Annotated in this window: 117 protein-coding genes, 3 pseudogenes and 3 riboswitches (1 of these 123 running past the window's edge); of the genes and pseudogenes, 58 read left to right on the top strand and 62 right to left on the bottom strand. The window is 66.2% G+C overall.

The window, feature by feature from the left end; genetic code table 11:
• The 6 genes from AB0N75_RS05595 to AB0N75_RS05570 form a co-directional block, all read right to left on the bottom strand.
• Window positions 1-9, bottom strand: partial view of a polyprenyl synthetase family protein gene (locus AB0N75_RS05595; RefSeq protein WP_364646339.1) — the start only. It extends 1,083 nt beyond the left edge of the window; only the first 9 of its 1,092 coding nucleotides appear in the window; the start codon lies at window positions 7-9; its stop codon lies off the left edge, out of view.
• On the bottom strand, window positions 6-554 hold the full coding sequence (locus tag AB0N75_RS05590) for a MarR family transcriptional regulator (RefSeq protein ID WP_364646336.1): 549 nt from the start codon (window positions 552-554) through the stop codon (window positions 6-8). The genes AB0N75_RS05595 and AB0N75_RS05590 overlap by 4 nt, the downstream gene beginning before the upstream one ends.
• Window positions 555-856: 302 nt before the next feature.
• Window positions 857-1,447 (bottom strand): HNH endonuclease, encoded by a 591-nt coding sequence (locus tag AB0N75_RS05585; protein ID WP_364646333.1) that lies wholly within the window; start codon window positions 1,445-1,447, stop codon window positions 857-859.
• A 596-nt stretch (window positions 1,448-2,043) separates the two neighbouring features.
• Complete coding sequence (locus AB0N75_RS05580) at window positions 2,044-3,744, bottom strand: DUF2306 domain-containing protein (RefSeq protein ID WP_364646330.1); 1,701 nt, start codon at window positions 3,742-3,744, stop codon at window positions 2,044-2,046.
• Between the two features lie 523 nt (window positions 3,745-4,267).
• Window positions 4,268-4,888 carry a phosphoribosylanthranilate isomerase gene (locus AB0N75_RS05575; protein ID WP_364646327.1) on the bottom strand — a complete coding sequence of 207 codons (621 nt, stop codon included), beginning with the start codon at window positions 4,886-4,888 and terminating at the stop codon, window positions 4,268-4,270.
• Complete coding sequence (locus AB0N75_RS05570; RefSeq protein ID WP_364646324.1) at window positions 4,888-5,460, bottom strand: XRE family transcriptional regulator; 573 nt, start codon at window positions 5,458-5,460, stop codon at window positions 4,888-4,890. The genes AB0N75_RS05575 and AB0N75_RS05570 overlap by 1 nt, the downstream gene beginning before the upstream one ends.
• A gap of 75 nt (window positions 5,461-5,535) precedes the next feature.
• Between AB0N75_RS05570 and AB0N75_RS05565 the strand changes: the two genes are divergently transcribed.
• Complete coding sequence (locus AB0N75_RS05565) at window positions 5,536-6,519, top strand: NAD(P)/FAD-dependent oxidoreductase (protein WP_364646322.1); 984 nt, start codon at window positions 5,536-5,538, stop codon at window positions 6,517-6,519.
• A complete protein-coding gene (locus AB0N75_RS05560; RefSeq protein WP_364646319.1) occupies window positions 6,516-7,166 on the top strand; it encodes a class I SAM-dependent methyltransferase in 651 nt (216 codons plus the stop codon). The genes AB0N75_RS05565 and AB0N75_RS05560 overlap by 4 nt, the downstream gene beginning before the upstream one ends.
• A 189-nt stretch (window positions 7,167-7,355) precedes the next feature.
• On the opposite strand, the gene AB0N75_RS05555 is transcribed toward AB0N75_RS05560, so the two are convergent.
• A complete protein-coding gene (locus AB0N75_RS05555; protein WP_364646317.1) occupies window positions 7,356-8,153 on the bottom strand; it encodes a DUF4190 domain-containing protein in 798 nt (265 codons plus the stop codon).
• 258 nt (window positions 8,154-8,411) lie between these two features.
• On the opposite strand from AB0N75_RS05555, the gene AB0N75_RS05550 reads away from it, so the two are divergent.
• Window positions 8,412-9,230, top strand: coding sequence for a CPBP family intramembrane glutamic endopeptidase (locus AB0N75_RS05550; protein WP_364646314.1), 819 nt, complete (start codon window positions 8,412-8,414; stop codon window positions 9,228-9,230).
• A gap of 191 nt (window positions 9,231-9,421) precedes the next feature.
• On the opposite strand, the gene AB0N75_RS05545 is transcribed toward AB0N75_RS05550, so the two are convergent.
• A complete protein-coding gene (locus AB0N75_RS05545) occupies window positions 9,422-9,643 on the bottom strand; it encodes a hypothetical protein (protein WP_364646311.1) in 222 nt (73 codons plus the stop codon).
• Between the two features lie 192 nt (window positions 9,644-9,835).
• Entirely contained in the window at window positions 9,836-10,579 is a 744-nt protein-coding gene (locus AB0N75_RS05540; RefSeq protein ID WP_364646308.1) for a GAF and ANTAR domain-containing protein, read from the bottom strand.
• 179 nt (window positions 10,580-10,758) lie between these two features.
• On the opposite strand from AB0N75_RS05540, the gene AB0N75_RS05535 reads away from it, so the two are divergent.
• The 6 genes from AB0N75_RS05535 (at window position 10,759) to AB0N75_RS05510 (ending at window position 15,019) form a co-directional block, all read left to right on the top strand.
• On the top strand, window positions 10,759-11,679 hold the full coding sequence (locus AB0N75_RS05535) for a DMT family transporter (RefSeq protein WP_364646306.1): 921 nt from the start codon (window positions 10,759-10,761) through the stop codon (window positions 11,677-11,679).
• Window positions 11,680-11,825: 146 nt separating this feature from the next.
• Window positions 11,826-13,181 (top strand): protein kinase, encoded by a 1,356-nt coding sequence (locus AB0N75_RS05530; protein ID WP_364646303.1) that lies wholly within the window; start codon window positions 11,826-11,828, stop codon window positions 13,179-13,181.
• Between the two features lie 51 nt (window positions 13,182-13,232).
• Window positions 13,233-13,502, top strand: a complete 270-nt coding sequence (locus AB0N75_RS05525) for a type II toxin-antitoxin system prevent-host-death family antitoxin (protein ID WP_364646300.1) — start codon at window positions 13,233-13,235, stop codon at window positions 13,500-13,502.
• Window positions 13,499-13,924 carry a type II toxin-antitoxin system VapC family toxin gene (locus AB0N75_RS05520; RefSeq protein ID WP_364646297.1) on the top strand — a complete coding sequence of 142 codons (426 nt, stop codon included), beginning with the start codon at window positions 13,499-13,501 and terminating at the stop codon, window positions 13,922-13,924. The genes AB0N75_RS05525 and AB0N75_RS05520 overlap by 4 nt, the downstream gene beginning before the upstream one ends.
• Window positions 13,925-13,998: 74 nt before the next feature.
• Window positions 13,999-14,388, top strand: coding sequence for a VOC family protein (locus tag AB0N75_RS05515; RefSeq protein WP_364646294.1), 390 nt, complete (start codon window positions 13,999-14,001; stop codon window positions 14,386-14,388).
• Window positions 14,389-14,503: 115 nt separating this feature from the next.
• Window positions 14,504-14,634, top strand: a riboswitch (SAM riboswitch).
• A 28-nt stretch (window positions 14,635-14,662) separates the two neighbouring features.
• Window positions 14,663-15,019, top strand: a complete 357-nt coding sequence (locus AB0N75_RS05510; RefSeq protein ID WP_364646291.1) for a hypothetical protein — start codon at window positions 14,663-14,665, stop codon at window positions 15,017-15,019.
• Window positions 15,020-15,087: 68 nt separating this feature from the next.
• Here AB0N75_RS05510 and AB0N75_RS05505 read toward each other — a convergent pair whose 3' ends face one another.
• The 10 genes from AB0N75_RS05505 to AB0N75_RS05460 all read right to left on the bottom strand — a co-directional run bounded on the left by AB0N75_RS05505 (window position 15,088) and on the right by AB0N75_RS05460 (window position 23,505).
• Entirely contained in the window at window positions 15,088-15,882 is a 795-nt protein-coding gene (locus tag AB0N75_RS05505) for a glycosyltransferase (RefSeq protein WP_364646289.1), read from the bottom strand.
• A complete protein-coding gene (locus AB0N75_RS05500; RefSeq protein ID WP_364646286.1) occupies window positions 15,879-17,288 on the bottom strand; it encodes a bifunctional PIG-L family deacetylase/class I SAM-dependent methyltransferase in 1,410 nt (469 codons plus the stop codon). Before AB0N75_RS05500 ends, AB0N75_RS05505 begins: the two co-directional genes overlap by 4 nt.
• Window positions 17,285-18,316 carry an acyl-CoA dehydrogenase gene (locus tag AB0N75_RS05495; RefSeq protein WP_364646284.1) on the bottom strand — a complete coding sequence of 344 codons (1,032 nt, stop codon included), beginning with the start codon at window positions 18,314-18,316 and terminating at the stop codon, window positions 17,285-17,287. The genes AB0N75_RS05500 and AB0N75_RS05495 overlap by 4 nt, the downstream gene beginning before the upstream one ends.
• Before the next feature lie 14 nt (window positions 18,317-18,330).
• Window positions 18,331-18,891 carry a DNA starvation/stationary phase protection protein gene (locus AB0N75_RS05490; protein WP_364646281.1) on the bottom strand — a complete coding sequence of 187 codons (561 nt, stop codon included), beginning with the start codon at window positions 18,889-18,891 and terminating at the stop codon, window positions 18,331-18,333.
• Window positions 18,892-19,016: 125 nt separating this feature from the next.
• Window positions 19,017-19,820 (bottom strand): tryptophan-rich sensory protein, encoded by an 804-nt coding sequence (locus AB0N75_RS05485; protein WP_364646278.1) that lies wholly within the window; start codon window positions 19,818-19,820, stop codon window positions 19,017-19,019.
• Between the two features lie 60 nt (window positions 19,821-19,880).
• A complete protein-coding gene (locus tag AB0N75_RS05480) occupies window positions 19,881-20,597 on the bottom strand; it encodes an anti-sigma factor (RefSeq protein ID WP_364646275.1) in 717 nt (238 codons plus the stop codon).
• Entirely contained in the window at window positions 20,584-21,156 is a 573-nt protein-coding gene (locus AB0N75_RS05475; RefSeq protein WP_364646272.1) for a sigma-70 family RNA polymerase sigma factor, read from the bottom strand. The genes AB0N75_RS05480 and AB0N75_RS05475 overlap by 14 nt, the downstream gene beginning before the upstream one ends.
• Window positions 21,157-21,223: 67 nt before the next feature.
• On the bottom strand, window positions 21,224-21,940 hold the full coding sequence (locus AB0N75_RS05470) for a class F sortase (protein WP_364646269.1): 717 nt from the start codon (window positions 21,938-21,940) through the stop codon (window positions 21,224-21,226).
• A 101-nt stretch (window positions 21,941-22,041) separates the two neighbouring features.
• Complete coding sequence (locus tag AB0N75_RS05465; protein WP_364646266.1) at window positions 22,042-22,863, bottom strand: DUF4397 domain-containing protein; 822 nt, start codon at window positions 22,861-22,863, stop codon at window positions 22,042-22,044.
• An 87-nt stretch (window positions 22,864-22,950) separates the two neighbouring features.
• Window positions 22,951-23,505, bottom strand: a complete 555-nt coding sequence (locus AB0N75_RS05460) for a dihydrofolate reductase family protein (RefSeq protein WP_364646263.1) — start codon at window positions 23,503-23,505, stop codon at window positions 22,951-22,953.
• A gap of 162 nt (window positions 23,506-23,667) precedes the next feature.
• Here AB0N75_RS05460 and AB0N75_RS05455 point away from each other — a divergent pair, with 162 nt between their 5' ends.
• The 4 genes from AB0N75_RS05455 to AB0N75_RS05440 all read left to right on the top strand — a co-directional run bounded on the left by AB0N75_RS05455 (window position 23,668) and on the right by AB0N75_RS05440 (window position 27,791).
• Window positions 23,668-24,180, top strand: a complete 513-nt coding sequence (locus AB0N75_RS05455) for a DUF6328 family protein (RefSeq protein WP_364646260.1) — start codon at window positions 23,668-23,670, stop codon at window positions 24,178-24,180.
• Between the two features lie 57 nt (window positions 24,181-24,237).
• The gene (locus AB0N75_RS05450) at window positions 24,238-25,731 is read left to right on the top strand and encodes an oligopeptide:H+ symporter (RefSeq protein WP_364646258.1); all 1,494 of its coding nucleotides are present in this window, start codon (window positions 24,238-24,240) and stop codon (window positions 25,729-25,731) included.
• An 85-nt stretch (window positions 25,732-25,816) separates the two neighbouring features.
• Window positions 25,817-27,322, top strand: coding sequence for an SDR family oxidoreductase (locus tag AB0N75_RS05445; RefSeq protein ID WP_364646255.1), 1,506 nt, complete (start codon window positions 25,817-25,819; stop codon window positions 27,320-27,322).
• A gap of 10 nt (window positions 27,323-27,332) precedes the next feature.
• Complete coding sequence (locus tag AB0N75_RS05440; RefSeq protein WP_364646253.1) at window positions 27,333-27,791, top strand: hypothetical protein; 459 nt, start codon at window positions 27,333-27,335, stop codon at window positions 27,789-27,791.
• 216 nt (window positions 27,792-28,007) lie between these two features.
• Here the strand turns inward: AB0N75_RS05440 and AB0N75_RS05435 are convergent, their stop codons facing one another.
• From AB0N75_RS05435 to AB0N75_RS05425, 3 genes and pseudogenes are all read right to left on the bottom strand, one after another.
• A complete protein-coding gene (locus AB0N75_RS05435) occupies window positions 28,008-29,327 on the bottom strand; it encodes an MFS transporter (RefSeq protein WP_364646250.1) in 1,320 nt (439 codons plus the stop codon).
• Between the two features lie 244 nt (window positions 29,328-29,571).
• Entirely contained in the window at window positions 29,572-30,063 is a 492-nt protein-coding gene (locus AB0N75_RS05430; protein WP_364647021.1) for a TetR/AcrR family transcriptional regulator C-terminal domain-containing protein, read from the bottom strand.
• A gap of 15 nt (window positions 30,064-30,078) precedes the next feature.
• A pseudogene (locus AB0N75_RS05425) lies at window positions 30,079-30,285 on the bottom strand (hypothetical protein); the annotation flags it as partial.
• A 99-nt stretch (window positions 30,286-30,384) separates the two neighbouring features.
• On the opposite strand from AB0N75_RS05425, the gene AB0N75_RS05420 reads away from it, so the two are divergent.
• Window positions 30,385-31,605 (top strand): glycosyltransferase, encoded by a 1,221-nt coding sequence (locus tag AB0N75_RS05420; protein WP_364646247.1) that lies wholly within the window; start codon window positions 30,385-30,387, stop codon window positions 31,603-31,605.
• 51 nt (window positions 31,606-31,656) lie between these two features.
• Here the strand turns inward: AB0N75_RS05420 and AB0N75_RS05415 are convergent, their stop codons facing one another.
• Entirely contained in the window at window positions 31,657-32,472 is an 816-nt protein-coding gene (locus tag AB0N75_RS05415; RefSeq protein WP_364646244.1) for a cache domain-containing protein, read from the bottom strand.
• On the bottom strand, window positions 32,469-33,254 hold the full coding sequence (locus tag AB0N75_RS05410; RefSeq protein WP_364646241.1) for a winged helix-turn-helix domain-containing protein: 786 nt from the start codon (window positions 33,252-33,254) through the stop codon (window positions 32,469-32,471). Before AB0N75_RS05410 ends, AB0N75_RS05415 begins: the two co-directional genes overlap by 4 nt.
• Window positions 33,255-33,435: 181 nt before the next feature.
• Between AB0N75_RS05410 and AB0N75_RS05405 the strand changes: the two genes are divergently transcribed.
• The 4 genes from AB0N75_RS05405 to AB0N75_RS05390 all read left to right on the top strand — a co-directional run bounded on the left by AB0N75_RS05405 (window position 33,436) and on the right by AB0N75_RS05390 (window position 37,716).
• Complete coding sequence (locus AB0N75_RS05405) at window positions 33,436-34,503, top strand: ABC transporter ATP-binding protein (RefSeq protein ID WP_364646238.1); 1,068 nt, start codon at window positions 33,436-33,438, stop codon at window positions 34,501-34,503.
• A gap of 45 nt (window positions 34,504-34,548) precedes the next feature.
• Window positions 34,549-35,745, top strand: coding sequence for an extracellular solute-binding protein (locus AB0N75_RS05400; RefSeq protein WP_364646235.1), 1,197 nt, complete (start codon window positions 34,549-34,551; stop codon window positions 35,743-35,745).
• A 227-nt stretch (window positions 35,746-35,972) separates the two neighbouring features.
• The gene (locus AB0N75_RS05395) at window positions 35,973-36,902 is read left to right on the top strand and encodes an ABC transporter permease (RefSeq protein ID WP_364646232.1); all 930 of its coding nucleotides are present in this window, start codon (window positions 35,973-35,975) and stop codon (window positions 36,900-36,902) included.
• Between the two features lie 10 nt (window positions 36,903-36,912).
• Window positions 36,913-37,716, top strand: a complete 804-nt coding sequence (locus AB0N75_RS05390) for an ABC transporter permease (RefSeq protein ID WP_364646229.1) — start codon at window positions 36,913-36,915, stop codon at window positions 37,714-37,716.
• A gap of 106 nt (window positions 37,717-37,822) precedes the next feature.
• Here AB0N75_RS05390 and AB0N75_RS05385 read toward each other — a convergent pair whose 3' ends face one another.
• Window positions 37,823-38,890, bottom strand: a complete 1,068-nt coding sequence (locus AB0N75_RS05385) for an enoyl-CoA hydratase/isomerase family protein (protein WP_364646226.1) — start codon at window positions 38,888-38,890, stop codon at window positions 37,823-37,825.
• Window positions 38,891-39,134: 244 nt separating this feature from the next.
• Here AB0N75_RS05385 and AB0N75_RS05380 point away from each other — a divergent pair, with 244 nt between their 5' ends.
• Window positions 39,135-39,311, top strand: coding sequence for a DUF1059 domain-containing protein (locus AB0N75_RS05380; protein ID WP_364646223.1), 177 nt, complete (start codon window positions 39,135-39,137; stop codon window positions 39,309-39,311).
• A 17-nt stretch (window positions 39,312-39,328) separates the two neighbouring features.
• On the top strand, window positions 39,329-40,468 hold the full coding sequence (locus AB0N75_RS05375) for an EAL domain-containing protein (protein ID WP_364646221.1): 1,140 nt from the start codon (window positions 39,329-39,331) through the stop codon (window positions 40,466-40,468).
• On the opposite strand, the gene AB0N75_RS05370 is transcribed toward AB0N75_RS05375, so the two are convergent.
• The 4 genes from AB0N75_RS05370 to AB0N75_RS05355 form a co-directional block, all read right to left on the bottom strand.
• Window positions 40,465-42,258 (bottom strand): DUF4389 domain-containing protein, encoded by a 1,794-nt coding sequence (locus AB0N75_RS05370; protein WP_364646218.1) that lies wholly within the window; start codon window positions 42,256-42,258, stop codon window positions 40,465-40,467. The two genes, AB0N75_RS05375 and AB0N75_RS05370, sit on opposite strands and share 4 nt — an antisense overlap.
• A gap of 45 nt (window positions 42,259-42,303) precedes the next feature.
• On the bottom strand, window positions 42,304-42,834 hold the full coding sequence (locus AB0N75_RS05365) for a flavodoxin domain-containing protein (RefSeq protein WP_364646215.1): 531 nt from the start codon (window positions 42,832-42,834) through the stop codon (window positions 42,304-42,306).
• Between the two features lie 32 nt (window positions 42,835-42,866).
• Window positions 42,867-43,403 carry a flavodoxin domain-containing protein gene (locus AB0N75_RS05360; RefSeq protein ID WP_364646212.1) on the bottom strand — a complete coding sequence of 179 codons (537 nt, stop codon included), beginning with the start codon at window positions 43,401-43,403 and terminating at the stop codon, window positions 42,867-42,869.
• A 170-nt stretch (window positions 43,404-43,573) separates the two neighbouring features.
• The gene (locus AB0N75_RS05355; protein WP_364646209.1) at window positions 43,574-44,011 is read right to left on the bottom strand and encodes a glutaredoxin domain-containing protein; all 438 of its coding nucleotides are present in this window, start codon (window positions 44,009-44,011) and stop codon (window positions 43,574-43,576) included.
• 150 nt (window positions 44,012-44,161) lie between these two features.
• Here AB0N75_RS05355 and AB0N75_RS05350 point away from each other — a divergent pair, with 150 nt between their 5' ends.
• Window positions 44,162-44,929 (top strand): SurA N-terminal domain-containing protein, encoded by a 768-nt coding sequence (locus AB0N75_RS05350; protein WP_364646207.1) that lies wholly within the window; start codon window positions 44,162-44,164, stop codon window positions 44,927-44,929.
• A gap of 97 nt (window positions 44,930-45,026) precedes the next feature.
• Window positions 45,027-45,440 carry a DUF1003 domain-containing protein gene (locus AB0N75_RS05345; protein WP_364646204.1) on the top strand — a complete coding sequence of 138 codons (414 nt, stop codon included), beginning with the start codon at window positions 45,027-45,029 and terminating at the stop codon, window positions 45,438-45,440.
• 50 nt (window positions 45,441-45,490) lie between these two features.
• Here the strand turns inward: AB0N75_RS05345 and AB0N75_RS05340 are convergent, their stop codons facing one another.
• The 11 genes from AB0N75_RS05340 to AB0N75_RS05290 all read right to left on the bottom strand — a co-directional run bounded on the left by AB0N75_RS05340 (window position 45,491) and on the right by AB0N75_RS05290 (window position 56,368).
• On the bottom strand, window positions 45,491-46,081 hold the full coding sequence (locus AB0N75_RS05340) for a GNAT family protein (protein ID WP_364646201.1): 591 nt from the start codon (window positions 46,079-46,081) through the stop codon (window positions 45,491-45,493).
• A 190-nt stretch (window positions 46,082-46,271) separates the two neighbouring features.
• Window positions 46,272-47,528, bottom strand: coding sequence for a formamidase (fmdA, locus tag AB0N75_RS05335; RefSeq protein ID WP_364646198.1), 1,257 nt, complete (start codon window positions 47,526-47,528; stop codon window positions 46,272-46,274).
• Window positions 47,529-47,568: 40 nt separating this feature from the next.
• A complete protein-coding gene (locus AB0N75_RS05330; RefSeq protein WP_364646195.1) occupies window positions 47,569-47,853 on the bottom strand; it encodes a zinc ribbon domain-containing protein in 285 nt (94 codons plus the stop codon).
• Window positions 47,854-47,884: 31 nt separating this feature from the next.
• Window positions 47,885-48,520: an AmiS/UreI family transporter gene (locus tag AB0N75_RS05325; RefSeq protein ID WP_364646193.1), complete on the bottom strand. Its 636-nt coding sequence runs from the start codon at window positions 48,518-48,520 to the stop codon at window positions 47,885-47,887.
• Between the two features lie 204 nt (window positions 48,521-48,724).
• On the bottom strand, window positions 48,725-49,090 hold the full coding sequence (gene crcB / locus AB0N75_RS05320; protein ID WP_364646190.1) for a fluoride efflux transporter CrcB: 366 nt from the start codon (window positions 49,088-49,090) through the stop codon (window positions 48,725-48,727).
• On the bottom strand, window positions 49,087-49,563 hold the full coding sequence (locus AB0N75_RS05315; protein WP_364646187.1) for a CrcB family protein: 477 nt from the start codon (window positions 49,561-49,563) through the stop codon (window positions 49,087-49,089). The genes crcB and AB0N75_RS05315 overlap by 4 nt, the downstream gene beginning before the upstream one ends.
• Before the next feature lie 109 nt (window positions 49,564-49,672).
• Window positions 49,673-50,920 carry an acyl-CoA dehydrogenase family protein gene (locus AB0N75_RS05310; protein ID WP_364646184.1) on the bottom strand — a complete coding sequence of 416 codons (1,248 nt, stop codon included), beginning with the start codon at window positions 50,918-50,920 and terminating at the stop codon, window positions 49,673-49,675.
• The gene (locus AB0N75_RS05305; RefSeq protein WP_364646181.1) at window positions 50,917-52,674 is read right to left on the bottom strand and encodes an ABC transporter ATP-binding protein; all 1,758 of its coding nucleotides are present in this window, start codon (window positions 52,672-52,674) and stop codon (window positions 50,917-50,919) included. The genes AB0N75_RS05310 and AB0N75_RS05305 overlap by 4 nt, the downstream gene beginning before the upstream one ends.
• Window positions 52,671-53,537: an ABC transporter permease gene (locus tag AB0N75_RS05300; RefSeq protein WP_364646176.1), complete on the bottom strand. Its 867-nt coding sequence runs from the start codon at window positions 53,535-53,537 to the stop codon at window positions 52,671-52,673. The genes AB0N75_RS05305 and AB0N75_RS05300 overlap by 4 nt, the downstream gene beginning before the upstream one ends.
• Entirely contained in the window at window positions 53,534-54,610 is a 1,077-nt protein-coding gene (locus AB0N75_RS05295; protein ID WP_364646170.1) for an ABC transporter permease, read from the bottom strand. The genes AB0N75_RS05300 and AB0N75_RS05295 overlap by 4 nt, the downstream gene beginning before the upstream one ends.
• Before the next feature lie 12 nt (window positions 54,611-54,622).
• Window positions 54,623-56,368 carry an ABC transporter substrate-binding protein gene (locus AB0N75_RS05290; RefSeq protein ID WP_364646167.1) on the bottom strand — a complete coding sequence of 582 codons (1,746 nt, stop codon included), beginning with the start codon at window positions 56,366-56,368 and terminating at the stop codon, window positions 54,623-54,625.
• Window positions 56,369-56,630: 262 nt separating this feature from the next.
• On the opposite strand from AB0N75_RS05290, the gene AB0N75_RS05285 reads away from it, so the two are divergent.
• Window positions 56,631-58,049 carry an NtaA/DmoA family FMN-dependent monooxygenase gene (locus tag AB0N75_RS05285; protein WP_364646160.1) on the top strand — a complete coding sequence of 473 codons (1,419 nt, stop codon included), beginning with the start codon at window positions 56,631-56,633 and terminating at the stop codon, window positions 58,047-58,049.
• A gap of 109 nt (window positions 58,050-58,158) precedes the next feature.
• Here AB0N75_RS05285 and AB0N75_RS05280 read toward each other — a convergent pair whose 3' ends face one another.
• Window positions 58,159-58,719 carry a type 1 glutamine amidotransferase domain-containing protein gene (locus AB0N75_RS05280; protein ID WP_364646157.1) on the bottom strand — a complete coding sequence of 187 codons (561 nt, stop codon included), beginning with the start codon at window positions 58,717-58,719 and terminating at the stop codon, window positions 58,159-58,161.
• A gap of 200 nt (window positions 58,720-58,919) precedes the next feature.
• Between AB0N75_RS05280 and AB0N75_RS05275 the strand changes: the two genes are divergently transcribed.
• The 6 genes from AB0N75_RS05275 (at window position 58,920) to AB0N75_RS05250 (ending at window position 64,213) form a co-directional block, all read left to right on the top strand.
• Window positions 58,920-59,978: an iron-containing redox enzyme family protein gene (locus tag AB0N75_RS05275; RefSeq protein ID WP_364646154.1), complete on the top strand. Its 1,059-nt coding sequence runs from the start codon at window positions 58,920-58,922 to the stop codon at window positions 59,976-59,978.
• Window positions 59,975-60,943, top strand: coding sequence for a glycosyltransferase family 2 protein (locus AB0N75_RS05270; protein WP_364646151.1), 969 nt, complete (start codon window positions 59,975-59,977; stop codon window positions 60,941-60,943). Before AB0N75_RS05275 ends, AB0N75_RS05270 begins: the two co-directional genes overlap by 4 nt.
• Window positions 60,940-61,149: a CDGSH iron-sulfur domain-containing protein gene (locus tag AB0N75_RS05265; protein ID WP_364646149.1), complete on the top strand. Its 210-nt coding sequence runs from the start codon at window positions 60,940-60,942 to the stop codon at window positions 61,147-61,149. Before AB0N75_RS05270 ends, AB0N75_RS05265 begins: the two co-directional genes overlap by 4 nt.
• A gap of 42 nt (window positions 61,150-61,191) precedes the next feature.
• Complete coding sequence (locus AB0N75_RS05260; protein ID WP_364646146.1) at window positions 61,192-62,058, top strand: phosphatase PAP2 family protein; 867 nt, start codon at window positions 61,192-61,194, stop codon at window positions 62,056-62,058.
• 86 nt (window positions 62,059-62,144) lie between these two features.
• On the top strand, window positions 62,145-63,893 hold the full coding sequence (locus tag AB0N75_RS05255; RefSeq protein WP_364646143.1) for a pyruvate dehydrogenase: 1,749 nt from the start codon (window positions 62,145-62,147) through the stop codon (window positions 63,891-63,893).
• Between the two features lie 104 nt (window positions 63,894-63,997).
• Window positions 63,998-64,213, top strand: a complete 216-nt coding sequence (locus AB0N75_RS05250; protein ID WP_364646140.1) for a GDCCVxC domain-containing (seleno)protein — start codon at window positions 63,998-64,000, stop codon at window positions 64,211-64,213.
• A 34-nt stretch (window positions 64,214-64,247) separates the two neighbouring features.
• On the opposite strand, the gene AB0N75_RS05245 is transcribed toward AB0N75_RS05250, so the two are convergent.
• Window positions 64,248-64,556 carry a metalloregulator ArsR/SmtB family transcription factor gene (locus tag AB0N75_RS05245; RefSeq protein ID WP_364647018.1) on the bottom strand — a complete coding sequence of 103 codons (309 nt, stop codon included), beginning with the start codon at window positions 64,554-64,556 and terminating at the stop codon, window positions 64,248-64,250.
• 243 nt (window positions 64,557-64,799) lie between these two features.
• Here AB0N75_RS05245 and arsB point away from each other — a divergent pair, with 243 nt between their 5' ends.
• The 3 genes from arsB (at window position 64,800) to AB0N75_RS05230 (ending at window position 66,769) form a co-directional block, all read left to right on the top strand.
• Window positions 64,800-65,855 (top strand): ACR3 family arsenite efflux transporter, encoded by a 1,056-nt coding sequence (arsB, locus tag AB0N75_RS05240; RefSeq protein ID WP_364647015.1) that lies wholly within the window; start codon window positions 64,800-64,802, stop codon window positions 65,853-65,855.
• 88 nt (window positions 65,856-65,943) lie between these two features.
• Window positions 65,944-66,378, top strand: coding sequence for an arsenate reductase ArsC (locus AB0N75_RS05235; RefSeq protein ID WP_364646137.1), 435 nt, complete (start codon window positions 65,944-65,946; stop codon window positions 66,376-66,378).
• A gap of 91 nt (window positions 66,379-66,469) precedes the next feature.
• Complete coding sequence (locus AB0N75_RS05230; RefSeq protein WP_364646134.1) at window positions 66,470-66,769, top strand: hypothetical protein; 300 nt, start codon at window positions 66,470-66,472, stop codon at window positions 66,767-66,769.
• A gap of 6 nt (window positions 66,770-66,775) precedes the next feature.
• On the opposite strand, the gene AB0N75_RS05225 is transcribed toward AB0N75_RS05230, so the two are convergent.
• From AB0N75_RS05225 to AB0N75_RS05215, 3 genes are all read right to left on the bottom strand, one after another.
• Window positions 66,776-67,324, bottom strand: coding sequence for a DUF488 domain-containing protein (locus tag AB0N75_RS05225; RefSeq protein ID WP_364647012.1), 549 nt, complete (start codon window positions 67,322-67,324; stop codon window positions 66,776-66,778).
• A gap of 13 nt (window positions 67,325-67,337) precedes the next feature.
• Window positions 67,338-67,769, bottom strand: coding sequence for a lipopolysaccharide assembly protein LapA domain-containing protein (locus AB0N75_RS05220; protein WP_364646131.1), 432 nt, complete (start codon window positions 67,767-67,769; stop codon window positions 67,338-67,340).
• A gap of 125 nt (window positions 67,770-67,894) precedes the next feature.
• Window positions 67,895-68,689, bottom strand: a complete 795-nt coding sequence (locus tag AB0N75_RS05215; RefSeq protein WP_364646128.1) for a hypothetical protein — start codon at window positions 68,687-68,689, stop codon at window positions 67,895-67,897.
• A gap of 118 nt (window positions 68,690-68,807) precedes the next feature.
• Between AB0N75_RS05215 and glsA the strand changes: the two genes are divergently transcribed.
• Window positions 68,808-70,622, top strand: coding sequence for a glutaminase A (gene glsA / locus AB0N75_RS05210; protein ID WP_364646125.1), 1,815 nt, complete (start codon window positions 68,808-68,810; stop codon window positions 70,620-70,622).
• Between the two features lie 2 nt (window positions 70,623-70,624).
• Here the strand turns inward: glsA and AB0N75_RS05205 are convergent, their stop codons facing one another.
• Complete coding sequence (locus AB0N75_RS05205; protein WP_364646122.1) at window positions 70,625-72,088, bottom strand: aldehyde dehydrogenase family protein; 1,464 nt, start codon at window positions 72,086-72,088, stop codon at window positions 70,625-70,627.
• A gap of 426 nt (window positions 72,089-72,514) precedes the next feature.
• A riboswitch (cyclic di-AMP (ydaO/yuaA leader) is annotated at window positions 72,515-72,680 on the top strand.
• Between the two features lie 4 nt (window positions 72,681-72,684).
• On the opposite strand from AB0N75_RS05205, the gene AB0N75_RS05200 reads away from it, so the two are divergent.
• The 3 genes from AB0N75_RS05200 (at window position 72,685) to AB0N75_RS05190 (ending at window position 77,759) form a co-directional block, all read left to right on the top strand.
• Complete coding sequence (locus tag AB0N75_RS05200; protein WP_364646119.1) at window positions 72,685-73,593, top strand: NlpC/P60 family protein; 909 nt, start codon at window positions 72,685-72,687, stop codon at window positions 73,591-73,593.
• Between the two features lie 601 nt (window positions 73,594-74,194).
• Complete coding sequence (locus AB0N75_RS05195) at window positions 74,195-75,661, top strand: MDR family MFS transporter (RefSeq protein ID WP_364647009.1); 1,467 nt, start codon at window positions 74,195-74,197, stop codon at window positions 75,659-75,661.
• A 277-nt stretch (window positions 75,662-75,938) separates the two neighbouring features.
• The gene (locus tag AB0N75_RS05190; RefSeq protein WP_364646116.1) at window positions 75,939-77,759 is read left to right on the top strand and encodes a DUF222 domain-containing protein; all 1,821 of its coding nucleotides are present in this window, start codon (window positions 75,939-75,941) and stop codon (window positions 77,757-77,759) included.
• A gap of 80 nt (window positions 77,760-77,839) precedes the next feature.
• Here the strand turns inward: AB0N75_RS05190 and AB0N75_RS05185 are convergent, their stop codons facing one another.
• On the bottom strand, window positions 77,840-78,223 hold the full coding sequence (locus tag AB0N75_RS05185) for a hypothetical protein (protein ID WP_364646113.1): 384 nt from the start codon (window positions 78,221-78,223) through the stop codon (window positions 77,840-77,842).
• Between the two features lie 101 nt (window positions 78,224-78,324).
• Here AB0N75_RS05185 and AB0N75_RS05180 point away from each other — a divergent pair, with 101 nt between their 5' ends.
• The 3 genes from AB0N75_RS05180 to AB0N75_RS05170 are packed head-to-tail and all read left to right on the top strand — an operon-like array spanning window position 78,325 to window position 81,309.
• The gene (locus AB0N75_RS05180) at window positions 78,325-79,398 is read left to right on the top strand and encodes a hypothetical protein (RefSeq protein ID WP_364646110.1); all 1,074 of its coding nucleotides are present in this window, start codon (window positions 78,325-78,327) and stop codon (window positions 79,396-79,398) included.
• Between the two features lie 31 nt (window positions 79,399-79,429).
• Complete coding sequence (locus tag AB0N75_RS05175; RefSeq protein ID WP_364646108.1) at window positions 79,430-80,656, top strand: histidine kinase; 1,227 nt, start codon at window positions 79,430-79,432, stop codon at window positions 80,654-80,656.
• On the top strand, window positions 80,653-81,309 hold the full coding sequence (locus AB0N75_RS05170; RefSeq protein ID WP_364646105.1) for a response regulator transcription factor: 657 nt from the start codon (window positions 80,653-80,655) through the stop codon (window positions 81,307-81,309). The genes AB0N75_RS05175 and AB0N75_RS05170 overlap by 4 nt, the downstream gene beginning before the upstream one ends.
• 47 nt (window positions 81,310-81,356) lie before the next feature.
• On the opposite strand, the gene AB0N75_RS05165 is transcribed toward AB0N75_RS05170, so the two are convergent.
• On the bottom strand, window positions 81,357-81,560 hold the full coding sequence (locus AB0N75_RS05165; RefSeq protein WP_364647065.1) for a hypothetical protein: 204 nt from the start codon (window positions 81,558-81,560) through the stop codon (window positions 81,357-81,359).
• Between the two features lie 60 nt (window positions 81,561-81,620).
• Window positions 81,621-81,722 (bottom strand): annotated as a pseudogene (locus AB0N75_RS05160) (DUF3040 domain-containing protein); the annotation flags it as partial.
• Window positions 81,723-82,136: 414 nt separating this feature from the next.
• Here AB0N75_RS05160 and AB0N75_RS05155 point away from each other — a divergent pair.
• The 3 genes from AB0N75_RS05155 (at window position 82,137) to AB0N75_RS05145 (ending at window position 84,225) form a co-directional block, all read left to right on the top strand.
• On the top strand, window positions 82,137-82,550 hold the full coding sequence (locus AB0N75_RS05155) for a hypothetical protein (protein ID WP_364646102.1): 414 nt from the start codon (window positions 82,137-82,139) through the stop codon (window positions 82,548-82,550).
• A complete protein-coding gene (locus AB0N75_RS05150; protein ID WP_364646099.1) occupies window positions 82,547-83,368 on the top strand; it encodes a family 1 encapsulin nanocompartment shell protein in 822 nt (273 codons plus the stop codon). Before AB0N75_RS05155 ends, AB0N75_RS05150 begins: the two co-directional genes overlap by 4 nt.
• A gap of 206 nt (window positions 83,369-83,574) precedes the next feature.
• Complete coding sequence (locus tag AB0N75_RS05145) at window positions 83,575-84,225, top strand: SDR family oxidoreductase (RefSeq protein WP_364646096.1); 651 nt, start codon at window positions 83,575-83,577, stop codon at window positions 84,223-84,225.
• 84 nt (window positions 84,226-84,309) lie between these two features.
• Here AB0N75_RS05145 and AB0N75_RS05140 read toward each other — a convergent pair whose 3' ends face one another.
• Both AB0N75_RS05140 and AB0N75_RS05135 read right to left on the bottom strand, forming a co-directional pair.
• Complete coding sequence (locus AB0N75_RS05140; RefSeq protein WP_127513562.1) at window positions 84,310-84,612, bottom strand: DUF4193 domain-containing protein; 303 nt, start codon at window positions 84,610-84,612, stop codon at window positions 84,310-84,312.
• A 352-nt stretch (window positions 84,613-84,964) separates the two neighbouring features.
• A complete protein-coding gene (locus tag AB0N75_RS05135; protein WP_364646093.1) occupies window positions 84,965-85,714 on the bottom strand; it encodes a M50 family metallopeptidase in 750 nt (249 codons plus the stop codon).
• A gap of 67 nt (window positions 85,715-85,781) precedes the next feature.
• Between AB0N75_RS05135 and AB0N75_RS05130 the strand changes: the two genes are divergently transcribed.
• Both AB0N75_RS05130 and AB0N75_RS05125 read left to right on the top strand, forming a co-directional pair.
• Window positions 85,782-86,396, top strand: a complete 615-nt coding sequence (locus tag AB0N75_RS05130; protein ID WP_364646090.1) for a GyrI-like domain-containing protein — start codon at window positions 85,782-85,784, stop codon at window positions 86,394-86,396.
• A gap of 195 nt (window positions 86,397-86,591) precedes the next feature.
• Window positions 86,592-87,020 (top strand): DoxX family protein, encoded by a 429-nt coding sequence (locus AB0N75_RS05125; RefSeq protein WP_364646087.1) that lies wholly within the window; start codon window positions 86,592-86,594, stop codon window positions 87,018-87,020.
• A gap of 151 nt (window positions 87,021-87,171) precedes the next feature.
• Here the strand turns inward: AB0N75_RS05125 and AB0N75_RS05120 are convergent, their stop codons facing one another.
• Window positions 87,172-87,627 (bottom strand): helix-turn-helix transcriptional regulator, encoded by a 456-nt coding sequence (locus AB0N75_RS05120; RefSeq protein ID WP_364646084.1) that lies wholly within the window; start codon window positions 87,625-87,627, stop codon window positions 87,172-87,174.
• Window positions 87,628-87,783: 156 nt separating this feature from the next.
• Between AB0N75_RS05120 and AB0N75_RS05115 the strand changes: the two genes are divergently transcribed.
• Genes AB0N75_RS05115 through AB0N75_RS05105 form a run of 3 tightly spaced genes read left to right on the top strand, consistent with a single transcriptional unit; the run spans window position 87,784 to window position 89,647 of the window.
• Window positions 87,784-88,203: a MarR family transcriptional regulator gene (locus tag AB0N75_RS05115; RefSeq protein ID WP_364646081.1), complete on the top strand. Its 420-nt coding sequence runs from the start codon at window positions 87,784-87,786 to the stop codon at window positions 88,201-88,203.
• A gap of 5 nt (window positions 88,204-88,208) precedes the next feature.
• Complete coding sequence (locus tag AB0N75_RS05110) at window positions 88,209-88,745, top strand: hypothetical protein (RefSeq protein WP_364646078.1); 537 nt, start codon at window positions 88,209-88,211, stop codon at window positions 88,743-88,745.
• 29 nt (window positions 88,746-88,774) lie between these two features.
• Window positions 88,775-89,647, top strand: coding sequence for a class II glutamine amidotransferase (locus AB0N75_RS05105; RefSeq protein ID WP_364646075.1), 873 nt, complete (start codon window positions 88,775-88,777; stop codon window positions 89,645-89,647).
• 102 nt (window positions 89,648-89,749) lie between these two features.
• On the opposite strand, the gene AB0N75_RS05100 is transcribed toward AB0N75_RS05105, so the two are convergent.
• Window positions 89,750-90,226, bottom strand: a complete 477-nt coding sequence (locus AB0N75_RS05100; protein WP_364646072.1) for an acyl-CoA thioesterase — start codon at window positions 90,224-90,226, stop codon at window positions 89,750-89,752.
• Between the two features lie 110 nt (window positions 90,227-90,336).
• On the opposite strand from AB0N75_RS05100, the gene AB0N75_RS05095 reads away from it, so the two are divergent.
• The 3 genes from AB0N75_RS05095 (at window position 90,337) to AB0N75_RS05085 (ending at window position 91,531) form a co-directional block, all read left to right on the top strand.
• The gene (locus AB0N75_RS05095; protein ID WP_364646069.1) at window positions 90,337-90,651 is read left to right on the top strand and encodes a hypothetical protein; all 315 of its coding nucleotides are present in this window, start codon (window positions 90,337-90,339) and stop codon (window positions 90,649-90,651) included.
• A 131-nt stretch (window positions 90,652-90,782) separates the two neighbouring features.
• Entirely contained in the window at window positions 90,783-91,181 is a 399-nt protein-coding gene (locus tag AB0N75_RS05090) for a DUF202 domain-containing protein (protein ID WP_241913553.1), read from the top strand.
• The gene (locus tag AB0N75_RS05085) at window positions 91,181-91,531 is read left to right on the top strand and encodes a DUF202 domain-containing protein (protein WP_364646066.1); all 351 of its coding nucleotides are present in this window, start codon (window positions 91,181-91,183) and stop codon (window positions 91,529-91,531) included. Before AB0N75_RS05090 ends, AB0N75_RS05085 begins: the two co-directional genes overlap by 1 nt.
• Window positions 91,532-91,668: 137 nt before the next feature.
• On the opposite strand, the gene AB0N75_RS05080 is transcribed toward AB0N75_RS05085, so the two are convergent.
• Window positions 91,669-92,067, bottom strand: a complete 399-nt coding sequence (locus tag AB0N75_RS05080; protein WP_364646064.1) for a YchJ family protein — start codon at window positions 92,065-92,067, stop codon at window positions 91,669-91,671.
• Between the two features lie 106 nt (window positions 92,068-92,173).
• Complete coding sequence (locus AB0N75_RS05075; RefSeq protein ID WP_364646062.1) at window positions 92,174-92,845, bottom strand: TetR family transcriptional regulator; 672 nt, start codon at window positions 92,843-92,845, stop codon at window positions 92,174-92,176.
• Window positions 92,846-92,926: 81 nt separating this feature from the next.
• On the opposite strand from AB0N75_RS05075, the gene AB0N75_RS05070 reads away from it, so the two are divergent.
• Window positions 92,927-93,424, top strand: coding sequence for a CarD family transcriptional regulator (locus tag AB0N75_RS05070; RefSeq protein ID WP_364646061.1), 498 nt, complete (start codon window positions 92,927-92,929; stop codon window positions 93,422-93,424).
• 138 nt (window positions 93,425-93,562) lie between these two features.
• On the opposite strand, the gene AB0N75_RS05065 is transcribed toward AB0N75_RS05070, so the two are convergent.
• Entirely contained in the window at window positions 93,563-94,621 is a 1,059-nt protein-coding gene (locus AB0N75_RS05065; protein WP_364646058.1) for a phosphatase domain-containing protein, read from the bottom strand.
• Window positions 94,622-94,732: 111 nt separating this feature from the next.
• Between AB0N75_RS05065 and AB0N75_RS05060 the strand changes: the two genes are divergently transcribed.
• The 3 genes from AB0N75_RS05060 (at window position 94,733) to AB0N75_RS05050 (ending at window position 97,125) form a co-directional block, all read left to right on the top strand.
• Window positions 94,733-95,128: an SRPBCC family protein gene (locus AB0N75_RS05060; protein WP_364646055.1), complete on the top strand. Its 396-nt coding sequence runs from the start codon at window positions 94,733-94,735 to the stop codon at window positions 95,126-95,128.
• Between the two features lie 205 nt (window positions 95,129-95,333).
• Window positions 95,334-95,804: a DUF4383 domain-containing protein gene (locus tag AB0N75_RS05055; RefSeq protein WP_364646052.1), complete on the top strand. Its 471-nt coding sequence runs from the start codon at window positions 95,334-95,336 to the stop codon at window positions 95,802-95,804.
• A 106-nt stretch (window positions 95,805-95,910) separates the two neighbouring features.
• Window positions 95,911-97,125: a hypothetical protein gene (locus AB0N75_RS05050; RefSeq protein ID WP_364646049.1), complete on the top strand. Its 1,215-nt coding sequence runs from the start codon at window positions 95,911-95,913 to the stop codon at window positions 97,123-97,125.
• A 69-nt stretch (window positions 97,126-97,194) separates the two neighbouring features.
• Here the strand turns inward: AB0N75_RS05050 and AB0N75_RS05045 are convergent, their stop codons facing one another.
• From AB0N75_RS05045 to AB0N75_RS05035, 3 genes are all read right to left on the bottom strand, one after another.
• A complete protein-coding gene (locus AB0N75_RS05045; RefSeq protein WP_364646046.1) occupies window positions 97,195-97,926 on the bottom strand; it encodes an NAD(P)H-dependent oxidoreductase in 732 nt (243 codons plus the stop codon).
• Window positions 97,927-98,040: 114 nt separating this feature from the next.
• Window positions 98,041-98,253, bottom strand: coding sequence for a hypothetical protein (locus AB0N75_RS05040; protein ID WP_364646044.1), 213 nt, complete (start codon window positions 98,251-98,253; stop codon window positions 98,041-98,043).
• The gene (locus AB0N75_RS05035) at window positions 98,250-98,705 is read right to left on the bottom strand and encodes an Lrp/AsnC family transcriptional regulator (RefSeq protein ID WP_364646041.1); all 456 of its coding nucleotides are present in this window, start codon (window positions 98,703-98,705) and stop codon (window positions 98,250-98,252) included. The genes AB0N75_RS05040 and AB0N75_RS05035 overlap by 4 nt, the downstream gene beginning before the upstream one ends.
• Before the next feature lie 185 nt (window positions 98,706-98,890).
• Here AB0N75_RS05035 and AB0N75_RS05030 point away from each other — a divergent pair, with 185 nt between their 5' ends.
• Together AB0N75_RS05030 and AB0N75_RS05025 are read left to right on the top strand one after the other, a co-directional pair.
• On the top strand, window positions 98,891-100,138 hold the full coding sequence (locus AB0N75_RS05030; protein ID WP_364646038.1) for an FAD-dependent oxidoreductase: 1,248 nt from the start codon (window positions 98,891-98,893) through the stop codon (window positions 100,136-100,138).
• A gap of 103 nt (window positions 100,139-100,241) precedes the next feature.
• Complete coding sequence (locus AB0N75_RS05025) at window positions 100,242-100,454, top strand: hypothetical protein (protein WP_364646035.1); 213 nt, start codon at window positions 100,242-100,244, stop codon at window positions 100,452-100,454.
• A gap of 171 nt (window positions 100,455-100,625) precedes the next feature.
• Here AB0N75_RS05025 and AB0N75_RS05020 read toward each other — a convergent pair whose 3' ends face one another.
• The 3 genes from AB0N75_RS05020 to AB0N75_RS05010 form a co-directional block, all read right to left on the bottom strand.
• Entirely contained in the window at window positions 100,626-101,936 is a 1,311-nt protein-coding gene (locus AB0N75_RS05020; RefSeq protein WP_364646032.1) for an Nramp family divalent metal transporter, read from the bottom strand.
• A 342-nt stretch (window positions 101,937-102,278) separates the two neighbouring features.
• Window positions 102,279-102,767 (bottom strand): PIN domain-containing protein, encoded by a 489-nt coding sequence (locus AB0N75_RS05015; RefSeq protein ID WP_364646029.1) that lies wholly within the window; start codon window positions 102,765-102,767, stop codon window positions 102,279-102,281.
• Window positions 102,764-102,910 (bottom strand): hypothetical protein, encoded by a 147-nt coding sequence (locus AB0N75_RS05010; RefSeq protein WP_364646026.1) that lies wholly within the window; start codon window positions 102,908-102,910, stop codon window positions 102,764-102,766. Before AB0N75_RS05010 ends, AB0N75_RS05015 begins: the two co-directional genes overlap by 4 nt.
• Window positions 102,911-102,939: 29 nt before the next feature.
• Window positions 102,940-103,063: riboswitch (SAM riboswitch) on the bottom strand.
• Between the two features lie 276 nt (window positions 103,064-103,339).
• Between AB0N75_RS05010 and AB0N75_RS05005 the strand changes: the two genes are divergently transcribed.
• Together AB0N75_RS05005 and AB0N75_RS05000 are read left to right on the top strand one after the other, a co-directional pair.
• Window positions 103,340-106,915: a TM0106 family RecB-like putative nuclease gene (locus AB0N75_RS05005; protein WP_364646023.1), complete on the top strand. Its 3,576-nt coding sequence runs from the start codon at window positions 103,340-103,342 to the stop codon at window positions 106,913-106,915.
• 266 nt (window positions 106,916-107,181) lie between these two features.
• Window positions 107,182-107,330: pseudogene (locus AB0N75_RS05000) on the top strand (superoxide dismutase); the annotation flags it as partial.

Below are 107,330 nucleotides of genomic sequence, written 5' to 3'. Positions count from 1 at the left end.
GACGGTCATGTCGGGCCCTTCCCGGTCAGTTGGGAGACGACGGGTTGTTCCCCCGCCAGTTCTACAATGTGCTGCTCCATCGCCTGGATGACCCCGCCCAGGTAGGCGACCACCGCCTCCTGCTGGTCGGGCTGCATGTCCCGGACCAGCTGGTCCGTCTGCTGGATCATCGGCATTAGTTTGGCCATCGCGAAGTCGGCCGCATGGGCTGTCGGCTCCACCATGGTGCTCCGGCGATCCAACGGATGCGGCACCCGGCGCGCGTGGTCCGCCCGCACCAAACGGTCCACCACCGTGGTGGCCGCAGCCGTGGTGATGTGCAGGGCATCCGCCAGTTGCGACGGCGTCATGGGCCCCTTCGCCATCAGATGCTGCATCGCCTGGAAGTCGGTCTCGTTCGTTCCCATCACGCGACGCATCTGGTACTCGACCATGTCGTTGAGCACCAGCACCCTCCGCATCATCACTGACGCGGCGTGCATTTCCGGCCGTATCGGCTCTTCACCTTCGCCCAAAACCACAACCCAACTGATCATCAGAAAGTTTAGATACATGATGGTCTAAATAAGTTCGTTTGTCGAGGTCTGAGAGCCGTCCGCCTGCAGATCCGCCACCGGCCTTTTTGAACGGCCGGCGCACTCCAACCCTGGCCCTGTTGGACCCGCACCTGATGGCACGACGTGCGTATTTGCAACAGCGCGACACCAACGTCATTCGAACTGTGATTCGTCTATCACCGGCCCGTGTGCTCTGAGAAGTCGTACTCGCCTGGGCCTGGCCTAAAGCCGCCGACGGAACACTTCACCCGATTGGGGCCTAGACCGTCGCAATCCTGCAGGCGAGAAGGAGCATGAACTCAGGCTGCCAAAAACTTGTGGAAGGAAATCTCCAGCAAATCACGCCGGGGACGTTCCGCCAATCGCTTTGGCACTTTCATGAGCTTCTGCCCATGCCGTTCCTTCAGCCCATGTTGAAGCATCGGGCCATCAATTTCCGACAGCAGATCCGGACGAATATGAACCGTCAGGTCTGGACTAATTCCCAAAATATGAGCATCAAAAGCGGCATGGTGAATCTTGCAAAGAGCAAGGCCGTTGACTACCGAGGCGACTCCACGCTCGTCGGAGTCGGGCACAATATGTGCCGCATCGAGGAGAACACCGTGCCCGAGATTGCACACGGCGCAACGAGTTTCATAGGCATGTAGGACGGTCGACCGGAACACTGGTTGGTGCAGGCGCCGCTTCGTCTCCACGCGGACATATCGACGGATGGCCTCCTCCATAACGCTTTCCTCATTGACGACTGCATTCTCGACATTGGGAGCAATCGCGAACTGATGCAACTTCGGTTCTTCCCACAGCACATAGATGGGATAGACGACCTGGAAAACGGCCGGACCTAAACCGACACCTACGAACCACAGGAGGGGCAACTTGTTCTCCATAGCCACACGAAGCGACCTGTTATCCCAAGAGTGAGTCAGTACCCTGCCACTTATACCTCAGTACGCCATCGGCCCCCATGGCGTCTTCGTACGGCCGCTTCTGACCAGGACGCCGATAAACCGTCTGAATCGAAAGGGCGGCTTGGAAGGCCTTAGGTTTGTGGATTCCGTTTTGCGTTGGTTGGAGCCGGAACCTCTCCCCGTCGAATCTGAAATCCAATATTTCTTCGCGAGTTAGCCATTCTGAACCATCGTTAGTTCTCGCGGCCAGCCACTGCATCGCCTCGAGGCGAACACGTCGCTCAATGTCCTGACCGTCCGCTTGCACAACTTCATCACGCATGACTGCTCGAAATTCCTGCCCATGCCGAAGCAGCTACCACACCAAAGCTCATGCGACTCCCTATTCGCTAACCGCCCTTATACGGCCAGGATTTCACAGTTTGAATGTGAAACCAGGCATTTCCACGTTGCCAATAGCCCATCGCCCGGCAACGGTCGTCCTTTCCCAGGACTTACGTTGGCTGCAGGCGACGGACGTGCCGATTATTACGGCCAGCTCAGCGCGGCAGGATCACCTTTTAGGGGTGAATTCTCTATTGCATCAGGGGAATTCGCAGGACGACGTTGCCGGCTTTGCGGCCGGTGTCCGCGAATCGGTGGGCTTGGGCGATGTCGTCGAGGTTGTAGGTTCTGTCGACAACTGGGCGGTACTGGCCGGATTCTGCGAGGTAGACGAGGTACCTGAGGTCGTCGACGGAGGGTTTGCTGGTGACGACGACTTGTTTCCCGCTTTTCCGGGTGCGGCTCGATGACTTCAGTATTGCTTTGAGGTCGGCGATGACCAGCAATAGGCATCCGCCTGGGTTAAGGGATAGTTCGACGCGTTCGAAGGGAGCGTTGCCGACACAGTCCATGATGACGTCGTACGTTTTGCCCTCAGCGGTGAAGTCGATCTGGTTGTAGTCGATGACCCGGTCTGCGCCGAGCGAGGCGACGAGCTCGGAATTGGCTGCGCTACTGACGCCGGTGACGTGAGCGCCGAGTTGTTTGGCGAGCTGTACGGCAGCAGTTCCGACAGCACCGGAAGCTCCGTTGATGAGGACGGTGTCCCCCGGACTAATGTCGGCCCGGTTGAGGAAGCTCCGCGCGGTGAGTCCGCCGAAGACCAGGGTTACGGCTTCTTCGAAGCCCAGGTTGCGGGGTTTGACGGTGATCAGGCCGTCCGCGGGCAGGCACGCATACTCGGCATGGCCGCCGAACTTGGCGCCCAGCATCCCGACCACCTCATCACCGGGTTGAAACTTTGTCACGTCAGAGCCGACATCCTCCACGACCCCCGCAATGTCCATGCCGAGGACTTTGTTGCGTGGCCGGAAGAGACCGAGGCCTTTGGCTGCCAGCAGTCCGAGCCCCTTGGGAACGTCGCGGCCCCGGGAACGGTAGTCGGCGGCGCTCACCGTGCTCGCGTGGACTTTGACGAGCACATCCCGTGGACCGTGCGAGGGCTTCGGGACCTCGACCACGCTGACCACTTCGGGTGGGCCGAACTTCCGGTAGACCGCGGCCCTCATTGGGAAGCTCCGGCCGCGAGTGCTGTGGACTTGCCGGACAGGCCGCGAGTGGGTGGACCGGTGGACGCGCCGGCGGATGAAGTATTCGGCGACGGCCAGGTTGAGCAGCCAGGCCGCGCCGAGAAGCACCGCCCGGCTCAGTTCGTTGGTCGGGCCGACCAAGAGCATCCACGGGATGGACACCAAAGCCTGGGTTCCGGCGGCGATGCCGATAGCGTAGCCGCGGGCCATCCAGGCGCCATGGCTGACGAAGTCCCGGCGCTTGATCGCGAGGACGCCCAGCACGATGCTCGCCGCCATGGCCGTGCCGAAGACCAACCGCAGGACCAGCAGGATGACGCCGTCGTCCGGCGGGAGATCGTAGAAGACCGCCATCCACAGTCCGGAAAGAGCCGAGAGCAGCCCGGCCGGGATGAGGATGACGCCGGCAATCCGGTGCCAACTGCGGCTGCCGCGATTGCCGCGCCGGAGCGAGGGAACGAACTGGAAGGCCCCGACCAGGCTGTAGATAATCACGGCGGGGATGTGGATCAGCACCGGGACCGGCGAGTCGAAGAAGCGCTCGTTGGCCGGGGTGACCGCGGCGCCGCTCGCCAGCTCGGCCAGCCGGAGCGATCCGAAGATCACCGGGATGATGCTGATGAAAATCAAGCCGGCGGGCACCAGCCAGCCGGTCCGAGCGCGCTTGCCGGCCGTGGCCGCGCCGATGGTTTCTGTGATCATGACTTGATCCTTGAGTCGTGAGGTGTACGACGTACACCTTGGTGATTCCCAAAATAGGTGTACGACGTACACTTGTCAAGAGGGTGCCAGTCCTCGGTGGAGGTGGTTCGGATCGTCCGAGAGGCGGAAGAGGGCGCGCCGGGCGCCGCTGAACAGAGAGCGGGTGCTGAGCGCCGCCGTCGTGCTCGCCGATAAAGCCGGCGTCGAATCGCTCAGCAGGCGCAAATTGGCCCTGGAACTGGGGCGTAGTGCACCGTCCGTGGGTCCACCAGGTGCTGGGGTCGCGGGCCAGCAAGGCGCCGGTAGTCCTTGACTACCTGGGCTCAGTGATCGGGAGGCTTCAGGCCGGCGGGTTCTCGGTGGACCTCACGCATCAGGTGATGCACCCGCTGGGGGCCGTCTGTGGGGCTTCACCTAAGAGCTGTTCGACGATTCGAGAAGCGCCCCGGTGGACGTGCCGCCGGACAGATGCTCCGGATGAGGGGATGGACGTCGACCCGGCGCTGAGGCACGGGCCGGAGGCTCACTGCATTTTGGCGGCGTGCACGAAAGCGCGGATCAGCCCGATGTCCTTGACACCGCGGCTGGATTCAACGCCGCTGGAAACATCCACGCCGTGCGGCCGGAGCGTGGCAATCAGCGTGCCGACGTTCGACGGGGTCAGCCCTCCGGCCAGCAGCCAGAATCCGCGCGGCGGTTGAGCCTGGATGGCGCTCGCGTCGAAGGTTACCCCAGCACCGGGCTCAACTGCGTCGAGCAGGATCCGCCCGGCTTCCCAGTCCGCCTTGTCATCCGCCGGAAGCGTGTTGTAAGCGTCGGCGGAGAAGGCGCGCAGCGTGCGGAACCCGGCGTCCTCGAGCAGCCGGACGTCGCCGCGCGTTTCGTCACCGTGCAGCTGGACGGTGGTCACCGCCGCGGCACGGGCGGTGGCGATAACCTCGCCGATGGGCTGGTTGCGGAACACGCCGACGGTTTCGACATCCGCCGGCACGGCTTCGCCGAGCGCACGGGCCGCCGCGGCAGTGACGGTGCGCGGGCCACCCGGCGCGAAGACGAAGCCGATGGCGTCTGCGCCGGCGTCAACGGCGGCCGCGACCGTTTCGGGGGTCCGCAGTCCGCAGATCTTGACGTAGGTTTCAGCCATTATTCCTGCCCCTCTGTGCCGTGTGTGTAAGTATGCATCTGCTCGCCGTCGGGACCGAAAATGCTGAGGATTTCGACGCGTTTGCCGTCGGCGGATCCCATGCTGTGCGGCACCCGGGTGTCGAATTCGGCGGCCTCGCCGGGTTCCAGCACCAGATCCTTCTCCCCCAGCATCAGCCGCAGCCGCCCGGACAAAACGTAGAGCCAGTCGTAGCCGTCGTGCGTCCGCTGGGCGGGCATGGTTTTTCGCGCGGGGTAGGTCATCTTGAACGTGCGGGTCGGCGAACCGGGCGGGGACAGGCGGACAATCTGCACGCCGTGGCGCATGGACTGTGTGGGCTTGATCCGCGGGTCCGGCACTTCTGCCGGAATCAGGTCATCGATGGTGATGCGCAATTCGCGGGTGAGCGGCAGCAGGATCTCCAGGCTGGCCTGCCGCTTACCGCTTTCCAGCCGCGAGAGCGTGGACACGGACATCCCGGTGCGGGTTGCCAGGTCCTCCAGCGTGCGGTCTTGCTTAATTCGGGCGGCACGCAGCCGCGGACCGATCTGTTCCAGCACCGAGTCCTTCATGTGTCCACCCTGTCCAACTTGCTGTTTCTGCAAAGATAGTTGCAATACTAGCAGCCACTCGGACACCCTTGAAACATGGAAAACAACGAATGGGATGTCATTATCGTCGGCGGCGGCGCGGCCGGGCTGAGCGCGGCCCTCATGCTAGGCCGGGCGCTGCGCCGGGTCCTGGTGCTGGACGGCGGCAGCCCGCGCAACCGCTTCGCCAGCCACATGCACGGGGTGCTGGGCAACGAGGGCGCCGACCCGCTGGAATTTCTTAGCCGCGGCCGCCAGGAAGTGGCGGGCTACGGCGTCGAGGTGCGCACCGCCGTCGTGAAGCGGGTGGTGGAGACGGCGACGGGACTCGAGGTGGAGACGGACGACGGCGGCCGGCTCGCCGCCCGCCGTCTGATCGCCGCATCAGGTGTGCGGGACGATCTGCCGGAGATCCCCGGACTGGCGCAGCGCTGGGGCCGGGATGTGCTGCACTGCCCGTACTGCCACGGGTGGGAGGTCCGCGGTAAGCGGCTGGCCGTGCTGGCCACCTCCCCGATGGGGATCCACCAGGCGCAGCTGATCCGCCAGTGGAGCGATGACCTGGTTTTCTTTACCGCGTTGGCCGGACCGGTGGACAGCGCAATTTCCGCCCAGCTCGCGGCGCGGAACGTGATCAGCGACCCGAGACCGGTGACGGAGCTGGTGGTCAACGACGATGTGCTGACCGGAGTCCGCGTCGAGGGCGGGGAGGTGGTGGACGTGGAAGCGGTCTTCACCGCCGCCGCGCTGATCCCGCAGGACGGCTACCTCTCCGCACTGGAACTGGAGCGCGAGGACTCGGTCTTCGGCAGCTTCCTCAAGGTCGACCCAACCGGCTGCACCAGCCATCCTAGGATCTGGGCGGTGGGAAATATCACGGCACCGGCAGCCAATGTGCCGATCAGCATCGGCGCCGGCGCCATGGCCGGCGGGATGATCAACGCAGATCTGGTGACCGAGGACTTCACCCTGGCCGCGGCCGCCGCCGCAGCGTCACCGGTACCAACCTCCGCCGCGGCGGAAGAAAAGAAGGCATCATGACCGGTCACTTCTCCCCCGTCCACGCGGCAGACGCCCGCGCGTTTTGGGACGCCCGCTACGGCGAGCGCCCGCGCATCTGGAGCAAAGCGGCCAACCAGGTCCTGGCGGACACGGCACCCGAACTCTCGCCGGGACGCGCCCTGGACCTGGGCTGCGGCGAGGGCGGCGACTCGGTGTGGTTGGCCGAGTGCGGCTGGCGGGTCACCGGCGTGGACGTTTCGTCCACCGCCTTAAAACGTGCCCGCGAGCTGTCCGAGTCCCGCGGCCTGGACGAAGAACAGGTCAGCTGGCAGCAGGTGGATCTGGCGGAGGACTTCCCCGCCGGCGAATTCGACCTGGTCTCGGCATGCTTCCTGGCCTCCCCCATCCACCTTCCCCGCGCGGACATCCTGCAGCGGGCGGCGTCGGCCGTGGCGCCGGGCGGAACCCTGCTGGTGGTCTCCCACGCCGCTGCTCCCCCGTGGGCCGGGCACGCGGGCGGCCACCGGCACCTCTTCCCGACGCCGGACGAGGAGCTCGCCGCACTGAACCTGCAGGACGCCCTCTGGGAGATCCGCTGCGCCGAAGTCAGGAGCCGCGAGGCGACGGGCCCGGACGGTGAACGCGGCCTGCTGGAGGACGCCGTGGTGATCGCCCGACGACGCTGAGCCGCGTCCAAACGTGCAGGGCATCCGCCGTTGCACCGGCGTCTTAGAACCATTTCGGTCCCGGGAAGACGATTTGTCGAGGACTAGCGAGCGCTCACTCTCTCGCAGCGCCTCGCGGTTCCACCGACAATGCCGAACGCCGGTCCCGCGCTAACCGGGACCGGCGTTCCGACTGAGTGGGCCAAGCAGTTACTTTACGGCCCAGTAGACGCGTGAGTCGTTGTCGAAGGAGATGGTGGGCTCCACGAACAGCTTCGCATCCTTGACGGCTTCGGCCGGCACGTCCAGGCACAGCTGGTACTCACCGACGCCACCATTCTCGAGGGTGGGCACAGTCAACGCCTCTTTCTCGAGCGAGGCCATGCAAGTGCTGGAGCCGTACTGGCGGGCATCGCCGCCGACCAGCTTGACCGACAGGTCGATCCACGGATCGCCTTCCTCTGATCCGACGTACTCGGTCACCAAATCAATGAGGACGTACTGTCCTTCCGGGTCCTGGTTAAACTGGTTCACCGCCAGAATGTCTTTGGTCGCGTCAAGGTTCACAGCCTTGACCGTGACGTTGTACTCGTCGCCGATGGCAGCGCCCTCGCCCAGCGCCAAGGTAGTGGCCTCGGCCACCTCGGCCTGCTCGCCGTCGTCGACCGCAACGACGCCGTCCGCGGCGTCCTCAATGGAATTTGCAACGCTGTCGATGATTGAAGCGTAGAAAATCTGCGAGACGATCACGCCGATGATCGAGACGACGGAAATAATGAGCGCCGCGATCGACATGCCCTTGGATCTGGACTTCCGCTTGACGGTAATGACCGTGGCCGCGATGGCGAAGCCCAGGGCAATGAACCCCAGCCCGAAGACGAGGTTGTTGACGAACGGAACCCAGCAAAGCAGCAACGAGACGATCGCCAGCACCAGCGCCGTGATCGCCAGGCCCTTGCCGGCATTGAGGTTCTCCTGCGGTGCAGGCGCTCCCGGGAAGGGAGGCATTACGGATGTATTCGGATTAATCGCCATGGACTTTCCCCAACATAATAGTTTTTGCGTTTCTCTTCAGCCCGTGCGGTGCGGTTTTCCGGGCATGCGACAGAAACTATCGGCTGGGTCGGACAATTCGTTCGGAAAATAAAAGCAGCTGCGGTGATGAGTGCGGCGGAGGGCTTGCCGGCGGCTTCTCGGCGTCGGTCTAGAACCCCGCCGAGCTCTGGACGGTTTCCCGCCCGAGGATTGCGCTGAGATGCTGGTTGTGTGACAACCATCTCGACCGAACCACCCCGCACTGCGCTCAGTTGGAAACTGGTGCCGGCGGTACTGCTCTCGGCGTCCGGAATACTGCTTTTTGGTATGGAAAATGACCCCGCTGGCTACAGCGTGCTCGCTCTTAGCCTGGGCACTGCCGCTATCGTCGACGCTCAGTTATTGCGGGACCTGGCGCTGATCGCGGCCGGAATAATCATCGTCAGCCTGGTCCCGCTGAACGCCGATCTGAGTATCTCGCACATGGCCCTCATGGGCGGTGCCCTCACCTTGGCCGTGCTGGTGCCTTGGCTGGTGTCGAAGTACGTCTACCGCGAGAACATCATCAAATTTCCAGTCAACACAGGGCGCAAGTGGCCGTTGACAGCGAAACTGTACCTTATCGGCGTCGTCGCGCTGGGTTACTTCATTCTGCCGGTCTACTTGATCAGCACGGGGGTCTACCAAAACTGGCCGGACGCCTCCGACCCGACAATTTTCTGGCGGCTCTTTCTCGGCGTGAATGCTGTTGGCATCTGGGACGAATTGTTCTTTATCTGCACCACGTTCACGCTGCTGCGTCGGCACTTTCCCGATTGGCTGGCCAACATACTGCAGGCAGTGGTGTTCTCGTCGTTCCTGTGGGAGATCGGGTACCAAGCCTGGGGACCGCTGCTGACTTTCCCGTTCGCGCTGCTGCAGGGCTACACCTTCAAGCTGACGAAGTCGTTCACCTATGTGGTGTCGGTGCACCTGATCTTCGACTTCGTGTTGTTCCTTGCGCTGGTCCACGCGCACAACCCCGATTGGCTGCCGATCTTCCTGTACTGAGTCGGCGGGCGCTGCGCGGAGTGGACGCCAGCAAGGCGATCGCCGTACTGCTGGCGAGGATGGGCGGACTGAAGCACGCAGCGTGCGCGACGCGGCCGAGCGGTTGAACCTGCTGTTCAGGCCGGCCTGGGTGGAGGACTAGGCGTAGGGGGGAGCGCCTAGTCCTCCGGTACCGTCAGCACTATGCGCCGTTAGCTGGCGGCTTCGCGGGTTTCAAGCTCGCGGGCGATGGCATAGTACTGGACCAGCGCGTCACGGACCGGATGCTTGCGGTCCAACTGTCGGAAATACCGGCTGCTGAGCGCCAGAAGCTCGTCTACGGGTAAGTCGGACAAGCTGGGCGGGAAGCTTCCCTGGCCGGAAGTGGATTGGTCGGCAACGGCGTGGCCGGACTCGGCGAATGCTGTGCTCATGTCGCCACCTCCGACATGCGTTGACCGAGGCGCAGGTCGAGGCATTGGGGAGAAAGCGGATTGGCCTTGATGTGCAGTTGGTTCTTCATGAACGTTTCTTTCCAGACGAGTGTTCTATGGCCAACTGCTTAGCCACGTTCCACGCTACAGCACCACTCCCCTGTGTCAATGCGAGCGTCCCGGCAGTGCTGTTTAACGGTCGAAATGGGCACCCTCGGTAGATGGGTCGGCAGAGGTTACTAGGTCTGCCGCCAAGTCCCGCAGCTTCATATTGCGGCTGCTGGAGGCGGACCTGAGCAGGTCGAACGCTTCGTCCTGGCTGCACCGGTTCTGCCCCATGATGATGCCAATGGCCAGGGCGACCGTTGTCCTAGAATCCAGCGCCGCCTCGAGGTTTGCTTCAGCGTCGCGGTGGCGGGCCAAGCGGATCGCCAGGGACAGCGCTCTGGAAGCTTGGCGGGCGTATTGTTGGGCTGACTCGATAGCTTCCTCGTCGAACCGGTGGGATTCATTCGAGTACAGGTTGAGGGCTGCGGAGTCGCCGGAGTCGATGGGAATCGGGACGCCCAGGATGGATCGGATGCCCTCCTCGATGACGCGCGGCCGGTACTCCGGCCACCGGGCGTCTTCGTGCACGTCAGCCACGTGCACCAGGTCCCCCTCCCGTGCCGCCCTCAGGCAGGGACCGTCGTCGTAGTCATACTGGATTTCGTCCACGCGCTGGGCACGGTCGCTGCTGCTGGCCACTGTGGCCGCCTTCTTGTGGCGCAGCAGCGTGATGCCGCAGAGAAGTTCCTCGTCCGGGTGCGAAAGGTTGTGGACTGCCAGGCGCAACAAAGCATGGAGGAAAACCTCGATGTCAGTGTTGTCGACGGCCGCGTCGTGGAGAAATTCCTCCACCGTCAATTTGGAAGCATCTTGATTTTCGCCCGGCATGGCGCTTTCCCTTTCCCCGTTCTGCTTGACTTAATTTAACCCAAGTCGGGCGGCCCGCGCATCATTGTCCCGCCGTAATCCGCACCACGCTCCGGATCAAAGGCAGGCCACGGGTGCCCGGCGCCACCATTGGCGCTAGTGTTTGTCGGAAACCCGCCAGGCCAAGCAGGAGGAGGAGCATGCGCGCCTATCTCCTGCTGATGCTTGTGGTCGTCTTCTACGCCGGCAACATTCTCACGGGCAAAGCGCTGAGTGACCTGCCGCCGCTAACCATCGCCTTCGGCCGCATTGCAGTCGCGTTCTTGGTGCTCCTTCCCATCGGCTACCGCAGTGCCTGGCGTTCCCGGCACCTGTTTGTGCGGCATTGGAAACCACTCCTGCTGATGACCGTTACCGGCATCGCGGGGTTCAACACCCTGATCTACTCGGCGCTGCAGTTCACCTCGGCCACCAACGTGTCAGTACTGGAGGCGTCCATTCCGGCCGTCACGGTGCTGCTGAGTTTCTGGCTGTTGCGCGAACGGCTCCGGCCGCTGCAGTGGCTCGGCATTCTGCTCTCACTCTGCGGAGCGTTGTGGGTGGTGACCAACGGCCAGCTGCTGCGCCTTGCGGAGATGTCCTGGAACATCGGCGACGCGCTCATGGCGGTCGGCACGGTCTTTTGGGCGGTCTACTCAATGGCCGTGAAGCGGTACCTGCACCTGTTCCCCGCCCACGGCGCGGTGCTGGTCATGACCGGCCTGTCCGTCCTGTGCCTGTTACCGCTGGTGATCGGCGAATGGACGATCGTGGGCATTCCCCCGATCAGCGGCGGGCAGTGGTCGGGCCTGTTGTACCTGGGCATTTTCCCCTCGGTGATTGCCCTGCTCCTCTACAACCGGGCCGTGGCCACGCTCGGCGCTTCCCAAGCGTCCGTGTTCCTGAATTTCGTGCCGGTGTTCACCATGTTCGGCGCATACGTCCTGCTGGACGAGGCGGTCAGCCTGATGCAGGTCCTTGGCGCCATGGCGGTGATTCTGGGAGTCTTCTTCACCACCCGGAGCAGTCAGGCGTCCGCCCGCAACAAGGAACGGTTCGTGGTGGCCGCGGACGAGACATAACGATTCAGCAATCCGACGCGTTTTGGTCAGGTCCGGGATCCCGTGCCCGTACGATTAGTAAGGGTGCTGTCAAAGTGGCGGCCCGGAGCTGCCTTGTGGCGGTCAGAAAGCAGGAGACGTTGGCGCCTCATCTAGATCGATCCGGCATGCTGCTAGATGGGCGGTACCGGCTGATGAACCTGATCGGTACCGGAGCGAACGCCAAGGTGTACCGGGCGGAAGATCAAGTCCTGGGCCGGGAAGTGGCCGTCAAGGTCATTCAGCGGCCCTCGATGAACGAGGAGGAGTTCCACCACGATGACGCGGAGATCAAGCTCCTGGCCCGGCTGAACCACGGCAACCTGGTGACCCTGCTGGACGCGGGCATCGACCGGATCGAAGCCGGACATCCGCAGATCTATCTGGTCATGGAAATGATCGAGGGCGCGGACCTCAAAGCTCGCCTGACGCAGGGGCCCATGCCGCCGCGGCATGTTGCGCAAATTGGCCATGATCTGGCCGAGGGTCTGGCCTACATCCACAACAACTCCGTGGTCCACCGGGACGTTAAACCCGGGAACATCATGCTGTTCAATTACGACGACGATGGGTCGCGTCTGCGCGCCAAACTCGCCGACTTCGGCGTCGCCGTCGTGATCTCAGAAGATGCCCATGTCTCTGGGATCTATGGCACTGCCGGCTACCTGAGCCCGGAGCAGGCCAAGAGTGAACCCATTGGGCCGGCCAGCGACATCTATTCGCTGGGCTTGGTGCTGCTGGAATGCCTGACCGGCCAGACCGCGTTCTCCGGGCCGCCGCTGGAGTCTGCCGTTGCGCGATTGCTGCGCGATCCGGTGATCCCGTCCAGTCTGGGATCGGAGTGGGTGCAACTGCTGACCGCGATGACCGCGCGCCAGCCAGAGGAACGGCCTACCGGGCGCGACGTGGCACTGGCGCTGGCGGACATGATGATGTCCTTCCGCGGCCGCCGCAGAGTGGATGCCTCGGTCATTCCCGTCGATGAGCCGTTGCGAATGGAAGAAGTCAAGCGCTACGACATCCTGGACACCCCGCCGGATGGCAGCTTCGACCGCATCACGGCGCTGGCGTCCCGCCTGTTCGCGGCCCCCATCGCCATTGTCAGCGTGGTGGACCACGACCGGATTTGGTTCAAGTCGCACCACGGGCTGGATGTCGAGCAGATCGACCGGGAGCCGGGGCTCTGCGCGTCGGCCATCCTGCAGAACGGGCCGTGGATCGTCAACGACGCGCCCGCGGATCCCCGGGCGTTGACCAACTCGCTGGTCGCCAGCGACTTCGGGCTGAAGTTCTACGCCGGCGTCCCGTTGAAGACCCGGGACGGCTACAACCTGGGCACGTTGTGCGTCCTTGACTTCGAGCCGCGCGACTTCAGCGCCGAGGACACACAGACGCTGGAGGACCTGGCCGCAGTGGTGATGGACAGCCTTGAACTGCGCTTGGAAAGCCGTCGGCAACTGTTGGAAGAGCCGATGGCTGTCTAGTCGCCCCATCGCGCGGTTGCTACACTTGCTACAGGCGATTCGGAGGCTTCCATGACCACCATTCCCCACCGCCAGTTGCGCAACGAGAGCAGCAAAATCTTGGAGCGCGTCAAGAATGGCGAAACCATCGACGTCACCAACAATGGCGAAGTCTCCGCGACCTTGATACCGCCGGCGTCCTCCCCGTTTGAGCGTCTGCTTCGCTCAGGCGCAGTAAGGCAGCAGTCCCCTGCCGGGCCAGTAGACTTCACACAGCTGGAACGGGTTCAGGCCGATGTTAGCACCGAAGAGCTACTGGACGATCTGCGCGGTGATCGGTGACCATCTACCTCGACACCTCCGCGGTCTTGAAGCTGGTCATCGATGGGGCCGAATCTACCGAACTGGCCGGTACGCTCACCCGGTTCAGCGCGGATGGCGGAATATTGACGGCGTCCATGCTCCTCTATACGGAACTACATTGTGCTGCGCGGCGGCGGGTCGGCGCAGCCGTTGCTGCCCGAACCATCAATGCCGTGCTTGCCGGCATCAACCTGGTTGACCTCTCCCGCGAGGATCTCATGTTCGCCGCCGCGCTGCCCGGGCGCCTCCGGTCAGCCGATGCGATTCATCTGGCCACAGCTATCCGGCTCCGTGCCGACACCTTCGTGGCCTACGGCGTGGAATTGATCGCCGCCGCAGAGGACGCCGGGCTCTCCGTCCTGTCACCGGGGAGGGCAGACAGTCAGGGCGATCTGCGGTAGCGTCCCACCATCACGGTTAACCGCCCCGCGAGCGGCGCCGGCTAACGACCGGAAGGGCACCCATGCTGCGAGGAATGAGCACGGTCAGCTACTGGACCTCGGACCTGCCGGCAGCGGTGGAGTGGTATTCGGATCTCCTCGATACGAAGCCGTATTTCGAGCGGCCAGGCTATGCCGAGTTCCGGGTCGGCGACTACCAGCATGAGCTCGGCCTGATCGACACCCGGCACGCTCCGGCGGGACACGCCATTGATCCGGGCGGCGCCATTCTTTACTGGCAGGTGGACGATGTGGAGTCCGTGCGCCGTCGGCTGCTGGAAAAGGGCGCGACGGAACTGGAACCGCTCATTGAGCGCGGCCATGGCTTCATCACGGCCTCGGTAGTCGATCCGTTCGGCAACGTACTGGGCATCATGCAGAACCCGCACTATTTGGAAATCCTGCGCTCCCGTCCGGGATCCTGAGGCCGCCGGGACAGCTGCCGGCGCCGCGGCAGCTGTCGGCGCCGCGGCAGCTGTCGGCGCCGCCGCTAGCCATGCCGCGCCATTTTGTCAGAGGCGGCCACTAAGCTGAAACCAGCTTCACGAGTTGCGCGCCGCCCTCCGGCAAGGAGGGCAATGCTCCGACATGGCCGCACACCAACCCCAACCTCACGGGTGGTTCGGATGACGAAGCGGCCCGTCTCCAACCGGAGCAGGCAAGAGCGTCCGCCGTGGCGGACCGTTGAAAGGAACCGGCATGCCCAGCTACGCAAACCGCGCCGACGATGAGCCCCAGACCAAGACGGAACCGTGCTCGAAGTTCGGCCCGGGACACCAAGTCCATTGGATCCAGGCCCGGAAAGCACTCCACGACGACGTTGGTGTTCCGGTGACCGTTCAGTTGGAGGCAGAAGGAAGAGTCCGTCTGGACGACGCAGTCCAGCAGCGGCGCTACTGGCACCATGACACGGCGAGCATCGCCGAGGCCTTGGCCCTCCCCTGCGGCGACATCATCTGGTACGCGCGGTTTCGCGTGCTGACGATCGAGACGATCGTGGACCAACGCTTGTTCAACCTAGGGCCGGGTGACAAGGCAGTCGAGTGCAAGGCTTAGCCCGGACACGTCGTCGCTAAGGGGTTGGACTGACGCCGCTTCCGCAGCTGTTAATTGCGGAAGCGGCGTCAGCTGCCGGCCGCTTCCAGGCTGGCAAGATAGCCGGCGAAACCGCCCGGGGTCCGGCCCCGCAGCCGGCCTGAGGTGGTGACCTGCAGGTGCGCCGCGGGCAGCACCAGGCCGCCGAGCGCACGGATGGCCTCTACCAGCCGGACGTCCTCATGTTCTGCCAGCGGAGGGAAGCCGCCGGCCGCCAGGTACATGGACGCCCGGACGCCGAGGTTGGCGCCGTGCACCCTGGTACTCGGTTCTTGCCCTGTGTAGTTGTCCCGCCAGGCCCGCAGCAGCCCGGGCGCCAGGGAAGCGGTCTCGGGTTCCACCGTCCCCGCCACCGCGTCCGCTCCGGCGTTGGCCAGCAGCGCAAAGGACGTCAGCCAGTCTTCCGGCACCAAGGTGTCCGCGTCGGTGCAGGCCAGCCAGGTCTGCTCGGCCGCGGTGGTGCGGCCATCCGCTTCCAGCGCGGCGGAGACTCCGGCCGCCCGCGCGGCACCGACGGAGCCGAAGTCGCCCGCCAGCACGGTGATCCGGCCGTCCGCGCGGGCCGCGTGCCGGGCTATCTTGGCCGACTGGTCGGTACACCGGTCCAGCACCACCATCAGGCTCACGCCGCAGTTCGGCTGCCCGGCCCGGAGCACGTCCATGGCCCGCCGCAGCCGGCGCAGGCACTTTCCCAGCAGCTGCTCCTCGTTGTGCACCGGAACAACGACGGCGATGCGCCGCAACGCGGGTGCCGCAACCACTTCCCCGGCGGCAGTGTCTGCCAGCGTTACTTGGGTGGGGCCGGCCGCCGGCGCGGCGGTCACTCCGGGCGCTCCGGCGCTTGGAGCACTTCCAGCAGGAAGTCCCGTTCGCGGTGGAGGGCTACTACATCCCAGCCGGTGGCTTCCTTCGCGATCGCGTGGACTTGTTCGCCGTCCAGTTCCCAGCCGTCGATCGGATGCAGCCAATGGCACAGCAGCAGGTGGCCTCCGGGGTTCAGGGTTTCCTGCACCTTTCGGAGCAGCTCCCGCAGTTCCCGACCCGTCAGAAAATAGCCGATTTCGGAGATGGCCACCAGGTCCAGGCTGTCAGCGGAGGTTGGCCAGCCGGCGGGAAGCTGTGCCTGCACTAGCTCCACGTTGTTAACGTCAGCCAGCCGGCGGCGTGCCTGTTCCAGGGCCACGCCGCTGGCGTCCACCGCCGTCAGCCGGTCGCAGCGGCCGGCGAGCTCGGCGGTCAGCACGCCGATGGAGCAGCCGACCTCCAGCGCGTTGCCGTACCGTTCGGCCGGGAGCGCGGCCAGGGTGACGGCCCGCTTGCGGCGTTCGTACCAGCTGGACAGGTAGTTCCACGGGTCAGGATCGCTGCGGTACAGCCGGTCGAAGATGTGCTCGGCGTGTTCCGAGCCGGCCGGACCGGCCGGGGTCCACTCGAAGACTTCGATGCCGCGGTCAAAGTGTTCCTGGAACGTCTCGCTGAGCAGCACCTCGTCGCCGGCCGCCGGGGACAACGGCCGTGTCTGCGACACGTGGGCGGCCATGGCCAGTCGTTTGGCCGCCGCGTCCTGTGCCGACAGTTGCACGGCCCGCCAATCCGCCCAGCGCGGGTCCACATCAGGGTCGGCCCAGTGCCAGTACCAGATGGGGAACTCCAGCAGGTCCGCTCGGTGGGCTGTGGCCGACCGGGCCGCCGCATGGCCCACCGCTTCATGGTCCGGGTGACCGTCCTGCCGGTAGGGCGCCGCCACCAGCGCGTGCGCGTGGCCGTCCAGGGTTTTGGCGAAGGCGGCGTCCAAGGTGTCGGTGTGCTGGCTGACCTTCCCGTCGGGGATGCCCAGGAATGTCCATTCCAGCCGGCCCGCACTGGCACCGTGGTCCGGCTCGGCCGCGGCCCGGGCCTGGGCCTGGGCGGAGGTTTCCAGGGCCTGCATCGCGGCACGGAATTCCGCCAGCCGCAGCCGGCGCAGGTCGGCGGCAGAGTAGGTGGGCGATTCCGGATGGGAGGCCTCGCCGGCGGTGCAGAGCAGCACGGTGACGTCCGCACCCCGGACCAGTGCGGAGTGGATCAGCCCTGCGGCGCCGAGCGATTCGTCATCGGGGTGTGCCGCGGCCACCACCAGCCGCCAGCCGCGGCCCGGGACCACACCCGCCTCCAGCACAGGCAACCGTTCGATGCCCGCCGCTTGCCAATCGCCTTCGGTGGTTCCGGCGTCGACGTGGGAAAAGCTCACCACTCCGACTCCCCCTGTTCCATCATGATGGCGCCGAGCGCCGCGTCATCCCGGGCGGCATGGTGTTGGCGGATGTAGACGCTGAGGTCGGCCGCCCGCCGGGCGTGCTGCTCGTCCCACACCATCGGTGCAGGGCCGAGCGCGTGGCCGCAGATCTCCAGCATCCGTGAGCAGACCGCCGCGATCTGGCCGCGGACGCGGTGGGCCTGGACCGCACCGGCGGCGCCGTCGTCCACTGCGCCGGCCGCCGCGGCCAGCACATCGGCACCGGCCGCCAGCAGGCGGTCCGCTTCGCCCAGCCAGGCCAAGGCCAATTGGTCCGGGGTGCGAGAGGTGGCCGCTGCCCGGAGCGTGCGGAAGAGCCCCACAGCCCCGCCGAACCAGCAGGCGGCGACGCCGATCCCGCCCCAGGCAAAACCCGGGCGGTGCAGGTACCAGTCGGTTCCACCGACCGGGGTGCCAGCTGCCTGCTGGAAGGACACCGGGCCGCTGGGAACGGCGGCCAGGCCGCGGCTGATCCACTCGGCGAGCTCCACGGTGACCGCCGGCTGCGTCAGGTCCACGGCGAATGCCCGGCGCCCGCCCTCTACGTGCGCCGTGACCACCGCGTGGTCCAGCTGCGCTGCCAAGGAGCACCACGGCTTGGTGCCCGACAAAAGCCAGGCACCGCCGTCGTTATTGGGTTTGGCGTCCAACCGGGTGCCCGACGATTCCGCTGCAAACACGCCCCACGTTGTTCCCGCGGGGAGCTCCACCCCGGCCTGGGCCAGGATTGCGGCCGCGTCCAGGTGCGGCTCCACGGCACGGGCGGCGGTCAGGTCCTCGGCGGCCAGCGCGGCGAGGAACTCCCACAGGGCCAGGGTGTTTCCGGAGCCGGGCACGGGCGTCCGGGCCGGCGCGGCACGGAGGATCGGGAGCAGCGGCAGCGGATCGCCCGCGCACCGGGAAGCTTCTGCCAACAAGGGCCCGGCAGCGCCCCACTCGAGGCGGGGCTGCTGCCGGACCCTGAAGGCGCTGTTTTCTTTCACAGCGGGCGGCCGGGTTACTTGGTCTTCTTGGCCGCGCCCTTTTCGGTCTTCTCGCCGCCGCTGGCCAGTTCGCCGGCGCTGTTCTCCAGATGCGCGCGCATGAACCACTGGAAGAGTTCCAGCTCGGCGGTCTGGCCGATCAGCAGGTCCTCGGTGATCGGGTCGATCTCGCCGACGGTCTCGATGGCCTCGCGGTGCGCACCGACCACCCCGTTGTAGACCACGTCCAGCGCGGCGAGATGCTCGGCGGTGCCGGCACGGTGAATGTCATAGTCGTCCCAGCTGCGTTCCTTGACCAGGGCGCCGGGCAGCCCGTTCGGCGAGACGCCCAAGGTGGCAATGCGCTCGGCGACGGCGTCGATCATGGCGCGGACCTTCTCGATCTGCGGATCGAGCATTTCGTGGACCCCGATGAAGTCCCGGCCCACCACATTCCAGTGGGCGTGCTTGAGGGTCAGCTGCAGGTCATTAAGGGCGTGGAGCCGCTGCTGCAGGATCTTCGCGACCTTTCGGCCGTCTTCCAGCTTGAGGCCGGGAACTGTGTAGCTTGCCTTGGATGGGTTCGTTTCCGCCATGAGAAACCTCCTTGCTCGGCGATGCCGCTTGTCGGCATCCTGCTGTTTTCCAACCTAGCGGCCAACTGTACAAACGTCCCGCCGGAGCACGTTGCGTCAGCCAAGGGCGAAATTCAGTAGGCTTACTAATCGCGGGGGCCGGTGCCGGCTACCACCCGGACCACCACCGCGGTGATCAGCACCACCGCCGCACAGATGGCGGCTGCGATGGCGGTGCCGTGATCGACCAGTCCGCCGTCCACCCGGCCGACGGCGATCCAGGCCAGGCCCCAACTGGTGGCCAGCGCCGGGGCCAGCCGGCCGCGGCTGTAGAGCGCCGTGGCGACGCCGATCGCTGCCGCCACGGCGAGCACGATCGAGGACAGCAAGGTCACCGGAAGCCCGAAGCCGTCCACGCCGGACGCGGCGAGGACGGCCGCGGCATTGGCCACCGTGGCGACGGTGACCCAGCCCAGGTAGAGGCCGAAGGTGCCGTCGGTGATGAGCGCGTCCAGCACTCCCCCGTTGGGCGTGCGGACCAGGATCACCAGGATGCGGGCCAGCACGGCCAGCAGCACGATGATCACGGCCAGGCTGATCACCAGCAGCCCGAGCTGTACCACCCAGATCCACGCTGCATTCAAGAGCATGGAGGCCACCGCCCAGCGGCGCAGCGCGGCATGCCGGGCAGACCGCCGCTGGGCCGGCAGCAGTTGCCAGACGGCGTAGGCGAGCAGCCCAAGGTAGATGAGGGACCAGATCCGGAAGGCCGGCGAGGCCGGAGCCAGCGGGGTGGAGTCTTCGTTCAGCCAGCCGCCGGCCGCCTCCTGGATGGGGGTCCCGATCAGCACGCCGCTGCCCATGAAGGCGGCAGCGATGGCCACCAGGGAGCTGACCAGCACAAGGACCGGCACTGCCAGTCCGGTCCTGACATCCGTTCGTTGCTGCATGCTTCCTCCGGCCGTCGTCGGTGCGTTCATTGCTGAAGTGGGTCCACCGTGGAACAGCGATCAGGTTCCGAGGCTGCCGCGGACGATGCTGACGGTGGAGTGCGCGGGGTTGCCGTCCAGTGGCTCGTCCGAGACGTCCACAATGGGGAACTTGGACAGGTCCAGTCCTTGCGGGATGGGGAATCTGCCGCTGTCCGTGTCCATCACGCCCAAGCTGACCAGACCGGACAGGTCCGGCGCTATCAGCCACACTTCCTGATAGCCCTTGGCCTCGTTGGCGCTCAGCCGGACCTCAAGTTCCCTGATGCCGTTGGTCTCCACCACCCGCGCCGTCCCGGTGGCAGCGTACTGCTCCAACGGCTTCAGATCCGCCTGTGCCAGGGTGGCAGCGTTTCGGTTGACGCTCCAGGACACACCGATGACCACCAGGAGCACCACGGCTGCCGCGGCGGCCAACCAGGCGGGCAGGTTCCGGACTCTGGGGCGCCTCGCGGACTGCAGACTCCGGACCACAGCGGGACCGCCGGTTTCGTGCAAGGGGTCTTCCGCCAGTTCCGGGGAGAGCCCCAGTTCGCGGTGGATGGCTTGCCAGACGTGTGGCCCCGGGGACTCCAGTTGCGGATCGGGATCGGCCTTGGCAGCGTTCACCGCACGGCGAAGTGCTTGGTACTCGTCGGCGCACTGGCTGCAGGTTCGGAGGTGATCCCGGTCGGACCGGTCGCCGACGGCGTCGTCCAGCGCGAGCAGGCTGATCAGTTCCGGATCAAGGTGCTGCATGATCAACCTCCAATCGGCGCCTCAGGTGCTGCAGACTGCGATGAATATGGCTCTTGACGGTACCAAGCGGCAGATCGAGCCGGCGGGAGATCTGCTCGTGGGTCAAGTCTTCGTAGAACGCCAGCCGCATGATGGAACCCTTGGGTTCGCCCAGCCGTTCCAGCTCGCCGTCCAGCAGCAATCTGTCCGCGAGTGTTTCCGGGGACTGGGAGCCTTCGGCATACTCGGGGTCGGGCAGGACCGCCGAGACGGCGCGGACTTTGCGGTTCTCCCGGGCGGTGGAGGACTGCGCGTCGGCGATGGCGCGCCGGGTTATCCCCACGATCCACGCCGGCAGCCGGCCCACCGACGGGTCGAATCCGTCCCGCAGGCGCCAGGCCCGGATGAAGACTTCCTGGGTGACATCGTCCGCCGCTGCCTGATCCCGCAAGGCTCGGGAAGCCAGCGTCCGGACCAGCGGTGCCAGGTGGCGGTAGGCGTCGGCGATTGCCGACTCCTCACCGGCAGCGAAGGCCGTATCGATGCCGGTATCCCACGCGTCGAAAGGAGGAGGTGCCAAGCCTGCGTCCTTCCGGTCGTCGGGAGTGGAAACTACCCCGCTGACTGGTGCAGAAGGGCCGGAAAAGTCAGTCTGGGACCGCTGTGACAACCACATTGTGGCTGTAATCCTGCCGTGCGTCCAGCCACTCGCCGCCGCAGGTGACCAGCTTCAGTTGTGGTTTTCCGTCCCGGCGGAACACGGCCGCCGCATCGAATTGGTCCTTGTCCATTAGTTCAACCTCCGAGACGCGGTAGGTGAGGGTCTCGGCGTCCGCCCGTTCCACGATGATGCGCGTGTCCGGCCGCAGTTGCCTGAGCTCGGAAAACGGGGCCAGTCCGGACAAGGTGTCTACGTGGGCCGCTATCACCGCGGTTCCGGTCCCGTCCCCCGGTGCCGGACCGTGGCGGTACCAGCCCGCCCGGTCAACGGAATCGGGAATCTCCATCTGGTTGCCAGCCCTAACTCCGACGGCGACCACGCTGACATCGATCGAGGTTCCGGCCACCACCAGCCGGGTCGGCGGCGCTTTCTCTTCCGGCGCCGCGGGCAGTGCCCGGTGGACCGGGATGGCCGCCGGGTCCGGAATCACCGATGAATCCGGCCTTGCCGAGGGCTCCGGGGCCCGGCCGCCCTGTCGGGCGCCGGCGTTGCCCGGGCCGTCAACCGAAGGCGTTGCGGAGGAAGCGACCGGGGACAGCAGGACGCCCGCGGCCGACTGCGGTGCGGCGCAGCCGGCAGCGGCGAGCAGGACCGCACCGAGCAGAAGCCCGGTCCGGGCCGCCGTCGTCGTCGTGTTGGTCATGGCGCCTTCTGACGTGTCGTTTGCGGGTATCTTGCTGGTGGGTAGCGGAGGAAGCCGGTGGTGCCCCGGGCAGGCACCACCGGCTTCGGAGCCCGCCGCTGCTAGTCGTTGGCGCGAACCGACAGCTTGCGACGGGCGGCGGCGCCGGCGCCGAGGAGCAACAGGAGGGCTCCTCCGGCGACTGCGGCGCTGGTGTAATCCGGGCCGGTTTCGGCGGCCGGTCCGGAGCGGCCGCCGGGCACTGCGCCCGGAGCCGAGTGGAGTCCTTCGATGTTCTGCACGGCCACGGCCAGGTTGCCGTCATCCAGGCTGCCCCACGCGTAGACGATGGTGTGGGTGCCCTCCGCCACCGGCACGTCGGCCGGCCCGATCACCGGTTCGGTGGTCCCGGCCGCAGCCACGGTGGCCGAGATGGTTCCCGGGTCCAGCGTGAGCGTCTGTTCGTCCGGGTTGGACAGGCCTTGGATCACTGCGGAACCGCCGGCGAGCACGTCGACGGCGGGGGCGGCAGCGGTGTGCCGCACAGTCAGCTTGCCCTTGCCGGCGTCGATCGCGGAGACGTCGTTGGGGAATAGGTTGGCGGTCGGTTTGCCCTCCGCGTCCAGGTTGGCCACCGCCGTGTAGTTGCCGCCGGCTTCCAGCTGGACGTCGACCGGGCCGATGGCCGGGTCGTCCGCGTTTTCGGCGTCCGCGGCAGTGATGGCCAGGGTGTACTCGCCCGCGGGCAGTGCCAGCGGTCCGGCCAGGTCGCCGGGGACGAAGTCGTCCAGTGTCCGCTCGCCGTTGACCCAAACATCCACGGTCAGGTCGGGAACCCCGTGCAGGACCGAAAGCTGGGCCTCCTGGTCGGCGGCCTGGGCCGGAGCTGCCGCTCCGAGCGCCAGGAACCCCAAGGCGGAAACAGTAAAGATGCTCTTGCGCATGTGGATCTCCTTCAAAGGCCCGGGTGCACCAGGCTGATGGCTGCTTACACCCCTACTACCGTCCAGGCCGCGCGTTTGGATGCACGCTCATGAAGTTTTTTTGGCCGGGCCCAACACCTTGTAGATGGCGCAGATGAAGGACCTGTTGCGCGCCAGGTCAGTGAGTTCCAGGTCAAACTTGCGCGGGAACAGCGGGCGGCCGGAGCCCACCGTAGCAGGCGCGATCGACAGGACTAGCTCGTCCAGCAGCCCCGCCTCGGCAAACTGGGCCGCGAGGTCCCCGCCGCCCACCACATAGATGTCCTTGCCGGCGGCCGCAGCCGCGAGCGCGGCATGGATTGGCTGGATGTCTCCCTGCGCAAAGCGAATGTCGGCGCCCTCGACGCCCGGCAGTTCTCCATGCGAGAGGACCCAGGCCGGCATCTTGTACGGCCACGGTTCCTCCGACGCCAGCAGGTGTTCACGGACCCACTCATAGGTTGTCCGGCCCATCACCACCGCCCCGACGCCGTTGATGAAGTTGTCGTAGCTGTTCGGGCCACCGCCGTCGATGTCCTGCTTGAACAGCCAGTCCAGCGAGTCATTTTCATCCGCGAGGTACCCGTCCAGGGTGGTGGCGGTGAAGAAGATGGTGCGGGTCATGGGATTCCTCCTGACGGCCGGTGCCGGTCCTGATCTGTCTGGAAACAGTGTGCCGGAAGGACGGCCGGGTGGGCAGGGTGGTGACCGTCCGACCCCAAGCCGGTCACCGACGTCGTGCCTTCCCCGCACGCGAGGAGCCGCCGGAGAGGCTAAATTTTAGGTATGGCTACGGATGAACGCGTGAATGAAGAGTCGAGGGGTCGCAACGAGACCTTCGAGGAGAAGCTGGACCGCAACTGGAACGAACTGCTCCAGGAACTGCGGGTCATGCAGACCGGCGCGCAGATCATCACGGCGTTCCTGATGACGCTTCCGTTCCAGAGCAGTTTCCAGGACCTGGCCCCGTACCAAGTGGGCCTGTACATCGGGCTGTTGGTGCTGGCGGCGCTGATGACCGGGCTGATCCTCACGCCGGTCGCCATCCACCGGCGGCTGTTCGGCCTGCATCTCAAGGACGCCACGGTGGCCCAGGGGCACCGGATTGTGAAGATCGCCGTGCTGGGCATCGGGTTGCTGGCCACCGGCTGCGTGGCGTTCATTGTGGATGTGATCGCCGGGGACGTGCTGGCGCTGGCCATCGGCGGCGGGGTGCTGCTGGTGATGGTCTTCTTGCTGTGGATCCTGCCCCGCGTGCTGCAGCACGGGCTGCGCAGCGGCGCAGGCACCGACGACTGACGCCCTGCGGTCAGCTGAACCCGTGACAGGCTTCCGCCCGAGTGGAAGCATGGCGGCATGAGCATTCCATCAGAACCGATCCCTCCAGCGGGACCCCGCACTGATGAACGCGGTCCGGGCGGCAAGACCTTCTTCGGCCAGCCGCGGATGCTGGCCAATCTGTTCAGCGTGGAGCTGTGGGAGCGCTTCTCCTTTTACGGCATGCAGGTTGTGGTCCTGCTCTACATGTACTTCTCGGTGGACGAAGGCGGCCTGGGCATCAACCCGGCCGTGGCCACCGGAATCATCGGCGCCTACGGCGGCACCGTGTACCTGTCCACGATCGTCGGCGCGTGGGTAGCGGACCGGCTGCTGGGTTCCGAGCGGACGCTGTTCTACGCCGCCATCATGATCATGCTGGGGCATATCTCGCTGGCGCTGATTCCGGGGATCCCGGGGCTGGCGGTCGGCCTGATCCTGGTGGCCTTCGGGTCCGGCGGGTTGAAGGCCAACGCCACCTCGCTGGTGGGTTCGCTCTATGCGCTCGACGACGACCGCCGGGACGCGGGCTTCTCCATCTTCTACATGGGCGTGAACATCGGCGCGCTGTTCGGGCCGCTGCTGACCGGCCTGACACGGGACACGTTGGGCTTCCACTTCGCATTCGGGCTGGCCGCGATCGGCATGGCGATCGGGCTCACCCAGTACGCGCTGACCCGCAAGAACCTGCCGGAGGAATCGCATCAGATCGCCGACCCGCTGCCCCGGAGCAAGGTGCCGGTGGTGGGCGGCATCGTCGCGGCGGTGGTAATCCTGATTGTGGCGGCGGTGCTGACCGGAGTGGTGAACGCCGAAAACCTGGCCACAGTGGTGGCGCTGGTAGCGGTGGCCGCGGCAATTTCCTACTTTGTGGTGATCCTCTCCAGCAAGCACATCACTGAAACAGAACGACGGCGGGTGCTCTCCTTCATCCCGATGTTCATCGCCAGCGCGGCGTTCTTCTCCATGTTCCAGCAGCAGTTCACCGTGGTGACGCTGTACTCTGACCAGCGGCTCAACCGGAACATCCTCGGCTGGGAGATGCCGATCGAATGGGTGCAGTCGATCAACCCGGTGTTCATCATCCTGCTGGCCCCGATCTTCGCCGCGGTGTGGACCCGACTGGGCCCGCGGCAGCCCATCACACCGGTAAAGTTCGCCATCGGGCTGGCGATCATGGGGCTGGCCATCTTGGCCTTCATCCCGCTGGCCGGGGGCGGCCCGAACACCGCTCCGCTGCTGGCCATGGTGGGAATCCTGCTCATGTTCACGCTCGCGGAGCTGTTCATCTCCCCGGTGGGGCTGTCCCTGTCCACCAAACTGGCGCCGCACGTTTTCCGCACCCAGATGGTGGCGCTGAACTACCTGTCGGTGTCGCTGGGCACGGCGCTGTCCGGCGTGCTGGCCGGCTTCTACAACCCAGAGGACGAGGTCCCGTACTTCGGCGCCATCGGCCTGGTGGCGCTGGTGCTGGCCGTGGCGCTGTTCCTGGCCGCAAAGCCGATCAAGAACCTGATGAGCGGGGTGCACTAAAAGTGGCGGCGACGGATTCCTGCGGTGCCCGTCCGGGCGCCGGGTGTGGCTGGCGTGCTGGATGTGGTGACAGCGTGAGGACGCCGTGGTGACGCCGCAGCGGGTGCTGGTCACCGGTGCCACCGGCTATATTGGCGGCCGGCTGGTTCCGCGGCTGCTGGCGCGCGGGTACCAGGTCCGTGTGCTGGTCCGCTCCCCCAACAAGCTCGCCGCGGTGCCGTGGCACGACGACGTGGACATTGTGGCCGGGGACCTGGCCGATGAGGACGACGCGCGGCGGGCCTGCGCGGATGTGCAGACGGTGTTCTACCTGGTGCACTCGATGGCCTCCGGGCCCGACTTCGAGGAACGCGAACTGGCGATGGCGCGCACCGTCGCTGCCGCCGCCGCGGCCGCCGGGGTGAACCGGATCGTCTACCTGGGCGGGCTGCATCCCGAGAACGTCGAGCTCTCCCGCCACATGCGCTCGCGTGCCGCCGTGGGCCGTGCGCTGCTGGAAGGCGAGGTGCCGGCGGCAGTCTTCCAAGCCGGCGTCGTGATTGGCTCCGGTTCCGCCTCCTTCGAGATGATCCGGCATCTGTCCGAAAACCTGCCGGTCATGCCGGCGCCCAGCTGGGTACGGCGAACGGTGGAGCCGATAGCCATCCGCGATGTGATGCACTATTTGGAACGCGCGCCGGAGCTCCCTGCCGGACTGAACCGCACGTTCGACATCGGCTCGCACGAGCGGTTGACCTACGCGGGCTTGATGTACGGGTATGCGCACGAGGCCGGGGTGCGGCAACGGCTCATCTACGCCCTGCCGATCCCAGCGCCCGCGCTCGCCGGCTGGTGGGTGGCGCTGACCACACCGATCCCGCACGCCATGGCCGTGCCGCTGGTGCAATCGCTGCAGCACGATGCGGTGTCCGCCGAGCACGACATTGACCGGTACATCCCGCAGCCCGAGGGCGGGCTGACGGGTTACCGCCGGGCGGTGAAGCTGGCGCTGGGGAAGATGGCCAGCGGCGAGGTGGAGACCAGTTGGAGCAACGCGTCCAACGCCCCACCATCGGACCCGCTGCCCAGCGACCCCGACTGGGCCGGACGGACCGTGTTCGTGGACAACCGGGAGCGGGGATCCGACGTTCCCGCCGAAGACGTCTGGCGCGTCATCCAAGGAATCGGCGGAACGAACGGCTGGTATTCGTGGCCCGCGGCGTGGGCCATCCGCGGCGTGCTGGACAAGCTGGTGGGCGGCGCCGGACTCACCCGCGGCCGCCGGCATGCCGGCCGGCTCGGCGTCGGCGATGCCGTGGACTGGTGGCGGGTGGAAGCCATCGAGGAGGGACCCAAGCGCTGGCTGCTGCGGCTGCACGCGGAGATGAAGGTGCCCGGGCAGGCCTGGCTGGAACTATCGGTGGCTCCCGAGGACGGCGGCAGCGTGTACCGCCAGCGCGCCATCTACTTCCCCAGCGGGCTCTCCGGCAAACTCTACTGGTGGCTGGTCCTGCCGTTCCACGGCCTGATCTTCCCGTCCATGGCGCGCAACATCATCCACCGGGCTGCCGGGCTCGGGGCGACTGATGACGCAGCCGCCAGCATCCGCTAGATTGCGGAGCATGAACGACGACGACGCACCGCTCGAACGCTACCGGCGCCCCGATGGGCTCGACGACGCCACGGTGGAGGCCCTGGGCAAGCTCTCCGAGGCGCTGGAGGTGATCGAACACGCCCGCGGCCACCTCTACGCTTTCCACCGGCTCACCGGCAAGGCCGACTTCGCACTGGGCGACGCCGCGGCGCTGCTGCGCCAAGCCGGGCACCACGAGTTGGCCGAGCAGGTCGAGCAGGAGCTCGTCGGCCGGAACGTGATTGAGGGACGCTGGACCTTCCAGATCGTCGACGAGTACGACGAGACCTACTACGGCCCGTGCAAGGAACTGGAACGGCAGGCCCGCGAGAAGCTGGCCGACGGCCGCAAGCATTTGTTCGAGGCGGAGATGAAAGAGGACCGGCGCACCCACGGCCTCAAGCACCATGAGGCAACTCCCCCGAGCCTGCGCGACCTCGATTCCTGACCAACGGGCCGACTGTCCCGGCAGGACGTTTCGGGCCGACTGTCCCCGCAGGGCGTCCAGCGCCACATTCGCCACGGGCCGCCACTGCGTTGTGCGGCTGTACAGTGCGCGCCACATTCCGCCAGGAGGGTCAGCATTGCTAACGCTTGCGTGGACTGACTCCTGCGCCGCTGTTCCGCTGGTCGAACCCGCCAGGGCGGCGGACGCCTCGCCGGCCTATTGAACCAGCGCTTCTTCCTCGGTTAGCTGATCGTTGTCTACGTTTGCCGTTCGGAACTTTGAGAACATCAGCACCAAGGCCGAAAGCAACATGACTCCGGCGGCTGCCCAGAGGGCCACGGAGGAGCTTGTGATGGTGGCGAGCGCACCACCTATCGGTGCACCCACAACAATCATTCCCCGGTTCATCGAGCGTTTGGTGGCACTCATCCGGGCGATTAGCCTGTCCGGCGTCACTGCCTGCTGATATCCCATTTCCAACGGACCCTCGACGCCCATGGACAGCCAGAAAAGGAATTGCCCTCCCGTTGCGACAGCAAACGCCGCCCAAAGTGCTGCCGGCCAAGCGGCAGGAAAGTCACTCGCGCGCTCATTCAACGGACCGCCCACGGCGGCAATCAAGGGAGACAAAGCGATCACACTAAGCGCTACCGGCTGGACCAGTCGTGCGATGATCATTGTTTTGCCGGTTCCCCACCATTCCCCGATACGTATCGAAATGAATGTTCCCACTACGGAGCCGGCTCCTGCGCCGCTGAGTATCAAACCTAGCCCCAGGGCACCAAGCCGTAAGTCGTTGAGAACGAGTGCCGGAAGGACTGTGCCCATGATGGCGGAACCGATGAACCACGCATGGGTGGACCAGGACAACGGTCCGAGCCGCGGGTGGCCGTAGACCCAGCGCAAACCCTCCCCAATTTGGCGCCTCAGGGAGCCGTCCCTGTTCAATGGCGGTTTATTAGCAGCCGCGTGTTTCAAGGAGAGCAGGAGGGAGCCGCACAAGAAGTGGGTTATCGATCCCAGAAGAAGAGCGAAAGGTGCCGTCACTAAGGCCACCAAGCCACCGGCTACCGCACTGCCCGTGGTTTGAGCGACGGTGTCGCTTTGCTGCAACCGGGCATTCGCGTGCGTGAGTAGGGGTCTGGCAACAAACTGGGGCAGGAAGGACTGATGGGCGGCGTCGCTCATCAACGCCAGTGTTCCAAAGCCAAACATCAGGACCGTCACCGCAGGAACGCTGAGGAATCCTAGTACCCCCAGCAGACAGAGCATTGCCAGGATCAGACCACGTCCAAAATCGCCGGTGATGAGGACGGTGCGGCGACGGAACCGGTCCACCCAAATTCCGGCGAGTAACCCGAAGATCAAGTAGGGCGCCCAGCGTGCAGCGTTGACCAATCCCTGGTCCAGTGCGGTGCCTTTTAAGGACACCAGAATCAGGACTGTGAGCGCCACAGTCGTGATGTAGGTACCGAAATCTGACACGGTTGATGCCAGCCAGAACCGTACGAATGCTGAATTGCGGCGCAGTTTCATCTCTTCGTTTGGGGCAATATGATTCCGAATGTCGGCTCCGAGCCCCGCCTTTCCACAGAGTGCAGTTCGTGGCTTAACGGTATTTCTCTACAGATAGTACCTATTGAATATGCCCAGCCCCGTTGGTACGACTGGCGCCCGGTCATGCAATCCCCAAATAACACCGGATGGACCGCATGCTGCCTCTGTGACTGGCATTTCGGGCAGCGATCACATCACAGACGAGAGTGGCGTTTAGCTGGCTTCATTCGGAATCGATGGCAACCGGCAGGCCAACGCCTGCCAGGCAATTTGAAATAACTCTGGTAAATGTTTCTTCCGGCCTTTCGGGTTCGTGCTGCCCTGTAAGCGCGGCGGCCAGCAGCGGGTAGTTTCCGGACCCTGCGACGTCGGAGATGTACTGCATGCGCGCCGGCAGCGAACCGTCGCTGCCCACCGCAGACGCGGTTGCCGAAGCCAGTTCATTCTGCGCAAACGATGACGTGATGGCCGTCAGCATGGCCACCGTCTGCAACTTGGCGGGGCCAGACAGATCCACAGCTTGCAGGGCCGACAAAGCCCGTTCCAGATAAAGGAGCGAGTTCGGCCCCATGGAGGGGCGCGTCAACAGCAGCGGAGCCAGCCACGGATGCCGGAGCATGATGCTCCGACCCTGAAGTGCCAAGTTCACAAGCTGGATCCGCGGTGGTTCATTGGAGGGGCCAAGGTCATATTCGCCGCTGACCGTGTCGACCATGAGTTCGACGAGTTCGTCGTGGGATCTCAGATACCGGTATAGGGACGCCGTGCCGGCCCCGACGCGCGCAGCAACACTCCGGATGGACACCGCCGCCAAGCCGTCGCGGTCAGCGATCGAAACCGCCCCCAAAGCGATTCCCCGGCGGGAGTGCGCCGGTTTTGGCCCGACGCCCGAGCGCTCAGGCCGCCGCCAGATATCAATGGGGTCATTTGTTGACATCCCCGTACCACTCCCCATCCGGTCCGTGGTTCCTCCTGCAGAGATTCCAGTATATCCTCAATTGCGAACATCGATCGCAATTGAGGAATGAGGGACGTCATGCGGATACTGATGATTGCGCCCGGGACTCGAGGCGATGTTGCGCCGATGGCCGGGCTGGGCAGCAGGCTTCAATCTTTGGGATTTGAGGTCGCGATCGCGGCAAATGCGGCCTACGCCCAGCTCATCACCGCAGCCGGGTGCGAACATCGAGAGCTGCCCGGGGACATGAGCCATCTGGTGAGCCCTGCTCCCCCAGGCCAAAAGGCGACGGGCGCCGATCTGCGCAGCTACATGCGTGAACTCGGCGACTACTTCGATCTGGCCGCAGTCGGCACGCTGGCTGCGGCTAAGGCGGGTGCCGACGTGATCTTGGCCAATGCGGTTGCTCCGTTTGCCTATGACGTGGCCGAGGGCCTCGACATTCCTGCCATCGGTGCCCATTTGCAGCCGACCGAACCTAGCGCTGCCTACCCTCCTATGGTTCTGGGGACCGCTCGAAGTTTGGGGCCGGTCGGCAACAAGCTACTCGGTTCATTGGTATCCGCAGGCAACGCACCGTATGACGCCCCCAGCGCGCGCATCCGCCAAGCCCTCGGCTTGGTCAAAAAATCGCGTGCTGCCGCCGAACGGGCCCGCAGGAAAGCCAACCGTCCCGTTCTGCACGGCATCAGCCCCACCATATTTCCACGCCCGGCAGATTGGCGGTCCGGACTCGTCATGACTGGCTACTGGTGGCCGGAAGCCGATCCGGACTGGCAGCCACCCTCCGACTTGCTCGAGTTCCTTGCGAACGGTCCGCCCCCGGTCTTTATCGGCTTCGGCAGCAGCGCAGCCGTGGACGTGGACTTCATGCTCGATGCCGCACAACGCGCGGGGGCCCGCGCGGTGCTGCAAGGCGTCCAGAGCGTGTCCGGACCCGATGCCATCAGTGTCGGAGCCGTCCCGCACGAATGGCTGTTCCCACAGATGGCTGCTGTTGTTCACCATGCTGGAGCGGGGACCACCGCTGCAGGGCTGCGCGCCGGTGTGCCGACGGTGAGCGTGCCGATCTATACGGACCAACCGTTCTGGGCCGCCCGCATCACGGCCCTCGGGGCAGGTCCGCAGCCGGTCCCCTACAAGGAACTCACCAACGAACGGCTCGCCGCCGCCATCATGGAGGCGATGACGACGCCGGACTACGCCGCGCGCGCACGCCAGCTGTCGGCAACTCTTTCGACAGAGGACGGGACCGCGCCCGTCGTGGCAGCGCTCCGGTCCGCTGTTGAGTTGACGTAGCATCCCCAGAGCATCCAGGAGGAGACCGAGTTTGGTGTTACCTCGGTCGGGCTAATCCACCGGGTAAACCACCGCCAGCGGCAACCGGCCGCAGTTCAGCACTGTGAGCTTGAGGCCGGTGTAGCGCTCCCCGCGAGGCAGTACGGTCCTCGGCCCAGCCGGGAAATATGCAACCGCATCGCCGTCTTTTGAAGCTTCCACCGTGGCGAGGGCCTGTTCGGCCTGCACGGCCCCCGGCGCCAGCAGGGTTCCGGCCGCTAGTTGCGCGTCGGCGGAGACCACCACCCGGCCAACATGGTTGACCAGGGCTGCGGCCGGGTGCAGTTTCTTCAGCGTCGGCAGCAGCACCCGTTCCAATGATTCGACAAAAACGTCGGCGCCGGCCACGCCGACCCGTCGTCCCCCTGCCGTGACCGGGACAGTCATGGTCATGGTGTATTCGTCGGTGCAGAGGAAGTCCACGTACGGGCCGGTCACATGCGGATGACCGGTTGCCATCGGCTTGGTGAACCACTCGCGCCGCATGTAGGCGTCCGATGCCGACGCGAGGGCCGGCAGCACCAGCCGCTCCATGGTTTCGCCCTGCCACCACGCCATGTGCCAGGCCGCGTCGGCCACCGCCTGATCAGCTGCCACAAACCCGGCGCCCACCACGGGCCACTCTCCGCGCTGCACCAGCGCTGCGGCCAGCGGCTGCATGGTGGTGGTGACGCGCTTGCCGCCCGGCGGCCGGTCCGGATCGGAGAAGAGTTCGGTCAGGACCGGCACCCAGCCGGAGACCTCGGCCAGGATCTCTTCGAAGAATCCGGTAACGTCGGCGAGCGGATCCGCGTGACGTTCTGCAGCCAGTTCGGCCAATGAGCTCATCCCGTTCTCCTCTGAGCGGTAGCGGACGTGGGGTCGGCGGGCCGGTCGGTCAGCCGGGCATGTTCATCGATCAGCGCCGCGAGGCCGGTTTGGATTTGGGCGGTCACGGTTTCGCGGGCTGCCGCGGCATCGGCTGCGGCGACTGCGTCGGCGATGCGTTCGCAGAACAGCACCATGCTGGCATCGAACTCGTTGTCCTCATGCAGCAGCGACATGAGCGGGCCAAAGTCCTTGTAGAGCCGGACGAACTCGCGTGTCAGCCGCGCCGATTGGCTCAAGGCCGCCAGCTCCAGCAGGAATTCGCCGACCACGGCACCGCCCAGTCCCGACGGGTGGGAGCCGTGCAGGATCCGTCGCAGCGCCTCGGCGTCGTCGGGGTCGGCAAAGTCCGCTGCCAGTTCGGCCGCGGTGGCGGCGATGGCACGGTAGTGGATGGCCAAATCGCGGAGCTCCACCCGGCTCATGCGGCCCAGCCGGCCGCGGACCAGCTCCGCGCGCCGTCCGGTGGGGACGGTGATGAAGGTGCCGCCGTCGCGGCCCCGCCGGGTGGCCACCAGTCCCCGGGCGCGCAGCCCCACGAGGGCTTCCCGGGCGGTTACGGTCGCCACGCCCATCGACGAAGCCAGCTCGGCCTCGCTGGGAAGCCGGTCGCCGTCGGCCAGAACGCCTGTGGCTATGCCCTCCACAATCCGGTCCTCGACGCGCTGGGCCTTGCCGCCCTCGCCCAGCGGGGCGAAGACCGCAGCCAGCAAGCGCTGGCGTGGCGGGGAGTCCTTGGGCATGCGTAGATCCTTCCAGACGGATGGCTGGTCGACGGTGCGACGCGGCCGGGCTCGCCGCTTCAAACGATCCGTAACAAGAAATTTACACGATGTGACCGTCTTTACATTTAACATCTGCTTTCATAGGTTAACGCAGGACGACGTAACCCGCACCACATCAGACTTCTGAAAGGACCGAGCCGTGCAAGCCACAGCCACCTCCGCCACCACCGCCCCGGACGGCACGGCGGCCACCGCTATCCCGGCCATTTCGCTGCGGCAGGTGGTGAAGACCTTCGGCGACTTCACCGCTGTCCAGGGACTCGATCTGGACATCGAGCAAGGCGAGTTCTTCTCGCTGTTGGGCCCCTCCGGCTCCGGCAAAACCACCGTGCTGCGGATGATCGCCGGCTTCGAGCTGCCCAGCTCCGGCCGGATCGACCTGGCCGGCCGCGAGGTCACGCGGAAGGCGCCCTTCGAACGTGACGTCAACACGGTCTTCCAGGACTATGCGCTCTTCCCGCACCTGACCGTGGCGCAGAACGTGGAGTACGGGCTCAAGCTGCGCAAGACGCCGCGGACCGAGCGCCGCAAGCTGGTGGCCGAGGCGCTGGAGATGATCCGGCTGCCACAGGTGGCCGGCCGGCTCCCCTCGCAGCTCTCCGGCGGCCAGCGCCAGCGCGTGGCCCTGGCCCGCGCCCTGGTGCTGCGCCCGCAGGTGCTGCTGCTGGACGAACCGCTCGGTGCCCTGGATAAGCAGCTCCGCGAGCAGATGCAGGTGGAGCTGAAACAGATCCAGCGCACCGTGGGCATCACGTTCGTCTTCGTCACGCACGACCAGGAAGAGGCGCTCACGCTCTCGGACCGGGTGGCCGTGTTCAACGACGGCGTGGTGGAGCAGGTCGGCACGCCGGAAGATCTGTACGAACGCCCGGGCAGCCGGTTTGTTGCGTCCTTCCTGGGCAACACCAACCTGGTGGAAGGCGCACTCGCCCTGCAGCTCACCGGCTCCGAGTCGCTGCTGAGTATCCGACCGGAACGCATCCACGTCCGCCAGCTGGGCGATCCGCTGGACTCCGACGGCCTCTCCACTGTGGAAGCGACGATCGAAGAGATCATCTACACCGGTCCTGCCACCCGCTACGTGGCCCGCACCGCCGGCGGGCAAAGCCTGATTGTCCAGGAACAGAACGACTCCCGCGCCTCCGGGGCCCAGCGCGGCGACCGGGTCCGGCTCCAGTGGTCCTCCCGCTTCAACTACACCGTCTAGACCTGCACCACTCGCATCAACTACGCACCGAAGGAAAGGCACTCCATGAAGATCACCAAGGCACTGCCGCTCGCGGCTCTCGCCTCGCTCTCGCTGGTTCTGGCCGGCTGTGGCGGCTCCGCTCCCGCATCGTCCGCCGGCGGCATCGAGGTCCCGGACATCCCCGCGGCCACCGAGGTGGGCGCGTCCGAGGGCGAAGTCAACATCATCGCCTGGGCCGGCTTCGTCGAGGACGGCTCCACCAATCCCGACGCCGACTGGGTCAGCGAATTCGAAGCCCAGACCCAGTGCACGGTCAACCGTAAGGTCGGCGCTACCAGCGACGAGATGGTCCAGCTGATGCGCACCGGTGAATACGATCTGGTCTCGGCCTCCGGCGACGCCTCGCTGCGCCTGATTGCCGGCGGCGACGTCGCACCGATCAACACCGACCTGATTCCGAACTTCGGCCACATTGTGGACGGCCTGAAGGGCCAGATCTACGACACGCTGAACGGCAAGAGCTACGGCGTCCCGATCGGCCGCGGCGCCAACGTGCTGATGTACAACACCGAGGACGTTCCCGAGGCACCGGATTCATGGGAAGCCACCTGGGACCCGAGCAGCGAGTACGCCGGCAAGATCATGGCCTACGATTCGCCGATCTTCATTGCCGACGCCGCGGTGTACCTGATGGCCACCCAGCCGGACCTCGGCATCACCAACCCGTACGCGCTGGACCAGGACCAGTTGGCCGCCGCGGTCGAGCTGCTGAAGTCCCAGAACAACATCGCCGGCGAGTACTGGAACGATGCCCTGAAGGCGGTCTCCTCGATCTCCTCCGGCACCGCGTCGCTGGGCACCGGCTGGCAGGTCATCGTCAACATTGCCCAGGCCGACGGCGGCAAGGTCGAGTCCGTACTGCCGAAGGAAGGCGCCACCGGCTGGTCCGACACCTGGATGCTCTCCGCGAAGTCCAAGAACCCCAACTGCGCCTACCAGTGGATGGACTGGGCGTCCTCCGCCGAGGTGAATGCCAAGATCGCGCAGAACTTCGGCATGGCCCCGGCCAATGCGCTGGCGTGCGAAGGCTCCAAGGAGAACGAGGAGCACTGCGCCACCTACCACGCCACGGACGAGGACTACTACAAGCAGGTGTGGATGTGGACCACCCCGGTGGAGCAGTGCATTGACGGCCGCACCGACGTCACCTGCACCAACTACCAGGAGTGGACCAAGGCCTGGACCGAGGTCAAGGGCTAGCCCACCCCCAGCAGCCCACCCGGGGCAGGGGCACGTGGCGCGGTGAGCACCGCCGTCGTACCCCTGCCCTGGGTGGCACTCCCCAGCACGACGCCGGTGCCCCGCCGGCCGTGCGAACCGCACCTTAGTCAGCACCGGCACCGCGAGATGCAGCACCGCTGACGAACACCGCACCTGATGAACACCGCACCTGAAGGAGGATCGGCGGCCAGCCCGCCGGAACCACCATGGCAGCACCCACGATCGAACCGGAGGCCGAAGCCGGCAGCGTCCCGGCGCCCGGCAGCACGCGCAGCGGACTGGGCGACAGGCTCTCCCGGCTGCTCTACGCGCGGCCCAAACTGCGGCTGACCGCGCTCCTGACCCTGCCGCTGGCCTGGCTGGGCGTGCTGTACATCGGATCCCTGATCCTGCTGTTCATCACCGCGTTCTGGACCACCGACTCCTTCACCTCCAAGGTGATCCCGGCGTTCACGCTGGAAAACTTCATCGAGATCCTCACCGTGCCGGCCTACCAGCTGACCGCGCTGCGGACCATCGGCATCGCGCTGGCGGTGACCGTGCTCTGCGCGGCGCTGGCGCTGCCGCTGGGGTTCTACATGGCCAAGGTGGCCTCGCCGCGGATGCGGGCCGTGCTGGCCATCGGCATCACGCTGCCGCTGTGGGCCGGCTACCTGGTGAAGGTGTTTTCCTGGCGCATCACGTTCATGAGCGGCGGCCCGCTGGACTGGCTGCTGGCGCCGCTGGGCATGACCGGGCCGGGCTACGGCACCACGGCGCTGGTGATCACGCTGGCCTACCTGTGGTTCCCGTACATGGCGGTGCCGGTGTACTCGGCGTTCCGCCAGATTCCGGACAACCTGTTCGACGCGTCCTCCGACCTGGGCGCCAAGGCGTGGTCCACGGTGCGGACCGTAGCCGTCCCGCTGCTGAAGCCGGCGTTCATTGCCGGCTCCATCTTCACCTTTTCGCTGAGCCTGGGCGACTACATCGCCGCGCAGTTCGTGGGCGGGAAAACACAGGTGATCGGCACCGTGATCGCGTCCAACATCAACCTCAACCCACCGCTGGCCGCCGCGTTCGGCACCGTGCCCATTGTGGTGGTTGTCCTGTACCTCTTCCTGGCCCGCAAGTCCGGCGCCCTCAAGCAGCTTTAGGAACCGACCGATGAGACTCTCCTCCTCCGCCAAGGTCACCCTGCGCCTGTTCGCCGGGCTGGTGATGGCCGCCATTTACCTGCCGTTGCTGCTGGTGATCCTCAACTCCTTCAACGCCACTACCTCCGGCGCCTTCCCGATCACCGAGTTCACCACCCGCTGGTGGGAGGCCGCCTTCCATAACGAAGGCGTGCGCGAGGCCCTCTGGACCTCGCTGCGGGTGGCCGCGGTGGCCACCGTGATTGCGCTGCTGCTGGGCAGCATGATCGCGTTCGCGCTCTCCCGCTACGACTTTTTCGGCAAGAACACCGTGAACCTGCTGGTGGTGCTGCCCATCGCGCTGCCCGGCATCGTCACCGGCGTCGCGCTGAACAACACCTTCAAGACCGTGCTGGAGCCGCTGGGCATCGGGTTGGGCCTGTTCTCGGTGATCGTGGGGCACGCGACGTTCTGCATTGTGATGGTGTTCAACAACGTGCAGGCCCGGCTGGGCCGGATGAACAAGGGACTGGAGGAGGCGGCCATGGACATGGGCGCCAACGTGGTCAAGACCTTCTTCCACGTCACGTTTCCGGGCTTCCGCTCCGCCTTCGTGGCCGGCGGCCTGCTCGCCTTCGCGCTGAGCTTCGACGAGATTGTGGTGACCACGTTCACCGCCCCGCCCGGCACCGAGACGCTGCCGATCTGGATCTTCAACAACATGGCCCGGCCCAACCAGGCGCCGGTGGTCAACGTGATCGCCGCCGTGCTGATTCTGGTCTCGATGATTCCGGTCTACCTGAGCCAGCGGTTGACGGGCGACGACAAGAAATAGGTACGGAGGCCGCCGGCCTTTAGCCGGTGCGTTTTCCGGCCGATTCCAACTGTTTCCGGCTGTGGCGGCGCGGGTTCCCGACGACGGGGCCCGCGCCGTCGGCGTTTCAGTTTCCGGCTGCCGGCTCCGCTTTCACCGACGCGGCCAACCCCAGCTCGTGCTCACCCAGATTGGCGAAGTAGGACTCGACGGTGGCACGGTCCACCTCGGCGAGCGTGGCCGGGTTCCACGTGGGGTTGCGGTCCTTGTCGATCACTTGGGCGCGCACGCCCTCGGCAAAGTCCGGGGCGGCGACCAGCCGGACCCCCAGCCGGTAGTCCTGGTCCAGCACTTCCTCGAGCGTCTCCATCGTGCCGGCCCGGCGCAGGGCCTCGAGCGTGAGCTTCACCGCGGTGGGCGACTTCGCCGCGATCTCCTCGGCGGCGGCCCGGGCGGCCGGCTCCGGCGATTCCTGCAGGGCGGCGAGGATCTGCTCCGCGTCGTCGTGCGCGTAGCACTGGTCGATCCAGCCGCGCTCCTTTTCCAGCTCCGACGCCGGGACCTCCGTGCGGGAGAAGGCCGCCATGGCTTCCTGGGCCGGGGCCTCGGCGAGCGCGGCAGCCAGGGCCGGAAGCTCGGCGCCGTCCACGAAGTAGTCGGCCAGGCCGATGGCGATGGCATCGGCCCCGGTGCCGGTGCCGGCGGTGAGTGCCAGGTGGGTGCCCAGCTCCCCCGGTGCCCGGGAGTAGAGGAAGCAGCCCCCGACGTCGGGAATGAAGCCGATGCGGGTCTCCGGCATGCCGACCTTGGTCCGCTCGGTCACCACCCGGTGCGAGGCGTGCGCGGAGATGCCGATACCGCCGCCGAGCACCACGCCGTCCATAAACGCGACGATGGGCTTGGGGTACCGGGAGATCAGCGAGTTCATCTTGTACTCGTCTTCCCAGAAGATCTCGTCGCCGCCGTCCTTCATATGCCGGTAGATGGCCACGATGTCCCCGCCGGCGCAGAGTCCCCGCTCGCCGGCGCCGGAGATGAGGACGGTCTCCACGGCGTCGTCCTCCGCCCACTCGCGGAGCGCGTCGGTGACGGCGGTGATCATCGAGTCGTTCAGGGCGTTGATGGCCTTCGGCCGGTTCAGCACAATGTGCCCCAGGCGGCCGGTACGCTGCAGCAGAATCTCTTGAGTACTCATCGCAGAGAAGCCTACCGCGGCCCGGCCGCGCCGGGCAGGGCCCCGATCGGGCCAGGAACCGGCAGGCGCCCCGTATCGCTATGGCGGGTTGAGGGCACCGGACGGATGGATCGGTCGAATCCGGTCGAATAGACAGCTAACTTGTTGTCTCCCGGCACCGACTGTGGAAGAAGTCGAGTCTAAACCCGGCGCCGGCTGAAGCACCTGACGCCGATGCTGTGGTTTGCCACCTAAAGGAGTTGTTGTGAAAGCGTTTGCTTGTGGAGATGTGGTTCCTGGTTGCGAGGCACGCTGGGTGTGCAGCTCCGAGGATGAAATCCTGGTCATCGTGGCCTCGCATGCCCGTGAAGTCCACGGACTGGACCGGGTCACCGATGATCTCGAGCAGGCGGTTCGCGGATCCATCGTGGCAGTCGCCTGAGCGGAGCCCCGCACACCATGTCGTTGGGATTGGCGCCGGACCGCTCCGCATGGGCTGACCTGCTGGACCAGGCCTGCCGCGGCGAGGGCGTGGGCGTGGCTTACCAGCCCGTCGTGGACACCGTCCGCGGCACCGTGGTCGGCTACGAAGCGCTGGCCCGATTCCCGGGGTTCGATGAGAAGAGCCCCGAAGTGTGGTTCTCGGCCGCGCGGTCCGAGGGCCGCGCGGCCGAGTTGGAGGCTGCCGCCCTGCGGATAGCGCTCAAGGCTCGGGCGATGCTTCCGACCAACTGCTTCCTCACCGTCAACGTGTCGCCTGACCTGCTGGCTTCGGAGGAGATCCGCCGCATTTGGCGTGCGCAAGGGGACCTTTCCGGCCTCGTCATTGAACTCACCGAACAAGTACCGATTGATTCCTATGGTCATCTTGCTCCGGATCTGGACCAACTGCGGGCTGCGGGCGCCTTGATAGCGGTCGACGACGCCGGTGCCGGCTACGCGGGGCTCCGGCACCTCCTCTCCCTGCGTCCTTCGATCATCAAAATTGACCGGGAACTGGTCCGCGATGTGGACAGCGATGAGGCCAAACGGGCCCTGATCGAGATGCTTGGGACATTCGCCGGCCGAGTTGATGCCTGGATCCTGGCCGAGGGAATCGAAACCGCGGAGGAACTGGAGACGGTCGCGGCCCTTGGCGTCCCGCTGGTACAGGGCTACTACCTGGCCAGGCCGTCCGCCCCCTGGGCGTCGATCCCGTTGGAAACCGCGCACCGGCTGGCCGCCCGGGATAGAACGGGCCGCGGGAACGCTGTCAGCCATATCGTTGAGCCGGCCTTCACGGTGTCCACGGTTGCGGCCGCGGCCGATGCCTTCGCGGCGGATGCGCGGTTGCAGTTCGTGGTGCTCCTGTCAGACGACCGGCGGCCGGTCTGCATCCTCGACCCATTCGCGGCTGCCAATGGCTGGACCGCTCCCGGGTTGCGCCTGAATCTGGACACGCCCATCGCGGCTGCGCTGGCCCGCGCCGTGACGCGCCCGCAGGAGCATCGGTTCGAGCCGATGCCGGTGACCGACAATGCCGGCCGGTTTGCCGGCATTGTCCGAATGGAGCGCCTGATTACCGCGTTGGCGGGCAGCGAGTCCCAGGCGTCTGCCTAGCGCGCCGGGCCCGGCGCGCCAGGCGCCGCTCCCGGTCCGCCGGTGTCCGGGCCGGGGCCCTGCCCTGGCGCTCCGGGTGGTGCCCCCGGTCCGCCAGCCCCTGGTTCCGGCGCTGCGGGCCACGGCCCCGGTTCCCCGGGCATTGCTCCCGGGCCGGCAGCCCCCGGCGCCGCTCCCGGTCCCGGGCCGACTGGTCCCGGCCCCGGCCCCGCCGCCCCAGGCGTTGAGCCCGGTTCGGGGGTCCAGTTTCCCGCTGCCGTTGCGGGCGCCCCGGGCATCGGTGGCCCCTCGGGCGGCGAACCGGCCGGGGGCTCGTCGGCGCCTTGATCGAGGCGGAAGGGCGGGTACTCATCGCGCATCAGCAGCACGTAGGCCGCCAGCCGATAGGACCAGCGGTTGATCCCCATGATGAAGGCAAACAGTTCGTGGCGGTAGCGGGCGGTGAACAGCAGGATCACGGCGGTGATCAGGATGAGCAGTCCCAGCAGGGACAGACCCCACGAGGACACCGACACATCGTCGCCCCAACTGCGGCTCCAGACGAGTCCGCTGCCGCTGGTGAAGATGCCAACGATCAGCAGGTGCGGAATGGCTAGCAGCCACCACTTCACCAGCACCAGCCCGTGCGAGAGACGCTGCGGATAGGCAACGTCCAAGTCGGCGGGATATTCGGCGGTGGCCAGTGTGAACGGCGGGTACCGGTCGGTGCCCAGCGCCGAGTATCCGTAGAACCCCACCCGCCAGGACCAGCGCAACACCCCGACGTTGAAGCAGAACCAGGACCGCGGGTACCGGCCAGTGAACAGGATGACGATTCCGGCCGCGATAGTGCTGACCACCAGCGCGAACCACAGCAGCGCCAGGACAATGTAGTGCGGGATGACCAGCAACCACTTGACCAGCCACAGCCCGCGCGAGAGCCGGCTGTCCAAGTAGCCTGCGAGCCGGACGGGATGCACCGTCGTCGGCGGCCTCTCCCAGCCCGCGTTGCCGGCCAAGGCGGCGCCCGGGCCTTGGCCGGGCCGGGGGCGGCCGAGGTCGATATTCCGGCCCAGCCCCGCGGAACCGAGCAGCAGCAAGGGAATTCCGATGACCAGCGCAATGATTCCGGGGATCAGCAGACCGCCCCCGATCGGCCCCAGCAAATCGGAGCGCGCGCCGGCCTGCAGGTCCACCCAGACCGGACGGCTGGCATCAGCGTTCATCACCACCAGCGACCATTGTCCGGGTTGCACCTCCCAGGAGATGGTTTGGGAACCGGGGCCGGAGGCGGATTGGGTCCAGAAGTCCTGCTCCGCCGGTGCGGCGGGGGCGCGGTTGCCGGGCGTCGTCCGGTCACGGTCCCGCCAGGACATCTGCCCTTCCCCGGTTTGGGACCACGAGGCACCCCGGAGCGGCGTCACGGGCACGTCCCGCAGATAAGTCTGGACGTCGGAGGCCTTGGCGATGCCCACGAAGACCTCCTGATCCGGGACCACGGCCTCGGCGCGCACCTGCACACTGGCCAGGTCGCCGACCGGTGGCATCCCCTCGGACCAGGGGTCCACCACCACGGACGGACTGGTCAGCGCGTAGCCGGTGCTCTGGTATTGCCGGGTGCCGCCAGTCAGGTAGCCGCCGTCGCCTTGCGCGGCAGAGGCGCCCAACACGATCGATCCGGCGATGGTCATCCCTAGCCCGAGCATGCTCAGCAGCACGCCAAGGATCAACAGGACCCAGTTGCCGGGCTTCATACGGGCCAGCGGAGGGCCGGGAGGGGGTGCGTACGATGGGGCTGGTTGGGCGGTCATGGCGATCCTTTCGCACCGCGCCAATACCGTTGTCGGCGCGGCCGCCTAGGGCTGGATGGGTAGAATCTTGGCGGCCAGATCGGCTCCCCACTGACGCGCCCGGGCCTCCTCCTCCGGCATCAATTGGTTGGTAGAGGTAACCAGAAAGCTCTCCGGCTCGGCCAACAGCTCGAAACCGTGCCGGCGCAGGGCCTTGGCAATCGTGTGGCTGGCCCGACCGGTGAACAGCGCCGGAGCGTTGACCCTGGTGTCGAATGCCGCGGCCTTGCCGGTGGTCTTGTCCAGCGACGCCAGCCAGTCCCGCACCGCCGGCCCGTGGGCCGCGGAGTCCATCTCCAACTCATCCTTCGGGGCTTCCTTCGCCGCAGCCTTGCGGGTGGATTCCCGGCTAAGTCCGTGCACGTGGGTGGGTGCACCCACCACCAGGACGTCGCCGGGACGGATCCCCCGGTCACGTGCGGCTTCCACGGAGAATACTTCTGCCGGGCAATGCGCCTCGGTCAGCCCGCGGCCAATGGCTCCCGCAATCTGGTGGGTATTGCCGTACATGGATTCATAAACCACGACTACAGCCATACTGTGCTCCTTCTGCCGCGTCCCTTAGTCGTTTACGCCCCAGCGGACGTCTGTGGCCGGGCCGAACAGAGGTCGTGGGAGATCCCCCGTGCCCAATCCTCGATCTGGTCCCAGTCCCGAAAGTCCCCGAAGCGCGCGCCCAGCATGCGGAACAGGACGCCGGTCCAGCGCGGAAAATCTTCCTCCCGCGCCACCCCGGAGAATAAGCCGTGCCCACGCGGACGCACCAGATCCCGCAGCGCCCCGGCCAGGCGCCGGTCCTGCGCCTTGCGTGCCGACGCGCGGACCGGACGCGGCAAACTGGCGGACATCCCCACGCTGAAGAGCCACACGGGACGGGCCGCCAGTTCGTATCTATGCCGTTGGACGAAGGCCATGGCCTCCGGCAGCCACGCTTGTTGGTGAATCGCACTGCCCAGCACCACTGCATCGTAACCTTCGAGGCCGCCCAGCTGGCTGATGGGAAGAACGTCCGCTTCCAGGCCTTCTTGTGCCAGCACTCTCGCGATTCGCTGCGCGACGTCCACGGTCGAACCGTGGGCGCTGGCATGACCGATCAAGACCTGCACTGCGGCACCCCCCCCTTGGTGTGCTTCCCCAATCCGTCGGACGGCTGGCCCCCACCGGCCCCGTACGGCTGCAGGCACCATGCTACTCAGCCGCCCGGTACGTGAATAGGGCTGGGTGTGCTGCAGTCGCACGGGATGTTGTGCCCGCCGGCTGACGACGACGGCGGTGCTTACCTTCCGGCCAGCGCTCGGCTGACAATCCCGGGTTCCGGGTTGGTCAGTACCTCGCCGCCCACCAGCACGGTGGGGACGGTTTCGTTCCCTTGGTTGTGTTCGCGCACGAAAGCAGCGCCCTCCGGGTCCCGCCAGATGTTCACCCAGTGGGCGCCGCGGCCGCTGCGGCCCAAGGATGCCTTCAACCGCAGGCAGTAGACGCAGCCGGGCCGCCAGAAGATGACCACACCGCCGTCGTCGATCTTGGCTTTAATCGACGCCCACGGCTCCTGCCGGCCGCCGAAGAACGGGCTGACCGCCCACGCGGCGGCCAGCAGCACTATGGCAAAAACGATGCCCGCCAGCCAGTCGCCGTCCCGTCCGGACGAGACCAGCAGTGCCACCGCCGCAGCGGCAAATACAACTGCCCCGAACCAGCGCTCAAAGCGTTTCATGGCCACAGACTACCCGGCGGCGAGACCGTTCTTTTCGCCGCGCCGGACGACATTCCGCGCGGGCGCCAAGGTTTCTCCCAGCTTTCGCCATGCCGGCGCCCATCTGCGCCGACTAACGTCGCACACTGGCCACCGAGATGGGAGATCAGTGTGACGAAGAAATGGTTGTTGAGCCTGGCTGTTGCCGGCTCCATCGCCGTCCTCACCGCCTGCGGCGGAGCGCCAGCGGACGGCGGCGCCAGCCCGGCCGCGTCGGCCGAAGCCAGCGCCGGCGCCGAGGGACAGGCGCAGATGCCTGAGCCGGACCTCAAGGACATCCCGGATGTAGTGGCGGAAGTCAACGGCACCAAAATCACCAAGGACAAATTCACCACCGCCTACGAAGGCCAGTTCCAGCAGATGGCCATGCAGTCCCAGATGACGGGCCAAGAGGTGGACCAGGACGCGCTTAAGAAGCAGACCGCCGAGGCCCTGGTCGGCACCCAGCTGCTGATCCAGGAGGCCGACCACCGCGGCATCAAGGCACCGCAGAAGGATGTGGACGCCGAACTGGAGAAGATGGCCAAATCCAACGAGTTCAAAACCGTCGACGAGCTCATGGCCGCGATCAAAAAGCAGGGCATGGACGAGAACGAGGTCCATGCCGAAATGCAGACGCAGGTCAAGGTGAACAAACTCATCGCGGAGGAGGCCGGCAACACCAAGCCCTCCGAAAAAGAGCTGAAGGCCGCCTACGATCAGGCCAAGCAGCAGCAGGAGGCGATGGGCGAACAGTCCGGCCAGAAGGCCGAGGTTCCCTCCATGGAGGAAATGCGCCCGAACCTGGAAGAGCAGGTGAAGGCGCAGAAGGAGACCGAGGCCACCCAGGCACTGGTCACCGGGCTGCGGGAAAAGGCGGACGTCAAGATCCACCTCTGATTCTTCCCTAGCCAGCAGCGTTCGACGCCGGTGCCCGCCTTAGGCGGGCACCGGCGTCGTTATCTGGGCGCTGCACCCGCGCTGTCTAGACTGAGGCATGTTTGCAGAAAAGAAGAACTGGCATGCCAGCCACAAGCAGTCGCTTACCCGCGGCGAGCGGGCCGCGGATGTGCTGCGCAACGGCATGGGCAGTTGGCGGTTTGTCGCGGGATTCATCGCCTTCATGATCATCTGGGCCCTGGTCAACCTCTGGATCCGGGATCCCTGGGACGCCTATCCCTTCATCTTGCTGAACCTATTCCTGTCCATGCTGGCCGGGCTGCAGGGCGCCATCCTGCTCATCGCCGCCAAGCGGCAGGATGCGATCGCCGCCGCCATGGCCGAACACGATTTCGAGACGGACACCGAAGCCAAAAGAGGGATCGAACAGCTGCTGGCGATGAACCGGGAACAGCTGGAACTGATCCGCCAACTTCAGGAACAATCTGCCGGACGCAGCGAGCAACGGTAGCCGCGCGATAGGACGGGGGCCGCCCTCCCGGCTGGCGCTCCGCGGCCTGGTTACCGGCGCTCGGCGACCTGGCTGGCCAGCAGGGCCGGCTGCCGGACCGCCGCGTAGAGCAGCATGTCCCGGCGTTGGCCACCGATGACCTGGTAGCTGCGCAGCAGGCCTTCGCAGCTGAAGCCGGCCGCTTCGGCGGTGCGGAAGGACGCCGTGTTCCACGGTTCAATGTAGAGCTCCAGCCGGTGCAGCTCCGGGATGGACCAGCCGAAGGCCGCCAGCGCAGCCAGCGCGTCCGCCGCGCGGCCCCGTCCGCGGTGCGCCGGCGCCATCAAGTAGCCAGCCGTGGCCCGGCCCTCCGGCAGGTAGGTCAGCCACAGTCCAATTTGGCCCAGCGCCCGGTCTGTCTGCGCGTCCGCCACGGCAAACGAGTATCCCGCGCCGGAGGTGAACCTCCCGTTTTGGCGCAAGATCCATTCCACCGCCTCGTCCTGTGGGCACGGCGACGGAATGGAACTGATCAGCGGAATGTACGGGTCTTCGGCCAGCTCCATGGCCAGATGTGCGTCCTCGCTGCGGAACTGGCGCAGCAGCACCCCGCCGTGCGCCGGCGGAACCTCTGGCCAAGCGAGTGGCAGGCGTGCATCCATGAATTCGATTCTGCCAGTTGCCGCCGGGTTGACCAGCGGTGGCGTCACCAGGCCGGGCCGCTAAGCCTGAAGAATCCGGCGAGCGACTCCTGCGGGAATCACCGCCAGTGGCCCCGATCCTTTCGTTCGGGGCCACTCGCAGCGATGCTGGGCTCCTGGCTCGGCAGCTGCCGAGCCAGCCGAGCCTGTGTTACTTGTTGGCTGCCGTGGGCGCCGCCATCTTCGATTCGACCTGGTGCGGCCCTCCAGTGGAGGGGCGGACGTCGAAGTCGAAAATTGAGGTGGGCAGGTACACGGTGGAGCACGAGTTCGGGATGTCAACGACGCCGGAAAGCCGGCCCTCGATCGGCGCGGCGCCGAGCAGCAAGTAGGCCTGCTCCCGGCTGTAGCCGAACTTGGTGAGGTAGTCGATGGCGTGCAGACACGCCCGCTGATAGGACAGGTGCGAATCCAGGTACTTCTGCTCACCGTCCAGGGTCACCGAGGTGCCGGAGAACGCGAGCCATTCGCTGAACCGGGGATCCACGATGCCCGGCATGAAGATGGCGTTCTCGCTGACCCCGTAGGTGTCCATGCCACCCTTGATCAGATCGACACGCAGGTCCAGGAAGCCGCCCATTTCGATAGCACCGCAGAAGGTGATCTCGCCGTCGCCCTGGGAGAAATGCAGGTCGCCCATTGACAGGTTGGCACCGTCCACGAAGACCGGGTAGAAGACCCGGGTGCCCTTCGAAAAGTTCTTGATGTCCTGGTTTCCGCCGTTTTCACGAGGGGGCGCGGTGCGGGCCGCTTCCCCGGCCACGCGGTCGAAATCAGACTGCGGCACGCCACCGAGAACGGCGTCTTGGGGAAGGGGAGGCAAGGCCAGCGGCGGCACCCGGTTAGGATCCGTCGCGATGAGGTCGCCCTCGCGCTTGTTCCACTTGGCCAGCAGTTCCGCGGACGGAGCCGTGCCCATCAGTCCGGGATGGATCAGACCGGTGAACGAAACCTCGGGAATGTGCCGAGACGATGCCACCTGGCCGGTGAAGTCCCAGATGGCCTTGTAGGCATCCGGAAACTGTTCGGTCAGGAACCCGCCGCCGTTGTTCCGGGAGAAGATACCGGTGTAGCCCCAGCCTTGCCCGGCCAAAGGCCCCGAATCTTCCTGCGGGACCGGACCAACATCAAGAATGTCCACCACCAGCAGGTCGCCGGGCTTCGCCCCTTCGACGGCGAAGGGGCCACTGAGTTTGTGCACTGTCGGAAGCGGGGCGTTGAGAATGTCCTCCGCCGAGTCGTCATTGACGATCGCGCCGTCAAACCATTCACGGCAATGCACGCGGAAAGAATCACCGGGCCTGACCGTGGCCACCGGCGGGATCTCGGGATGCCATCGGTTGTGACCGACTTTCTCCTGATCCTCGAATTTCTTTGTCGAATCAAGGGGGAATATAACCTCGGGCATTGTTCTCTCTCCTTAGGATGTTCGGCAAAAACGGGTTTCCTCAGGGCCTGGGCAACTTGTGGTGCAGCGGATTGGCGGTGTAGGCAGGGCGGTTCTTTCCCTGACCGGGCAGTCCGGTGACAACCGGCGGTTCGTGCGCACTACGTTTGGAGTTGTCGATGAGCCGGAATTCTGCCGAGCCGGCAATGGAAAGGTGCGGAGCGCTCATTTTCCGACGCGACATTGTGCCGCAGGACGGACAGGGCGTCGAATCAGGCGCTTCCCCCATTCCGCAGATCAGGTCGAAAACCGCGCATTCGGGGCACCGATATTCGTACGTGGGCATCAGAGGCGGTTTCCTTCCTACAGTTTGTCCCCTAAGCGGTGGTGGCCGTGGCCGTATCTTCGCTGGTACTCGTATGCGGGAAGCCCCTGCTGGCCAGGAAAAAGGCCACGGCCAGGCAGATTGCTCCTGCCACTGCCATGATCAGGGCACTGCCCCCGCCGGTCTCATACCTGTTCAGCAGCAGGAGGAACGCCGGGATGGTGCCGGTCAGGAAACTGACGAGGATAGTAAACCAACCGGTTGCGAGGGTAAGCGTTTCCTTGTGCAACCCCAGCACCAGGAAGAACATGAACCAGAGCACCGCCCAAATGAGCCAGATGGAGCCGAAGACCGGATCATTGACGGAGGTGAACTGAATCACTCCAATAATGACGGCACAAATGGCGACGAACAGGGAGAACCAACCCAGCCCCTCGCCGGGCCAACCGGTGACCTGCAGAATTCCGACGTACAGGTACGTAAAGCCGAAAAGGTACAGCCCGGCCGCACCGAAAATCACCGCAGGATCGTTATTTGCCTGCAGGATAATGAGCGTCGGAAAGATGACCTGCATAGTACCGACAAAAAAGTTAAGGATGGCAGCTGATTTTCCCGGAATGAGCCCCACCAGCATTAAGCCGTTGATGAACAAAACGGCACCAACATACAATAAACCCACACTGCCCATGTTCGCTCCATCGCGATACAGGTGATGCTTGAGGTGTAGCACTGACGAGTATGGCGTAAAACCCGGTTTGGAAGGCTAAACACCACGCACCGTAATCGGCGCCTGAATAGCACGTGTTGGATAGTGCGGCCCAGCATAGTGGGCCAAATTCTGGAGTGTCAACGACGTGGCGTTTAACCTGCGTGGACGGCCGAATCCGTCGGGTTAAAGCAGCGCCAAGGCCAGTCCGGCGGCGGCTGCCGCAACGGTAAGGATCAGCGTGCCCGCCGCATTGATCAGGGCAAGGATTGGGCGGCGGGCCTGCAGGAGGCGGACGGTGTCCACGCTCGCCGTGCTGAAGGTGGTGTAGCCGCCCAAAAACCCGGTACCCAACACGGTCTGCAGGGCAGCCGGGGCGCCGTGGAAAATGACGGCTCCGGCGAGCAGTCCCATGAGCAGCGAACCGCTGATGTTGACCAGGATGGTGCCCAGGGGCAGCTCGCCGCGGAAGCGTGAACTGATCAGCCCGCCGATCACAAAGCGGGCAACAGCGCCCGCCCCACCGGCAAGCATCACCAGGAAAATGGTCATTCCACGTCCGTTTCGGCGCCGCCGGCGTTCCCCGGACCGGCGGCACGGCGGGCCGCGGCCACCCACACCCCGGCCGCCCCGGTTACCAGCCCACCGATCACGGACAGCAGCATGAAAGCCACGGCGTCGGCAATCCGGTCGGCTGCCAGGAGAAGGTTGGCGTCCAAGGCAAGGGTGCTGTACGTAGTGAAGGCTCCCAAAAAACCAGTGCCGGCGAGCAGCCGCAATGTCTGCCGCGCGCCAACATCCGGCCCGCGCCGTGCGAGTGCTTCCAGTAACAGTCCGAGCGCGAAAGCCCCGCCGAGATTAATAATGAGGGTCGGCAGCGGCCACCCGTCCGGTGTGGGGATGGCCGTGTTGAGCCAGTACCGGCACAGGGTGCCCAAAGCCCCACCACCCATGACAATCAAGATGGCGGGCAGCTGCAGGTGCAGCGGTCTGGAGCCGGGGCGTTCTCGGCCGCCGCGGCTCATGGGTTTACCCTGCTGGGCAACTGGCTACGCAACAGCACATCAGCCAGTCTAGGGTTTCCCGGCCGGGTTCAAGGGATAACCGACACGGCGGAGTTCCGGCTCGACGCCTCTACCCGCTGTGCGCAGCAGGGACGGCGGTCAACAGCGTCAGCAGCGCCTCGCCGGGGGCCACGCAGTTAACAACGTAATCGCCCACGGCTTGTTGCCGGTAGATGGCGGGGTTGTGCGAGGAGATGGTCCTGGCGTTGCGCCACAGCCGGTCCAGCTGCCGCGAGCTGGAGGTTGCGGACGCGCCGCCGACTTCGAACACCCGCGAGATCAGCCGCAGCACCTGGTCAATAACAACGGGCTGGATCCCAAAGACGTGTGCATCCGCACGGGAAAAATCGCCGACGACGGCGGTGCCCTCCTGCTGCGCCGCGCTCGCCTGCTGCACGGTGCGCGCCGCCGCGAGGACCGCGGCCTTCACCGTTTCCACGGTGCCGAAGGTCTCGCCGATGATCTGCAGGGACACCTGGTCCTTGGTGGGTGCGATGCCCGGATTGAACAAATTGCGGGTGCGCGACCGGACAAAGCCGGTGATCTCCTCCAGTGCCGCCGCAGCGATGCCGGCCAAGTTGGCCAGGTGCACCAACTGATACACCGCGTGCTGGATGCCGCCGCCGGCTTCCTCACTCCCGCGGAAATGCAGGAAAAGCGGGTCCACTTCCACGTCGACGAACTCCGCGGTACCGGAGCCGGTCAGCCGCTGGCCGAAGCCATCCCAGTCGTCGTGGACGCTCACGCCGGCGGCACCGGCGCTGACCTGGATGGTGGCGAAGCCCTGTTCCCCCGTTTCCGGGTGCGTCGCGAGCACGCTCACCACGATCCAGTCGGCAAAGATCGATCCGGTGGTGTAGTACTTGGTGCCGTTGAGCAGCAGCTTTCCGTCCTGTTCCACCACCCGGGTGGACTGGGCCGCGAAGGTCCCAGCGCGCTCGCTCTCCGCGTTGCCCACCAGGGCGCCCGCGGAGAGCTCGGCCAGCCAGTGGTCACGGTAGGCGGTCTCCGGATGTGCCAGCACAAACTCGGTGAACCCGATGTGGCCGCGCAGCGCCTGCGGGATGTTCGAGTCCGCGGCGCCCAGCTCAATCAGCAGCCGGGCCAACTGGTCCACGGTGACGCCGAAGCCGCCGGCCCGCACCGGCACGCGGAGCCGGCCGAAGCCTGCTTCACGCAACCAGCCGATCTGGTCAAACGGCAGCCTGCGGTCCCGTTCCCGCTCGAGGGCGCCTTCGCGGATCCGGCTGAACACCGGTTGGAAAATCGCGTCCAACTCCTGGTCCGTGGCGCGGGCTGCGGAAAGGGTGTCGGTCATGAGTGAACTCCTTCAACGGTCGGTGTCCCGGCGGCAGCGGGCGTGTTCCGGCTGCCCGGTTCCAGTCCGAGCTTGGGCAGCGAGGCCAGTAGTTCGCGGGTGTACGGGTGCTGCGGGCGGTTGAAGACGTCCTCGGCGCTGCCTTGTTCCACGGCCTGTCCGTCCTTCATCACCAGCACCCGGTCGCTCATGTGGTGGATCACGCCCAGATCGTGGGAGATGAACAGGTAGCTCAGGCCCAGTTCTTGCTGCAGGTCGGTGAGCAGGTCCAGCACCTGGGCCTGCACGGAGACATCCAGTGCGGATACCGCCTCATCCAGCACGATGACTTCCGGTTCCGGTGCGAGTGCCCTGGCGATAGCCAGACGCTGGCGTTGGCCGCCGGAGAGCTGGAGCGGATGCTTGGCCAGGTGCTCCACCTGCAACCCGACCTGGCCGGCCAGCTCCAGCACGCGGGCTGCCCGCTCTGCTTCGCCGGGATAGTCCTGCCGCGCGATGGAGTCCAGGAGAATCCGTTCTGCGTTCCAGCGCGGGTCGAACGAGCTCAGCGGGTCCTGGTAGACCACGGTGACCGAGCGGCGGCGGGAGCGCCGGGCCGCGGTCGGGATTCCGGTCCACGCTGCCCCGTCCAGCAGCACCCGGCCGGCATCCGGTTCCAGCATCGCCAGCGCGATCTTGGCCGTGGTGCTCTTGCCGGAGCCGGATTCGCCGACAATCCCGAGCGTCTCCCCCGCCCGGAGCTCAAGGGAAACGCCGTCGACGACGGTGCGCAGCACGCCGTCGTGGCCTTGGTAGCTCTTCACCAGCCCCTCCGCACGCAGCACCGGCGGGGCGTCCCCGGAGCGGTCGGTGCGGGGACGGCGGCTGGTGGCGGTGATCCGGGCGCGGCCGTCCTTGGTCAGCGGGGTGCCCTTGGTGTGCTCGGACGGAATGGCGTCCAGCAGCGCCCGGGTGTAGTCGTGCTGCGGGTGGTACAGCACCTGTCGGGCCGGGCCCTGCTCCACGATGGCGCCGCCCTGCATCACCGCCACGTGGTCGGCCAGCGTGGCCACCACGGAGAGGTCGTGGCTGATCAGCACTATCCCGGTGCCGCGTTGCTTCATCCGGCCGAGCAGCTCCAGGATCTGGGCCTGCACGGTGACATCCAGTGCGGTGGTCGGCTCGTCGGCAATCAGGATCTTCGGGTCCAGCGCGATCGCGGAGGCGATCAACGCCCGCTGGCGCAGTCCGCCGGAGAGTTCATCCGGGCGCTGCCCGGCGCGCAGTTCCGGCTGCGGGACGCCCACGCTGGCCAGCAGCTCCACGGCCCTCGCCGCGCGCGATCGCTTATTGCCCCAGCCATGCAGCCGCAGCGCCTCTTCGATCTCCTTGCCCACCGGGCGCAGCGGATCCAGCGAGACCAGGGCGTCCTGCAGCACGAACCCGATGTCCTTGCCGCGCAGCCGGCGCCACTGCCGCTCCCCCAGCGTCCCGATCCGGTGGCCGGCCAGTTCCAGCCGCTCGGCCTGAACCGAGGCGTTGGCACCGGGCAGGCCCACCAGGGTGCGCGCGGTGACGGACTTGCCGGAGCCGGATTCGCCCACGATGGCCAGGCATTCGCCCGCGGCCAGCCGCAGGTCCACGCCCTTGACCACGTGGTTCAGCCGGGCGTCCCTGCCGCGGCCGGTGCGGAAGGAAACGTTCAGGTTCCGGACGTTGAGCAGTTCCTGCCGGAGGGTGCCGGCGGTTGCGGTGTGTTCCAGGATCGCGGTCATGATCGGGCTCCTTCAAGCTTCTTCTGCAGGTGGTGTCCCAGCACGGTGGCAGCCAGGGCAATGGCGACGATGGCCAGGCCGGGCATCACTTCCAGCCACCAGGCCCGGGTGATGAACATGCGGCCGGCATCCAGCAGTGCACCCCATTCCGGCGACGGCGGGGCAACGCCCAGGCCCAGGAAGGCCAGGCCTGACGCCCAGACAATGGATTGGCCGATGCCCAGGGTGACCACAGCGACCAGGGGGCGCATGGCGTTAGGGAAAACGTGCTGGCGCAGCACCGTCCAGCGGCTGTGCCCGAGCGCGTGTGCCGCCTCCACGTACCCGGAGTTCTTCACGGCGAGGACCTGGCCACGGATCATCCGCGCGTAACCGGGCGCGGTGCCCAGCCCCACAGCAACAATCTGGGTGGTGACGCTGGGCCCGTAAACGGTCACGAACAGCATGGCCAGCAGCAGCACCGGGAACGCGAACAGGACCTCGAGGCCGCGGCTGATCAGCCCGTCGAAAAATTTTCCGCCGAGCCCGGACACCACGCCCAACACCACGGCGATGGCCATGGACAGCCCGGTGGCGCCGAGCCCGATCAGCAGCGACTCCCGGGTTCCGTAGACCACCCGGGTGTAGAGGTCGCGGCCGGACTGGTCGGTGCCGAACGGGTGGGCCAGGCTGGGTGCCTGCAGCGCGTTGGGCAGGTCGATGGCGAACGGATCGCGGCCGGTGAGCAGCTGCGGTGCCAGCGCGGCCAGCACAAAGAAGAGCACGACGGCGGCCGCCAACGCCGGGAGCAGCGGAACCTCGCGCAGCCGTTGCCACGCGACGGCGGGGACGTTGGCGGATGGGTTAAGGGTGGAGGTGCTCATGCGTTCTTCAACCTCGGATCAATGAGTGTGTAGGCGATGTCTACCAGCAGGTTGGCCAGCACATAGATGGCGGCAATCAGGATGACAATGCCGCAGACCACCGGCAGGTCGCGGGAGTTGACCGCGGTGACCAGCACCTTGCCCAGACCGGGGCGGCTGAAGATGCTCTCTGCGATCACCGCCCCGGAGAAGAGCGAGCCCAGCGCCCAGCCGGACAGCGTGACCCCGGGCAGCACCGAATGCCTGAGCACATGGCGGAGCCGCACGCCGGTGTCCCCCATGCCGCGCATCCGGGCGGACAGCGCAAACGGCTGGTCCATGCCCTTCTCGAATTCGGTCCGGGTGACTTGGCCGAGGAATCCGGCCAGCGGGATGCCCAGCGTCAGGGCGGGCAGGACCAAACCGTCCAGTCCGGTGCCGCCGACCACCGGGAACCAGCCCAGGTTCAGCGCGAACACCACCAGCAGGATCACGCCCAACCAGTACTGCGGCAGCCCGGCCGCCACCGCCTCCAGCCCGGAGGCCACCGAAGAGACCACCCGGCTGCGCCGGGCGGTGCCCACGATCACGACCGCGGAAATGAGCCAGGCGACCAGCAGCGACGCGAAGGTCAGGCCGATGGTGGGGCCCACCTGGTCGCCGATCACCTCGGTGACCGGCTTGTGCAGCTGGTAGGAGACGCCCAGGTTGCCGTTGGCCAGATCGCCCAGGAAACGGAAGTACTGCACGATCAGCGGGTCGTCGAACCCGTATTTCGCATTGATCGGTGCCAGTTCCGCGGCGGTGCGCTGCTGGACCTGCCCGGCGAGCTGGTTCAGCAACAGCGTGGCACGGTCCCCGGGCAGCAGCGCCTGGATCAGGAACGTGAAGGTGGCTGCGGCCCAGACCACCCCGACGGCGGTCAGCAGCCGGCCGCCGGCCCGGCGCAGTCCCGGCGAGGTCAGCAGGTTGTTCGGCCCCGGCCGGCGCCGCTCCGCGGGGACGGCCGGACGGTCGGTGCCGACGCCCGCGGCGGAGGCACCGCCGTCGTGCGCTGGGTCCTGCAGGAGCAGGCCGGTGTTGTGTGTGCTCATGGCGGCCACTCCTTACTCGGTGAAGAAGGCGTCGTGGAAGACCGGCTCGCCCTGCGATGCTTCCAGCCAGACGTCGTGCAGGTTCTGGCTGGTGGCGACGGTGGAGGTCTGCGTGTAAAGGCCCACCGCCACCGCCTCATCGCTGAGCCGCTGCTGGGCCTGGGCGTAGAACGTGTTGGCTTCCTCGGTGCTGGGCGCCGAGTTCGCCTTCAGGATCAGGTCCTCAATCTCCGCATTGTTGTAGAACGCCGTGTTCGCGTAGTTCGGGTTCTTGGCGGTGTTCTGCCGGAAGTTGATGTAGAGGATGCCGGCGGTGGGGCTGGTCCAGTAACCCAGCTGGGCATCGTAGCTGTCCGGCGTGGAATAGGCCCCGCCGAACAAGTCCGCCTGGGTGACCGGCACCAGGTTCACCTTGAAGCCGACCGGCTTGACCTGTTCCTGCAGGTTCTGCAGCGCGGTGGCGCCCTCGGTGGTGACGATCGAGTTCAGGCCGAAGGCGATGTCGATCGCCAGCTCCTGGCCGTCCTTGGTGCGGACGCCGTCCGCGTTGCGTTCGGTCCAGCCGGCCTCGTCCAACAGCGCGTTGGCCTTGGCCTGGTCGAACGGGTAGTCGTCGGCGATGTCCGCGTTGTAGCCCGGAGTGCTCTGGCTGACCGTGCCGTTGGGCTCGAACGGGACCACGCCCAGGAATGCCGAGTCCACCACGGCCTTGCGGTCCGCGCTGTAGGCGAAGGCTTGGCGGACCTTGGTGTCCGTGAACGGTCCCTCCACGGTGTTCAGCGAGAGGGTGACCGGACGGCCCGGCGTGATGTACTGCTGTACCTGGAACTGGGACTTGGCGGTTTCGAAGTCCACCGTGGGCACTTCGCCGATGGCGTCCGACTCGCCGCTGGCCAGCGAGCCGAAGCGCGAGGTGTTGTCCTGCACGAAGGACCAGACCACCGAATCCACGTAGGCCGGGCCCTGGTGTTTCGCGTTCTGCGGGGCGGAGTTGTAGTCCGGGTTCTGGTTGAACGTGACGGATTCGCCGCGCTTCCACTCGGCCACCGTGAACGGCCCGGAACCAATGGGAGCCTCGCAGTTCTGCTGTTCGGTCCGCTCGTCCAGGGCGGCGGCCGACTGGATGCCGAAGTAGCCCTGGCTGAGCGCGGAGAGCAGCGGCGAGTACGGCGCGGACAGCTTCACTTCCAGCGTGCTGGCGTCCACCGCCTTGCTGGACTCGTAGTACTCCTGGATGTAGGCCTGCACGGTGCCGTTGCCGCCGCTGGTCCAGTAGTCGAAGTTGTCGCTCACGGCCTGCGCATCCACCGGCGTGCCGTCGGTGAATTTCACGCCCTCCTTGAGCTTGAAGGTCCAGGTCAGCTGGTCCTCGCTGACGCTCCATTCCTCGGCCAGCCAGGGCACGATGCTGCCGTCTTCGGTCTGCGACACCAGCGAATCCAGCACCTGCCGCGACAGGTAGGCCTGCTGAACCCAGCCGCCGTAGATGCAGGGCGGTTCCTGCAGGTGGGCGTAGCGGATGGTCCCGCCGTCCACTTTCTCGCCCGCCGCGGCGCCGGCAGCTCCGCCGGAGCCGCTGCCGCACGCTGTCAGGGCCAGCACGCCGAGCAGTGCGGCGGCGGAGGCTGCCCTGCCGCCCGGCCGCTTGCCGCGCCGGTTGCCTCGCTGGCTGCTCAGGCCGGTGCGCAGGCTGGTGCGCAGCCGCGGACGGCTCGAGTCGGTGGTGGACGGCTGGTACGCCGGCTGGCGATTTGTCACAGTGCTGCTCCTTGGGACGGCCGATCTGGATCGGTCAGCTGGATGGGTGGAGACAGTCCAACCCACCCCCGGCACCCGGCCAAAGTTTGTTGCGGCAGCCGGCCTCCGCCGTCGTCATCCCGTCACGGCGGGACACAAAGGGGCAATGTTGCGTCACGCGGCGCCTTGGAAACCACGACGGCGACACACAACTTCCGCTGCCCCGGGGACGGACGCCAGCATCGAGGGCACAAGGAAACACACGAGGACAAGGACAGCCGTCATGCCCAAGCCACTGCATTTCAACGCGTTCGTCATGAACACCGCCAGCCACATCCACCACGGCCAGTGGCGCCGGCCCGATGCCGGCCAGACCGAATTCAACGACGTGGACACCTGGATTGGCCTGGCCCAGACGCTGGAGGCCGCCAAGTTCGACGCGATGTTCTTTGCCGACGTTTCGGGACTCTACGGCGACCCGGAGGCCGACTTCGACGTTTACGCACACGAGGGCCTGCAGATCCCCTCGAACGATCCGACGGTGCTGCTCGCGGCGCTTGCCGTGCACACCCAGCACATCGGGTTGGCGACAACGTCGAACGTCGTGCAGAACCACCCGTTCAATTTCGCCCGGCAGATGAGCACGCTGGACCACATCTCCCGCGGACGGATCGCTTGGAACATCGTCACCGGGATCAATGAGAACGCCTCGCGCAACTACGGCCTCCCGGCGCTGACGGACCACACCGAGCGCTACGCCTGGGCGGACGAGTACGTCGACATCGTGTACAAGCTCTGGGAGGGATCCTGGGACGAGGGCGCACTGCTGAAGGACAAGGAGGGCGGCCGGTTCTCCGACCCGTCGAAGATCCATAAGATTTTCCACCGGAGCGCCCGTTACCGGGTGGAGGGCCCACACCTGCCTGCGCCATCGCCACAGCGCACACCCGTGCTGTTCCAGGCTGGGTCGTCCACCTCCGGCCGCGAATTTGCCGCGCGTAACGCCGAGGCCGCGTTCATCATCGCGCCGACCCGGGATGTCGCACGCCAGATCGTCGAGGACACCCGGCGCCGGGCCGCCACCCATGGCCGGCTGCCGGAGGACATCAAGTTCTTCGCCGGGCTGTCCTTCATCATCGGCGAGACGGAGGCCGAGGCGAAGGCGAAGGAGGCAGAGTACGACCGCTACGTCTCCGTCGAGGGCTACCTCGCACACATGGCCATCCTGGACCGGACGGGCCGGGTCTACCCGCCGAAGACTCCGCTGTCGGAGGTAGACACGAACACGTCAAAGGGCTTCACCGAGTGGCTCTCCAAGGCCATCACCGACCGCGAGCCGCTGATCGAGGACCTGGCCTGGCTGCAGGCCCGCAACTCGCGCATTGTGGGTACGCCGGAGCAGATCGCCGACGAACTGGAGCGGTGGCGCGATGCCGGCGTAGACGGCATCAACGTGATCAACTGGGTGATCCCCGGCTCCTTCGAGGAGTTCGGCGAAAAGGTCATGCCGGTGCTGCGCGAGCGCGGCCTGGCCCAGAGCGAGTACGCCGAGGGCCCGCTGCGGCAGAAGCTGTTCGGCGCTCCGCTGCTCAACGACCGCCACCCGGCAGCCAGCTACCGCGGCGCCTTTGCCAACGGCCCGGCCAGCTGGGAGGAAGCCGACGCCGCAGCCGAAGGCTCATCCGCGCCGGCCACGGTCTAAGGACGGACGCAGATCCGGCTCTCACGAAATGCAGCCGGATCTTCCAGCAAGAAAGTGTGCGGTGTGAAATCGACTTTCACACCGCACACCTTTATTCCTTCGGGGCCGCTCAGGCGGTTTCTGCGAGGACCTGCTTGATCCCGTCGACGAACTGGTCCAGGTCGCCGGGGTTGCGGGAGGTGATCAGCGTCCAGCCGTGTTCACGGTCGATCACCACGGGCTTGTCGTCCCATTGGCCGCCGGCGTTCGTGATGTCCGCCTTGAGCGAGCTGTATGAGGTCAGCGTCTTGCCTCTGGTGCGTTCGGTTTCCACCAACAGCCACGGGCCATGACAGATGGCCGCGATCGGCCGGCCGGATTCGGAGAAGGACCGCACGATTCCCTGGGCATCCGGGTCCAGCCGCAGCGCGTCCGCATTCAGCGTGCCGCCGGGCAGCACCAGCAGGTCGTAGTCGCCCTCGGACACCTCGGGCAAGGGCTTGTCCACCGGGATTTTCTCGCCGCGTTCCCAGTCTCCCACCATTGTTTCCACCTGGCCGGCTTCAGGCGCCGCGATGAGGACATTCACTCCGGCTGCCCGGAGTTTTTCCACCGGAACCTTCAATTCGTCCTGCTCAACGCCGCGGTTGCTGACCGCAAACAGGACTTTTTTGCCTGTAATTTCGGGCATGGTTTTCCGTCCTTCCTTCGGGATCTTCGGACCCTTTCCACCTTGCCACCGCTGGGAAGCGAAGCCAAGGGCCCCCTCCACGGCTCGGCCCGCCAAGTGCCTTCGGCGCCGCGGGGCCTCTTGACGTGGCGAAACCGCGGGGATGCACTTGAAATCAGCGACCCGCCGCTTTCCCTGCGCCGGTTCAGTAAGGAGACGCCGTGAAGCTTCCACATCCCCGGGGTCCGGTCAGCGAGACCCTGCTGAACGCACTGCCACGCAACGATGCTGCGGATGCGCTGCCGCAACTGCTGGCCGCCGCTGGGGACGCCGTGGCCGCAACTGAAGATGTGCTGTACGACGACGATCTGCAGTTGGCGCTGTTCTGCCTGTACGAACTGCATTATGGCGGGTTCGACGGCGTGGACGACCGCTGGGAGTGGGATGTCCAGCTGCTGCAGGTCCGCGCCCTGATCGAGCAGCGGGTGGAGGCCAGACTGCGCGAATCCGTGGCCGTTTCCGCCCCGGAAAAGCCGACGCCGCAGGCCGTGGCGGACCGGCTCTTCGAGCTGGCGGCGGACGATGACGGGCCGAGTGTCTCCGCGTTCCTGGCCCGGGAAGCCACACCGGAGCAGGCCAAGGAATTCGTGGTGCTGCGCTCGGTGTACCAGCTCAAGGAGGCCGACCCGCATACCTGGGCCATCCCGCGGCTGCGCGGCCGGGCAAAGTCGGCGATGGTGGAAATCCAGGCGGATGAGTACGGCGGCGGCAAGCCCGGCCGGATCCACGCGGAGCTTTTCGCCAACACCATGCAGGGCCTGGGACTCGATCCGTCCTTCGGAGCCTATGTGGACTGCATTCCGGCCATCACCCTCGCGTCGGTCAACACCATGTCCCTCTTCGGGCTGCAGCGCCGCCTCCGCGGAGCGATCTGCGGTCACCTGGCCATCTACGAAATGACCTCATCGATTCCCAACGGCAAGTACGCCCGCGGGTTCCGCCGGCTGGGATTCGGCGACGAAGTGACCGAATACTTCGACGAGCATGTCGAAGCCGATGCGGTACACGAACAGATTGCCGGGCGGGATCTGGCCGGCGGACTGATTGCCGGGGAACCGGCGCTGGCCGCGGATGTCTTCTTCGGCGCCGGCAGCGCGCTCTATCTGGACGGACTGGCGGGCGGTTGGCAGCTGGAAGCGTGGACCGCCGGGCGCTCCGCGCTGCGGCAGCCACTCGATCCGGACCGGGAGGTGGCGGTCGCCGTCGGTGCATCGGCGTGAGGATCGAGTACGTCCTGCCGCTGAAGTGGCAGGACAGCAGCGGCGACGCCGAACTGACCGCCTATATCCAGTCGCTGCCGGAGTGGGCCGACCTGACGGTGGTGGACGGCTCGCCGGATCCGGTTTTCGCCCGGCATCACCGGCTCTGGCGGCAGCGTGCCCAGCATCTGCGCCCGGACGGGCCGGCCACTCCCAACGGGAAGGTGCAGGGCGTGCTCACCGGATTGCGGCACGCCCGGCATGAGTGGGTGGTTATTGCCGACGACGACGTCCGCTACACGCCGGAGTCTTTGGCCTCGGTGGCGGAATTGCTGGAGCACGCCGAACTGGTGCGCCCGCAGAACTACTACGAGCCCCTGCCCTGGCACACCCGCTGGGACACGGCCCGGTCGCTGCTGAACCGGGCGTTCGCCTCCGACTATCCCGGCACGCTGGCGGTCCACCGCTCGGTGCTGCTGCAGACGCAGGGGTACCGCGGCGACGTTCTGTTCGAGAACCTGGAGCTAATCCGGACCGTCCAAGCGGCCGGCGGCCGCCAGATCAGGGCCGACGGCCTCTATGTCCGCCGGTTGCCTCCGACGCTGCGGCACTTCGCGGGCCAGCGGGTCCGGCAGGCCTACGATTCCCAGGCCCAGCCGGTCAGGCTGGCCGTTGAACTGCTGCTGCTGCCACTGATGCTGGTCTTGGTCCGCCGCCCCGCGGCCTGCAGCGCGCTGGCAGCCTCCGCCGTCGTACTGGCGGAAGCAGGACGGCGCCGCGCCGGCGGTACGCAGGTGTTCGATAGCTGGGCTGCGCTGTGGGCGCCGGTCTGGCTACTGGAGCGGGCGGTGGCCGCCTGGCTTGCACTGGCCTGGCGTTGCGCGGGAGGCGTGCCGTACTCCGGCCAGCGCCTGCGGACCGCGGCCAGCAGCCCGGCGGCGCTGCGGCGGCAACTGAGCCATCCCAACCGAGGAGAAGCAAAATGACGAGCAAGGAACCGACGGAGATCGTGGTCTGCCCCGACGGACCGCTGCTGGTGCGCGGCGACTTCGACCTGGTGGACGGCGACGGCGAGGCGGTAGCCCGGTCGCGTGAGACCGTAGCGCTGTGCCGCTGCGGCGGATCGGGCATCAAACCGTACTGCGACGGCACGCACAAGCTGCTGGCGGCCCGGCGCAAAGCGGCGCAGTAGTGCGCCGGTGGCACCGTGCTTCCGTGGCGCTGAGAGCTACTAATGCCTGAGGACTTCAACCGGGGACCCGTCAAAGAGCCATCGGTGCCCTTCCGCGGGACCGCTGACGAACGCTTTGTGGGCGGGCGGGACCTGACCAGGTGGACCACGCCGCAAGGAAAGTTGCTGGCGCGGTGGATGGACCGGATCAGCAGCATCTTGGGCCCGCACGCGGCGCTGATCCTCACGCTGGCCGCCGGCGCTTTGGTCGCCGTGCTGCTCACGGTCGCATCGACGGAAATCTATGAGGCCGTGACCGAGGGCGACGGTGTTGCCGAATTGGACCGTCCGGCCCTCGACGCGGCCGAAAGCCTCAGGTCACCCTGGCTCAACACGGCGGTGACCGCGTTCACGAACATCGGCGGCCCCATCGGCATGCCTGTTATCGCGGTTCTGGTCTTGGTCATCCTGACGTTCCGGCGGCGGTCCTGGACACCGGCCATCTTGATGCTCACTGCTGCCGGGGGGTCCTTGTTGATGACGGTGGTGGCCAAGCAGTTCATTGGCCGGGCCCGCCCGGCGCTCGCCGATGCCGTGCCGCCGTTCGAATCGTCTGCGTCCTTTCCCAGCGGTCATTCCCTGAACGCGGTGGTCATCGCCGGCGTAGTGGCGTACCTGCTCATGCTCCGCCAGGCGAGAAAAAGATCCCGGTTCCTCACGGGCGGTGCCGCAGTGTTGTTTGCGCTGGCCATGGGGCTGAGCCGGGTCTACCTTGGCCATCATTGGTTCACTGACGTTCTGGTGGCTTGGACGCTCGGCGTAGCGTGGCTGGCTCTGGTCGTCACCGCCCACCGGCTGTACCTGACCGTCTGGTACCGCCGGGACGGGCAGGTAGGCACCCATCAGGGGTCTCCGCCCGCGGCACACTGACCAGAGCCCTGCCGCGTCACACGGGCGGCGGCTATATTGGCCACATCAGCCAGCCCGCACCGCAACGGATCAGGAGTGCATCCGCCATGGCCAAGGAACTCGCAGTACAGCTCATCGAACAGCTACAGGCGGCCGGGGTGCGCCGTATTTATGGCATTGTCGGGGACAGCTTGAATCCGATCGTGGACGCCGTGCGGCAGACCGGTGGTTCGGCGGCCGGCGGGATCGACTGGGTGCATGTCCGGCACGAGGAAGCCGCCGCGTTCGCTGCCGCCGCCGAGGCCCAACTGACCGGACAGCTGGCGGTCTGCGCCGGCTCCTGCGGACCGGGCAATTTGCACCTGATCAACGGCTTGTACGATGCCAATCGGTCGGATGCCCCGGTGCTGGCCATCGCCTCGCACATTCCCAGCAAGCAGATCGGCAGCACCTACTTTCAGGAAACGCACCCCGACCGGCTGTTCAACGAGTGCTCGGTGTACTCGGAAATGGTCAGCACGGCAGAACAAGCTCCGCGGGTGATGCACAGCGCCATCCAGCACGCCCTCGGACTGCGGGGCGTCGCCGTCGTCACGCTGCCCGGGGACATTGCCAGCCTCGACGCGGTGGCTCCGACTCCGAAGCCTGCCTTGTGCCGGCCGGGATCGCTGAGTCCGGATCCGGAGAGTGTCAGGATGCTGGCCGAGGCCATTAACGACGCCGGCAAGGTCGCCATTTTTGCCGGCGCCGGCGTGGCGGGAGCGCACGACGAAGTCATCGCCCTGGCCGAGCTGATCGGCGCCCCGATCGGCCACTCGTTGCGCGGCAAGGACTTCATCCAGTACGACAACCCCTTCGACATAGGGATGACCGGCCTGCTGGGCTACGGCGCCGCCGCCGAGGGCATCGAGGACGCCGACCTGCTGATCCTTCTCGGCACTGACTTTCCTTACGAGCAGTTCCTGCCGGACACAAAGAGCGCCCAAGTGGACCGGGCCGCCGAGCATCTGGGCCGCCGGACAAACGTGGACATCGCCGTCCACGGCGACGTGCTGCCCACGCTGAACGCGCTGCTGCCTCTGGTCAAGCACAAGCGCAGCCGCCGGTTCTTGGAGAAACTGCTGAAGAAGCACGACAAGCTGATGAACAAGGCCGTTGGCGCCTACACGCGCAAGGCGGAGGAGCTGGTGCCGATCCATCCCGAGTACGCCGCTTCGGTGCTGGATCAGGTGGCGGCGCCTGACGCGGTGTTCACAGCCGACACCGGCATGTGCAACGTCTGGACCGCCCGCTACATCCGGCCCCTGGGGACGCGCCGGCTGATCGGGTCCTTCCTGCACGGGTCCATGGCCAACGCCCTGCCGCACGCCATCGGCGCGCAGTTCGCTTATCCCGGCCGGCAGGTCATCTCGGTCTCGGGCGACGGCGGGCTGTCCATGCTGCTGGGCGAACTGATCACCGCGGCTTCCTACCGACTGCCGGTGAACGTGGTGGTGTTCAACAACTCCACGCTGGGCATGGTCAAGCTGGAAATGCTCGTGGACGGGCTGCCGGACTTCGGCGTGGACGTGCCAGACGCCAATTACGCGGCCGTGGCCCAGGCCCTGGGTTTCCACGCGGTGCGCGTTACCGACCCTGCTGAGATCGAAACCGCTTTCCGCGCCGCCTTTGCCCACGCCGGGCCCTCCTTGGTGGAGCTGATCACCGACCCGAAAGCGCTCTCGCTGCCGCCCAAGATCACCGGCGAACAGGTCTTCGGGTTCGCGACGGCCATGTCCAAGGTGGTGCTGAACCGTGGCGCAGGCGAGGCGGTGAGCATGGCCCGCAGCAACCTGCGCAACATCCCGCGCGGTTAACTCGGCGGTCGACCGGGCGGTTGACCTGGTCCGGCACCGATCGGGCGGTTGATTGGACAAGCCATCCCGGCGGCCGGCCGGCCTCGGGCTGGGATACTGGAGACGTGGAGATCGAACTGGAATCAGTGCTGACGTGCCCGGACTGCGGGCATGAGACTAGTGCGCAGATGCCCACTGATGCCTGCCAGTTTTTCTGGTCCTGCCCGCGCTGCAACTCCCGGATACGGCCGCTCGAGGGGGACTGCTGCGTGTACTGCTCGTACGGCACTACACTGTGCCCACCGAAGCAGGCCGAAAGTTCCCAAGCAGCCCCTTGCTAATCCGCCGTTCGTGACCGTTAGCGGACAGCGGCGGTCAGCTATCTGCTGCAGCGAGCTTTGATTGGGGCTCGGCCAGGACGCCGGCAAGATGGTCGAGCGCGCCGGGAACCAGCGAGAAGTACGCCCACACCCCGCGCTTTTCGCGATGCAGGATGCCGGCGTCCACCAGCACCTTCAGGTGGTGGGACACCGTAGGCTGCCCCAGCCCGAGTGGCTCGGTCAGATCGCAGACACAAGCCTCCGATCCTTCGCTGGCGGAGATGATGGAGACCAACCGCAAGCGGTTCGGATCGGCCAGGGCCCTAAACCTAGAAGCCAGCGAGGCGGCACGTTCGGCGCTCATCGGGTGCGCGCCACTAGGCGTGCAGCAGGAAACGTTGTCTCGCTCGGCACCGGGCACCAGGTCGGTAACTGACATCATGCCATCAATTATGCACAGATTGACACTTGTCGATATGTATGTGGATACTCTGTATCGACGAACATCAATACTTGTCCGCCGTCACGGCGCCGCCACGTCCCCGTCCTGAGGAGCCTTGTGAGCACCCCCGTTGCAGCACCGGATGCCAGCCAGGTGGCGGCCCGGATGTCCACCCTCGACCGCTTCCTGCCGGTGTGGATCATCGCGGCGATGGTCGCCGGCCTGCTGCTCGGCCGCATCGTCCCCGGTATCGGACCGGCGCTCGATTCCGTCCAAATAGCCGACGTTTCGCTGCCCATCGCCGCCGGGCTGTTGGTGATGATGTATCCGGTGTTGGCCAAGGTCCGCTACGACGAAACCCGCCGGGTGGTCGGCGACAAGAAGCTGATGGTCACTTCGCTGGTGATCAACTGGCTGGCCGCACCCGCGTTGATGTTCGCGCTGGCGTGGATCTTCCTGCCGGACCTGCCTGAATACCGGACCGGCTTGATCATCGTGGGGCTGGCCCGCTGCATCGCCATGGTGATGATCTGGAACGATCTGGCCTGCGGTGACCGCGAGGCAGCGGCCGTGCTGGTGGCGATCAACTCCGTGTTCCAGGTCGTCGCCTTCGGCGCGCTCGGCTGGTTCTACCTGCAACTGCTGCCGTCCTGGCTGGGCCTGCCGACCAGCAGCGCCGAGTTCTCCTTCTGGGCGATCACGGTGTCTGTGCTGGTGTTCCTGGGCATCCCCCTGTTGGCCGGATTCCTGACCCGCACGCTGGGCGAAAGGGCCAAGGGGCGTCAGTGGTACGAAGGCAAGTTCCTGCCGAAGCTGGGTCCGTGGGCGCTGTACGGCCTGCTGTTCACGATCGTGCTGTTGTTTGCGCTGCAGGGTGACGAAATCACTTCCCGACCGCTGGACGTGGCCCGGATCGCGCTGCCGCTGCTGGTCTACTTTGTCGTGGTGTTCGGCGCCGGCATGGTGGTGGGCAAGCTGCTGAAAATGGGCTACGAGCGCACCACCACGCTGGCCTTCACCGCGGCCGGCAACAACTTCGAACTGGCCATCGCGGTGGCGATCGGCACCTACGGGGTGACCTCCGGGCAGGCGCTGGCCGGCGTCGTCGGCCCTTTGATTGAAGTTCCGGTGCTGGTGGCCCTTGTCTACGTGGCGCTCTGGGCACGACGGCGGTTCTTCGCCTCGCCTGCCGAGGCGCCGCCTGCCGCTGTGTTCCGCTAACCCGACGTCCGGCCCGCGTCCCCCGGCCACGTCTCCCTTCCCGGCCACGGTCGACATCCAAACTTCCTCCCCCAGGAGCATCCAGCACATGACCGCCGAAACCACCCAGAAGCCTTCCGTCCTGTTCGTCTGCGTGCACAACGCCGGCCGGTCGCAGATGGCCGCTGCCTACCTCAGCCATCTGGCCCAGGGCGCCATCGAAGTCCGCTCCGCCGGGTCGCAGCCGGCCGAGCAAGTGAACCCCGCCGCGGTCGAGGCGATGCGTGAGGAAGGCATCGACATTTCCGCCGAGCAGCCCAAGGCCCTCACCACCGAGGCAGTCAAGGACTCCGACGTGGTGGTGACCATGGGCTGCGGCGATGAATGCCCGTTCTTCGCCGGCAAGCGCTACGAGGACTGGGTGCTGGAGGACCCCGCAGGCAAGGGCGTGGAATCCGTCCGGCCGATCCGGGACGAGATTAAGGGCCGCATCCAGCAGCTGATTTCCGAACTGCTGCCAGCCGCGCACCCGGACGCCGGCTGAGATCCGCTTCCTTGCTTCCGCGCCGGCCCGAGCCCATGGCAGCCGGCAGCGTGGGCGATAGGCTGGAAGTCCCGAATTTAAGGAGAGGTCCATGAACTCCGTTGCCCCTACCCTGCTGACCAGCGCCGGCCTGATCGGCGGCTTCCAAACCGCCCGCGCCACCAAGAACCGGCCACTGGGCGGCGCCGTGCTGGCCGTGGCCGGTGCCGCCGCCTTCGCGCTGTGGAAGCGCAACGCCGGTGCGGGCCGGGCAGCGGCGCTCACCGCCGGATATTTGGCGGCGTTCGGGCTGTCCCACCCGCTGGCCAAGAAGCTCGGCGCCTGGCCGTCCGTCTATACAGTGACGGCTGCGACGGCGGTCGCGTCCCTGGTCTTCGGCCGCAAGCGCTGACCTTACCTACTCCTCCGGGCTATCCCAGAAAAGCTGGCCGTCGTCGCTTCTGGCGCCGGCTGACGGCTCATGGATTGATTCCTTGCCGCCCGGCAGCAGATGCACGACGTCAAAATTGTGCAGCACCACCAGCACATCAGCGATGAGCCGGCGATGGCACCGCCACCACACGCTCTCGCTGCACATGATCGCCACCTCTGTGGCCTCGGCATCGGCCAGCAGGCGTGCCACGCCGCCGGCGAATTCCGGCGTGCGGGTATAGGCGGCGTAGGCGCGGAACGCAGCGACCCGCCACCAGCCGTCGGGCTCCGGCTCCCCCGCCGGTATCCGCCGCCGTCCGCCCAAGGCTTCTTCCCAGCGGTAGCCGACACCGGCGTCGCGAAGCCATCCGGCGAGCGCATCACTGCCCATCTCCGGGTGCTTGCGGCTGCCCGGGAAGCGGCGGACGTCAACGACCTTCTGCACGCCGGCCCCGGTGAGCAGTGCGGTCAGTTCGTCGGACGTGCTGGTGCCGTGACCGAATGTGAACAGCCGGCGCGAAACGCCCTGTTTCATCGGCAAACCGGCGCTACTTACGGACCGTTCCGCGCGTCTTGCGGTCCCGCAGGCGCAACTGGATGATCCGGGCCGCACCTGCGGCCGCCACCACAATCCCGCCCGCGACCGCGGCGATGAACAGCGCAAGCCCCAGTCCGACCTGCCCCTCGAAGCCAAAGTAGCGCAACAGGACTTGGTCCTGGTTCTGCGCAATGAAAATGATCAGCAGCACCAGCAGAATCAGCGCGATAACAACCGCCGTCCAGATCATCCCCAGGCGGGTGTTGTGGTGGTTCGCCGGTTTTCCCTTCGGTCGGCCGCTGACCGGCCCGCCTGACCCGGGTTGAACTGCGTCGGACGCACCGCGGCCGAAACCGCCGGACGGCTCCGTGCCCGGTCCGCCGGCTCCCCCGCCTTCAGCCTCGACGCCGTCCGGTCCCGTGCCCTGCGGATTCGAAGTCATTGCTGTCCCGCCTTTCGCCACTGCCGCCGTTTCCCACAGCGTAGACGAACAGCCCGTCGGGCAACACCAAACCCAAGCGGTAAAAGCCCCGTTTGCCGCTCCTTCTCAGGCTGGTTTTCGACCATTTATTCCGCGAGGTTGCTGCGCAACAGTTTGAAAAAACGCTTCTGGTACTCCGGGAATTCGTCGCTGGCCAGCACTCGTTCGATCCGCTGCCGGACCCACTCGCCGTCCCAGTAGCCCAGCTTGACCAGCTGCGGCAGCAGGACGGACAGCCTGCGGCTCTCCCTGGGGTTGGCCTCGTCGAACTGCATGGCGCTGGCGCCTTTGACTCCGGGCACGCGGAACAGCTCTTTCAGCGTCACCTCGATCAGAGCGGGCCGTTCCCGCAGGAACTTCAGGAAGTCGATGCGCTCCACTTGCGTCTCGCTGAGCAGGAGCAGCATCGCCCCTCGTTGGACCGGCGCGTGGACCAGCCCGTCTCGGGTCCAGTCAAACATCGCCTCGATACCTCGGTTGCGGTCCCAGCCTTTCGGGTTCCGTTCATACCGGGCCGACCAGGATTCAACGAACAGCTCCAGCCGGTCGGGGAACAGCGCGGGCGGCGCATCGCGTGCCACCCCACGGTCGGTGTAGGACAGGTCGGCCGAACGTTCCGCACCGATGCAGGCCATGTGCGCGATGTCCGCGGCGGCCCAGTGGTCCGCCGTCAACCCGCCCAGCCACCACCCGTCCGGAGAGCGTGCGCCGGTTGGCTCCGCGGACACCACCAAGCGGAGCCGGCGGACCAAGGTCTTCTGCCGGCGCTTTTCGCCGTCGTCCATCGCTGCCGCGTAGGCGAGCGTCCCTGCCCGGTCGCCGCCCGCCAGCAGGTCGAACAGCCGATTGTCGGCCGCCGACGTCGGCAAAGAATCACTCATGCAGCAAATTTAGCCCGCCCGAAGGCCGGAGAGGGTGAGCGGTGAAATCCAGTCCGCGGGCCATCTCCACGTCCCGCGCGATCTGGCCGCGGCTGGCCAACCGCATAGGCTGGCAAGCATGGACTCCCCTATCCAGAGCTACCTGCGCACCCTGCACGCCGAGCTCGCCGGGCTCAAGGACGGCAAGCCCTACGCCGGCATTCCCGCGATGGCGGGGGTGGATCCTGACAGGTTCGCCATCTGTCTGGCCACGGTGGACGGCTACGTGTACGAGGTCGGCGACTCCGGCGAAGAGTTCACCATCCAGTCCATTTCCAAACCGTTCACCTACGGGCTCGCGCTGTCCGATCTGGGCCTGGAGGCCGTGGACCGGAAGGTGGACGTGGAGCCGTCGGGGAACGCGTTCAACGAGATCTCGCTGGCTCCCGGTACCGGCCGCCCCGCCAACGCCATGATCAACGCCGGGGCGCTGACCGCCACCTCGCTGATCAAGGGCAGCGGCGGCAAGACCGGCTTCCGCCGCATCTTGGAGCACTATTCCGCCTTCGCCGGCCGGGAGCTCTCGGTCAGCGAGCGCACCTACCAGTCGGAGGCACGGCACGGCTACCGCAACCGGGCGCTGGCCCACCTGCTGCGCTCCTTCGAGATCATCGAGCAGGAGCCGGACCCGGTGGCGGAGGACTACTTCCGGCAGTGCTCGGTGCTGGTCACCTGCCGCGATCTGTCCGTCATGGCCGCCACGCTGGCCAACGGCGGCACCAACCCGCTGACCGGCAAACAGGTGCTGGACCTGGAAGTGGAGGAACGGGTCCTCTCCGTCATGGCCACCTGCGGTATGTACGACGACGCCGGGGCATGGCTCTCGGACGTGGGCATGCCGGCCAAATCAGGGGTCGGCGGCGGCCTGCTCGCGGTGCTGCCGGGCCAGCTCGGCCTGGCCGTCTATTCACCGCCGCTGAACGATCACGGCAGCAGCGTCCGCGGGGTGGAGGCCAGCCGGCGGATCTCGCACGACATGGGGTTGCACTTTGTCCGGGCGGCCCGCACCGGCCGCAATGCCATTCGCGCCAGCTACGACATCGCCGATGCGCCGTCCGGCATCCGCCGCACCGACGCGGCCGCCGACGTGCTGCGGGACAACGCCCACCGCGCCCGGGTGATCGAGCTGAACGGGGACCTGCTGTTCGCCGGCACGGAATCCATGGTGCGCGAGGTCAGCGACCTCGACGAGTCGGTGGAACTGATCATCCTGGACATGCGTCGGGTCGATGAAACCGCCCCCGTCGCCCTGGACATGCTGGAGCAGCTCCGGAAGTCGCTGGCCCAAGACGGACGCGGTCTGGTGCTCATCGACGGCGAGGGCGCCCTGGCGCAGCGGTTCGAAGAGGACGGGCGGGCGGTGCCGTCGTTCGCCACCCGTACCTCCGCCGTCGAATTCGCGGAAAACCAGTTGATTGCCAGCTACGGGGACGAGCTCTGCCAGCCGGCCACCGTGGACGTCGCCGACTCGCCTGCGCTCAGCCCGCTCGCCGCCGGGGACGCCGCTGCCTTGGCCGCACTGATGGAAGAGCACAGCTACGACCACGGCGACGTCATCCGCCGCATCCGCCAGCGCTTCGGCGGTGTCTACTTCATCCTGTCCGGCAGTGTCGTCACCACGTCGCCGGGTCCGGAGAACAGCCGGGTCAAGCTCTCCACCCTCAGCGCCGGCATGACGTTCGGCGAAATGGCGCTGGGCAGCGCCGACCGACAGGAAACCACAGTGCGCGCCCACGGCACGGTACGGGTCAAACTCCTCCCGGCCGAGACGATCAGCCGGCTGGAGAGCGAAAACCCGCGCCTCGCCGTCGAGCTGTGGAAGGCACTGACCCGCGACGCGTACGCCCATGTGGACCGCTACATGCGCGAAACAGCCGTGCGCATCCGCGACTGAAACTAGAACGGGTACTGCGCCTGCCCGCTTTGTTGGATGGTGATCCAGCGCTCCTCGGTAAACGAATTGATGCCGGCCTGGCCGCCGAACTTGCCGTAGCCCGACTCGTGGATGCCGCCGAACGGGGCCATCGGCTCGTCCTGCACGGGCTGGTCGTTGACGTGGCTGATTCCGGTTTTGAGCCGCTGCGCCACCTTGAGGCCTTCGGCCAGGTTCTCCGTGATCACCCCGGAGGTGAGTCCGTAATTCGTATCGTTGGCCAGCTTCACCGCCTCTTCCGGACCGTCCACTTCCATCACCGTGGTGGCTGAACCGAAAATCTCCTCGTCGTAGACCCGCATCTCTTCCGTGATGCCGGAGAGGACTGTTGCCGGCACCACGGCTTGGCCCGCCTTCTCTCCGCCGGCCAGGACCTGCGCGCCCTTGGAGACTGCGTCGTCGATCAGTGCATACTGCCGGTCCGCCGAGCTCTGGTTGACCTGCGGTCCAATGACGGTGGCCTGGTTCATCGGGTCACCGGTGGGCAGCTTGGCCACCTTCTCCGCAAAGCGGCTGGAGAATTCCTCGACGATGCTGCGGTCCACGATCACCCGGTCGACCGACATGCAGATCTGCCCGGCGTTCATGAACGAGCCGAAAGCCGCCGCCTGGACGGCGTAGTCGATGTCTGCATCTTTCAGGACCACCAGCGAGTTCTTGCCGCCGAGCTCCAGCACCGCCGGCTTCAGGTTCTGCGCAGCCAGTGTGCCGATGATCCGTCCGACTTTAGTGGAACCGGTGAAGTTCACGTTCCGCACCCGCGGGTCGGCAATCAGGGTACCGACGATGTCGTTCGCGTCCGCCCGGTCGTTCGTGATCACGTTGAGCACTCCCGGCGGCAGGCCTGCGTCCAATAAGGCGTCCGCGAGGAACAGGCCGCAGGCCAGCGGTGCATCCTCGCTGGGCTTGAGCACCACAGTGTTGCCAACGGCCAGCGGGATGGCCATGGCGCGGATGCCAAGGATGAAGGGCGCGTTCCAAGGCGAGAGCGCCGCCACCACACCGTAGGGCTGGCGGACCGAGAGCGAGAACTTGCCCGGCAGGTCGGTGGCGAGCACATCGCCCCGCGGAGCGGTAGTGGCCGCCGCGGCAGAGCGCAGAATGTTGGCGGCAAGTTGGACGTTGAAACCGGCCCAGACCGCTACTCCCCCGACCTCGCCGGCCATCAACTCGATGCCCTGCTGCATCCGTTCCTCCAGCAGATCGGCAGCTTTCAAGAAGATCTTCGCCCGCTGGGTGGGCGGAGTGGCGGCCCAGGAGTCAAAGGCAGAGGACGCAGCCCCGACGGCGCGCGTGACATCCTCCGGACCGGCCGCGGCGACGGTGGCGTACGTGGCACCCGTGTAGGGGCTGATGTCCTCGGTGGTCTTGCCGGAAACCGCCGGGACGTGCTCGCCGTTGATGATCAGATCGCGCGTGATGGGCATGGCGCTTCATTCCTCTCCGAAGTGGCTGGGCCACGCCGCCGGCCGCAAGCCGGAGCGCCGGCCGTTTCTCGCGGCCCGGTTAATCCGGAGCCTACTCCCGCCGTCGGGCTCCGACAATGGCAGTTGACTGCCCTGTGGAACCGGCCCAGACGGCCCTCTTTGGTGATGATGTTCACTCGAAAGGGTCGAAAATGCACTCAAAAACGTCTCGAATGCCGTCGGTCTGTTCCACGGGATGTAGCAATCCGGTGCTTCCGATCCGGTGTAAAACGGGCCTCGGAACGCGGAAGTTTCGGGGCTTTCAGGTTATCCACAGGTAAATTTCAGGTCTTGGACAGTTATCGAACCGTTATGTAGTGTGATCATCACGTCGGCGATCATGCGCCGTCGTCCTCGGAAGGTATTGCTGAGCTCTGCCAACCTTCCCGAGTTTGTTCGCTAGACATCTGGCAGAGGCGGGGGACCCACTTTTCCGGGCCCCTCTTGGGGCCCTTGGGGTTAAGTCGCGTGGAGTGCATGCCGCACTGCCGCACGACCGGGTGACTCCCATCCGAATCCGACAGCTCACCTCGTAAGCATTGGGAGAGGTCTACTTCTTGCTGCTCAAAAACAACCGTGCCCGCCACCGCGCCACCCCCGTCCGCAACACCACCGTGGCCGGCCTGTCCAACGCTGTTTCGACCCACGCCGGCACCGTCGGCCGCAGCGCCGCCGTTGTCACGGCCGCCGGCGGCCTGATGCTGGGCGTCGGCATGCCGGCCAACGCCGCCGCCGATGTCACCGTCCCGACCTACGGTGCAGCCGATGTGGCAGACACCGTTGCCGCCCCGGCCACTGCCGCCGCCGAGGTGGAGCAGGCTTCCGTGACCACCGAAGCTGCTTCCGACGCCGCCACCCACACCGTGGTTTCCGGCGACACCGTAGGCACGATTGCCGCCCAGTACGGAAAGAACGTGCAGGATGTGCTGGCCGCCAACGGTCTGGACACTTTCACCATCATCTACCCGGGCGACGAGATCGCGCTGACCGGTTCCGCCCAGGGCACCCAGTCCGGCGGCCAGGTTGCGCAGGGCTCCGGCGCCGGCGTTGCTGCCGCGGCGACGCAGGCTGCACCGGCAGACACCGCCACCGTCTCGCTGGCCAGCACCAACATCAAGCCCGCTTCCACCGCCGGCAACCAGAGCATCGTGGACATCGCCATGCAGGGTGTGGGAACGCCCTACGTCTGGGGCGGCACTTCCACCTCCGGTTGGGACTGCTCCGGCTTCACCCAGTGGGTTTACGCCCAGGTGGGCGTCGACCTGCCCCGCACCAGCCAGACTCAGGGCAGCGCCCTGACGCCCACCAGCAGCCCGAAGGCCGGCGACCTGGTAGTGCAGAACGGCGGCAGCCACATTGGAATCTACTTGGGCGGCGGCAAGATGATCAGCGCGCTCAACCCGAGCCAGGGCACCTTGGTTCACGATGTGAGCGCCATGCCGGTCACCGGCTACTACACCATGTAGTCACCACAGTCTCCTGGCCCGGCTATTCCCCCAACGGCCGGGCCAGGATCACAGGGAGCCCCGTCGGCCATGCGCCGGCGGGGCCTCTCCCCTTTTAAGGGAGGGCGATTCCTGCAGGAATGCCGCCGCGTTAGGCGCTTTCTCGCGGTACGAGTCCCTCCTCCTCAATCTGCGGCAGCAGCCTCTCAAACAGGGGAGGCTGCGCCTCTTTAAAGGATGCCGCCGCCCACCTCCTCTTTAAAAGCCGCCACCTCCTCCTTAAAAGGGGGAGGTTTTTCCTCTCATAAAGGAGCCCTCGGCGCGTTTCCGCCCATACTCACTGGGAAGGCATCAGAGCCCGTCCGCCTACCTCCCCGCGCGACTCCCAGGCGAGGTGGCCCCTGCGGCGAGCACCGCCGTCGTTATTTGGCAGGGCTTGAGGGGCAGCGGGAATAGGCGCTGATGGCCGAGGGTTAGACTACTATTCCGCCGTTTTGGGCGGCGTTTCTGGCCCTACCGGCCGACCACAACAGCACGTACTCCACCCGAGGATTCTCCCGTGAGCAATGAACCGTTGACGAATAGTGCCTCGGCGACGCCCCGACCGGCCCAGGGCGGCGGTCTGACGGCTGATGAGTCGCGCCGCAACCGCCGGGTGATCGGCATCCTGCTGGTTTCCGCGTTTGTGGTGATCCTCAACGAGACGATCATGTCCGTGGCCCTGACCGACCTGATGGAAGACCTGCACATCAGCGCCCGAGCAGCCCAGTGGCTGACCACCGCGTTCATGCTGACCATGGCCGTGGTCATCCCGGTGACCGGCTTCCTCTTGCAGCGTTTCACCACGCGGCAGGTTTTCACCGCCGCCATGCTGCTGTTCTCGTCGGGCACGCTGCTGGCCGGGCTGGCTCCGGGATTCGAGGTGCTGCTGGTGGCCCGCGTGGTGCAGGCCTCGGGCACCGCGATCATGATGCCGCTGCTGATGACCACGCTGATGAACCTGGTGCCGGCAGAGGACCGCGGGAAGACCATGGGCAACGTCTCGATTGTCATTTCGGTGGCGCCGGCGATCGGCCCGACCATCTCCGGCATCATCCTCAACGCGCTGTCCTGGCGCTGGATGTTCTGGTTGGTGCTGCCGATCGCGCTGGCCATGCTGTTGGTCGGCAACCGGCGGATCCAGAACGTCAGCGAGCCCAGGCAGGTGCCCTTGGATGTGCCGTCAGTGGTGCTGTCCGCCATTGGCTTCGGCGGGCTGATTTACGGCCTCAGCCAGGTAGGTTCCGGCCACGGAACAACGACGGCGGAGCCCACCTCGAGTGCCGCGATGTGGATTGCTTTTGCGGCCGGCGGGGTGGGGTTGCTGGTGTTCCTGCTGCGCCAGGTTCGGCTGCAGCGTGCGGATAAGGCGCTGCTGGATCTGCGGCCCTTCCGCGCAGTCAATTTCTCCATGTCCGTAGGCCTGATGGCCGTGAGCATGGCGGCGCTGTTCGGCACCATCATTCTGCTCCCTATATATATGCAGCAGGTTCTGGGGCTGGAACCGCTGCAGATTGGCCTGATGCTGCTGCCCGGCGGCCTGCTGATGGGCCTGCTGGCGCCTGTTGTGGGCCGGCTGTACGACAAATTCGGGCCAACGGTGCTGTTAGTGCCGGGTACCGCGGTGGTCAGCGCCGTGCTCTGGTACCTGTCCACGGTCAGCGAGAATACTGCTCCGCTGACACTGCTGGCCGCGCACATAGTGCTCAGTCTGGGTTTGGCGCTGCTATTCACGCCCCTGTTCACCGCGGGACTGGGTTCGGTGCGGCGGCAGCTGTATTCACACGGAAGTGCGATTATCGGCACCGTTCAGCAGGTTGCCGGCGCTGCGGGGACCGCCATGTTCATCACCGTAATGTCCATGCAGACAGCTGCGCTGACGGCTGGCGGCGCGGAAACGTCGACGGCGGTGGCCGGAGGCGTGCGGGCCGCCTTCCTGGTGGGGGCAATCATCTCCGTGGTGGCCGTGGCGGCCGCGTTCTTCGTGCGGAAACCGGTGGAAGAAGAAACCGTCGAGGCTGCCCGGGACGGTGCACGAGCAGCGCACTGAGCCTGCTCGAGGTGCGGCCAGGGTGCGGCCGTGCGCCTGCCTAGCTCTGGTCACTGAGCAGCAGCTCGCCTGCCAAGCTCTGGTCACTGAGCAGCAGCTCGCCTGCCAAGCTCTGGTCACTGAGGTGCTCGGCCTCCAGCCTGCTTGAGCTGTGTCCGCCGCACCGCGGGGCACCTTCCGTACAACTCCACCTCCACAGGCACCATTCACGGGCGCCTCGTCCACATCCACATTTCCACCTCTCCTACTAGTTTCGAGCCCTTCATAGGCTGGATTTATGGCGATCGAGGTGCTGGATGCGGCTCCGGGAGCAGGGCAGGATGATTCCGCTCTGCTGGCTCGGCTGCGCGCCGAGGTCGCCGGCTTCAACGATCAGCTTCGTGCTGGCGGGCTGACCCGCAGCACTAAATGGGTGGCCCGCACGGCAGCGCAAGTGGAAGAGCTGGCCAATACCGTGGCCCAGACGCAACTGATCCTGGCCCGGATCGTCAAAGAGCAGAACATCGCGGCCGTGGGCGAAACGGATCAGCCGCACGATCCTGACGACCCGGACCGGCCGAAGCGCGGCGCCTTCACATCGAATGAGGATTTTCTGCGGGCCAAGCTGGGCATTGCCCGGCAGGAGGCCGCGCGCCGGTTCCAGCTGGCCGAGGCCACGGAGCCGCGGCCGGTTCCCAACGGCACACCGACCGCCCCGCCCCGGCTTCCGGTGCTCGCCCGCGCTTTGGACGAAGGGCAGGTGTCCGGCCATGCCGCAAACCTGATCCGGCGGGCGGTCGACGGGCTACGCCGGATCGCTGAACCGGAGCAGTTGCGCAAGATGGAAGAGGCACTGGTCAAGCACGCCGCCGATTTCGACGCCGATTCGCTGCGGGACCTGATCCGGCAGTGGGAAGGTGGCCTGAATCCCGGTGGCGCCGATCCGACCGCGGCGGAGCTGAAGGCTCGCCAGGGCTTGTTCTACCGGGGCCGCCGCAACGGCCTGCATTGCTACGAAATCAACGCCACCGATGAGCAAAACGAGGTCCTGGCGACCGTGTACAACACGGCCACCAACCCGCGTTTGCGGGAAGGCACCGCCACCGCCGGCACGGTCGGGTTTGACGGCACCGGTACGCCCCTTGCCGCCCCCGGCACCGGGGATGTTGCCTCCGGCGAGGGCGCTGTCCCGTCCCTGCCAGGGGGCGTCGAACCGGACGCCGGAACCGCAGCCGGTGCGCGCCGACCAGACGATGCTGACCCGGCCGCCGCATCAGGCCATGAGCTGGACGGGCGGACCCGTCAGCAAAAGCAGCTCGACGGATTGATCGGTGCGTGCAAGGTCGCTCTGACCACGGACCGGCTGCCCGCAGCCGGCGGACGCCGTCCCCAGTTGCTTGCCACTATTGACTACAAGGACCTGGCCTCCGATCTCGGCCGCCCGGGATCCAGCACTTTCACCGGACCGCTCAGCGCCAAGACCATCCGCCGGATAGCCTGCGATGCGGACATCATCCCGGTGGTCCTCGCCGGCATGGGCGTGATCTTGGACGTCGGCCAATCGCAGCGGCTGTTTCCGAAGTACATGCGGCTGGCGATCATCGCCCGGGACGGAGGCTGCGCCTTTCCCGGCTGTACCGCCCCGTCGCCGTGGACGGAAGTGCACCACATCCGGTGGTTCGAAAAGGGCGGTCCCACATGCACCGACAACGGCGTTTTGCTCTGTGGGCACCATCACCACCTCATCCATGAAGGAGACTGGCGGGTCGAGGTCATCAACGGTGTCGCCTGGTTCTTCCCGCCGCCCGATATGGATCCTGCACAAGAACCCCTGCGCAACCACATCTGGCTGAAGAACGCCCAGCTGCCCGAACGCCAGCCGGAACCGGCAACTGTAGGACAGGGGTCCGGACTATCCGACGACCCACCCCGTCCAGACTTGATTGGTTCTGACGCTGATGTTCGAGGCACGAACGCCCTCCGTACGGGCGATCTGGGGGCCGCTGGGCAAGAAGAACTTGATCTTGGCTGGGCCTCCGGCTCAGAGGCCCACAGCCGTGGCAGACATTCGAGCCCGTTCCGCGGGTGGCCAGATCAGCCGGCAGCGCCGCCATTCTGAGGGCGCTGGGCCTCTACGCAACCGAAGTACCGGCAGGTCCTTCCGCCATCCGCAGATGAAATGGTGCGGGAGACGGAACTCTAGCCAGCGCTGTAGTTATCGCATGCCCCTTGCATGGAGGCGACGGTTTCGGCCGGGATCTGGTCGCCGGATTCGGCGATCTGCGACATCGGGCCGGTGATCTCCGCCGGAACGCCGGCAGCGTCTGCGGCCGCGACCAGTCCGCCGAGTAGCTTCTGGTCTTCTGCACCGATGTTGCCGTCCCGGATTGGAGCGCATGCCTGCTTGACGGCTTCGCCGACGGCTGCGTTAGCCAGATCGGACGCGGCTTGGCTGACGGCGTCGGAAGCGGCGTTTGCGGCTTGGTCGGCGGCGTCGGAGGCGGCCTGTTCGATCTGTCCACAGCCGGTGGCGACCAGTGCCACGAGCGGGAGCATCAGCAGAGCAGAGTATCGGCGAATCACCCCGCAACTTTACTATGCGGCACTCGCTTTCCCTCATTCGGGGGATGCTGCTCGCCCGGCTGCGGGATCCGCGGCCGAGCACCGGTGAGAAGACTGGGTTCATGACCACTACAGAAGTGCAACACCGTCCCCAAACCGCAAGCGTCCGGTTCATAGAAGGGGCACCGTTAGTCACGGCCTTGGCTGCCGGCCTATACGCGATAGCCGCGATTTTCTTCCTGCTGACGTACGGTTCCCTGCCTCTGGTTCCCGCCGAGGCGCTATCCCACGAGCTGAACGGACCGCTGGGCGCCGTCCTCAATTACGTCCTCCCGTCCCTGGCGATGCTGGGATCCTTACTAGGATTTGCCATCCACTATCGGCTGCTTCCGGCCCGGGGCCTGGCAGTCGGCTCCACGGTCTTTGCCTCAGTTTGTGGCGCTGTCGTGCTGCTGGCGGTCGTCGATAGCAATATCTTGGCGACTCTTGGCTATCTGCCGTTCCTCACGGTCAAGTCCTTAACCGACCCTGATTTCATACAAACAGCGCTCGGCCTACCGTGGCCAATTGTTGGCCATCAGTTGGTTTGCATCATTGGCGTGACGCTGTGGATTCTGACTGCGGCCGTGGCCGTTCGCAGAAGTTCGGGCGCCTGCGTCGCGTGTGGGCGCCGTTCCTCTGTTGCAGCCGCCAGGCGGTGGGGAACGCCGGTGACCATCGCCGCAGCCATGATTCCAGGCGTCTATGCGGTCACGCGCTTTGCTTGGGCCGCGGGCATCCCGCTCGGAATTGAGCAGGCCTTCCTGCAGCAGATGCAGAAGACCGGCCTGGTCTACGCCGGTCTTGGCCTGGCTTCCATGGCGCTGCTTGGCGTCTTGCTGACGCTGGGCCTGATCCAGCGCTGGGGCTCGGTGTTCCCCCGTTGGATCCCCTTCCTGGGCGGACGACGTGTCCCGGTCTTGTTGGCTGTCATTCCGGCCGGCTTTGTATCCCTCATCGCGATTCCCGCCGGGGCCGAGATGATTCGGGTGTTCACCATACGCGGCGCGGGCGGCATCCCGATCGACTGGGCCAACTGGGCGACGATCGGCCCGACCCTCCTGTGGATTCCTTGGGGTGTGCTGCTCGGCGCCGCGACACTGGCCTATTACCTCAAACACCGCGGCTCCTGCCGCCGGTGTGGGGTCAACGGATGACGGCCAGCAGTCGATGGCCGAGAATGAGCCCATGACAGAAACGGGCCGACGGCCCTCACAACGGGCAGGGCGGATCTTCAGGCACTTCGTGTTCATGATGATCGGCGCCCTGCTCGCTGTGCCGTACATCGTTGTTTTCATCTGGGCCACTCAACTAGCCGCCGTAAGCCCGGCCAACGCTGCCGTGGCATTTACAGTGCTGGTCCTGCTGCTCGCCGTGCCCGCCGCGCTCTCCGCTACCCGAGCGTTAGAACGGACCGCCGTCGGTGAACTGCTGGCGGTTAAACTGGCCGAACCTGCCGGTCCCGTGACCCGGCAACGCCGCCTCAGGGGCGCCGTTTGGTACCTCGTTCATCTCATGGCCGGTGGCCTCACCCTGGTGGCTATTGCCTTCGCGGCCCCGCTGGTCATCAGCGTAGTAATCCTGCCGCTGCTCGGCAACGCGAACTCCGCCAACGAACTGTCTGCCGCAGTTGTCCCCTTTACCGACGACACGACGGCGGCGCTATGGTCGCTTGGCCTGGGCACCGGAGTCATCATTTTCACCATATTGACCGCCCTCGCGTTGCCACATTGGGCCACGCTTCTACTGGGCCCCTCTCCCGCAGAACGTCGGGTACTAGAAGAAGAGCAGGCGAGGTTGGAAGCCAAACGGAACGAGCTTGCCCGCGAACTCCACGACTCGGTGGGCCATGCCTTGACCGTGACCACGCTCCAGGCGACGGCCGCCGAAGCCTTGATGGGCCGTGATCCCGAAGAGGCAGCGCGGGCCATGCGCGCCGTAGCCGACACTGGCCGAAGCGCGCTGGCCGAACTCGATCGAGTGATCGGCATTTTGCGGGCGCCCGGAGTTCCAGCCGAAAATCCCGCGGGACTTCGGCAATTGCCCGGTTATTTGGACCACATGGAAGACCAAGGCCTGCAAGTGAAACGTGAGTTCGAGACCCAGACGCTGGAGCAAGTGCCGGCAGCAGCATCGGCGCCCGCATTCAGGATCCTGCAGGAGGGGCTAACGAACGCGCTCAAATACGCTTCACCGCGGGAGGCGGTACTTCACATCGAACTCAATGGCCAGCGCCTGCAGATCCAACTCGTGAATCCAGTAGTGCAGTCCGCGACTGCACGGAGGGCCAGTGGCCGCGGCATCGCGGGCATGCAGGAGCGGGCCAGGCTGGCCGGGGGCAGCACCCGGTCCCAGCTAGCCCAGGGCCGCTGGACCTTGTCCGTGGACATTCCATTGCAGGAGCGAGCCTGGTGAGCCAGCCCATCCGCGTATTACTGGTTGACGATGAGCCTTTGGTCCGCTCCGGTCTTGCCGCCATTCTCGGTACACACGCAGACATCGAAGTCGTCGGTGAAGCCTCCGATGGGACGGACGTATGGCAGGAGACGCGGCGGCTGCAGCCCGATCTGGTGATGATGGACGTGCGGATGCCGCAGATGGATGGGATCGAAGCGACTGCTCAATTGATGGCCCTCGGAGTCGATCGCCCCAAGATCCTGATCCTGACCACCTTCGAAAGCGACGACTACGTATACCAAGCGCTGAAAGCCGGCGCCGACGGCTTCCTGCTCAAACGAGCCCGGCCGGAACAACTCCTTCACACCGTGCGTGCGGTAGCCGCTGGCGACTCCATCGTTTTCCCGGCCAAGCTTCGCGAGCTAGTCGCAGCCCACGGCAACAAGTCCCGCGACCGCGTTGCTGCTGCCGGCCTCAGTATCCGTGAGGCGGAGGTCCTCCGTCACTTGGCCAGGGGATACAACAATCTGGAGATTGCGCAGGCGATGTTTCTCGGCACCGAGACCATCAAGACCCACATCGGGTCGATCCTCTCCAAGCTCCGGGTCCGCGACCGCACGCAAGCCGTTATCGCGGCCTATGAATCCGACTTCATGCGGCCAGGCGCCTGACTCTCCGTCTTGGATCGAGGGTGCTGGGGGCTCCGCAACGCTCGGTTCTAAACGTCGGCGAAGTATTTGCCGGCGGCGATGAGCAATAAACCGCCGACGGCGACGACCACGGTCCCGGTCAAGAGACTGGCAGCCACTGTTGCCACTCCAGAAACCATCACCCAGCGGCCCAGCCCGCGCCGCTTGGGCTGGGGCTTTTCGGGCACCGGTGCCGCCTGCTGGACGACGATCGGAAGTGACAAGGTGATCACCGCGCCTGCCCCGCCCTGCGGTTCAGCCTCGCTTGGATGCCGGGTCCCAATAGGCCACGGCCTGCCCGGCATCGATAGCATCCGGGCCAATACCGGATTCTCGGCGGCAAGATGCCGTTCAATTCTTGCTAGTTCACGCTGTTCTGCGTCAGAAAGTTTCATCGTTGGTGCCGGCCCAATCTGATACGGACGCGGGCACCTGCGTGTGGCTGTTCATGGGAATCTCCCGGTGGGCAACTGCTAAGGGCCTTTAGAGTATGAAAATCAAAGCCGGCATAACAGTCGGTTTCACAGTGTTACGCGGAGAGCCGGCGCAGCATGACTTCCGGGCCATTTCCACCCGCGGACGCCGCCGGAAATGCCCGGGGCAAGGCGCGCGTATGTGCAGGGGAAGCTACCGGTAGAAACAGGGAGAAGCCGCCGGATACGCCGGTCCTGAGCGGCCGGCCAGGGTTGGTGGGCCCGCACCCAACCGAGCTTCCCGGGACCAGCCGAGCTCCGCCGTCGTTGGGGGTAGTCAGGTGGCTGGGCCGTGGCTACGCTGGCTCAGAGGCACAACCTCACGGAGGAATCCAGATGGGCTTTGACCAGTATCACGAACCCGCCCAAGAGCTCTCCGCCGAGACGCGGACGTTTGCGCGCATGTGCGCCAACCTCACAGAGGAAGCCGAGGCCATCGGCTGGTACGAGCAACGGATGTCGCTGGAAAAGGATCCGGAATCGGTCGCCATCATGCAGGATTCCTTGGCCGAGGAGTTCAAGCATTTCAGCATGGACCTGGAGTTCCTGCTGCGGCGAAAGCCGAAATGGCGCCAAATTGCCAGGGGGACGTTGTTTCAAGACGGCGACATTGTGGCCAACGGCGGTGCCGCGGAGGCGGCGGCCGCAGCCGGATCGAGCCCCGAAGCTCCGGCCGAAGATTCCGGCTCCGGGCCAGGGCGGCCTGATTCGTCGCTGGGGATCGGCAGCCTCCGGGAGGACTTCTCATGACCGCTAATCACCTGCTGCGCGAGCATGCCCCGATTTCCGACGGCGGGTGGAAGCTGTTGGACCAGGAAGCCAGGGAGCGGCTCACCGTGGCATTGGGTGCCCGCAAGATGGTCGATTTCGCAGGACCCTACGGCTGGGAGTATTCCGCCACGAATTTAGGACGCACGGAGCGGGTGACCGGGCCGGCGCCGGCCGACGGCGTGTCGGCGCGACGGCGCGGGGTGCTGCCCTTGGTTGAGGTCCGGGCACCGTTCAAGGTTTCCCGCATGGAATTACTCGATCATGATCGAGGAGCGGCCGATGTGGACCTCACCGATCTGGATGAGGCTGCACTCCAAATTGCCATCGCGGAGAACTCAGCCGTCTTCCACGGTTGGAAGCAGGTGGGCATCACCGGCGTCACCAGCGCCACTCCGCACGCACCCATTCCGCGCGTACCGGACTTCAACGACTACCCCAAGCGCGTGGCCAAGGCTGTCTCGGCGCTGCTGCAGGTAGGCATCGGCGGTCCGTTCGGGCTGGCGCTGGGCCCCGGACACTACACCGCCGTGGTGGAGGCGACGGAGCGCGGCGGATATCTGCTGTCGGAGCACCTGCGCAAACTGCTGGGCGGCCCGATTATCTGGGCACCCGGGGTCCGCGGGGCGATAGTGATGAGTCTGCGCGGCGGGGACTTTCTGTTCGAATCTGGCCAGGACCTGTCGGTCGGCTACAACCGGCACGACGAAGAGTTCGTTTACCTGTACATCGAGCAGTCGTTCAGTTTCCGGGTGGCCACGCCGGAGGCCGCGATCCATCTGACCGGCAGCGACGGGTAGGCAGGCGGAAGCCTACGGCAGAGGCCCCTGGCTGGCGGCGCGGACTGGACAGCTCATGAGGACACCTCTGAGCAAAACAGCGCGACGTCCAGCCGGGCGGTCCTGCCCAAGGTGAGCACCGCCGTCGTACTTCCGGACGTACTGGGCGCTGGCGTTGGCAGGTTTCCGTGCCTAAGTTGGAGAAGGACCGCAACGGAAGGAAGCATATGTCCCGCATTGCCATTATCGGCGGCCACGGCAAGGTCGCGCTGCACCTCTCCCGCATCCTCACCGGCCAGGGCCACGAGGTCAGTTCGATGATCCGCAATCCCGATCATTCCGGCGATGTCCGGGACGCCGGCGCCACGCCGGTGATTGCCGACGTCGAGACCGCGTCCGCCGGGGAGTTGGCCGATCAGCTGCGCGGGCATGACGCCGTTGTTTGGTCGGCCGGCGCCGGCGGGGGCAATCCGGAACGCACCTATGCAGTGGATCGCGACGCGGCCATCCGGTCGATGGATGCCGCGACAACGGCCGGGGTGCAGCGATACATCATGGTGTCGTATCTGGGCGCAGGCAAGGATCATGGGGTTCCGGAAGACAATTCGTTCTTCCCCTACGCCGAGGCGAAGGCGGCCGCGGACGAGCACCTGAAGTCAACGTCGCTGGACTGGACGATCCTTGGTCCCGGAGCCCTGACGCTGGAACCGGCGACCAGGAAGATCCAGACCGGACCCGGCACGCCCGGCGGCCAGGTGAGCCGGGAGGACGTGGCGATGGTCGCGGCGGAGGTACTGGCCGATCCGTCCACCGCCGGCAAAGTGATCGAATTCATCAACGGAAGCACGCCGATCCCCCAGGCCGTCCGCGACATCTGAGGCGCGCGGCCCCGGCAAACCGTTGCCCCGGATCAACAACAGAACCCCGCGCTGCCATCAGCGCGGGGTTCGGAATTATGAGATTTAGCCTTCGCAGTCGCGGCAGTACTTCTCGCCGTTCTTTTCGCGGGCTACCTGGCTGCGGTGGCGGACCAGGAAGCAGGAGGAGCAGGTGAATTCGTCCTCACGGGGAGGAACAACCTGCACTACCAGTTCTTCGCCGGAGAGATCAGCACCAGGAAGGTCAATGCCCTCGGCGGTGTCCGAATCCTCGACGTCGATTAGCGCGGTCTTCGCACCACCGGAGCGCTGGGCCTGAAGGGCTTCGAGCGACTCATTGTTGTTGTCGTCGTCCTTGTTGCGCGGTGCGTCGTAATCGGTTGCCATGGGGGGTTTAGAACTCCTGATGCTCTAGTTTGTTTTGACCTATCTGCGAGCGCCCATCATAGCCGCTCATCCAGACATTTCAACATCGATTCCACAACGTCTCGCGCAGGGCGATAATTCCCGTCCGACGGGAACCGCCGCAGCACGCCTTAAGGCGGAAACGACTGTGGGCAAGGCCACCACCCCGAGCAGTTGCAGTCGGAGGGGTTTCCGCACAACGGGTGGACGTGCACGCGTCACCGGGTCGGAGGGTTTCCGCAGAACGGGAGGAGGCGCGCGGCACCGGGTCGGAGGGTTTCCGCAGAACGGGAGGAGGCGCGCGCGGCACCGGTCGGAGAGGTCCGCAGACCTGTCAGAGGCTGACCAGGTCGCCGACGCCGGCCACGGTTGCCACCGCCCCGGCCCAGCACGCCAGGATAACCAGCGCGAATCCGGCCAGCCAGAACGCGGAGGGAATCCCCGTCCGCTTGGCGATGATGAACGCGTCCGAGTTGGCCAACTGGTGGCGGCGCCGGGTGTGGACGCTCAACAGGTTCAACCAGTCCCGCACGGCACCTACCAGCAATGCGACGCCAATGGCCAGAGTGAGATGGCCCAGAAACTCCGCGGGCGCAAACCAGACCAACAGTTGGGAGGCGACCGCCAACCCCACGGCGATCACGATGCCCTCAAGATTCCGGATGAACAGCAGCGTGACCAGCAGCAGGAGCGAGCTCACCGACAGCGCCGCGCCGGACCAACCGGTGAAGGCGGCCCACACCAGCACCGCACCCACCAGCGCGGGCACCGGGTAGCCCCAGAACCCTGCCCACGCAGCCGAGGCCCGGCCCGCCCCGCGGCTGATCATGGCGCCGGATTGGTCGAACCGCAGATGGATTCCGCGGACCAGACGACCAGTGGTCAGCGCCGCGAAAGCGTGCCCAAGCTCATGGACCGCTGTGACGAACAACCCGAAGTACCGCCAACTGCCGCGTGGAACCGACAGCACCAACGCAACAGCAAGGATCAGCACTAGTTCCAGGATTCCGGTCTCGAGCGGTTCACCGCGCGTGAACCCGTCGGTGATCCTGCGCCACCATTCGGCGGCGAACTGCTGCAGCATTTTCCCTCGTCTCAGCCGTGACTACGCGATATAACTAGACCACATTCCCCCACTCCGGAAAGCAAACATGGACAAGCTGGATTTCAAGAAAGACCAGAAGGAGCTCTACTCCCCCGGCAAGGATTTCCGCTTGGTCACCGTCCCGCCGATGCAGTTCCTGGAGGCAGACGGCCACGGCAACCCGAACTCGTCCGAGTGGTACGGCCAGGTGATCGAAGCCCTGTATTCCGTCTCCTACACGTTGAAGTTCGCCAGCAAGAACGAGCTTCGCCGCGACTATGTGGTCGGCCCGCTGGAAGGCTTGTGGTGGGCCAAGGACATGTCCGCCTTCACGCGCCGCGCCAAGGACGAGTGGTCCTGGACGCTGATGATCCGCCAACCCGACTGGCTGGGAGCCGACCACATCAAAGACGCCATGCAGCAGGCCGCGGCCAAGAAAGAACTTCCGGCCGTGGACTCGCTCCGGTTCGGATCGCTGGATGAAGGGCTGAGCGTTCAGGTCATGCACGTGGGACCGTACGACGACGAAGGACCCGTGCTGGCCCGTCTGCATGATGATTACCTGCCGGCAAACAACCTGGAACCGGTGGGCCGCCACCACGAGATCTACCTCAGCGACCCCCGGAAGACCGCGCCAGCCAAGCTCAAGACCATCCTGCGCCAGCCGGTCCGCCGGGCCTGAGCCGCTCCGCCAATCCGCCTGCGCGGCCCTTCCGCCCGAGGAGGCCATACCCGGTGAGCGCCGCTACCTCCGGACCCGAAAGTTGACACTTCAACATTATTTCTGTCAAGATTTAGTTGAAGCGTCAACCTACTGATGCTTATCGCTCGTTCTAGACGGCCGAGTTCCCCTGACCATCGAAACGGTGACAACATCATGACCAATTCAGCTTTGATTACTACCGCCCGTACCGTCCTCCGCGTTATCTTGGGCTTCCTCTTCGCAGCCCACGGCTGGCAGAAGTTCAACGAATGGACCATTGCCGGCACCCAGGCCGCCTTCGGCCAGATGGGCGTCCCGGCCGCCGACATGGCTGCCCCGGTCGTCGCCGCACTGGAACTGGGCGGCGGCATTGCCCTGATCCTGGGCGTCCTGACCCGAGTGGTCGCCGCCCTGCTGGCACTGGACATGATCGGCGCCCTGGTACTGGTTCACGCTTCCGCCGGTGTCTTCGTCGATGGCGGCGGCTACGAACTGGTGCTGCTGCTCGGCGCTGCCGCACTGGCTCTGGCACTGGTCGGCCCCGGCCGGATCTCGGTTGACCGCGCCATCTTCGGCAACACCAAGCTCGCGGCCATGGCCTAATCTCAGCCACGTAGCAACCGCAAAGGGCAGGCGCAGCCGCAAGGCCGCATCTGCCCTTTGTACTGTCCCCGGAGGTCAAGGCGGCCGTCCGCCGCCCCTGTCGCCGCAGGCGAATGCCGCAGGCCGATGCCGACCGCTGTGAAGTCGGGGTCTAGGCAGCCATCAGGATGGACGACGGCGGAGCCACGGCTTGGGTGCCCCGGTCCGGTTCCGAGACGGCACCCGATTCTGTGCCGGGGGCCGATTCCGAGCCGATGCCGAGGTCCAATGGAGCCGATCTCAACGAATCCGGCGGCACGGTTCGGGTCAGATCCAGTACCGGCCTGCGTTCGGCCGCGGCCAGTTCATGGTGCGCCGCTGCCAGAAAAGCAGCCAGTCCGGAGCCCAGCGATGCGCAGACTGCGGCGAGGATCTCCGAGGAGGCTTCTTTGCGGCCGCGCTCAATCTCCGACAGGTGTTGAATCGACACCCCGGCGCGGCTGGCAACGTCGCCGAGCGTGCGTCGCTGGCGGCGGCGTTCCCGGCGCAGCACGGTCCCGTAGACGTCACGGAGCAGCGGCGCCGGTCCCGAAGCGGGATAGCGATGAAGCTTTTGAAGTTCGAGCACGGCGGAACTCCCTCCTGGCTGGTTCCATCGTAGGAAGCTGCGGCACCGGCGTCAGCATGCTCTGCTGACGGCAGAAAAGCATCCAAACATGCAGTTCCACGGCAAATTCGACGTTTGAGGTCGATCAGCAGGAGGCCTCCCTTGTAGGGTGACGGCATGGCACCTCTACGACCCATCGGATTTTGGCTGAAGCTCGTTGACCGCCTGATCGACGAACAGTTCATCGAGACCATGGAAGAACACGGCATCACGCGCCGGCAGTGGCAGCTGATGAACCTGTTGGCGGATAAACCCTCCACCGCCGATGAGCTGACCGAGGCCCTGGGCCCGTTCATCCCGGAGACGGAAGACGAAGGGCCGCAGGCCCCGGTGGAAGAACTGGTGGAAAGCGGTTGGGTCAGTTCCGTGGACGGGCACTACGCCCTGACCGACACCGGCCGCGCCAGCCTGTCCTCGCTCGGCGACGTGGTTGACCGCACACGGGCCGTCATAGCCAAGGGCATCAGCGACGACGAGTACGCAGCCACCCTGGACGTCCTGGAACGCATCGCCCGCAATCTCGGCTGGGACGGATAGCAGCCATGGCAACGCCGGCCCAGCTGCGGAAAAGCGCGCTGGCCCTGCCGGAAACTTCCGAGGCCGTGCGCTCCGGCAAGGCCGCTTTCTCCGTCCGGAAACAGGAGTTTGCGACGCTGGGCCAGGACGGCCTGCTCCACCTACCTCTGAGCGACGACGACGCCGATGCCGCCTTGGCTGCCCACCCGGCGGCCGAGCGGTGGGCACCCAAGGGAAGACCCACGGGCGTGCAGCTGCCATTGTCCGAGATCAACGGCAAGGACCTCAATTGGCTGCTCCGCCGCTCCTGGCTGGTTTGCGCACCGAAACGGCTGGCAATGCAACTTGAAGCCGCCTATTCCGGCACCACGCCTCACATGTTGCCGGCGGTCGGCGGCCCGGCCACCCGAGCCCTGCTCTCCGCGGGCATAACCGACTTGGACGCAGTGGCCCGCCACAGCCAGGCGGAACTTCTGGCACTGCACGGCGTCGGCCCCAAGGCCGTACGGATCCTGACGGAAGCACTCGCTGCCTCCGGGCAGTCGTTGCAAGCGCACGGATAGCCGGCGCGACAGGGCGGAGGGCAGCACGGATGTGCAGGTTGTTCGGGCTCCATGCCGGCGGACACCGGGTCCATGCCACCTTCTGGCTGCTGGGTGCCCCTGACAGCCTGTCCGAGCAGGGCAGGCGCCAGCCCGATGGAGCAGGCATCGGCATCTTCACGTCGCTCGGCGCCCCGATTGTCAGCCGGCAAGCAGAATCGGCCTGGCACGGGCGGACGTTTGAACTCGCCGCGCGCGACTTCACCTCGACCACCTTTTTGGCCCACGTGCGGTATTCGTCGGGCAGCAAGGACTCGGTTGCCAACACCCACCCCTTCGAGCAGGACGGCCGGTTGTTCGCGCACAACGGAGTCTGCCGCGGCCTGGAGCTGCTGGATGAACGGCTGCAGCGGCTCGGTGCCGCGTCCCTGGTGCGAGGCCAGACCGATAGCGAACGGATCTTCGCGCTGATAACGGCCGAAACACGCCGCAGCCACGGCGATGTGGCCAGTGGCATCACCGCCGCGCTGGGCTGGATCATCGACACCCTGCCGCTCTACAGCCTCAACATGGTCATCACGACGCCGGACCACCTGTGGGCGCTCCGCTATCCGGACACCAACGAGCTGTACATCCTGGAGCGGACGCCCGGCGATCCTGCCGGCCGAGAACAGCTCGATGCCCGAAGCAGCCGCATCCGCGCGCACTTTCCCGACCTGGCCCGGTTTCCGAGCGTGGTTATTGCCAGCGAAGTCATGGACAGCGAAACCGGCTGGCGGCTGATGGGACCGGGCGAAATGGTCTGCGTCGGACCGGACCTGATCGTCGAGTCGAGCAAGCCGTTCCCATCCAGCCCCGCGTTCCCGCTGGCACTGCCCGATCTTGGCCGGCATGCCGTCAGCCAACGACCCGACTTAAGCTAGCCGACGTTTTGAACCAGGCCAAGCGGCCGGGCACACGGAGCCCTACTCATGCCGGACGGCCGGTGCGCGGGGATCCGCAGCCGGCCCACCGCCGTCGTTGTTTCAGCGGAAGTTGGGCTCGCCCAGATAAGGTTCCAGGATCTTCCGCTGCCGGTCGCTCAGGCGCAGCAGTCGGCCGGAGTCGGTGTGGAAGAACGCCAGCGTGGTTTCGGCCAGCACGCACTGCTCGGCGGTGACCGGGTCCATGATCATGTACGCGATGGTCAGGCTGGCGCCCTTGATCGCGCTGATCCAGACCTCCACGTGGGCCGGGATGTTGCGGTAGTTCAGCGGCCGGACGTATTTGACCCGGTGCTCGGCCACCAGCGCCTGGGTGGATTCGGGCAGGTCGGAGAAGACCGGCAGGTCCACCTCGAGACCGGGTCCTCCGGTCCCGGCCGGCGGGCCGAACGCGTGGATGCGCGCTTCCTCCAAGATCCGCAGGATCTCTACGTTGTTGATGTGCCCGTAGGCATCCATGTCGCCCCAACGCATCGGAACGTTACAGGACAGGCGCTGGGCGGAAGGTGTCTCGGTCATGGCCCGATTTACTTTACCGGCCGTTTACGTTGTGGAAACTGTTTGGCATTCCGGATCCGGGACCCTATAGTAGGAGGGCGCCGCAGAGTGTGATGCGCAACACAAGTCTCATGATGAATACATACGAAACAGAAAATACAGCCAGCGAGGCACCGGGATTCGACGTTTGGGTGGACGTCGAACTCCACGTCGATACCCAATTGGGCCTCATTCAGTTCTGCCTCGAAGGCGAGCGCGTCCTGGGGTGGTCCGACAATATTGCCGCCATCGCTGCGGCGATGGCGGACTCCGCCGGAACCGCCCAGTGGTGCGAAAAATACTCCAAACTCCTGGTGCCGAGTTCCCGTAAGGGTGCGGGAAACCGCTTCTTCACCGTGACGAGGATGGACCCAGAGCACGACGACGGGGACCGCCCGGCGGCGTAACCGTGCACTGCCGCCTGGCCGCGGCCGGTTGGTGCGGGCCCGCTCCCTTACCGACGCTTGGTACGAACGCGCCCGGGCGGACACGACCGTCATGAACGCTGCCCTGCCGCGGACATGACTACCATGAAGCCGTGCCTACTTCATCGCCTTCGCCCCGCCCGGAACGCGGCAAGTTCGCCGCCAAGCTGCTCCGCGGCGGCACCGAACCCGATCCGCGGTTCACGCTGGCCAACGAGCGCACGTTCCTCGCCTGGATCCGTACCTCACTGGCCCTGGTGGCCGGAGGCATCGCGGTGGAGGCCTTCACTACCGACATTTTTGATCCGGCGATCCGCACCACCATCGCCGTCGTCCTCCTGGTGCTGGCGATGGCGATCGGCTGCGGTTCTTTCTTCCGCTGGCTGAACATTGAACGGTCCATGCGGCACAAGACTCCCCTGCCGCTTCCGCTGATCGCCCCGATCCTAGCCATTGGCGGCGGCGTGGTGGCCGCGTTGCTGCTGGTCTTCGTCCTGCTGCGCCTGACGTGATGCGACGCGCCCGCCCCCTGCCCGAGCCGGGACACCACGACGCCGGCCTGCAGCCCGAGCGCACCTCGCTGGCGTGGAGCCGGACAACCCTGGCCATGATCGTGGCGACGGCCATGTTCCTGCGCTGGTTTCCGGAATACGGCTGGTTCACCGGAACGCTCGTGGCCGTGTCGCTGTGCACGGCCATGGGCATCTACATCACCCAGCAGTTGCGCTACCGCCGGGCGGTCTCCGGCATCGCCAACGAAAGGATCCACGCCGATGCCGCCGCGGCCGCCTGGATCGCGGGCAGCGTAGTGGTGCTGGGCGCGCTCGGCCTCTTCGCCGTCCTGTTCCTGGCCTTGGACTAAGTTACGACGACGACGCGCCGCTGGCGCGGACGGGCGTGCCGCGCAAAGCTGGCGCGGCTCGCCCGTGGGCGCGCAAGGCTGGCGCGGCCGGTCGTGGGCGCGCAGGGCTGGCGCGGCCGGTCGTGGGGCGGCGAGAGTCAGGACTGTGACAGTGCGTCGCGGTAGACCCAGCGGCCGTCCTCACGAACGAACGTGCTCTGTTCCTGCTGCGCATGTTCCTGGCCGCCCTCGCGGTAGGTAGCGCGGAATTCCACCGTGCCGGCCCGGTCCGATTCACCGCCGCGCCTGGCCCTCAGGATCTGCAGGCCGGTCCATGCCAGCGCGGGATCCAACTCAAGGCCCGCCGGCCGCGTTTCCGGATGCCAGGTCCGCAGCAGATAGTCGACGTCGCCCGCCACGAAGGCGGTGTAGCGCGAGCGCATCAGGGCTTCCGCCGTTGGGGCCTCGGCGTCGCCGCGGTGGAACGGCCGGCAGCATTGGCCGTAGGTGTGGCCGCTCCCGCAGGGACAGGGCATATCGATCGGCACGGTCTTCATTCAGGCACCTCCGCGTTCTTCACGAAGCAGGGACTGCACAGCGTCGGCGCCGCCTCGTTAAGGGCCGCCCTGCTCGTACCGCACGTCCAGGCTCCGCTCGTCACGTTCAGTGGGCCAGTTCGCGGGCCGAAGCGTAGATGTCAGGCAGATTGTCGTTCCGGCCGGCCTCGCGCCGGGTCACCCATACTTCGAAGGCGACGCGGACCACTGCCGCGCAGGTCTCGAACGCCAGCCGGATCTGCAGATCACTGACGCCGTCGCGGCCGAACCTGTCCATCAGGGCATCCACCAGCCCGGTAGTCCGGGTGGCGTTGTGCTTGAGCAGGGCCGCCCTCAGCAGCGGCTCCTTCCGGATGAGCTGGTTGACCAGCAGCATGCTTCGGGCCTGCGGCGCATCGTTGTCCGCATACCCCTGCATCACCTGCTGGTAGACGCGCTCCAGCTCTTCGCGCGGACTGCCGGAGGGGTCGATGGCCAGCAGACCGATCTCAAGGGCGGCGTCGAAATCCTGATGCGCCGGCAGCGCGGCTTCTTCCTTGCTGGTGAAGTACCGGAAGAACGTGCGCTGGGAGATCCCGGCGGCGTTGGCAATGCCGTCCACCGTGGTGGCATCAACGCCGTATTCCTGGAACAGACGCAGCGCGGCCTGGCTGATTTCCGCCCGGGTCTGGCGCCGCCGTCGCTCCCTTAGTCCGGGTGCGGCAGCAGGGAGCTCAGCCGTGGAAGGGCCGGGCACATCGGTTCTGGAAGCGTCGCTGAACGACGATTTCTGTGGCATAGCAGCTTCCAAGATACCCCAATATTTGAGTATTCGCTGCCAATGTGGCAGTATCTGCCATAATGGCATGAAAGGGCATCAATGAACATTAAAGTTGGCGACACCCTCGTCTACCCCCCGCACGGCGCCGTCACCGTGACCGATCTCCGCACCCGTCCATTCAAGGACTGCCAGACCAAGTTCGTGCAGTTCCGCGCGCATCATGACGGACTGATGATCGAACTGCCGCTGGGCAACGCGGAAACGGTCGGCGTACGCAAGGCCATCAGCAAGAAGGGCGTCAAGGAGGTCTTCGCGATCCTCAAGGCGAAGGTGCCCGAGGACCAGGAGAACTGGTCGCGCCGCTTCAAGGCCAATCAGGAAAAGATCAACAGCGGCGACATCTATAAGGTCAGCGAAGTGGTCCGCGATCTCTCGCTGCGGGCGCTCGGCCGCGGTTCCTCGGCCGGCGAAAAGCACCAGCTCGAGCAGGCCATGCGGATCCTGTGCTCCGAGATTGCGCTGGCCGAAAAGACCGACAACGAATCGGCCCGCGAGATGATCGAAGCCGTCTTCGGCCCGGTCGACGCCACGGTCTAACCACTCACTATTCAACAGGCGGCCTTCTCAGCTCTGAGAAGGCCGCCTGTTGAATATTCGATTCCGGGGCACACCGGCGCCGCGGTTCGCAATGAACTGTGGACCATGCCCGCAGCCCTGCCGCCCGCGGCGGCGGTGCTACAGGATGCCCAGCTGCTGGAGCTGGTTCGCCAGACCCTTCCCGTCCGGGGCATAAATCCAGGGGATGCTGCGCGCCGGACCGCTGGGACGGTCCTGTGAACGGCCGCCGGCCAGCACCGCTTCGCTGACGGAGAGCTGCCGGATGGCGATGGCCGCCACGTGCCCCGGATAGCGCAGCGCGAAGCCGGCGTAGATGGCTTCGTCGTGCTGTCCGTCGTCGCCGATCAGCAGCCACTTGATGTCCGGGAACTCCTCGGCCAGCCGCCGCAGCTGGTCCACCTTGTGGCCCTGGCCGCTGCGGAACCAACGGTCCTTGGTGGGGCCCCAGTCGGTGAGCAGCAACGCGCCGTCCGGATACAGGTTTCGGGAAAGGAACCTGGTCAGTGTCTGCGCAACATTCCACGCGCCGGTGGACAGGTACAGCACGGGGCTGCCCGGATGTTCACGGGTGACCCGTTCCAGCATCACGGCCATGCCCGGCGTGGGGTTGCGCGCATGCTCATCCAACACAAAAGTGTTCCAGGCCGCCAGCAGCGGACGCGGCAGCGCCGTGACCATCACCGTGTCATCGACGTCGGAGACCACGCCGAAGCGCTCCCCCGGCGGCACCACATACACCGAGGCTCCCACCGGCTCGGAGTCCTCGCAGCGCAGCGTGACAGTATGCCAGCCGGGCTCAAGATCCACTGACACTTTCGCATCCACCACGCCGCCGCGGTCGGCCACCACATGATGTTCCACGCCGGCGGCTGAGATGGTCACCCGCGCATTGGCCACCGGCGGGCTGATGAAGTTCCGCCAGCCGCGGATGCCGTCGGCCACCAGTTTGGAGGGCATCCGGCCATTGTCGAAGGCGCCGGGCCGGGCCATGACCACCCGGCCGAGCACACGGATCCAGCCGGCCGTACCGTAGCCGGTAAACGGCATCACGGTAGCCACATAGCCGCGCCGGCGCGCCCGCCGTTCCCGGTACGCCTGCCACCGGTCCTCAACGCGCATGCCGATGTGGGCTGCCTTCTCCTGGAGATCGTCGCCGTTGCCAGTCCTGAATGCCATGGTCCAAGTCTGTCATGGGCTGCGGCCCGGCCCTCCATCTTTGGCGCTTGCGGCCCAGAGGACGGGCCGTGGGGTCTTGTCCGCGCCGAAGTGAACCTGAAGACTGGTCCCATGACCTTTGCAGCGCGGCATATCAGCATTGCCATCAACCGCCCCGTTGGGGAGGTCTACGAGTTTGCCGGCAACCCGGAGAACCTGCCGAAGTGGGCCGCCGGCCTCAGCTCCTCCATCGGCATGGTCGACGACGACTGGGTCGCGGAAACGGCCGCGGGACCGGTGCGGGTGAAGTTTGCCGAACGCAATGAGTTCGGCGTGCTGGACCACTTTGTCATCACCGCGTCCGGCGAGTCGATCTACAACCCGCTGCGGGTGCTCGGCAACGGCGACGGCGCCGAAGTGGTTTTTACGCTGTTCCGCCGCGCCGGCATGGATGAGTCGAGCTTCGAGGCCGATGCGGCCGCCGTGGACCAGGATCTGCACACGCTCAAGCGGCTGCTCGAGGCCTGAGCCGGCCCACCGCCGTCGCGCTCCACAGGTCCACCAGCGCGGCCGCGCCGACGCACCCAAGCCGGCCGCCGTCGTCGTGATTTTTCCCCGCCGGAGTGCGCAAACGGACGTACACTGAAAGCGCTGGTTCCGACGTCAGATACGCCCTACCAACGGCCGAGTTGCACCTCGACAAAGTTTCGAAACTCATTGTTTGGGAGGAGAAATGACAACCGCTTCACCGCATGCCGGTCACGCCCACGTTTCCCGCGGGAATGTGCGTAACGCCGCGATGACTTCGGGAATTGTTCTCTTTGTAATCGGTGTCCTGGGCTTCATCCCCGGCATCACTATGGCGTACGGAGAGATGGCCTTCGCCGGCGGCTCCGAAGCCAAGTTGCTCAACGTGTTCCAAGTGTCCGTGTTGCTCAACATCATCTACCTGGTGGTAGGCGTGGTGGGCTACATCATGAGCCGCACTGCCAGTGGCGCCCGGGAATTCCTGATGGGAGCAGGCATCCTGTACCTGGCGATGTGGCTGTACGGCCTGATCGTCGGACCCGGCGAGTATGGGGCCAACTTCCTGTCCACCAACACAGCCACCAACTGGCTGCACTTCGTCCTCGGCGCGGTCATGCTGGCCCTGGGGATCACCTACATGATGCGCCGCGGGGACGAGGCACACGAAACAACATAATCGCTGCCTGCCCCCGCCGGAGCCTCCGGCAGAACGGTTAGCGCGCGGACCCCAGTCGGCAATGACTGGGGTTCGCTGGCGTGCGGGCCCATCGGATACTAACCGCGTGATGATCATGATCGCCTGCGGCTTGCTGCTGGCCGCCGGCCTGGCCGCGGTGGTCCTATGCGGCGGGGAGCGCTTCCGGCTCCCGACGGATAACAACGACGGCGGCGCCCGCCCGGGCGGCACAGGCCCCGTCCCGTACCACCGCCGCTTTTCCGCGAACGACGGCGGCGCCCTGCTGGTCCACGTTGCGCGCCGGGTGCTGTGGTGGGCGAACGTGCTGCTGGTCGGCGGCGGAGTGACCGGACTGTGCATGGCCGGCGCCGGCGGACGGCTGGTGATGCGCCTGTTGGCGGTGACATCGCCGGAAGACGACGGCAGGCTCACCGACGCCGGGGAGACGATCGGCGAAATCAGTCTGGAAGGAACCTCCGGCTTCGTCGCGTTCGGCGTCGCCATCGGCTGCGCGACGTCGCTGCTTTACGGCCTGGTGCGCTGGTGGCTGCCTGCCGGGCGGATCGGCGGAGCAGCCTTCGGACTGCTGTTGCTGCTGGGGCTCAGCACGGTGTTCGGGCCGCTGGAGCCGGACAGCCGGGACTTCCGGGTGGTGGGCCCGGCCTGGCTGTCGATCGCCGCGTTCTCCGCGCTGGCTGTTGCCCACGGCATGCTGGTCGGGACGGCCAGCAGCTGGCTGTCCCGGCGCGTGCCTTTGCTGCAATCGGCGAAAGACGTGCGGTGGTACCTTCCGCTGGTGCTGGTGCTGGTTCTGCTGGGCGCTGGCGCGGGAGTTGTCGTGGCCTGGATGGTTGCCGCCGTCGTCGTGAGCTGGGCAGTGGCGGCCCTCAGGCTGAAAGTGTTGCGGGGTCGGCGGCGTGGAGCGGACGTGGTGCCCGGGACACCGGGCCCGCCGAGCGGACCGGGCGGGCCCGGCGGGCTAGGCGGGCCGGCCGGGCCGGGCGGGCCGGGCGGGCCGGGCGGGCCGGGCGGGCCGGGCGGGCCGGAACCGATGCCAAGTGAGCCCGAACTGTCGGGGGTGGCACCGGGTGGTGCGTCGGCGCAGGCCGGGGCGCGCGCCGAGCCCGGATCGACGGCATGGACTGGGACCGCGGCGCAGCCGGGAGCGCCGGCGCTCAGTGCCGAGCCCGGGACGGGACAGGGGCCCCTGCAGGGACGCTGGGTGCTCGTCGGACGGATGGCTTTGGCTGCGCTGGCCGTGGCTTGGCTGCCCGGTTTTCTGACCTCGATGGCCGCCATTGTGGCGGCCGGCAGCCCGTAGCCGGCCAGCTTAAAGCGAATCGCTCCGCCGGATGAGGATACGGCGGAGCGATTCGGTCAGCAGGCAGGCTTAGACAGCTGCGGCCTGCGGGGTGCGGATGGTGGCGAAGCCTTGGGCCCAGGGAATGAGCTGGTCGATCATCGGGGCAAGCGTTCCGGCGTTCTGCTCGGTCGGCTTGAAGTCGGCAAAGTTCTCGAAATCGGTGAACAGCGAGAACATCACCTGGTTGCGGACCACGGCCACCTGCAGCTCGGCCAGGAGGTTGCGCAGGTGTTCGGCAGCGCGGACGCCACCCATCGAACCGTAGGACACGATTCCGGCGGCCTTGTTGTTGAATTCCGCGTTCAGGTAAGACAGCGCGTTGGCCAGTGCCGACGAGACGGTGTGGTTGTATTCGTTGGCCACGAAGACGTAGCCGTCGAACTCGGCGATCTTGGCCGACCAGGCCTTGGTGTGATCGCCCTGGTAGTTCTGGTAGGCGGCGGGGTACGCCTCATCCAGCAGCGGAAGGTTGAAGTCGGCGATGTCGACGACCTCGAAGGTGGCGTCGGTCCGGCCGGCCAGTTCAGCGGCCACCCACGCGGCCACCGAGTCGTTGACCCGTCCGGGGCGGGTGCTTCCGGTGATGATGGCGATCTTGGGGAGGCCCGCGACGACTGCTGCCGGGGCCGAAGCCACCGGAGCCGTCGAGGCAGCAGCGCTGACTGTTGCATTCTCTTGGGGTTCGGCAGCTGCCGGCGCGGGGTTGGCGGCAGACCGGCGGGCGCTGGACTTGCTGAAAAGATTCTTAAACCAGGACATGGCAGCCTTCGATAGATTGCTTGACGTTTCAACAATCTTAGCGGCGCAAAGAATGACATGTCAACAAATGGTGGTAGTGGAGCGCTGCCTCCTGGCGAGGTGCGGACGCGAACGTCACCGCGGGCCGCCGGCGGCGGATCGATCACCGTGCGAGCGGGCACCGCCGGAGGCCGCACTCGCCGGGTCGATCACAGGCCAGCGGGCGCCGCCGAAGGCCGCACTTGCCGGGTCGATCACAGGCCAGCGGGCACCGCCGAAGGCCGCGCTCCCCACATCGATCACAGGCCAGCGGGCACCGCCGAAGGCCGCACTTGCCGGGTCGATCACGGGGCCAGCGAACTTCCCGGCGGGCGGACATGTTCAAAGATGACGGTGGTGTTTGTCCCGGCCACCTCCGGGCGGACACTGAGGTTGTTGGCCACCAGATCGCGCAGCGCAGCGGAGTCCGGCACCGCCACGTGGATCAGGAAATCGCGGTCTCCGGTGACAAAGAAGATCCCCTCCACCGCAGGCAGTCCCGCCAGGTAGTCCTTGAACTCGGTCAGGTTTGACCGGGCATGGGCCTGCAGCCGGATGGAAATCAGAGCCTGCAGGCCGCGCCCCACCGCAGCAGGATCGACGTCGGCATGGAAGCCCCGAATCACTCCCCGGTCGCGCAGGGATCGGATTCGGCCCAAGCAGGTCGACGGAGCAATGCCTGCAGCCGCGGCGATCGCGTTATTGGGGGTCCGGGCATCGTTCTGGAGCAGCTCGACGATCAACCGGTCTATGCGGTCCAATCCGGACCCTGTTGTAGCCCCGAAAGAGCGTCGAACATCATTCGATTCCACCATGTGACAGCCACCACTTCCTGAACTTTAGGTCAGCAATAACCAGTCTCGCAGAATCTTCTCCAGATCACTTGAGATACAGCTAAACATTGTTCACGATGGAGCCGAAAGCAGATACAACCCGAGGAGCACCCATGTACTCGCGCGCACACACCCCGAGCACCGCCGTCGTCGTTGGCGCCGGCATGGTGGGACTGGCCACCGCTTGGCACTTGCAGGAACGCGGCGTGGAAGTGACCGTCCTGGACAGGTCCGGCGTCGCCGCCGGTGCTTCCTGGGGCAATGCCGGTTGGCTGACGCCGGGCATGGCCATGCCGTTGTCGGACCCGAGCCTCTGGACCTACGGCCCGAAGGCCCTGGTTGATCCCGCGGCGCCGCTGCATGTTCCCGCCCGGATGGACCCGCAGCTGTGGCAGTTCCTGGCCCGCTTCGCGCTGCATGGCACGCAGAAGGCGTGGGACCGGACCATGGCCGCGCTGACGCCGATCGACCGGATGGCGCTGGAGAGCTTCGATGAGTTGACCGACAACGGCGTCGAATCCTGGACACGGAAGGGCCCTTTCATCGTCGGCTTTGAGGACGAAAAGGAGAGCCGGCATTTTGTCCACGAGCTTGCCAACGTGGAGAAGGCCGGCCAGTCCGCTCCGCTGACCCGGCTGGACGACGCCCAGATGAAGGTGCCGCAGCTCTCCACCGCCGTCTCGACGGTGTTCGAACTGGAGGGACAGCGGTTCCTTGAGCCCGGCCCGTTTGTCGAGGCCCTGGCGGAAGCAGTGGTGGAACGGGGCGGGAAGATCATCCCCGGCGCGGAGGTCCGCTCACTGCGCCACGGCCACACCGGGATCTCGGTGGAAACCTACGCTCAGGAGCCCTTCCACGCCGACGTCGTTGTCCTGGCCACCGGGGCTTGGCTTCCCGAGCTGGCCAAGCCGCTGGGCGTGCGCACCATGGTGCAGGCCGGCCGGGGCTACTCCTTCAGCGTCGCCACCGACCAGCCGGCCGAGTTCCCGATTTACTTCCCCGCCCGCCGGGTGGCCTGCACCCCATATCAGGGGCGGTTGCGCATCGCCGGAACCATGGAGTTCCGCGGCCCGGACGAGCCGCTGCAGACCGGGCGGATCGACGCCATCCTGGCCTCGGTCCGGCCGCTGTTCACCAACATGGATCTGGATCATCTCGAGGACATTTGGGTGGGACCGCGCCCGGTCACCCCGGACGGGCTGCCGCTGGTTGGCGCCACCCGCTCCCCCGGCGTCTACGTTGCCGGCGGCCACGGGATGTGGGGCATTGTGCTGGGCCCGGCCACCGGAAAGCTGCTGGCCGAGCAAATTGTCACCGGCCGGGTGCCGGACGAGATCCGGCCGTTCGACCCGCTGCGCTGACGGGAGGGCGCGGGCATCCAATACGCCGCTGACAGCCGGCCCGCCGCGGGTCTATCATGGTCGGCATTCGGGCCGCGGTACGGCCCGAGGAAGGGTGGCTGTCATGGAGTCGCTGACCGTGCCGGATCTGGATGCGAGGACGCTGGAAGGACTCCGCATCCTCGCCGACGCGCACCACCGCACACCGGAGGCCGAAGCCCGGGCCATCCTTGTCCAGGTGGTCCGGGGGCTGGGCGAAGCCGACGATCTCCTCGCGTCGATGGTTGGCGACGAGGAGGCCGAGGCCGGCGGGCATCGCCGGAGGGGCCAGCAGTAACCACTGGCCGCCGGGCCGGACCTGCGTACAGCAACCTCGGCGGCAGCCGGGGCCGGCCTGTCCCGGTGCCTCCGCGAACTGCCCACGCACGCTGGCGCGCACCGCCGTCGTCGTCGTTTAAATGGTGCTGCCCCGCACCGGAAGGTACGGGGCAGCAGTCCGTCTCTAGAATCAGCCGCCGAAGACCGGGGCGATGCTGTTCCACAACTGGTAGACACCGAGGACCACGAACAGCAGCGCACAGATGCCCAGCGCAATGTTCGTATGGAGCTTGTTGGCCCACTCCTTCGGGATGCGCTTGCCGTTGAGCAGACCCAGCAGGGTCAGCGCCAGGAACGGCATAAACAGCGATCCCAAGGCGCCGTAAATCAGGATCAGCGCAATCGGCTTGCCCAGCATGAACAGCAACATGGGCGGGAAGGTCAGCCAGAGCACGTAGAACTTGAAGTACTTGCCGCCCACGCGGGTGTCCGGGTGGCCGGACTCCTTCTTGCGCATGTTGCCCCAGAAGTCGGCGAACATCAGGGACACACCGTTCCAGACGCCGATGATGGAGGAGAACGACGCGGCCCAGAAGCCGATCAGGAAGCCGGTACCGACCACGTCGCCGTACTCGGCCTTGAGCACCTCGTAGAGGTCCAGCAGGCCCTCGTCGCCGGCGCTCAGCGAGACGCCGGCGGAGCGGACTACCTCGGCACCGACGATCAGCATGGCGATCACGAAGATGCCTGTCATGATGTAGGCCACGGAGTTATCGATCCGCATCACGCGCATCCACTTGGGCGTGTGCCAGCCCTTTTCGCGCAGCCAGTAGCCGTAGGCTGCCAGCGTGATGGTACCGCCGATGCCACCGGCCAGCGCCAAGGTGTAGAAAATGCCGCCGTCATCCTGCGGGATCATCGGCACCAGGCCGCCGATCATTTCCGGAATGTTGGGCACAGCGATGATGGCCAGCCCGACCACGGTGACGAACATCAGTCCGACGAGCACCGCGGTGATCTTCTCGAAGGTGGCGTACTTGCCGAACCACACCATGACAAAACCGGCCAGGCCCATCAGGATGGCCCAAGCCCACAGCGGCAGCACCGGGAACACCGCGGCCAACGGCAGCGCTGCCGATGACATTGCAGTGGCACCGTAAACGAAGCCCCAAATCATGATGTACGGGCCGAAGTACCAGGTGGTCCAGCGGCCCAGCGAGCGCCAGCCCTCGAAGATCGTCTTGCCGGTCGCCAGCGAGAATCGCCCGGCGCCTTCAACCAGAATGATCTTCAGGATGACGCCGACGATCACCGCCCAGAACAGGCCGTAACCGTAACGGGAACCGGCGACCAACGTGGCCACCATATCCGCGGCACCGACGCCGGTGGCCGCAACAACGAGGCCGGGACCGACGATCTTCCATTTGGCGGGCGCCCCGCCGTCGTTGTCAACGCGTACAGCGGGATCCGCCGCACCCGTGATGTTGTTCTCAGTGGCCATGAGCCATGTATTCCTTACCGTGATGGAGCTTGTCCGCAGAAAACGGGCGGCACGAGTGCCGCCCGTCACCGGACCCCGTTTAGTTTCTCACGCGTTCCGAACGTCCGGTCAGTAAAGCACCGAAGGGGCCACAAGGGGAACCGTTGGACGCCCGGGAGGCTCCGTTGAGCGGAAAATAGCGGCGCTACTGTGGCTTTTCGCACATCCGCTTTCCCTCTGTCATACGGGCCGGGCACAGCCACCGGCGTTATCCACCGGCGCCATCCGCCAGCACTATCCGTCGGCGCACTCCAGTTGGGGCTATCCGCCGGGGTTCATCCGCCGGGATTCATCCGCCGGGATTCATCCGCCGGCGGCAGACTTCCACGGGTCGCATGCCTCAACCGACAGCCGCCGGTAGCCTTCGGCGTTGCCGGACACCACGGTCAGGCAATGCTTGACGGCCGTCGCGGCAATCAGCGACTCCACGGCCGGCACATCCTGGATGGCCAGTGGCGCCCAGGCCTCCGCCACCTGCTGGTCCACCGGAAGGATGTAGGCGGCGAACCGGTCGGTCAGCTCGGCCAGCCAGCTGTCCGCCTGCCCGGCCAGGGCGCTGTCCTGAGTGCTGAGCGCGTGCAGCTCCCCCAGCGTCAGCGCTGAAATGTAGACGCGGGAGCGGCGGCGCCGCTGCAGGAACTCCACGACGGCGGGGTCTGGGTTCTCGCGCCTGAGTTCGGCGACCACGTCGGTGTCCAGCAGCAGCCCGCGGGCACGCGGCGGCCCGGTGGTCTCGGCGGTTGTCGACGCGGGACCGGCCGCCGACGGTGTTGATTCGGTCCTGCTGGTCATCGGGCAGCGACGGCGCGCCGCAGCCCGCGGGTTTGCACCGCCGCATCCAGTAAGAAATCCACAAAGGCTTCCCTTGCTGCGGAGATCTGCTCGTAGTCGGCCAGACTCAAGACCTGGAGTTGCGGGGATTCAAGGGTGTCCATGGCAGCCGGCGCCGGGCGCCGCGTCCTTTCGGGTGCTCTTGCCCGCACCGGTAGCCAGTGGCTGATGCAGGCCGCTTCGTCATCCGAACCACCCAACGAGCGTGGGGTTGGTATATGGCCAAAGTCGGAGCTTGGCGGCCACAATTCTTGAAGCTAGGGCTACTTTAGCTGGTCCGGGTGTCGGCCGTGAGAGATCGTGGTCACATCGCGTAACAGGGCGCCGTAACGTTTCATCTTGGAGCGCGGACGCGGCGGATGATGACCGCGCCCGGGCATTTTGGCGGCCTGCCAAGCGCATCCTTCCGAAACTGTCCGCACCGGCTGGTACATCTTTAACTGCCGGCAGGCACCGGCCGGCGGCGGGATATCGTTGGGGGGACCCCGCCGCCGGCCGGGTTGGCAGCTGCCGTACTTGTGCAAGGAGGCACCGTGTTTCTGCTCGACTCCGACGCCGCCGGGGCTGACCGGGACCTGGTCTACACGGCCACCGACCTGGTCACCGCCGCCCAGTGCGAGTACCAGGTCCTGCGCAAGCTGGACCAGAAGCTGGGCCGCTCCCCGGTGCCGGACTTCGGCCGGGACGAGATGCTCGAGCGCACCGCGGCGCTGGGCGATGTGCACGAGCACCGCGTGCTGCAGCAGTTCCGCGACGCTTTCGGCTCCGGCGTGGTGGAGATCGCCGAGACCAGCAGTTACACCCGCGAAGACCTTCTGGCCAAGCATGCCGAATCCATTGCGGCGCTGCAGTCCGGCGCGGACGTGGTGTTCCAGGCCTCCTTCTTTGACGGCGGCTTCCATGGCCGGTCCGATTTCCTGGTCAAGACCCAGCACGACGGCGGTGCCCCGGCTTACGCCGTCTACGACACCAAGCTGGCCCGCCACGCCAAGGTCACCGCGCTGCTGCAGCTGGCCGCCTACGGGGACCAGCTCCTCGAGGCCGGCATCAGCGCGGCTCCGACGGTGACGCTGGTGCTCGGCGACGGCCGGCGCAGCGACCACAGCCTGACCGACCTGCTGCCGGTCTTCCGCGAACGCCGCGGCCGTTTCCTGGACCTGGTCGCCGCACACCGCGGGCAGCCCGCGGCGGTCCGCTGGGGAGACGAACGGGTTAGGGCCTGCGGCCGCTGCGACTACTGCGCCGAACAGGTTGAGCTGCACCGCGATCTCCTGCTGGTGGCGAACATGAGCACGGTGCGCCGCCGCAAACTCCATTCGGCGGGAATCCGCACGATCGACCAACTGGCCGCGCTGGAATTGCCGGCCGGCGAATCGTCGACCGGCGCGCTGGCCCGATTGCGCGACCAGGCGCGCATGCAGACCGGCACCGCGGAGCCGGACGGCAGGGTCACCTTCCGCAAGGACGGTGACGAACACACCGTGGCGTACCGCGTGCTGGAACAGCACACCTTGGCCCGGTTGCCCGAGCCGGACCCGGGCGACATCTTCTTCGACTTCGAGGGCGACCCGCTCTGGCAGGACGAGGACGCGGTCTGGGGGCTGGAGTACCTGTTCGGCGTGGTGGAGAACCCTCCGGCGGGTGGCGGCCCCGCACCGTTCAAACCCTTCTGGGCGCACAGCCGCTCCGGTGAACGAAAAGCGCTGGCGGATTTTTTGGACTACGTGTCCGAACGGCGCCGCAACCACCCCGGCCTGCACATTTACCACTACGCCAACTACGAGAAGGCCGCCCTGCGCCGGCTGTCGTTGCAGCATCTGGTCGGCGAAGAGGCTGTGGATGAACTGTTGCGCGAGGGCGTGCTGGTTGACCTCTACGACACGGTCAGGCACAGCCTGCGGATTTCGGAGAACTCCTACAGCATCAAGAAGCTGGAACCGCTCTACATGGGCGATAACTTGCGCTCCGGCGATGTGAAGGACGCCGGGGCATCCGTCGTGGCGTACGCGCAGTACTGCGCCGCCCGGAACGCGGGCGATGACTCCGAAGCCGACACGATCCTCAAGAGCATTGCGGACTACAACGAGTACGATTGCCTGTCCACGCTGGAATTGCGCAACTGGCTGCTGGGGCTGGCCGCCGAACGCGGAGTTGTCCAGGGACAGACAGCGGAGTCCGCTCCTGCCCTCCCGGCGGGAACAGCCGCTGACGACGGCGGACCGGTCCTGCCGCAGGAACAGCGGCTGCTGGACTACGTGGCGGCAGCCGCCGACGAGGCCGCCTCACGAGGCCAGGAGCTGTCCGCGGACGAACAGGCGGTTGCCATGGTCGCGGCGTCCGTCGGCTACCACCGGCGCGAAGCGAAGCAGTTCTGGTGGGCACATTTTGACCGGCTGGATGCCCCTGTCGAGGACTGGGCCGATGTGCGCGACGTCTTCACTGTCGATTCCGTCCGCGTGGTTACCGAGTGGGCGAAGCCGACCTCCCGCAGCAACCCGGTCCGCGTTCTCGCGCTGACCGGCCGGCTGGCTCCCGGTTCCACCCTTAAGGAAGGCAGCCTGCTCTGCCGCCTCTACAACCAGCCGTACCCGGCGTTTCTCTGCGATCAGAAAGACGGCGTCAACCACCGTGCCTACAGCTTCGGCGCCGAGGTGCTGGACTTGGGGGCGGACGGCGGGAAGGACATGCTGGTCATCAAGGAGCGGTTGCCGCGCGGCGCCGCCCCATACACCGAGTTCCCAGTGGCGCTGACACCCGATCAGCCGGTGCCCACTACGTCCATCCGTCAGGCTCTGGCCGATTTGGCGGCCGCGGTTGCCGGCACGCTGCCCAACTTCCCCGCCGAACCGGCGCTGGATCTGCTGCGACGGCGGCCGCCTCGGCTGGCAACGCTGGCTCAACTGCCCGCAGTCCAAGGCCACCCGGACGGTTACGTCGATGCGATCACCGCCGCCGTTGCCGATTTGCAGGACTCCTATCTGGCGGTTCAGGGGCCACCGGGCACCGGCAAGACCTACGTCGGGTCGCACGCCGTCGCCCGGCTGGTGGCACTGGGCTGGAAAGTCGGCGTGGTCGGCCAGTCGCATGCGGTGGTGGACAACATGCTGCGCGCCGCCATCGAAAAGGCCGGTGTGCCGCCGGAACTGGTTGCCAAAAAACCGAACGGCGACCATGACCTTCCCTGGCCCAACCGAAGCACCGCAGATGTGACCCGGTTGCTCGAGTCGCCGGGAGGCACGCTGATCGGCGGCACGGCGTGGACCATGACCGGTTCGGCGGTCCCGCCCAAGTCGCTGGATCTGCTGGTCATTGACGAAGCCGGCCAGTTCTCGCTGGCGAACACCCTGGCCGTTTCCCGCGCGGCCAAGCGACTGCTGCTGCTCGGCGATCCGCAGCAACTGCCGCAGGTCACCCAGGGCACGCACCCGGAACCAGTGGACGAATCCGCCCTCGGTTGGCTCTCTGCAGGTCATGCCACCTTGCCGCCGGAGCTGGGCTACTTCCTCGCCCGGAGCTGGCGCATGCATCCGGACCTTTGCCGGGCAGTGTCAGTCCTGGCCTACGACGGGCGGCTCGAATCGGCACCCGCTGCCGCCACGCGGCACCTGACGGGAGCCCCGGCCGGAGTGGAGTGCGTCTACGTTGACCATCAGGGCAACGCCACGTCGTCACCGGAGGAAGCCGCCGAGGTGCTGGCCCAGGTCCGCAGGCATGTGGGTCTGCCCTGGCGCGAAGATGGCACAGCGATGCCCCGCCCGCTGGCCGGTGCGGACATCCTGGTGGTGGCACCGTACAACGCCCAGGTCCAGCTGATCCGCTCGGTACTCGATGACGCTGGCCTGCCTGACGTGAGGGTCGGCACGGTAGACAAGTTCCAGGGCCAGGAAGCGCCCGTCGTGATCGTTTCCACCGCTGTGTCCGCTGCTGCCGAAGCTCCGCGGGGGATGGAGTTCGTGCTGAACCGGAACCGCAACAACGTGGCGGTCTCGCGTGGACAGTGGCGCGCGGTCATCGTTCGCTCCCGCGCGCTCACCGACTACCTGCCGGCGCGGCCCGCCGGCCTTGAGGAACTCGGTGCCTTCGCCGGGCTCTGCGACTGCCCGGCTTGAATCGACCTCGGCTTGAATTGACCTCAGCTTGGATTGACCTCAGCTTGGCCCGCGGGCCAGAGGTGAAACGGGTCGGAAGGCCAAACTGCCCCGGCATGCTGCGGATGTCGTGCTACGTTACGGGCGAAATCCGCTACGGTGCCGGGCCCGAACATGCTTGAATGAGAAGCGGCAGCACGGCGGGCCAACCACCCCGTTGCCCGTGCCGGCTGGAAGTGTGCACGTAGTAGTTTACGCACAGTAATTCCGACGAGAAGAGGAAGAACATGAGCAAGTACGAACTGCCCGAGCTCGACTATGATTACGCAGCCTTGGAGCCACATATCTCGGCCCGGATCATGGAGCTGCACCACTCCAAGCACCACGCCACCTACGTGGCCGGCGCGAACACCGCACTGGAGCAGCTGGCCGACGC

This window comes from Arthrobacter sp. NPDC089319, assembly GCF_040684925.1.
In the GTDB taxonomy this organism is placed as follows: Bacteria; Actinomycetota; Actinomycetes; order Actinomycetales; family Micrococcaceae; genus Crystallibacter.
The sequence above is the reverse complement of the archived record's forward strand: the minus strand, read 5'-3'. Positions and strand labels throughout refer to the sequence as shown.

What these genes read in the sequence shown, in the direction of transcription:
- AB0N75_RS05540 (WP_364646308.1), bottom strand. Translation starts at nt 10,579, where the DNA reads ATGCCGGGCGAAAATCAAGATGCTTCCAAATTGACGGTGGAGGAATTT.
- AB0N75_RS05355 (WP_364646209.1), bottom strand. Translation starts at nt 44,011, where the DNA reads ATGAAACGCTTTGAGCGCTGGTTCGGGGCAGTTGTATTTGCCGCTGCG.
- AB0N75_RS05325 (WP_364646193.1), bottom strand. Translation starts at nt 48,520, where the DNA reads ATGGGCAGTGTGGGTTTATTGTATGTTGGTGCCGTTTTGTTCATCAAC.
- AB0N75_RS05235 (WP_364646137.1), top strand. Translation starts at nt 65,944, where the DNA reads ATGACCGCCGAAACCACCCAGAAGCCTTCCGTCCTGTTCGTCTGCGTG.
- AB0N75_RS05435 (WP_364646250.1), bottom strand. Translation starts at nt 29,327, where the DNA reads ATGAAACTGCGCCGCAATTCAGCATTCGTACGGTTCTGGCTGGCATCA.
- AB0N75_RS05590 (WP_364646336.1), bottom strand. Translation starts at nt 554, where the DNA reads ATGTATCTAAACTTTCTGATGATCAGTTGGGTTGTGGTTTTGGGCGAA.
- AB0N75_RS05345 (WP_364646204.1), top strand. Translation starts at nt 45,027, where the DNA reads ATGTTTGCAGAAAAGAAGAACTGGCATGCCAGCCACAAGCAGTCGCTT.
- AB0N75_RS05255 (WP_364646143.1), top strand. Translation starts at nt 62,145, where the DNA reads ATGGCCAAGGAACTCGCAGTACAGCTCATCGAACAGCTACAGGCGGCC.
- AB0N75_RS05105 (WP_364646075.1), top strand. Translation starts at nt 88,775, where the DNA reads ATGTGCAGGTTGTTCGGGCTCCATGCCGGCGGACACCGGGTCCATGCC.
- AB0N75_RS05485 (WP_364646278.1), bottom strand. Translation starts at nt 19,820, where the DNA reads ATGCAGCAACGAACGGATGTCAGGACCGGACTGGCAGTGCCGGTCCTT.
- AB0N75_RS05030 (WP_364646038.1), top strand. Translation starts at nt 98,891, where the DNA reads ATGTACTCGCGCGCACACACCCCGAGCACCGCCGTCGTCGTTGGCGCC.
- AB0N75_RS05010 (WP_364646026.1), bottom strand. Translation starts at nt 102,910, where the DNA reads ATGGACACCCTTGAATCCCCGCAACTCCAGGTCTTGAGTCTGGCCGAC.
- AB0N75_RS05085 (WP_364646066.1), top strand. Translation starts at nt 91,181, where the DNA reads ATGCGACGCGCCCGCCCCCTGCCCGAGCCGGGACACCACGACGCCGGC.
- AB0N75_RS05585 (WP_364646333.1), bottom strand. Translation starts at nt 1,447, where the DNA reads ATGGAGAACAAGTTGCCCCTCCTGTGGTTCGTAGGTGTCGGTTTAGGT.
- AB0N75_RS05155 (WP_364646102.1), top strand. Translation starts at nt 82,137, where the DNA reads ATGGGCTTTGACCAGTATCACGAACCCGCCCAAGAGCTCTCCGCCGAG.
- AB0N75_RS05535 (WP_364646306.1), top strand. Translation starts at nt 10,759, where the DNA reads ATGCGCGCCTATCTCCTGCTGATGCTTGTGGTCGTCTTCTACGCCGGC.
- AB0N75_RS05135 (WP_364646093.1), bottom strand. Translation starts at nt 85,714, where the DNA reads ATGCTGCAGCAGTTCGCCGCCGAATGGTGGCGCAGGATCACCGACGGG.
- AB0N75_RS05190 (WP_364646116.1), top strand. Translation starts at nt 75,939, where the DNA reads ATGGCGATCGAGGTGCTGGATGCGGCTCCGGGAGCAGGGCAGGATGAT.
- AB0N75_RS05420 (WP_364646247.1), top strand. Translation starts at nt 30,385, where the DNA reads ATGCGGATACTGATGATTGCGCCCGGGACTCGAGGCGATGTTGCGCCG.
- AB0N75_RS05115 (WP_364646081.1), top strand. Translation starts at nt 87,784, where the DNA reads ATGGCACCTCTACGACCCATCGGATTTTGGCTGAAGCTCGTTGACCGC.
- AB0N75_RS05230 (WP_364646134.1), top strand. Translation starts at nt 66,470, where the DNA reads ATGAACTCCGTTGCCCCTACCCTGCTGACCAGCGCCGGCCTGATCGGC.
- AB0N75_RS05145 (WP_364646096.1), top strand. Translation starts at nt 83,575, where the DNA reads ATGTCCCGCATTGCCATTATCGGCGGCCACGGCAAGGTCGCGCTGCAC.
- AB0N75_RS05555 (WP_364646317.1), bottom strand. Translation starts at nt 8,153, where the DNA reads ATGCCTCCCTTCCCGGGAGCGCCTGCACCGCAGGAGAACCTCAATGCC.
- AB0N75_RS05530 (WP_364646303.1), top strand. Translation starts at nt 11,826, where the DNA reads ATGCTGCTAGATGGGCGGTACCGGCTGATGAACCTGATCGGTACCGGA.
- AB0N75_RS05265 (WP_364646149.1), top strand. Translation starts at nt 60,940, where the DNA reads ATGACGAGCAAGGAACCGACGGAGATCGTGGTCTGCCCCGACGGACCG.
- AB0N75_RS05015 (WP_364646029.1), bottom strand. Translation starts at nt 102,767, where the DNA reads ATGACCAGCAGGACCGAATCAACACCGTCGGCGGCCGGTCCCGCGTCG.
- AB0N75_RS05365 (WP_364646215.1), bottom strand. Translation starts at nt 42,834, where the DNA reads ATGGCTGTAGTCGTGGTTTATGAATCCATGTACGGCAATACCCACCAG.
- AB0N75_RS05525 (WP_364646300.1), top strand. Translation starts at nt 13,233, where the DNA reads ATGACCACCATTCCCCACCGCCAGTTGCGCAACGAGAGCAGCAAAATC.
- AB0N75_RS05110 (WP_364646078.1), top strand. Translation starts at nt 88,209, where the DNA reads ATGGCAACGCCGGCCCAGCTGCGGAAAAGCGCGCTGGCCCTGCCGGAA.
- arsB (WP_364647015.1), top strand. Translation starts at nt 64,800, where the DNA reads ATGTCCACCCTCGACCGCTTCCTGCCGGTGTGGATCATCGCGGCGATG.
- AB0N75_RS05460 (WP_364646263.1), bottom strand. Translation starts at nt 23,505, where the DNA reads ATGACCCGCACCATCTTCTTCACCGCCACCACCCTGGACGGGTACCTC.
- AB0N75_RS05385 (WP_364646226.1), bottom strand. Translation starts at nt 38,890, where the DNA reads ATGAGTACTCAAGAGATTCTGCTGCAGCGTACCGGCCGCCTGGGGCAC.
- AB0N75_RS05570 (WP_364646324.1), bottom strand. Translation starts at nt 5,460, where the DNA reads ATGAAGGACTCGGTGCTGGAACAGATCGGTCCGCGGCTGCGTGCCGCC.
- AB0N75_RS05565 (WP_364646322.1), top strand. Translation starts at nt 5,536, where the DNA reads ATGGAAAACAACGAATGGGATGTCATTATCGTCGGCGGCGGCGCGGCC.
- AB0N75_RS05215 (WP_364646128.1), bottom strand. Translation starts at nt 68,689, where the DNA reads ATGAGTGATTCTTTGCCGACGTCGGCGGCCGACAATCGGCTGTTCGAC.
- AB0N75_RS05020 (WP_364646032.1), bottom strand. Translation starts at nt 101,936, where the DNA reads ATGGCCACTGAGAACAACATCACGGGTGCGGCGGATCCCGCTGTACGC.
- AB0N75_RS05400 (WP_364646235.1), top strand. Translation starts at nt 34,549, where the DNA reads ATGAAGATCACCAAGGCACTGCCGCTCGCGGCTCTCGCCTCGCTCTCG.
- AB0N75_RS05220 (WP_364646131.1), bottom strand. Translation starts at nt 67,769, where the DNA reads ATGACTTCGAATCCGCAGGGCACGGGACCGGACGGCGTCGAGGCTGAA.
- AB0N75_RS05575 (WP_364646327.1), bottom strand. Translation starts at nt 4,888, where the DNA reads ATGGCTGAAACCTACGTCAAGATCTGCGGACTGCGGACCCCCGAAACG.
- AB0N75_RS05080 (WP_364646064.1), bottom strand. Translation starts at nt 92,067, where the DNA reads ATGAAGACCGTGCCGATCGATATGCCCTGTCCCTGCGGGAGCGGCCAC.
- AB0N75_RS05225 (WP_364647012.1), bottom strand. Translation starts at nt 67,324, where the DNA reads ATGAAACAGGGCGTTTCGCGCCGGCTGTTCACATTCGGTCACGGCACC.
- AB0N75_RS05510 (WP_364646291.1), top strand. Translation starts at nt 14,663, where the DNA reads ATGCCCAGCTACGCAAACCGCGCCGACGATGAGCCCCAGACCAAGACG.
- AB0N75_RS05295 (WP_364646170.1), bottom strand. Translation starts at nt 54,610, where the DNA reads ATGAGCACACACAACACCGGCCTGCTCCTGCAGGACCCAGCGCACGAC.
- AB0N75_RS05375 (WP_364646221.1), top strand. Translation starts at nt 39,329, where the DNA reads ATGTCGTTGGGATTGGCGCCGGACCGCTCCGCATGGGCTGACCTGCTG.
- AB0N75_RS05175 (WP_364646108.1), top strand. Translation starts at nt 79,430, where the DNA reads ATGACAGAAACGGGCCGACGGCCCTCACAACGGGCAGGGCGGATCTTC.
- AB0N75_RS05055 (WP_364646052.1), top strand. Translation starts at nt 95,334, where the DNA reads ATGACAACCGCTTCACCGCATGCCGGTCACGCCCACGTTTCCCGCGGG.
- AB0N75_RS05180 (WP_364646110.1), top strand. Translation starts at nt 78,325, where the DNA reads ATGACCACTACAGAAGTGCAACACCGTCCCCAAACCGCAAGCGTCCGG.
- AB0N75_RS05125 (WP_364646087.1), top strand. Translation starts at nt 86,592, where the DNA reads ATGACCAATTCAGCTTTGATTACTACCGCCCGTACCGTCCTCCGCGTT.
- AB0N75_RS05075 (WP_364646062.1), bottom strand. Translation starts at nt 92,845, where the DNA reads ATGCCACAGAAATCGTCGTTCAGCGACGCTTCCAGAACCGATGTGCCC.
- AB0N75_RS05455 (WP_364646260.1), top strand. Translation starts at nt 23,668, where the DNA reads ATGGCTACGGATGAACGCGTGAATGAAGAGTCGAGGGGTCGCAACGAG.
- AB0N75_RS05070 (WP_364646061.1), top strand. Translation starts at nt 92,927, where the DNA reads ATGAACATTAAAGTTGGCGACACCCTCGTCTACCCCCCGCACGGCGCC.
- AB0N75_RS05450 (WP_364646258.1), top strand. Translation starts at nt 24,238, where the DNA reads ATGAGCATTCCATCAGAACCGATCCCTCCAGCGGGACCCCGCACTGAT.
- AB0N75_RS05415 (WP_364646244.1), bottom strand. Translation starts at nt 32,472, where the DNA reads ATGAGCTCATTGGCCGAACTGGCTGCAGAACGTCACGCGGATCCGCTC.
- AB0N75_RS05130 (WP_364646090.1), top strand. Translation starts at nt 85,782, where the DNA reads ATGGACAAGCTGGATTTCAAGAAAGACCAGAAGGAGCTCTACTCCCCC.
- AB0N75_RS05440 (WP_364646253.1), top strand. Translation starts at nt 27,333, where the DNA reads ATGAACGACGACGACGCACCGCTCGAACGCTACCGGCGCCCCGATGGG.
- crcB (WP_364646190.1), bottom strand. Translation starts at nt 49,090, where the DNA reads ATGACCATTTTCCTGGTGATGCTTGCCGGTGGGGCGGGCGCTGTTGCC.
- AB0N75_RS05465 (WP_364646266.1), bottom strand. Translation starts at nt 22,863, where the DNA reads ATGCGCAAGAGCATCTTTACTGTTTCCGCCTTGGGGTTCCTGGCGCTC.
- AB0N75_RS05280 (WP_364646157.1), bottom strand. Translation starts at nt 58,719, where the DNA reads ATGCCCGAAATTACAGGCAAAAAAGTCCTGTTTGCGGTCAGCAACCGC.
- AB0N75_RS05580 (WP_364646330.1), bottom strand. Translation starts at nt 3,744, where the DNA reads ATGATCACAGAAACCATCGGCGCGGCCACGGCCGGCAAGCGCGCTCGG.
- AB0N75_RS05140 (WP_127513562.1), bottom strand. Translation starts at nt 84,612, where the DNA reads ATGGCAACCGATTACGACGCACCGCGCAACAAGGACGACGACAACAAC.
- AB0N75_RS05470 (WP_364646269.1), bottom strand. Translation starts at nt 21,940, where the DNA reads ATGACCAACACGACGACGACGGCGGCCCGGACCGGGCTTCTGCTCGGT.
- AB0N75_RS05330 (WP_364646195.1), bottom strand. Translation starts at nt 47,853, where the DNA reads ATGCCCACGTACGAATATCGGTGCCCCGAATGCGCGGTTTTCGACCTG.
- AB0N75_RS05060 (WP_364646055.1), top strand. Translation starts at nt 94,733, where the DNA reads ATGACCTTTGCAGCGCGGCATATCAGCATTGCCATCAACCGCCCCGTT.
- AB0N75_RS05315 (WP_364646187.1), bottom strand. Translation starts at nt 49,563, where the DNA reads ATGAGCCGCGGCGGCCGAGAACGCCCCGGCTCCAGACCGCTGCACCTG.
- fmdA (WP_364646198.1), bottom strand. Translation starts at nt 47,528, where the DNA reads ATGCCCGAGGTTATATTCCCCCTTGATTCGACAAAGAAATTCGAGGAT.
- AB0N75_RS05025 (WP_364646035.1), top strand. Translation starts at nt 100,242, where the DNA reads ATGGAGTCGCTGACCGTGCCGGATCTGGATGCGAGGACGCTGGAAGGA.
- AB0N75_RS05300 (WP_364646176.1), bottom strand. Translation starts at nt 53,537, where the DNA reads ATGAGCACCTCCACCCTTAACCCATCCGCCAACGTCCCCGCCGTCGCG.
- glsA (WP_364646125.1), top strand. Translation starts at nt 68,808, where the DNA reads ATGGACTCCCCTATCCAGAGCTACCTGCGCACCCTGCACGCCGAGCTC.
- AB0N75_RS05410 (WP_364646241.1), bottom strand. Translation starts at nt 33,254, where the DNA reads ATGCCCAAGGACTCCCCGCCACGCCAGCGCTTGCTGGCTGCGGTCTTC.
- AB0N75_RS05390 (WP_364646229.1), top strand. Translation starts at nt 36,913, where the DNA reads ATGAGACTCTCCTCCTCCGCCAAGGTCACCCTGCGCCTGTTCGCCGGG.
- AB0N75_RS05545 (WP_364646311.1), bottom strand. Translation starts at nt 9,643, where the DNA reads ATGAGCACAGCATTCGCCGAGTCCGGCCACGCCGTTGCCGACCAATCC.
- AB0N75_RS05150 (WP_364646099.1), top strand. Translation starts at nt 82,547, where the DNA reads ATGACCGCTAATCACCTGCTGCGCGAGCATGCCCCGATTTCCGACGGC.
- AB0N75_RS05370 (WP_364646218.1), bottom strand. Translation starts at nt 42,258, where the DNA reads ATGACCGCCCAACCAGCCCCATCGTACGCACCCCCTCCCGGCCCTCCG.
- AB0N75_RS05430 (WP_364647021.1), bottom strand. Translation starts at nt 30,063, where the DNA reads ATGGTCGACACGGTCAGCGGCGAATATGACCTTGGCCCCTCCAATGAA.
- AB0N75_RS05395 (WP_364646232.1), top strand. Translation starts at nt 35,973, where the DNA reads ATGGCAGCACCCACGATCGAACCGGAGGCCGAAGCCGGCAGCGTCCCG.
- AB0N75_RS05245 (WP_364647018.1), bottom strand. Translation starts at nt 64,556, where the DNA reads ATGAGCGCCGAACGTGCCGCCTCGCTGGCTTCTAGGTTTAGGGCCCTG.
- AB0N75_RS05260 (WP_364646146.1), top strand. Translation starts at nt 61,192, where the DNA reads ATGCCTGAGGACTTCAACCGGGGACCCGTCAAAGAGCCATCGGTGCCC.
- AB0N75_RS05065 (WP_364646058.1), bottom strand. Translation starts at nt 94,621, where the DNA reads ATGGCATTCAGGACTGGCAACGGCGACGATCTCCAGGAGAAGGCAGCC.
- AB0N75_RS05490 (WP_364646281.1), bottom strand. Translation starts at nt 18,891, where the DNA reads ATGGCGGAAACGAACCCATCCAAGGCAAGCTACACAGTTCCCGGCCTC.
- AB0N75_RS05310 (WP_364646184.1), bottom strand. Translation starts at nt 50,920, where the DNA reads ATGACCGACACCCTTTCCGCAGCCCGCGCCACGGACCAGGAGTTGGAC.
- AB0N75_RS05340 (WP_364646201.1), bottom strand. Translation starts at nt 46,081, where the DNA reads ATGGATGCACGCCTGCCACTCGCTTGGCCAGAGGTTCCGCCGGCGCAC.
- AB0N75_RS05095 (WP_364646069.1), top strand. Translation starts at nt 90,337, where the DNA reads ATGATGAATACATACGAAACAGAAAATACAGCCAGCGAGGCACCGGGA.
- AB0N75_RS05480 (WP_364646275.1), bottom strand. Translation starts at nt 20,597, where the DNA reads ATGCAGCACCTTGATCCGGAACTGATCAGCCTGCTCGCGCTGGACGAC.
- AB0N75_RS05560 (WP_364646319.1), top strand. Translation starts at nt 6,516, where the DNA reads ATGACCGGTCACTTCTCCCCCGTCCACGCGGCAGACGCCCGCGCGTTT.
- AB0N75_RS05205 (WP_364646122.1), bottom strand. Translation starts at nt 72,088, where the DNA reads ATGCCCATCACGCGCGATCTGATCATCAACGGCGAGCACGTCCCGGCG.
- AB0N75_RS05305 (WP_364646181.1), bottom strand. Translation starts at nt 52,674, where the DNA reads ATGACCGCGATCCTGGAACACACCGCAACCGCCGGCACCCTCCGGCAG.
- AB0N75_RS05515 (WP_364646294.1), top strand. Translation starts at nt 13,999, where the DNA reads ATGAGCACGGTCAGCTACTGGACCTCGGACCTGCCGGCAGCGGTGGAG.
- AB0N75_RS05045 (WP_364646046.1), bottom strand. Translation starts at nt 97,926, where the DNA reads ATGTCCTGGTTTAAGAATCTTTTCAGCAAGTCCAGCGCCCGCCGGTCT.
- AB0N75_RS05285 (WP_364646160.1), top strand. Translation starts at nt 56,631, where the DNA reads ATGCCCAAGCCACTGCATTTCAACGCGTTCGTCATGAACACCGCCAGC.
- AB0N75_RS05100 (WP_364646072.1), bottom strand. Translation starts at nt 90,226, where the DNA reads ATGACCGAGACACCTTCCGCCCAGCGCCTGTCCTGTAACGTTCCGATG.